Genomic DNA, 114,899 nt, shown 5'->3' with positions numbered 1-114,899 from the left:
GCGGTGAGCAGCGCCACCGCCCCCTCGGTGACCGCCAGGTCGGTGACCGGGCCGTAGGGCAACCGCTCGATCTGACCCTCGCCGAGCGAGTAAGCCCAGGTGCGTGAGGTGAATGGCTGGCCCGTCGCGCTGATCGCGAGAATCCTGCCGTCCGGCGTCCAGCCGCGCGTGCGGGTGCGGGGATCACCCCAGTAGGTCAGCCGCTCGGCGGAACCGGATTCCAAGTCGGCCAGGAACACCTCGGGATCGCCGTCGCGAACGCTTGTCCAGGCGACCTTCGTGGCGTCGGGCGAGAGACGGGGATGGCTCGCGGGTGCCCGGTCCGAGGAGAGGCGCCAGGCTCGACCTCCATCCGCGGGAGCCGCCCAGACGTCGTCGTCGGCGACGAACGTCAACATCTCCCGGGAGACGTGAGGAAATCGCAGGTAAAAACCAGAAACCATTGGTAAAGCATATGTCTGCCATCTGGTTGACCTTGATTATTTTCCCGGTCGATACGCTGAGCCCTATGACGCGAGCTGACAGGGACAAGCCGGTGGTGCTCTCCAAGATCTACACCCGCACCGGCGACGACGGCACGACCGCCCTCGGAGACATGAGTCGCACCCGCAAGACCGATCCCCGCCTGGCCGCCTACGCGGATGTGGAGGAGGCCAACGCGGCGATCGGCGTGGCCTTGGCCATGGGTTCCCTCCCCGAGGACATCACCGCGGTCCTCTCCCGGATCCAGAACGAGCTGTTCGACGTCGGCGCCGACCTGTGCACCCCGGTCGTGGAGAACCCCGAGTTCCCGCCGCTGCGGGTCGAGCCCTCCTACGTCGAGTGGCTGGAGGCGCGGTGCGACGAGTTCAACGAACGGCTTGAGCCCCTGCGCAGTTTCATCCTCCCGGGCGGCACCCCGGTCGTCGCCCAGCTCCACGTGGCCAGGACGGTGACCCGGCGGGCCGAGCGGAGCGTCTGGTCGGCCCTGGAGGCCCATGACGACGTCAACCCGCTGACCGCGAAATACCTCAACCGGCTGAGCGACCTGATGTTCATCCTCTGCCGGATCGCCGCCGGCGGCGACGAGATCCTCTGGAAGCCCGGCGCCACCCGCTAGACACGTGACTTCTTGATCACCTGAGCGAGCATTTCGACTCGGACCCCACGCGCCTCGGCAGCCAGAGGGCGAAGGTCTTTGCCGTCTCCCGTCAGGATCAGCGCCGGCCCCTCCGCTTCGGCGTACGCCACCACCAACGCGTCCACGGCGGAGGGAAGCGCCTTACGCTCGGCGCGCGTCATGGACGCGAGCGCCTTGGTGCGCAGACTCGCCGCACGCCTGGCAAGCTCCTTCGGAAGCTCGGTGCGGGGGCTCCGTGCCGGGGGAAAACGGTTGACGTCGGCGTCTCGTGCGGCGTTTCCCGTCAGGCACTCCACCAACACCACCGAGGGAATGAGGGGCGGCCACGTGTCTTCCCGGTGAAGGCGGCGCATGACGGCGATCGCCTCGGGGGTCCTGGCCGCCAGAAATGTGACAGCCCCCGAATCAAGGATCAAACGCGGCACGTCTAGGAGGCCATCCGTTTGGTTTCCCGAGAGGGGTCGACACGGTTCATGAGCTCGTCCGCGTATCTTTCCGCCGTCGCCCACTCCTCGTCCGTGACACCACGGTCAACCAGCTCGGCTTCGACCTCGGTGATGTAGTCGTCCATCTCGCTGGCGAGAATGGCATCGCGCACCGCCTTCTGGAAGATTTCGGAGGCGTTGAGCTTGCGGTGCCTCTTGAGCTGCGCGTCGAGCTCATCGTCGATGTAGACGTTCCTGCGAGCCATACACACAACTATACACACAGGGCCTCGCCCGCCACCTGCCGAACGATCTGACGCGCGGGGACGTCAGGCCACGTCGAGGTAGGCGCTGGGTGGGGCGGACTCCAGCCAGGCGACGAAACCGGTCAGGGCGCGATAGCCCATGGCGAGCTCGAACGCGCTCTGGCCGTTGCGGCACTCCAGCGCTGTCACGCCCTCGATGAACCCGTAGAACTCACCCGGCCCGATCCTGCGGCGCCCGGAAACCACAAGGCCGCGCCTCACGATCACGTGGCGCGGCCTTGGAAGCAGACCTATGAGCGGAATCCAGTTGAGCTGACCATCGGCGTAGCGGGCTACCCCTACTCGCCAACCTCGCTCCCCCGACATGGGGCGCAGGCAACACAGCACCGAGCCCCGGGATCGGGTCAGGATCAGCACGCGAGAGGCGAGAAGGGCGACAAGCAGCGCCATCACGATGAGCACGTCCAGCACCACCATGTTGCCGCCCCCAAAAAACGTACCGCTCAGAAGCAGAATTTATCCGACTTCTTCGCCGGCCGCGCGCAACCGGGCCTTGGCGCGCTTGGCCTCAAGAGCGGCCTCCGCGTCCTCCACGTTGGCATCCATCGAGGCCTGCGCACGCGCAAGCGCGTCCCTGGCCGCGGCGACGTCCACCTCGGAGCCGAGCTCGGCCATCTCGGCCAGGATCGACACCTCGTTGTCGGCCACCGAGAGGAACCCGCCGTGGACCGCGGCGACGAGGTCGGTCTCCTTACCGCCACGCTTGACCGTCAGCACGCCGCCCTCGACCAGGACGCCGAGCACGGGCGCGGCCTGAGGCAGGATGCCGATCTCGCCGTCGATGGTCTTGGCAATCACCATGTCGGCCTCGCCGGACCAGATCTCACGCTCCGGCGAGACGACGCCTACTCGCAGCTTCGCCACTTTCTCTCAGTTCCTTTCGAACCAGGTGCCGGTACGGCTCGCGCCGTACCGGCACCGAAGGCGACTAGCGGGCGAGTTCCTTGGCCTTGGCGATGGCCTGCTCGATGCCGCCCACCATGAAGAACGCCTGCTCGGGCAGGTGGTCGTACTCGCCGGCGCACAGGCCCTTGAAGGAGGCGATCGTCTCGTCCAGCGGCACGAACTCTCCCGGCTGGCCGGTGAACGCCTCGGCGGCGTACATCGGGTGGGAGAGGAACCGCTCGATCCGGCGCGCCCGCTGGACCGTGACCTTGTCCTCTTCGGAGAGCTCGTCGATACCGAGGATGGCGATGATGTCCTGCAGTTCCTTGTACTTCTGCAGGATTCGCTTGGTCTCCTGGGCGACGGCGTAGTGCTCGTCACCGATGATCAGCGGGTCCAGGATCCGCGACGAGGAGTCGAGCGGGTCCACCGCGGGGTAGATGCCCTTCTCCGAGATCGGCCGCGAGAGAACGGTCTGCGCGTCGAGGTGCGCGAACGCGTTGTGCGGGGCCGGGTCGGTGATGTCGTCGGCGGGGACGTAGATCGCCTGCATCGAGGTGATCGAGTGACCGCGGGTCGAGGTGATGCGCTCCTGGAGAACACCCATCTCGTCGGCCAGGGTCGGCTGGTAACCCACCGCGGACGGCATACGGCCGAGCAGGGTGGACACCTCGGAACCGGCCTGGGTGAACCGGAAGATGTTGTCGATGAACAGAAGCACGTCCTGCTTCTGCACGTCACGGAAGTACTCCGCCATGGTGAGGGCGGAGAGCGCGACGCGCAGACGCGTGCCCGGGGGCTCGTCCATCTGGCCGAAGACGAGCGCGGTGTCCTTGAGAACGCCGGCCTCGTCCATCTCCAGCCAGAGGTCGTTACCCTCACGGGTGCGCTCGCCGACGCCCGCGAACACCGAGGTGCCCGAGAACTTCAGCGCGACTCGGCGGATCATCTCCTGGATCAGAACGGTCTTGCCGACACCGGCGCCACCGAACAGACCGATCTTGCCACCCTTCACGTACGGGGTGAGCAGGTCGATGACCTTGATGCCGGTGGGCAGCATCTCGGTGCGCGACTCAAGGGTGTCGAAGGAGGGCGACGGGCGGTGGATGCCCCAGCGCTCGTTCACCTGGAGGGACGACTTCTCCACGTCCAGCGGCTCGCCGAGGGCGTTCCACACGTGGCCCTTGACGATGTCGCCGACCGGCACCGAGATCGGCGCGCCGGTGTCGGCCACCGCCGCACCACGGACCAGGCCGTCGGTGGGCTGCATGGAGATGGCGCGGACCAGGTTGTCACCCAGGTGCTGGGCGACCTCCAGGGTCAGGGTCTTGGTCTCTCCCGCAAGGAGGACGTCGACGGTCAGCGCGTTGAAGATTTCGGGCATCGCCTCGACGGGGAACTCCACGTCGACGACGGGACCGGTGACCCGCGCGACGCGGCCCACGCCGGTCTCAACAGTCTGTGCAGTCATTTCACTCTTTCCCCGCTGCGGCGTCAGCCAGCGCGTTCGCGCCACCGACGATCTCGCTGATTTCCTGGGTGATCTCGGCCTGACGAGCCTGGTTCATCTGCATGGTGAACACGCGGATGAGCTCGTTGGCGTTGTCGGTCGCCGACTTCATGGCTCGGCGGCGCGAGGCCTCCTCGGCGGCCGCCGAGTGGAGCAGCGCGGTGAAGATGCGCGACTCCACATAACGCGGCAGCAGCGAGTCAAGCACGGCCTCCGCACTCGGCTCGAACTCGAAGTACGGCAGGGGCGTGTCCGGCTTCTCGGTGGTCTCCTCGACCTCCAGCGGCAGGATCCGCTTGACCACGACCTCCTGCGTCAGCATCGAGACGAACTCGGTGGAGACGATGTGGATCTCGTCCACCCCGCTCTCGGCCGAGAAGGACTCGATCAGCGCGTCGGCGATCTCCTTGGCGTTGGCGTAGGTGGGCTTGCGGGAGAACCCCGTCCACTGCCCGCCCATCTGCCGTCCGCGGAAGGAGTGCCAGGCGACGCCCTTGCGCCCCGTCACGAAGGGCAGGGGCTCGATGCCCTTGCTCCGCAGCAGGCCGCCGAGCGCCTCCGCCTCACGCAGGATGTTGGCGTTGAAGCCACCGCAGAAGCCGCTGTCGCTGGTGACGATGAGCACGGCCGCCTTGCTGGGCCGCTCCTTCGCCACGGTCAGCGGGTGGTCGACGCTCGCCGTGTTGCTGACGACGCCCGTGACGGCGCGAGTGATCTCACGCTCGTACGGCACGGCCGCCTGCATCCGCAGCTGCGCCTTCACGATGCGCGACGAAGCGATGAGCTCCTGGGCGCGCGTGATCTTCGCCGTGGACTTGACCGACTTGATCCGCCGCCGCAGCAGTCTTAGCTGGGCACCCATCGGTTACTTCTTCTCAGCCGTGCGGACGTGCTTGGTGATCTTCTCCTGGCCGACCTCGCCGGCCTCGAGCGCGGCGACGGGCTCGTCGCTGATCAGCATCTCGCCCGTGGAGGTCTCGAAGGCCTTCTTGAACTCGGTGATGGCGTCCTTGAGAGCCGTCACCGCGTCGTCGGACAGCTCCTTGGTCTCACGGATGCCGTCGAGGATGCCCTTGTTCTTGCGCTCCAGGTAGTCGAGGAACTCCGCCTCGAAGCGGCGGATGTCCTCGACCGGGACGTCGTCGAGCTCACCGGTGGTGCCCGACCAGACCGACACGACCTGCTTCTCCACCGGGAACGGGGCGTACTGGGGCTGCTTGAGCAGCTCGACCAGACGCTGGCCACGCTCCAGCTGGGCGCGGGAGGCCGCGTCCAGGTCGGAGGCGAAGGAGGCGAAGGCCTCCAGGTCACGGTACTGCGACAGGGACAGACGCAGCGTACCGGCGACCTTACGCATCGCCTTGACCTGCGCCGAGCCGCCGACTCGGGAAACGGAGACACCGACGTTGATGGCCGGACGCACACCCGAGTTGAACAGGTCGGTCTCGAGGAAGCACTGGCCGTCGGTGATGGAGATGACGTTGGTCGGGATGAACGCCGAGACGTCGTTACCCTTGGTCTCGATGATCGGCAGACCGGTCATCGAGCCACCGCCCATCTCGTTGGAGAGCTTCGCGCAGCGCTCCAGCAGGCGGGAGTGTAGGTAGAAGACGTCGCCGGGGAACGCCTCACGGCCCGGCGGACGACGCAGCAGCAGCGAGACGGCGCGGTAGGCGTCGGCCTGCTTGGTCAGGTCGTCGAAGACGATGAGAACGTGCTTGCCCTGGTACATCCAGTGCTGGCCGATGGCCGAGCCGGTGTAGGGGGCGAGGTACTTGTAACCGGCCGGGTCGGACGCCGGGGCGGCGACGATGGTGGTGTACTCCATCGCGCCCGCCTCCTCAAGGCGGCCCTTGACCTGGGCGATCGTGGACCCCTTCTGGCCGACCGCGACGTAGACGCAGCGAACCTGCTTGTTGGGGTCGCCGGAGAGCCAGTTCTCCCGCTGGTTGAGGATGGTGTCCACGGCGATGGCGGTCTTGCCGGTGCCACGGTCACCGATGATCAGCTGGCGCTGGCCGCGGCCGATCGGCGTCATGGCGTCGACCGCCTTGAGGCCGGTCTGCAGCGGCTCCTTCACCGGCTGGCGCTGAACCACGGACGGGGCCTGGAGCTCCAGAGGGCGCAGGCCCTCGGACTCGATCGGGCCCCTGCCGTCCATCGGAACGCCCAGCGGGTCGACCACGCGACCGAGGAAGTTGTCGCCGACCGGCACGGACAGGACCTCGCCCGTCCGGCGGACCGACTGGCCCTCCTCGATCTTGCTGAAGTCACCCAGAATAACGACACCGATCTCCCGGACGTCCAGGTTCAGTGCCAGGCCACGCGTGCCGTCCTCGAACTCGAGCAGCTCGTTCGCCATCGCCGAGGGCAGGCCGGAGACATGGGCGATACCGTCGCCGCAGTCGACGACGGTCCCGATCTCCTCGCGCGCGGCACCTTCCGGCTCGTACGCCTGGACGAAGCGCTCAAGTGCGTCCCGGATCTCGTCCGGCCGGATCGTAAGCTCCGCCATCTCTTTTCAGTCTCCCTATTCGCCTAGCCGGCCAACCGGCGGCGGACTTCTTCGATTCGTCCCGCGACAGTGGTGTCGATGAGGTCGTCCCCGATGTGAACCGAGAACCCTCCGAGCACTCGCGGATCCACCTCGACGTTCAGATGAACGTCGCGGCCGTATGAGGTGCGCAGCCACGTGGCGAGACGTTGCTTCTGCTCCTCGGAGAACTCGACGGCACTGCGCACCACCGCGACAAGGCGCTGCCGCTGGGCGGCGACCAGGTTGCCGAACTCCTCCAGTCCTCTGTCCAGGCTACGTCCTCGTGGATGTACCACAAGCTGCGTAATCAGACGAAGGGTGCTGGGGGCGACCTTGCCGCCGAGCAGGGAGCCGAGCAGCTCCCGCTTGGCCTGCTCGGGAGCGCTCGGGCTGGTCAGCGTCCGGTACAGCTCCAGGTTCGAGGCGACGATGCGCCCGAACCGGAACAGCTCGTCCTCGACGTCGTCGAGCTTGCCCTGCCCCTCGGCCTCGGCCGCGGCCGCGATGACGCCGAGACGCTCAAGGGCGTCGGTCAGGTCACCGGACCGTCCCCACTTCGCGGACACCGCCGCGACGACCGTCTCCAGCGCGGCGTTGCTCACCTTGCCCTCCAGCAGCACCTGGATGGCTTGCGCCTTCTGGGCCGCCGGGCGGGCGGGGTCGGACAGGGAACGGCGGAGCCCGTGCTCACGGTCGAGCAGGTCGGCGACCGCGAAAAGCTCGTCGGCCAGCGAGCCGAGGTCCGCGCTTCCCGCCACGGCGTTGAAGCGCTCTTCGACCTCGGCCAGCGAAGCCCTGCTCAGGCCTCTCATCAGCGAACCGCCGCCCTGCTCGACTCAAGCTCCTCAAGGAACCGGTCGACGGTGCGACGCTGACGCGCCTCGTCCTCGAGGGACTCACCGACGATGCGGCCGGCCAGTTCGACCGACAGGCGGCCGATCTCAGTGCGGAGCTGGGCGAACGCCTGCTGGCGGTCGGCCTCGATCTGGGCGTGGGCGGCCTCGATGAGGCGGCGAGCCTCTGCCTGAGCCTCGTCGCGGAGCTCGGCCTTGATCTGCGCGCCCTGCTCACGAGCCTCTTCACGCAGGCGGGAAGCCTCGTGACGAGCCTCGGCGAGCTGGTCCTTGTACTGCCTGAGAGTCTGCTGTGCTTCTTCCTGCGCGTCCGCGGCCCGCTTCAGGCCACCTTCGATGGCGTCGACACGCTCGGCCAGAACCTTCTGGATACGGGGAACCAGGAGACGACCGACGAAGAACAGGACAACCAGGAACGCGAATCCACCGATGACCATCTCCCCCACGTCTGGGAGGAGTGGGTTCTTCGCTTCCTCTGCCGCTAGCAGAATCATAAGTGCTGCCTTCCGTCAGGGCGGGTCGCGTATCAGCCTTGGAAGGCGAACGCGAGCGCGATACCGATCAGCGCGAGCGCCTCGGCGAAGACGAAGCCCAGGATCATGTTCTGGCGGATCAAACCGTAGGCCTCGGGCTGGCGGGCGATAGCCTGCACACCCTGACCGAAGATGATGCCGATACCAACGCCGGGGCCGATCGCGGCAAGGCCGTAACCGATCGAACCGAGGTCACCGGTCACTTCGGCGAGCAGAGGCAGAGCGCTCATTACTTGGGTTCCTTTTCTATCGACCAGTGGGAGTCCACCGGGGCTTGTGGTGGCGGTGGGGCGAAAGTCTCAGTGCGCGGCGTGCAGCGCGTCGTTGATGAACATCGCGGCCAGCAGTGCGAACACGTAGGCCTGCAGCGCCTGGATGAACAGCTCGAAGGCGGTGAGCAGGATCGTCATGATGACCCCGAGCAGACCGATCGGCGCACCGAGCGGGGTCAGCTGGACGAACAGGAAGTGCCAGCCGACTTCGGAGAACAGCGCGACGATCAGGTGACCGGCCATCATCGTGGCGAACAGTCGCACCGCGTGCGTGATGTGGCGCAGGAAGAAGGTCGAGATGAGCTCGATCGGCGCGACCAGGAAGTAGATCCACGTCGGCAGGCCGGGCGGGAACATCACGTTCTTGAAGAAGCCGACGGGCCCCTGGTGCTTGATTCCCAGGTACATCACCAGCACCCAGATGCCGACCGACAGGACCGCGGGGTAGCCGATCCGCGACATCACGGGGAACTGGATGAAGATGACGGAACCGAACAGGTTCATGATCCACACGAAGAGGAACAAGCTGAACAGCAGCGGCATCCAGCGGTCGCTGTCCTTGCCCAGGTTCGGCCGGGCGATCTGCTCGCGGACGAACTCGTAGGCGAGCTCACCGATGTTCTGGATGTTCTTCGGCACCAGCTTCGGCCTGGAGAACGCGGCATAGGCGAGCGCGATGACCAGCAGCACGGCGGTCAGCGCGAGCAGAGCCGGCTTGTTGAACCAGGCTTGACCTTCGACGAGCGGCGGCCAGTCGAATAGGCCGAGCCCCGGGGCTTCGAACTCCTCGGAGGCGAGAGGCGTCAGCGCGGCGCTCACTCGGCGTTCCCTTCGTCGTGATGGTTGATCAAAAAGTCACCCGGCGGCCACACCTTGGAGGGGACGGCCGGATGGAGACTGCGAAGAGGGCGAGGAAGCCAGGACTCGTTGGCTCCGACAGACGTTCCCCTGCCTTGTTTATCGCGCACGCGACAATAGCAGGCGTGACTGTGACTAGTCATATCGAGCCAGCCTCGAGAGATTTCCCCCCAGGTGCCCGGCGACCGGTCGGTGCCCCGTCTGTCAAGGCGAGTGTAGGGGACGGCTGGAAAAGAGTGCGACGTGTCATCCCTTCTTCTCCTCAAGAAGTCCGGGGACCTTGACGTCGGGGTCGACGTAGAGCATGCGGAGCCGCATGAAGCCACGCGCCTCGCCGATGGTCCAGCAGATCGTGCAGATGATGACGGTCACGCTGAACGCTCTCGGGCTCCACACCGTGGCGTCCTCGAAGTATTTCAGCGTCACAGCCAGCACGAGGATCTTCGCGAAGTAACTGCCCAGCGCCGCGGCCATCATCATCGTGGGCGAGATCCGCGCCGCGTAGGCGACCGCGATCAGGCTGATGGTGAAGAAAGCCCCCACGACGAGAACACCGATACCCGCCCCCAGAGCACCCTTGGTGCCCGCGAGGAACGCGGCGGCGACGACAGCGATCAGACCGACCAGGGCCGTGGGAAGCGCGGCCGCCTTGAGGATTCGGAGATCGTTGTCCTGCATCAGGGCTCCAAGTGCGGTTATCAAGCGAGCGATTGCTAGGGAACAGGTCCCGTTCACGGAAACTTCCTGCTAGTGAAAGCTATCACAAGCTCAGCGAAGCCCGCCTTTACCTGCCGTTTCAAGTAAATGATCATGGTCGCTCAATGGGCACACCCGGCGCCGCCGGCCACCGTACACCTGGATCGCGACTCGCCATTCGGATTCACGACTCCGCCGGCGGCCACGGCGGGCCGCCACCCCCGCGGACCGGCGACGGAACCCCCGCCGGGCAACCGAGCATACGACCTTCCGGACCCCGGCACCCGCAATCAATTTCATCGGTTCATTTAGTTGCCAAAAAGGAACTATTTTCTTTTGATTTCATTTGTGAGCCACGTCACATTGAAATGAACTTCACTCGATTAATTCACGCATGCAATAGTCGAATCGCCTGGGCAAAATGGCAAAAAAGCAAGACAAGAAGGGATTCACCATGCAGAATCACGACCTCGCGCCGGATTTCGCCGCGGACTTCGAGCTCTTCGCCCGTGAGCTGTCCGGCGACGAGATGGAGGCCGGTCGCTCGTTCGGTTCCTCCCTGAGCTCCGCCTTCACGTTCTCCACCGGCACGTGCAGCAGCGCGAGCTCCGTCTCCACCGCCGGCTCGTCCGCCAGCGGCTGAGCTTAAGGACTAGGAAGAGGGGAGGTCCCAGTCCGATGCCGCGCTCCAACGCCGCATCCGGTTTGGCGGATGACGCGCAACTGGCCTGGGATCTCCCAGTCGCCTTCGCCCCACCCGTGGAGATCGTTTCCGGAGACAGTTCCGGCGTACTGCTGTACCGGAAGGACACCGGACGATATTTCCAGCTCGGCCGCAGCTCGCGATTGTTCATCCCGCACCTGCAGGAGGGCGTCACCCCCGAATATCTGGTCCGGAAGGTCTCCGACCTATTCCAGGTCCAGGAGCCCGTCGCGGCCCACACGGTCGCGAGATTTCTTTCGGAGATCCGCGGGATGGGCCTGCTGAACGTCCCGCCCATGGAGAAAGGCCGGCGTGGCAGGGCCTCCCGGGTCTTGGCGGACATACCCATGCGGCGGCTCGTCCTCGTACGTGACACCTCTCCGCCGGCGGCCTCTGGCAGGCCCGCGACGCCCCGGAGCCTGACGCGAATCATCGCGGGGACGTCCGTATTCGTGGTCGCCCTGCTGGCTGCCGGTGTGGCCGCGCTGGCGGCGATCCGGCTGCTCGACGTCAGGGCCCTCGGGAGCACCTCGATCGTGATCCCGCTCGTCCTGCTGCTCCACCTGACACTGCACGAGGCGAGCCACTGGCTGGCCTGCCGGTACTACGGCGTCACGGTTCCCGAGGCCGGGATCGCCTTCTGGTTCGGGATCCTGCCCAGACCCTACGTCGACCGTTCCCACGCCTACCGGCTTGCCCGCCGTACGCCGCTGGTCGTCATCACGACGTCGGGGATCGTCGTCGACGCGCTGAACGCCGGCATAGCCGGAACACTGGCCTTCGCCACAGACGATCCCGCGCTCCGCGCGACCGCCGCGGCGGTCGCGTACACCCTTCTGATGACCCTCGCGAACGACGTCAACCCCTTGCTGCCCAGTGACGGGTTACACGCGATCGAGGCGGCTACCGGCCATCACTCGTTCCGCCGCAGGGCCATCCAGTACCTGCTCACGCTTGCTCTCCGGCTTCCTCCCTCGCATCACCACGAGTTCGCCAGCCGCCGGCTCCGTCTGCTCTATCTCGGCTACGGCGTCCTGGCACTCGCCTATCTGGCCGTCGTGGCCCTGCTCGTCGTTCGTTTCATCGCATCGATCGGGGGATGAGAATGCGAATCCGTCAATCCGCCGCCATCGCGCCCTTCGTTCTCGTGCGCTTCTCCGGATGCGCGGCAACCGGGCCGCACAAGCTCCGGGCAAGCCGGGCGGTGGCCGCGCTCGACGAACTGCGGGAGTGTCGGCTCCGGCTGGAGGAGCTCACGGACCCGCTGACCGACGCGCTGCACGAACTCGTGCCCGCCCTGCCCGCCGGGGAACGCCGTGCCGCGATAAGCCTCCGGCGGGACGTGCACAACGGCCGCATCCCGCGAACCCCCGAGGACATGCGAAACCGGATAGCGACCCGGCTCGCTCCGGACGTGCGGCAGGCGCTGGCACGCTGGCTGGCGTTCCTGGAGCGGTCCGAGGCGGCCATGGCGGCCTACACGGAGATCTTCGAAGCGGAACTCGCCGAGGCCGAGGCCGAGCTGATCGAGCAGGCCGGCACGGACGAGATGATCAAGGCCCTCTCCCTTGTCTCGCCGGAGGTGACGGCCGCCGTCCTGCGGGGAGATCTGGCCCGCGCGGGGACCAAGACGAGGCGGAAACTGTTACGCACGCTCTTCAACTACTTCGTGCGGGCGACGGTCAAGACGAGTCCCCTCGGCTGGTTCAGCCCGGTGGCGGTGTGCTCGATCGGCGGCGAAGACCTCGGAGGCAGCGCCGGGGGAGGTTCCTACCAGACGGTCGCGACCCTGCCCCAGGCCCTCTATCTCCGGCTCCTCCAGCGTTTCTGCGCGCACGAGTCCGCCGGCCGCCACCTGCGGTTCCACCCCGCCCGGCGGCTTGACAGCACCCGCATGCTGCGTGCCGCGTACTCCCACACGCGGACCAACAGCTTCTTCTGGCGCGAGGATTTCCTGACGGACATGACCGTCCATCGCGACCAGGCACGCGCGGTGCCCCACGGCATGTCCGGTGAACACGTGCTCGCCGCGCTTCGCGGGGAGGATCCGGGGGCGTCCTGGTCGCGGGTGGCCCGGCTGACCGACTCGGGACTCCTCCGCCTGGAGGCGGCGTGGGATCAGGGTGAGTACGACGCCCACCACTCGATGCTGACGCTGGCCGAACTGCCCGGCGTGAAAGACGCGATGGGGCCGGAAGTGGCCCACGCGCTGCGCGGCATCCGCAACGACATGCTCGAGCTGTCCGAGGCCGAGCCTCGGCTGCGCGCGGCCCTCGCCTCCCGGATCACGCGTCAGGCCAGAAAACTCGACGAGGCCACGGCGACGGCCACGGCGCCCCGGGTTCCCGATCTGGCCGTGCGGGAGGACGTCGTCAGGAACGACCCGCTCCCCGCACTGCCACGATGGGTCGACGACGCGCTCTCCGGATACGGACGGCGGCTGTCGGCCCATATGAGAGTCCTGCCGCAGTACGCGAGCATGCTCGGGTTCTGGCGGCAACACGTCGCGCCCGTCCATGACTCTCTCCCGCTGCCGGCGTTCCTCGCCCTCTACATGACCACGCCCGGCCCGCATCTGCGGCGCAACATCGACATCCGGCTGTCCGACGGCCCGGTCCTCGACATCGGCCCGGGCCCCTCGACGCTCCGGCCTGCCTTCGCGGTCCTGTTCCAGCTCGCCACCCTGGAGAACCAGGAACGGGTGATCGTCCTGAACCAGCTCATGGACGGTGCCGGAGGCGTGACCGCCCGCTTCCGCAAGCTGCTGGCCTCCCGGCTCCTCGAAGATCCGCTCCAGACGTGGCTCGACCATCTGACGCCGGAGGGCTCGCGGCCCCTGGAACTCACGGTGGCCTCGGACTGGAACCCCGTCCAGGCGCGCTGCGTGGGCCGTGTCCGCGCGCTCGACCTGGGCGGCGGGCTGGTCCCCTCGGGAGAGCCGGTGTCGCTGGACCAGCTGCGGATCCGGCTGGAGGAGCACTCGGGGACATTGGTCGTGGAGGACGAGCAGGGCCCCGTCGTTCCCTTCTACTCCGGGCTCGTTCCCCGCCACATACTGAACGGGCCCGCCAACGTACTGTCCACTATCGCCAGCCCGTGGTACTGCTCGGTTCCCGAGGCGCCGGGAACCGCCTCGCTGTTGCTTCGCCTTGAGCGGCCCACCGGAGTCGTGCACAAACCTCGCGAACGCGCCGGCGCGGTGATCACTCGAAGAGCTCACTGGATGGTGAGCGCGGAGGAACTGCTGGCCGAGGTGAAAGCACCCACCCCTGCCCTGACCTTCGCGGCCTATCGTGACTGGGCTCGGGCCCACGGGCTCGCGGACGAGCTCTTCGTACGCCGGGGAACCACGGAGCCCGACCTGTTCGCCAAGTCCCGCAAGCCGCTCTGGCTGTCCGGCACCGTGCCCATCTCGGTCTCGGGCCTGCTCGACTCGCTCTCCGCAGAGGAGATCCTCATCATGGAGGAAGCCCTCCCCCGGCTCGGGGAGAACTCACCCGTGATCGACGGACACCCGCGCACGACGGAGTACATCGCCCATCTGAGCTGGGACGGGTGCTGACCATGAATTCCTGGCTCTACTGTGCGATATATCCCGGCGCCTTCGATCGGCTGGACAGCGTGATCCAGGAGCTCGTGGCAGGGACACGCGGCCTGATCGAGACCGGACCCGAACGGAACCGCTGGTTCTTCCTTCGGTTCTTCGACGTCGGCGGCCCGCATGTCAGGCTGCGCGTCCAGGGACCGGCCCGGCTTCTGGACGACGTCTACACCGACCTCGTCAACCGCTTTCCCGGCTTCCTGCGCGATGTCCAGGCCGATCCGGGTGCCCCGGTCGTGTCCGTGCCCGGGACACCACTCATGGACTACTGGGAGGCCGTCGACGTCCGGCTCTACGAGCCCGAGCTACGCCGGTACGGAGGCGTCGAAGGAGTCCGGGCGGCCGAAGGCAACTTCACGATCTCCAGTGAGATCGCGTTACGGGCGGTCAGCGCGAACCTCGACTACCTCCAACGCCAAGCCCTCGCGGCGCTGACGATGGAGAGCGCCGTACGGCACTGCCTGCCCGGCGCCGGCGAGCAGTTCTGGGCCAAGTACTTCTGGTACTGGACCGGCAGGGACGAGCCTTTCGCGCCCGAGGCCCGAGCCGCCGCGGCCTCGTCGACCGCCCGGCTCGAACCCGTTCTCGGCGCCGCCCGGAGCACTCTCCCGCCGCATCTCGTGCAGGACGCCGAGGAGTACGGCAGGGCGATCCGGGCGACCGCCTCCGACGCGATCGCCGGCGGGATTCCGCTCACCGCCTGGCAGTGGGTCTTCCACCTACTGCACCTGCACAACAACCGGCTGGGAATCGTGCCGGGTGACGAAGCCGTACTCGCCGCCCTGCTGGGCGGAACACCGAAGGAGGATGCCGATGCGGGTGAGCACCGATCCGGTGGCCGGCCCACCGCCGCCCACCACTGAGGCCGCCGCACTACGGCGGCTGGATCCGCTCATCGACGGCCGCGGCGGCCTGATCAACCTGGTCACGCGGATCCCGGTGCCCACCGGGCGGCAGCGCTTTCCGGTGTGTACCGCGGCCATGGGCAACCCCGGGTCGCTCCTGCCGGGCGTGGCGGATATGCCCAGCCGCATGTCATGGGCCTCTCTGGACGGCGCGGGCAGCGGGTTCGCCGAGGAGACCGCCAAGCTGACCGCCACGGTCGAGGCGATCGAGCGCTATTCCAGCTGTCTGTGGGACCCGGAGCAGTTCCTGTGGGCCAGCGCGCGCTCTCTCGGTGACGAAGCACTGGACCTCGAGCGCATCCCGCGATGTTCCGAGTCCGAACTGGCCGCTCCCGCATGCCCGATCCTGGCTCCCGACCCGGACGCGCCGATTCGCTGGGTACGCGGCGTGGACCTGGCCAGCGGAGAGCCACGATGGCTGCCCGCGGTCATGGTCTACCTCCACATTCCCTTCGTGAGCCGTGGTGAGCGGTTCTGGCTGCCCATCTCCACGGGAACCGCGGCGCACTTCGACTACGACAGAGCCCTGCTCGGCGCCGTGCTCGAATGCGTCGAGCGGGACAGCATCGCGCTCACCTGGCTGCAGCGGCTGGCACTGCCGAAGATCGAGATCGACGTCTCCGATCCGACCCTGGACCGGGCGCTGGAGATCTCCTCCGCGTCCGGCCTCAGGACGCTGTTCTTCGACGCGACGACCGACCTGGGCATCCCGACGGTCTACAGCGTGGACATCGATCCGCAGTCGACGAGGGTGCGCACCTACGTGATGTGCTCCACGGAGCTCGACCCGGGGCGGGCCGTGGCCAAGGTGATGCGGGAATCGTCCTCCGGACGACTGTCCATGCAGTACCAGAAGCCCAACGACAAGCCGCTGGACGACTACATCGAGGTGTTCGACGGCGCGGTCCACATGGCGATGGCGGAACGTGAACACGCGTTCGATTTCCTTCTGAACTCCCCGCACCGGCGCCGACTCTCCGACATGATCCCGGCACTGCCGGACTCCCCCGCCGAGCGCCTGTCGTGGGTGGTGCGGAAGCTTCAGGACGCCGGGTGCACGGTCTACGCCGTGGACATCACCTCCGACGAGGCCAGGTCGACAGGTCTGCGCGTGGTACGGGTCATCGTCCCCGAACTCGTCCCGCTGAGCTTCTCCTACCGGGCCCGTTTCCTGGGCACTCCCCGGCTCTACGCGGCCCCCGAGCGCATGGGCCTGCCGGTGCGCGCGGAATCCGACATCAATCCGTGGCCGCAGCCCTTCGCCTGATCAGTCCGGAGAAAGAAATGAACACGACACATGTCATCGCCATCGGGCCTTTCGCGGCCGACGTGGCCGCGGTGCTCCAGCGGCGGGGGGTGGACGACGAACCGACCCTCTTCGCCCAGGGGCACGGCGTGGTGACCAGTCTCCTGCCCCCGGCGGACGCCTACGTCCTCGTGACCTCGCGGCACGACTCGAAGCTGGTGGTGGAAGTCGGCGACCTGATCGGGAAGTGGGGTGCGTCCTTCGTCCCCGTGGTGCACGAGACACGCCGGCTCAGAGCCGGTCCCCTCTCCCTTCCCGGAGGGACCGGAGCCTGTGTCGAGTGTTTCGAGCGCCGGACCATACAGCATTCGACCATCGGCGGCGCCCTGTCCGACCTGCACGCCTTCTACGCGAGGGACCCTGCGGGCCCCGGCGGCCACCTTCCTTCCCAGGTACTGATGGCCGCCGGGCTGGCGCAGTGGGGGCTGGCCACGCTGCGCGGCGGCTTGGGAGCCCACGGCGCCTATCGGGCCGCGAACATGACGAAATCCCAGTTCACGCAGGGGCGGACGGTGGGGGTGCACGGGTGCCCCCACTGCTATCCCCTCTCGAGGGGGATCTCGCGACGGGATCGCTCGTGGCGCGGACTCACCGACCATCTCGCCGCGGGCGCCGGACCGAAGAAGGACACGTGAACACCGAAAGCACCATGGACTCTCGGCGTATCGCCGCCGCCATCGCCCGCGACCCGCAGCTGTCGCTTCCGGACCACCTCAAGGTCGTGGACGGCCTTGTGATCGCGGAGGTGCGCAAGGGCGAGCTCCTCGTCGAGGGCATCGCCAAACCGCAGCTCTTCACCGGCCGGCACGTCGAGTTCGTACATCGGCTGCTTCCCCTCCTGGACGGGCGGCGGTCCACGGCGGAGATAGCCGGGTTACTCGGCCTCCCCTCAGTGGAGACCGTCACGACGGCGCTCTCGCTGCTCTACTCCTGCGGCATGCTGGAATCGGGCCCGGCTCCCGAGGAGACCCACGCGCTGGAGCACACTCCCGTACCCCCGCACGTGCTGAGCTATCTGAGCAGAAATGTGGACTCCACCCGGAATAACCCCTCCGGCGTGCACGCCGCCCTGAAACTGGCACGGCAGCCGGTCGTGGTGGCCGGCCCTCCCTCCACACTGCGGTCGACACTGGTGCGGTCGCTCGCCGAATGCGGCGTGGCATCGACGCGGGAGGAGGAGGCGCCGCCCGCCCCCATCTCCCTGCCGTCCGCTCCGATCGCCGTCGTGATCGACGACGGCACGCTGGACCTGGAGCAGGTCCCCGCCTTCGATGCCTCGGTGCGGGCGAACGGCGGACGCTGGTTCCTGGTTTCCCTGACCGGACCGGGTGCCGTGATCAGCCCTCTCTTCGAGAACGGCTGGTCCGGCTGCCTGTCGTGCTACCGCGCGCAGCGCCCGCTGGAGCGATCGGAGCAGGCAACGACGCTCCACCCCTGGCAGGAGGACTTTCTGGCAGGCGTGCTGGGTAACGAGGTGTGCCGCCTGGCCACCGGGGTGCAGCCCGTCTACGACGAGTCGGCGATCACCGTCCTCGACTTCGACGCCTGGACGACCGAGATCGAGACGTCCGTCCAGCTCCCGGGCTGCCAGGCCTGCCTGCCCGGCACCGAACCGATCGAGAACGAAAACCTGATCGTGGTCGCCTTCGAGCAGGAGGCCACGCAGCCCCCCCGGCGCTACATCCCGGCCAACGCGCACCAGAACCACTACAGCACCTCGAACGTCGAACTCCAGTTTCTGGACCGGCCGCGTGACTGGCAACCGGTCGACGCCGTCGGCGAGGCCGGCGTGGAGCTGACGACGCTGCTGGAGCACTCCTTCGGCGTCCGTGAGCTCATCCCCGCGACATCGTCGCGGGCGGCCACCCGCCGCCGCTGGGCCCCCACCGGTGGCAACATGGGCTCCCCGACCGCCTATCTGATACCCCCGGCATCCAACCGGGTGGGGCTCGAACCGGTGGCGCACGTATACGACCCGTCGGCCAACCTCCTGCTGCGGAGCCGGACCACCGTGTCCGCCGAACAGCTCGCCGGCATCGTCCCGGGAGCCGGGGCTCAGGCGGACGCCGTCCTGGTCCTGGTCGGTGACTGCTTCAAGCTCATGGAGAAATACCAGGGATTCGGGTACCGGATCATCAACCTGGACGCGGGCGTCGCCACCTGGCATCTGGCGTTCCAGGCCGCCCACCTCGGATGGACGATCACGGCGTTCGCGGAATGGGACGACGGCCGCCTAGTCGACCTCCTCGACCTCGACATCCAGCAAACACCCATCACCGCGGTGCTCGCGCTCCGCCGTACGAGCATGGACCCCGGACGAGAGGACGCCTCCCATGACTAGCCAGGTCTCCGGCTACCGGTCGAAGGAGATCGTGAAGGACCTCATCCGGCGGTCACATCTCGCGGGCGGGACCAGCCGGGCGCCGGAACGGAACCCCCCTGCCGCAGAAGCCTCAGGACACCTCCTACCCCTGGCGAGCACGCCCACGGTCGACCCGATGACCGTCCTGGCTCTGCGCCAGTCCACGCGGTTCTACCGCCCGGACGGCATCGACCAGGCGACGATGGCGGGCGTCCTCCAGGCGCCGTCCTCGGCGCGGGCGGCTCTCGGCACGGCGGCGACCGTTCCGCACGTCCAGATCCTGGCCGCCGCCTACAGGGTGGAGGGACTGCGGCCCGGACTCTACGACGTGGACTCCGCCGGGACGCGGGTCTCCTTCCTCCTCGAGCTTCCCCCCGCCCGCGAGTGGCTGCTGCAGGACGAGTTCGCCGACGCGGCCCTCGTGACCGTGGTCACCTGCGACCTTCCCGCCGTCGCGGCGGCCGGCGCCCATGCCCACAGGCTGGTCATGCACCAGGCCGGAGTGGCCGCGCACAGCATGTGGCTGGCCGCGGGCGGGCGCGGGCTCTCCGGATCCATATTCGGCGGGCTGGTTCCCTGGGGTATGCCGCTGACCGGCTTCCAGCCGGGAGGCACCCGGAGCCCGCTTCTGGCGTTCGCCTGCGGCTTCCCCATGTCCGATCCGGCGATCAGCCCTTGGGGAACAGCGGGCGGGTGGACGGGAGATTCCTAGAACTGTGGACTCCACGGTTGTCACATCACGCGGACGGCCGGGATCGGCCCCGGAGCGGACCCTCGGAGACACCGGCGGAGGTGGCGCGGGCCGGTGGCCGGCTCTCGCCTCCCCGGAAGTCGTTGTCCCGCATCCCCAGGCTTACATCCCGGCCGTCCCCGGGTTCAGTCGGCGCCGACCCGGCCGGCTCCGTCACGGCGCTGCTCCAGGCCGTTCTCACCCCGTGAGGACGGTCCCCGCGAGATCGCCAGCAACGCGGCCGTGTGCCGTTCGAATGCCTCCAGGCCCGGCTCCGTTATGGAAAGCCACGTGCGCGGGCGTCTTCCCACGTATCCCTTCTGGACGTGAATGTATCCGGCGGCCTCCAGCGATGACATGTGCTTCGACAGCACGGCCGCGCTGATGCCGACCGCATTGCAGATCTTCCCGAACTCGAACTGGCTGTTCCTGGACAAGATGGCGATGACCGAGAGCCGAATGGGCGGATGAATCACGCCATCAAGCTCCATTCGAGGATGTACGGCCGAACCATTCATCAGAAAGTCCTACTTTCCCCCGAACTGCGCGGGCAGGTTCTTGAGCGCGATCGCCAGGTCTGATCCCGACTTCGTGAAAACGGACGGGCTCCCCTGACCGGGGAGCCGGCCGGTCATCGCGGGCAGTGGACCTGGTGATAGATCGTGGAACCGTCCGCCCCCTGTGACGCATAAAGGTCGTAGGCGAGCCCGAACGGCGGCTGGACGACACGGACGAAGGTCGCGCCCGCCGGAGCGCGCTCCGGGCAGCGCGGCTTCGAGGGCGGGAACCCAGGCCATTCGACCGACTCGGCGGCCGGCCGGGAGACGCCGACCGACGTAGCCGCGTGGGCGGGACCGGCCACGAGCGTCGATCCGAGGGTGAGCAGAACGATGACGACATGTTTCATTGCGATCCCCATCAGAGCGAGAACAAAGGTGGGCTTCACGGCACCTGACGACCTGCTTCGGCGGCAGGCCTTTCAGCGGCTCACACGCCCCGGTGATCCAGCGAGCCCCGGATATGGGCGGAGGCTCGCCGGAGCTCAGGAACGAAGACGCGGCCCGCGTGTCCGCGGTCGTGCGAAAGCCGCTCCGGCGCACATGATCGTCTCTTCATTCAAGGAATCACGGACTTCACGGTCAAGATTTCCGTTGTCCCGAACGATTCCGAACGCGGTCGTACGGCCGGCACCACGAGATCTCATCCGTCACATCGGCACCATCGGTCCGGACACGGGAACAGCCCTCCGACCGGGCCATGACCCCGTCCGGCCCGTCCGGATCGGGGAACAGCGAGACCGAAATCCGTGCCGAGCGTTCCGCCACCCGCACCTTGAGGGTCGTCAGCGGGGCCGAACGGTGGCGTCTCTTTCCTTGAGGGGTTCATCCGCCGGACTCGTGAGCGACATGTCAGGAAGGACAGAGAAAACAGATGTGTCGTCGGCGGCCGGCCGGGGGGGCCGCGGCTGCGGGGAGAACGGATGCGCCTGCCCCTGGGCGGGTCCTCCGCCGGGCTGCGCGTGAGGCCCCTCGGCGGGCACTCCGCCTCCGCCGTTGCCTCCCCGGCGCGCACGCCAGCGCGGCAGCGCCATCATCGCCAGCACGACGACGGCCAGCAGCACGGTCAGCGGGAACAGGACGAGCGGAACGCCCTCGGCGGACATCGCCACGACCGCGAAGGCGAACAGGAACGTCCACGCGTACATGATCAGGACACTGCGCCGATGCGAGTGGCCGATGTCCAGCAGCCGGTGGTGGAGGTGCCCGCGATCGGGCGCGAACGGCGACAGGCCGTTGGACGTGCGCCGGACCACCGCCATGATCAGGTCGAGCAGCGGCAGCACCAGGATGGCGATCGGCACCAGCAGCGGGATGACCACGGGGAAGCGGTTGATCGTGGTCGAGTCGAGCGGCGTGATGGTGATCATCGTGGACGCGAGGACCAGGCCGATCAGCATCGCGCCGGTGTCACCCATGAAGATCTTCGCCGGGTGGAAGTTGTGCGGCAGGAAACCCAGGCACACGCCGATGAGCACCGAGGCGATCACCGCCGTGACGTTGATGCTGGTCTGCCCGTAGTCCTTGGACAGGACGATGGAGTAGGTCCACGTGGCCATGGCGGCGATGCCGACGATCCCGGCCGCCAGGCCGTCGAGCCCGTCGACGAAGTTCACCGCGTTGATCATGACGACCACGACCATGATCGTGATCAGGGGGCTGAGCATGGAGTCGAGCGTGAGTATCCCGCCGAGAGAGCTGGGCAGCGGAAGCCACGGCAGGCTGACGTCGAAGGCCACCAGGACACCCGCGGCCCCGATCTGCCCGGCGAGCTTGATGAGGGCGTCCATCCCCCACCAGTCGTCGAGGAAGCCGGTCAGCGTGATCAGGCCGCCCGCCGCGATCAGCGCGAGCACCGTCTTGCCCTCCGCCAGCTTGCCTCCGGCGTACGGTAACGCGCTGGCGATCAGCAGGCCGGCCACGAGCCCGCCGTACATGGCCAGACCGCCGAGTCTGGGTGTCGGGGTGGTGTGCACGTCTCGGTCGCGGACCTCCGGCATCGCGCCGATACGGATGGCGAAAACGCGGACCAGCGGAACGAGGAGGTAGGTCACCGCTGCCGCCACCAGCGCCATGAGTAGATATTCGCGCACGGACCTAGTGTCGCCGATACTTCAACCAGCTGTGACCGGAAAACCCCATAGAACAGCTCATAGTTCGCTGGGATATACCTGATGAGTTCGCATGAGGGCCGCCACCCGCTCCTTGACCTCTCCCAGCGAGCCGGTGTCGCGGACGGCCTCCGCCACCATCGAAGCCACCTCCTTCATCTCCTCCACCCCCATGCCCTGCGTCGTGACACAGGGGGTGCCCACCCGGATCCCGGACGTCACCGTGGGCGGCTCGGGGTCGTAGGGGATGGCGTTGCGGTTCAGCGTGATCCCGGCGGCGGCGCAGCGATTCTCCGCCGTCGCACCCGAAATCCCGACGTCACGCAGGTCGACCAGGGCCAGATGGCTGTCCGTGCCTCCGGAGACGGGCCGCATGCCCTCAGCGGCCAGCCCGTCGGCCAGTGCCTGGGCGTTGGTCACCACCTGCCGCGCGTACTGGGCGAACTCCGGCCGGAGCGCCTCACCGAACGCCACCGCCTTGGCCGCCACCGTGTGCATGAGCGGACCGCCCTGGGTGAAGGGGAAGACCGCCCGGTCGATCCTGGCCGCCAGCTCCCGCGTGCACATGATGCCGCCGCCCCTGGGACCGCGCAGCGCCTTGTGCGTGGTGAAGGTGACCACATCGGCGTACGGCACGGCGGACGGCAGGGCTCCGCCTGCCATCAGGCCGATGGTGTGCGCGACGTCGGCGAGCAGCCAGGCGCCCACCTCGTCGGCGATCCCCCGGAAGGCGGTGAAGTCGATCTCGCGTGGATACGCCGTGGCGCCGCAGATGATCATCTTGGGCTGGTGCCGCAGCGCCAACTCCCTGACCTCGTCGTAGTCGATCAGCTCGGTATCCCTGCGCACGCCGTACGCGACCACGTCGAACCATCGGCCGGAGAAGTTGACCTTGGAACCGTGGGTGAGGTGACCACCGTGCGACAGCGCCATGGCCAGGACGGTGTCTCCGGGCTGGAGCAGTGCGGCATAGGCGGCCAGGTTGGCCGAGGTGCCCGAGTGGGGCTGCACGTTGACGTGATCGGCGCCGAACAGCCGCTTGGCCCGGTCGATCGCGAGCCGCTCGGCCCGGTCGACGACCTCGCACCCGGCGTAGTAGCGCCTGCCGGGATATCCCTCGGCGTACTTGTTGGTGAGCGTCGACCCGAGCGCCGCGAGCACGGCGGGCGAGGCGAAGTTCTCACTGGCGATGAGCTGGACGCCGCCACGGAGCCGATCGAGCTCGTCGAGGAGGACGCTCGCGACCTCCGGATCCTGCCTGCGCAGGAGGCCGAAGTCCGGCCCATAGTACGGCTCTGCACCCATGGCTCACATCCCGGGGACGATGGCTCACCTCAGATGACTCACCTCACTGTAAGCCTGGTCGCCCCGCTTCTTTCAAGGCAGGAGCCCGTCAAGGGCGAGTTCGTCACGAGAACGCGTGGGGGGCTCCGGTGTTGACGGGCACCCATCTCGGCGTGTCAGCCGCCTGATCGCTTATAGAGGTGAGAATCGCCTGCCGGTAAAGACCGAGGCGAGTGCGCCACTCGGTCATCTCCTCCACGTAACGCCCCGAAACCGGCGCGTCCCAGACGTCTCTGCTCCTGGCCAGCTGGTAGGCCTTGTCCAGGCTGGCGGTCAGGGTGTCGAGCATGGGCACCACCTGCCGCCACATCGTGACCAGCCGCTGGTAATCGGGATTGAACTCCCATGACGTGGCCGCGTCGAGGGACGGCAGCCCGGAGTTCCGGGAGGCCGGAGGGGTCTCCCCCGGCTGCAACGGCTGCGGTGCGGGCGGATCCACGAACATCACAGGCTCCTCACGCTGACTGCCCGTCCGGCCATCCGCCGGGTGGCGGAACCGGCCACGAGGGGTCTTCCGGTTTCACGTCGCCGCTGTCGTCGGCCAGCTGGACGATCGGCCCTTCCGCGGATCGTGCCGTCGCCCCTTCCGGCACCGTCTCGGCGGAGCGCGCTCCGGCGCCGTCGGAAGCGGTTCCGGGAGGCTGGGTGCCCGCGTTCCCTCCCGTGTCAGGGTTCGCGCCCGCGTCCGGTGGCCGGGTGACCGGGTCGAGAGCGGGCTCGACGGTGTCAAGGACGGGGAAGGCCGGTTCGATCCGCTTCACCGGTTCGTACGGCTCGGCCTGTCCGGGCCCGTCGAACCGTGCACCGACGGCGTCGGCGGTACCGCTCACCGCGGACATGTCCGGCGACGGGGTGTCTCCGGCGTTCTTCAGCAGCTCGCCCACCTCCGCCGCCGTGGGCGAGTTGAGCGGGATCTGCAGCATCTTCACCCCGTCCACCACCACGACCCTCGGTCCGGGATTACCGGTTTGGTCGATGTCGTCGGGGTGGTCCTTCTTCGGGGTGTCCAGGATCTGGTCGCCGGACGACGTGCCGTCGCCTCTGGGTGAGCGTTCGTCACCCTTCGACCCGGTCTCCCCCTTGGGATCGGCATCGTTCGCCGAAACACTCTCCCCCGTGACGACCTCCCGCTTGGCACCGGGCTCACCCCTGCCATCCCCAGAGGTGGAACCCCCCTCACGCGGAGACGTCTCATCACCCTTCGACCCGGTCTCTCCCCTGGGGTCCGGTTTCGGGTCCGGGTGGGGGGTGCCCTTGTGGTCGCCCTTCGGGGCGTTGTCCGCCGGGTGGTCGGTCCGGGGGTTCTCGTCGGTCTTGGGAACGGCGGGTTTCAGATCCTCGGCCTTGGGCGCCGGCCGCTTCGTGTCCGGCGTGGCGTCGGAGCCGTTCTCCGGCTTCGGATCACCGGTTCCCGGTGACTCCGGCCTCGACTCGCCCGCCTTCGGCGGAGCCGGAGCGCCCGTCTCCTGCTTGATCTTCTTCTCCAGCAGGGTCACACGGGCGGAGACGTCCCGGACCATCACGTCGCACGCGTCGGCGATCTGTGCCGGACGATGCGTGGACTGCGAGGACAACCCCGCCCCGCTCATCATCTGGGTGATCCGGCCCTCGGCGGTCCGCATCTGCACGGCCGCCTGCCGCACTTCGGACAGCAGATCACGGACCAGCTCGGGGTCCATTCCGTCGAACTTGCCCATGGACGTCTCCCAGCAGTCCCAGAAGTATCGGCCCACTTCACCGTACCGGGGAGATCGCCTCGCGTCACGATGATAATCAGACGGCATGGATCACGGCATAAGCCGTGGGGCCGCTGGTCAGTCGCCGGAGTCCGGGCCCGCGTCCGTCGCCACGTAGCCGATCACTCCGCGCAGCTTCTCCACCGGGATCGCCCCGCGGCGCAGCAACCGGGGCACCGCCGTGGTCAGGTCGAGGATCGTGGACGGCACGTTGTCGGTGCATGGGCCGCCGTCGAGATAGACCGCGACCGAGTCGCCCAGCTGCTCCTCGGCCTCGGCGGCCGTGGTGGCGGCCGGGGCGCCGGAGCGGTTGGCGCTGGAGACGGCCATCGGACCGGTGTCCTTGAGCAGCTCAAGGGTGACCGCGTGCAGCGGCATCCGGATGGCGACGGTTCCCTTGGTGTCACCCAGGTCCCACGACAGCGACCGGTTGACGCGGCAGATCAGCGTGAGCGGACCGGGCCAGAAGGAGTCGATGAGGTCCTGGCCGTACGGGCCGAGGTTCTCCACGAGGGCGCTGGCCGCGCGCACGGTCCCGACCAGCACGGGCACCGGCATGTCCCGGCCTCGACCCTTGGCTTCCAGCAGCGATGTGACGGCGGCGGGCGTGAAGGCGTCGGCCCCGATGCCGTAGACGGTGTCGGTCGGGATCACCACGAGCTCGCCCCGCCGTACGGCTGACGCCGCGTCGGTCAGGCCCGCGGCTCGCTGCTCGGCGTCCGTGCAGTCATAACGTCGGCTCACTTTGCCTCCTCGGCTGGCGGCCCGCCATTCTATTCCTGGCCAAAACGGGCGGTGACGAAGCGGTCCCTGCGGGTGAGGTCCTGGCGGCTTCGGACGTCGCGCCAGCCGTTGTCCTCGGAGAAGATCAGATAAACCGGAGTGCCCTGCTCGTCGGCGTGCTCCACCGCGACGAACCCGCCGGGGCGCAGCAACCGCCTGGCGGTCCGTTCCACGGCCCTGACCTCGTCGAGGCCGTCACTCCCCGAACCGTACAGCGCCCGATGCGGATCGTAGTCGCGCACCTCGGGGTCGCGGGGGATCGCTCCCGGCGGGATGTAGGGCGGGTTGGAGATGACCAGGTCCACCTGGCCGTTGAGCTCGGACAGGGCGTCGGCCAGGTCCTCCGGGTGCAGGTGAACCCGGCCCTGGCCGTGTTCCAGGATGTTGCGCTTGGCCCAGCGGTAGGCGTCGGGATCGACCTCGACCGCGTGCACCGTGGCCAGCGCGATCTCCTGGGCTATGGACAGTGCGATGGCGCCGGAGCCGGTGCCGAGATCCACGACCACCGGTGAGGCGACGTCCATCTCCCGTAGCCGCTCGATGGCCCATCCGGCCACGATCTCGGTCTCCGGACGCGGCACGAACACCCCGGGCCCGACCTCAAGGGACAGATAGCGGAAATACGCCCGCCCGGTGATGTGCTGGAGCGGTTCGCGCGCCTCCCGCCGGGCGATGCCCTCCCAGAACAGCGCGTCGAAGTCCGCGTCCGTCACGTTGTGCAGCTCGCTGCGCCGTACGCCGTGGACATGCGCGGCGATCTCCTCGGCGTCGGTGCGCGGCGACGGCACACCTGCCTCGGCGAGCCGGGCGGTGGCGAGGGCGATCTCGTCCAGCAGAAAGGTCATGGCGCGTTCTATGCGTGGGCGGCGAGCTTCTCCGCCATCTCGGCGTCGAGCAAGGACTGGATGACGGCCGTGAGATCCCCGTCCAGCACCTGATCGAGGTTGTAGGCCTTGAAGCCGACGCGGTGGTCGGAGATGCGGTTTTCGGGGAAGTTGTAGGTGCGGATGCGCTCGGAGCGGTCAACCGTCCGGATCTGCGACTTGCGCTCGGCCATCGCGGCGGCGTTGGCCTCTTCTTCGGCGATGGCCTGGAGGCGGGCGCGGAGGATCCGCATGGCCGACTCCTTGTTCTGGAGCTGGCTCTTCTCGTTCTGGCAGGAAGCGACCACACCGGTCGGGATGTGCGTGATCCGCACGGCCGAGTCGGTGGTGTTGACGCTCTGGCCTCCGGGGCCGCTGGAGCGGTAGACGTCGATGCGCAGATCGTTCGGATCGATCTGGACGTCGACCTCTTCGGCCTCCGGATAGACCAGCACACCGGCCGCGCTGGTGTGGATGCGGCCCTGCGATTCGGTGACCGGAACCCGCTGGACGCGGTGCACACCGCCCTCGAACTTCAGCTTCGACCAGACGCCTTCGTCACCCCTGGCCTTCAGCGCGACCGTGACGTCCTTGTAGCCGCCGAGGTCGGAGTGGGTCATGTCGATGACCTCGGTCTTCCAGCCGACCCGCTCGGCGTATCTCAGATACATCCGCAGGAGGTCACCGGCGAACAGCGCCGACTCCTCACCGCCTTCGCCCGCCTTGATCTCCATGATGATGTCCTTGTCATCATTGGGATCGCGCGGGATCAGCAGGTGCCTGAGCTTCTCCTCCAGCTCGGGGATCCGGCCTTCGAGCTCTTTGGCCTCCTCGGCGAACGCCTCGTCCTCCGACGCCAGCTCTCTTGCCGTGACCAGGTCGTCCTGGACGCCCTCAAGCTCCCGATAGGTGGTGATGATGGGAGTCAGCTCGGCGTATCGCCTGCCCAGGTTGCGCGCCTGTGTCGGATTGGCGTGCACGGCGGGGTCGGCGAGCTTGAGTTCCAGCTCGGCGTACTCGCTGAGTAGCTCGTCCAGATTCACCGTGCGTCCCTCCTAAAAAGCCCTTTGCAGCCTTCCTAATCACCACGAACGCCGACTCGGGCGCACCCCTCGAAGAACATGGGGGGCGGCTCCGAGCCGGCGTCGAGGCAGGGGCTACTGGCCCGTGGTCTTCTTGCCGAAGCGCTTCTCGAAGCGCGCCACCCGGCCGCCGGTGTCCAGGATCTTCTGCTTGCCCGTGTAGAACGGGTGGCAGGCGGAGCACACGTCGGCGTGGATCACGCCGTTCTTGGCGGTGCTGCGGGTGGTGAAGGTGTTACCGCAGGTGCAGGTCACCTCGGTGACGACATAATCCGGGTGGATGTCGGGCTTCATGGCTTCAGTTCCTCTCCAGAGCGCGGTCGCCGGGTCGCCACTGTCTCTCGCCTTTGGGGCTTGCGCGCGATGTGCACACTGGGTGCGCGCGGGCGGGAACCGGAACCGCTGCGGTTCGGCTACCAGTGTGCCAGATGCTCCAACCATCCCAGGCCACAAGACATTCCCTGGACCGATGACCTGCGTCTGTAGACGAGTCACATACGTACCATTAGGCTCCTGTGCCCAAACCGTAACTTTACCTACTTTTTTACCTCGGTTAGGGGACCAGATGAGGAAGGGAATGCGGTTGCTTCTTGCAACCGCAACGGGGGCTACCATCTTCGCCGGCGGCACGGCCACAGCTTCTGCCGCCCCGCTCAAGGCCGCCGCAGCGGCCTGCTCGCTCAACACGGCCGATGTCACCGACATCAAGTTCGACGACGCCTACATCCCGCTCAAGGACGACGCCACCATCGGCTTCGAGGCCACCATCAAGGATCCGTACAAGCTGATTGACGGAACCGGCGGCGACGCGGGCAAAAAGTTCCTCCAGAAGAACGTGACCAACGTGACGGCCCAGTTCCAGAGGGTCGGCGAGACCATCTGGAACGACGCCGTCATCGAGCAGGTCGCCGCTCCGCCCGCCGGCCCTCAGACCTCGGCCCCGGCCGACGTCAAGATCAAGGGCAGTTTCAAGACCACCAAGGACAACAAGGACGGCAAGTGGCAGGTCCGCCTGCTGGTCACCCGTGACGCCGTCGGCGCCAGGGAAAGCTGCAAGGAAGTCGACGTCACCTCGCAGGTCAAGTTCGTCAGCGCCTCGGTGACGGACCCGGTCGTGATCGTCGCCGGCGAGGACACCCAGGTGATCGTCCGGGCGAACATCATCGGCGCCTCTTCGGTCACCGCTCACCTCTACAGCAACGCCAGCAACGACTCCGTCGACCTGGAGCTGTCGAAGAACGGCACCGCCGACCAGTGGTACAAGGAGACCTGGTTCGACGACGACTTCTCCACCGGCTCCTGGACCCTGGACCTGACCGCCGGGCGGGGCAAGGAGAGCGTCAAGTTCGAGAGGGCTGACACCTTCTACGTCCAGGGCGGCAGCTCCAAGCCCAAGAAGGCCAAGGCGAAGGTCTCCTTCGACGTGAGCGCCAACAAGGTCAAGAAGGGCAAGAAGGTCCGCCTGTACGGCACGGCCTACCGGGGCAGCTCGGCCTACTCCGGCAAGATGATCGAGCTGTACTACAAGAAGAAGGGCTCTTCCGGCTGGAAGTTCTCCTCCTTCGTGAAGGCGAACGGCAGCGGCAAGTTCAGCAAGACCGTCAAGCCCAAGTTCGACGCCTACTGGCGTGCCGTGGCCCCCGGGACGAGCAAGACCTACGCGGCGACGTCCGGCGCCGAGTTCGTCGACGTCCGCTAAGGCGGTCCCCGAAGGGACAGCCCTCTGAAGGGACGCTCTTCCAAGGGACGCCCCGGCACGACGCTGTACGACTCGTGTCCCCAACCCCGGGCACAAGCCGTACAGACGAGACCGCGGGCCGGCAGGAACGCCCGGTGGCACCAGCCACCGGGCGTTTGTCATCTCCGCAGGTAGGCCAGCACGGCCAGGACACGGCGGTGGTCGTCGGGGGCGGCTTCGAGCCTGAGTTTGGTGAAGATGCCGGAGATGTGTTTCTCCACCGCTCCTTCGGTGACGATCATCCGTGCGGCGATCGCCGTGTTGGAGCGCCCCTCGGCCATCAGGGCCAGAACCTGCCGTTCCCGTGTGGTCAGGGACGAAAGCGGATCATCCCCGCGGTGGCGGGTCAGCAACTGCTCGATCACCTCGGGGTCGATGACCGTCCCCCCGGACGCCACCCGGCGCACCGCGTCGAGGAACTCCGACACATCGGCGATCCGCTCCTTGAGCAGGTAGCCGACCGCCGCGGCGCCCCCGCCGATCAACTCGGTGGCGTACTGCTCCTCGACGTACTGCGACAGCACCAGAATGGGCAGCCCTGGGCGCCTCGACCTGGCCTCCAGGGCGGCGCGCAGCCCTTCGTCCGTGTGGGTGGGCGGCATCCGCACGTCCACGATCGCCAGGTCGGGGGCGTGCTCGGCCACCGCGGCCACCAGCCCGGGGCCGTCGTGCGCCACCCCGGCGGTCTCGATCCCGCCATCGGCCAGTAGCCTGGCCAAGCCCTCGCGCAACAGCACCGAGTCTTCGGCGATCACCACCCGCATGGGCTCAAGTGTTCACCATTCGCATGGCAGTTCGGCGCGGATCAGCGTGGGACCTCCGAGCGGGCTGTCCACGGTCAGAATGCCGTCGATGGTCGCGGCCCGGTCCGCCAGGCCCGCGAGGCCGCCTCCGGCATGCGGCACCGCGGCGCCGACGCCGTTGTCGCGCACCTCGACGATCACCCACTGGTCCTCGCGGCTGACCCGGACGGACGCCTCGGTGGCCGAGGAATGCTTGGCCATGTTGGTCAGGGACTCGGCCACGATGAAGTAGGCGATGCTCTCCACCGCGGCGGGAGGGCGGTGGGAGACCTCCACCGACAGGTCCACCCGCACGGGCGCCCGGGCCGCGAGCGAGGACAACGCGGCGTCCAGCCCCCGGTCGGTGAGAAGCGCCGGGTAGATGCCCCGCGCGAGATCGCGCAGCTCGGCGATGGCGGCCTTGGTCCCGGCATGGGCCTGGGCGAGCAGTTCCCTGGCGCCCTGGGGGTCCGCGTCCATCTTGGACTGGGCCCTGCCCAGGTCCATGGCGACGGACAGCAGCCTCTGCTGGGCGCCGTCGTGCAGGTCGCGCTCGATCCTGCGCCGCTCCGCCTCCGCCGCGTCGACCCCCCGGGCGCGGCTGGCCCGCAGGCAGGCCGCGCGGGCGGCCAGCAGGTTCTTCTCCCCCGTGCTCAGCAGCACGGTGCCGAGCAGCGCGTGCAGCCAGGCCATCCCCCTCGTCGCGTAGAGCGCGACGAGGAAGACCCCCAGCCCCCCGAGCACGCACAGCAGCGCCTCCGGCACGGTGTCGACCAGCAGCCCATCGCCGATCGGCACCGGGTCACCACCGAACAGCAGGGACATCGGCACGATGATCAGGCTGAGTGCCAGACCCCACAGGACCACCGAGACGGTGAACTCTCCTATGCCGATCGGCAGCAACAGCAACAGGTAGAACAAGTCCTTCCAGGTCGCCGGGTCGACGAACATGTCCTTCCAGCGCAGGAACAGGTTGCCGCCCGGGGAGGGCCTGTAGGGGTCGCGGATCGTGGCGCCGAAGGCCAGCCGGAGCAGCCGGCGCTCCAGCATCGCCGCACCGCGCCAGCCCAGCATGGTCAGCGCGAACAGCGGCACCCCCACCCACACGACCGCCAGGGCGAGCGAGAGCGGGATCGCGGACGCGAGGAGGGCGAAGCAGGCCAGGCCGTAGAACAGGCTCAGCAGCAGGTACGGCACGGCACGCCAGGTCATCGGGTCGACGAGCACCCCCAGCGGCCCATGAGGTCCCAGCGGCACACGCCGGCATAGCGACATCCGTGCTGCTGGGCCGCCCACTGCCGTCTCGGCCGTCATGTGCCTCCCCTGGCTCCACGCGCTGCGATCGCGGTCGTGCCCGGAAGCTCGTCCCGGGCTCGTTCCCAGGTCGTTCAGGCTGCCGGAGAACCCGGAGCACGCTGAAGCGGAGCGGACGGGCGTCCCCAAGTATGGATATCCCGAAGGGGCCGGTCGCACAAGAGCCCGAGACGGCAAACGCCCCGGCCTTCGGGGCCGGGGCGTGAGCCGTACAGCTGTGCGATCAGTCGCGGTCGGAGCTGACCGTCGTCTTCTGAACCTGGAGGAGGAACTCCGCGTTGGACTTGGTCTCCCTCATCTTCTCCAGGAGAAGCTCCAGAGCCTGCTGCATGTCCAGAGCGTGCAGCACCCGGCGCAGCTTCCAGGTGATCTGCAGCTCCTCCTTCGCCATGAGGATCTCTTCCTTACGGGTGCCGGACGCGTCGACGTCCACCGCGGGGAAGATTCGCTTGTCGGCGAGCTGGCGGTTGAGCTTGAGCTCCAGGTTTCCTGTGCCCTTGAACTCCTCGAAGATGACCTCGTCCATCTTGGAGCCGGTCTCGACCAGCGCCGTGGCGAGGATCGTCAGCGAGCCGCCGTTCTCGATGTTGCGGGCGGCGCCGAAGAAACGCTTCGGCGGGTAGAGCGCGGTGGAGTCGACACCACCGGACAGGATCCGGCCGGAGGCCGGAGCCGCCAGGTTGTAGGCCCGGCCCAGGCGGGTGATCGAGTCGAGCAGCACGACGACGTCGTGGCCCAGCTCCACCAGGCGCTTGGCGCGCTCGATGGCGAGCTCGGCGACCGTGGTGTGGTCCTCGGCGGGACGGTCGAAGGTCGAGTGGATGACCTCGCCCTTCACCGACCGCTGCATGTCGGTGACCTCTTCCGGACGCTCGTCGACCAGGACGACCATCAGGTGGCACTCGGGGTTGTTCCGGGTGATCGCGTTGGCGATCGACTGGAGCACCATGGTCTTGCCCGCCTTGGGCGGGGAGACGATGAGGCCACGCTGGCCCTTGCCGATCGGCGCCACCAGGTCGATGATCCGGGTGGTCAGAACATTCGGCTCGGTCTCCAGGCGCAGCCGCTCCTGCGGGTAGAGCGGGACGAGCTTGTTGAAGTCGGGCCGCTGCCGCGCCTGCTCCGGGTCCATGCCGTTGACCGTGTCAAGGCGGACGAGCGCGTTGAACTTCTCGCGGCGTTCGCCGTCACGGGGCTGGCGGACGGCACCGGTGATGACGTCACCCTTGCGCAGGCCGTTGCGGCGGATCTGCGCCAGCGAGACGTAGACGTCGTTGGCACCCGGCAGGTAGCCGCTGGTCCGGACGAACGCGTAGTTGTCGAGGATGTCCAGGATGCCGGCGATCGGGATCAGGACGTCGTCGTCGGCGACCACGGGCTCGTTGCTGTCGAAGCGGTCACGGCCGCGACGGTTGCGCTCCCGGAACCGGCCGCGACGGCCACGACGGTCATCGTCGTCGCCGACGCCGTGCTGGTCACCGCGGTCCTGCGGGCCGCGGTCCTGCGGGCCACGGTTCTGCGGGCCACGGTCGCCACGGTCGCCACGGTCGCTGCGGTCGCTGCGGTCGCTGCGGTCGCTGCGGTCGCCGACACGCTCGCCGCGGTCGCTGCGGTCACCTGCGCGGTCGCTGCGGTCACCTGCGCGGTCGTTGCGGTTCTGGCCCGCGTCGGCGGCGCGCTGGTCGGTACGGCTGTCGCCGCGCTCGCCGCGCTCGCGACGGTCGTTGACGCGCTCGCCACGGTCGCTGTTGCGGCCGCGGCGGTCACCACGCTCGCGACGGCTTTCACCCCGCTCGGGGCGGCCCTCGGCCTGCCCGGCGTCAGCCTGCTGCTCCACGACGGGAGCGGCCGCGGCCACGGCCACGGGCTCGGGCGCGGCGGGCGCCTGCTCGACCACGGGCTCGGCGGTCGCCGCGGGACGGGAACGCTCCCTGCGGCTACGGGCCGGACGCTCGACGGCCGGCTCGGCCACGGTCACCGGGGCCGCCGCGGCGACCGGGGTCTCCTTGGCGGGAGCTGGGGCGCTCTCAGTTGATACGCCCTGCTTCTCCTGGATGGCCGCGATGAGCTGGCTCTTGCGCATCCGCCCGGTCCCGCTGATGCCAAGACCGGACGCCATGGCCTGCAGCTCGGGCAACACCATGGCGGACAGGCCGGTGCCGGAGCGACGGCGCGGCTTGGCCGCGGCGCGGGTGGGGGTGTCGCCGGCCGCCGACGGTGCGCCGGTGGCGTCGGAGAGGAGTTCGGTGGTGTCGCTCACTAATGGGTCCTTCCCAGGGGTCGGGCGTGGCCATGATCAGCCAATCGTCCCGGTGGTGCGATCGACCCGGTGGGACAGACCGGGTCGGGTTGCACGTCGCGATCCTCGACGGTCCTTGGGGACCGCCGCCACTGTCGGAGAAGGGCACATCCATGCCGTCACCATCGAGATTCGCCGACGGTGGGGCTTGGAGGACACCCCCCGGATTGCTACCGGCAACCAGATGTCGAGGTAGTTCGAACGCGCATGTCTCCTCAAACGCCGCCTCTCGTTGCCCCAACCGAATGTGGCGCATTCGGAGGCGACGGATTCGGGGAGGCCACTGCGGCGCTCATGCCCCACGAAGTGAGACATGGTGCAGCGATGTGTGGCTGACAAGCACGCACCCAACAAGGGGGCACCTGGTGCGGCTACCAGCCTAACATCACCAGCGCACACAGCTATTCCCTGAAGGTCGAAGAGGCATCAGCGCGTCTCAGGCGAGACAACGCAGGCACCACGGGTGTCGACATCCAGTGGCTGGATGTGCCAATCAGTACCCGCTTCTGGTGCGATCAAATCCTGTGTATCCACTGTCGAAAACACAAGAATTGTGGGACCTGCTCCCGAAACGACCGCAGGGAGGCCGATCCCGCGCAGACGTTGTACCAGATCCGCGGTCTGCGGCATCGCAGGCGCGCGGTAATTCTGATGCAACCGATCTTCGGTGGCGGCCATCAGCAGTTCCCGCTCCGGCCTTCCGGTCAGTGCCGCGACGAGCAGGGCGGCCCTTCCCGCGTTCGCCGACGCGTCGGCGTGCGGCACGTTCTCGGGCAGCAGCCCTCGGGCGACCTCTGTGGACAGCCGATGCCTGGGAATGATGACCACGGGCCGAATATCGGCGTGTGGGATCAGTTTCACCATACGCGGAGCGTTCGACTGCTCTGTCCATGCGACGGTCAGCCCGCCCGCGAGACACGGGGCCACGTTGTCGGGGTGCCCCTCGATCTCGTTGGCCAGCGCGAAGACGTCGTCGTCGGTGAACTCCGGCGGCTCCGGGCGGCCGGAGGCGGGCACGTCCGGGCGCGGCCCGGCCGGGTACGGCGTGCCGGCCAGAGCCCGCGCGGCGAGGATGCCCGCGCAGATCGCCGCGGAGGAGGACCCGAGGCCCCGGGCGTGCGGGATGCGGTTGAGGCAGCGCAGCCGGATGCCGCGCGGCTGCGCGACTCCCATCCGGTCGAAGGTCGCGCGCATCGTCTTCACGATGAGATGGCCCTCGCCCAGATCGAGCTCCCCGGCGCCCTCACCCTCGACTTCGACGTCGACGCTCCCTGAGACCGGATCTCCAGAAGGTTCGACCAGGCTGACCTCGACCTCGTCGTAGAGGCCGAGAGCCAGCCCCAGCGTGTCGAACCCGGGGCCGAGGTTCGCCGACGTCGCCGGGACCCTGACGACAACCCTGCTGCTTTCGGTCATCGAGATTCTGGGGCGCAGGCCCCTGGCTCTGCCATAGGGAGGAAGCCCCTCCTCCTATCTGCCTGGTTCGGTACGGTACGCGGTGGTCACGATGACCATGCCGCCACTACATAAGGTCGGCCACGCCCTCGTCACCGGCCTCGTGACGCGTCACCTGGGCCGGTCTCAGCACCGCGAGATCCGCGGGACGCCCCTAGACGAGTTCGAGGGCAGCGGCGGCGGCGTGGGCGTCGATCGGGATCGTCAGCGGGGTGGGTGCCCCGGAGATGGCCCAGTCGGGGTCCTTGAGGCCGTTGCCGGTCACCGTGCAGACGATGCGCTGGCCGGGATCGACGAGGCCCTGCTCGTGGGCCTGGAGCAGCCCGGCCACGCTGGCGGCGGAGGCGAGCTCGACGAACACGCCCTCCTCCTGGGCCAGCAGCTTGTAGGCCGCGGCGATCTGGCGGTCGGTGACGGACTGGATGACGCCGCCCGACTCGTCACGGGCGGCCTCGGCGAGCTTCCAGGAGGCGGGGTTGCCGATGCGGATCGCGGTGGCGATCGTGTGCGGATGGGTCACCGGCGCGCCGTTGACGATCGGCGCGGCGCCGCTGGCCTGGAAGCCGAACATGCGGGGTGTCTTGGCCGCGACACCGTCGGCGGCGTATTCGGTGTAGCCCATCCAGTAGGCCGAGATGTTGCCCGCGTTGCCGACCGGGATGCAGTGGATGTCGGGCGCGTCGCCCAGCACGTCCACGATCTCGAAGGCGGCGGTCTTCTGGCCCTGGAGCCGGAACGGGTTGACCGAGTTGACCAGCGCGATGGGGTAGTTCTCCGACAGCTTCCTGGTCATCTCCAGGCAGTCGTCGAAGGAACCCTCGACCTGAAGCAGCCTGGCTCCGTGGACCAGCGCCTGGGCCAGCTTGCCCATCGCGATCTTGCCCCGGGGCACCAGCACGGCACAGGTCAGGCCCGCACGGACCGCGTAGGCGGCGGCGGAGGCACTGGTGTTGCCGGTGGAGGCGCAGATGACGGCCTTCGCGCCCGCCTCGACGGCCTTGCTGATGGCCATGGTCATGCCACGGTCCTTGAAGCTTCCGGTCGGGTTCGCGCCCTCCACCTTGAGGTAGACGTCGCAGCCGGTCAGCGCCGAGACCCGGTGCGCCGGGATGAGAGGCGTGCCGCCCTCCAGGAGCGTGACGACGGGCGTCGCCGTGGTCACCGGAAGTCGGTCACGGTACTCCTCGATGAGGCCACGCCACGCCCTGGTCATGATTGCTCCTCCCGCGCATGGGTACAACCATGCGCGCCTACCTGCGGTGTTAGGCAACGAGTCTACGGGCAACGGGATTCGCAACGGGATTCGCTGTCCACCAAATGGACAGGCCCGGCGTCCTTTACACAGGAAACCTTAAGCATGTCTGGGTAGGGTTGACAGAACTTGACAAGCGGGAACGCAGACAAGGGGCATCGCATCATGACGGATGGAGCAGTGGCTGACCTGCCCCCGATCCGGCACAACGATTACTCGCCTCTCATCCCGCCCACGCTCGGCGAATGGGATCCGGCGCTCCCGGTCAGCGTGATCATCCCCGCGCACGGTGGCCAGCACCGGCTCGACCTGACTCTCGCCGCCCTGGCCGCGCAGACCTATCCCGATCATCTCATGGAAGTGATCGTGGTCGACGACGGCAGCGAGCCTCCGCTGCGCCTGCCGGAGATCGCCCCGCCGGACACCAGGATCGTGACCGCCGGCCCCGGAGGCTGGGGCATCGCGCACGCGGTCAACACCGGGGCAGCCCTCGCCGAGGGCGAGATCATCCAGCGCCTGGACGCCGACATGGTCGTCTGCCGTGAGCACATCGAGGCGCTGGCCCGCTGGCACCACCTGGCCGATTACCTGGTCTCCATCGGCGCGAAGAAGTTCGTCGAGGAGCCTGACCTCTCCCCCGCCCAGGTGCACGACGGCGTGCGCTCGGGCCCGCTGGACACCCTGTTCGACCTGTCCGCGGCCCTGCCCAGCTCCACCGAGCAGACGATCTCCCTCACCGACGGGCTGCGGACCAGCCGCAATCCCTACCATGTCTGCACGGGGCCGACGGTGTCGATGCGGCGCGCGACCTTCCACGCCGTGGGCGGGATCGATCCTCACGTGCTCAGGGGCGAAGACACCGAGTTCGCCTACCGGCTGGCCACCCACGGTGTGGTCTTCGTCCCCGACATGGCGGCCCAGGCCGTGCATCTGGGGCTTCCCGCGCAACGCCGCGACCACCGGGCGGTCCGCGTGGTCGCCCCCTATCTCGCCCACCGCGTGCCGCTCCGCCGTGACCTGCGCAAGGACCGGGGCCGGAACTGGCTCGTGCCGTACGTGGAGGTCGTGTTCCGTCTCGACGCCGACGTCGAGGAGGAGCAGGTGCGCAAGGCGGTGAACGCGGCCCTCGAAGGGTCGGTGGCCGACGTGCGGATCACCCTGGTCGCCCCCTGGTCACGGCTGTCCTCCGGTCGCCGTCCGGTGCTCGGCGACCCCTTCTTCGAACTGTGGCTGCTGCGCGAGCATTTCGCCCATGACCAGCGCGTACGGCTGGCCGACGAGGTCCCCTTCACCCCCGCGCCGGTCCCGTTCCGCTACACGGGCCCGATCTCGGTGCCGCTGGGGCACGATTCGCTGGAGCGGATGATCTCCGAGATCCAGAACGACCGGTCCGGCATGCTCGTCGTCGACCTCGGCGACGACGGCTCCGCGACGCTGGAGCGGGCGGAGGCGCTGGGCCGGGCGCTCTTGCTGGGCTCGGACGACGTCGCCACCTCGGTCAAGGCCACCCACGGCGTACGGCATGGCACCCGGGCGGAGTTCTGGCCGGCCGAGGCCACTCCTCCGGCGGCGGATCCGTCTTCCGCCGCGGCCCCGGTCCGGCCACGGGCGCAGGCGTCTTCCCCCTCTGCGGCCCCGGCGGTCTCTCCCCGGGTGACGGGCCCGTCCCCGGCCCGAGCCGCCGTTCTCGTCAAAAGGGCCGTGCTCCGGAGGAAGCCGAAGTCCTGGCTCACCAGGCTTCTCTCCGCGGTGATCCACCGGAGCTGAACCAGGTCAGCCGACCGTGACCACGCTCTCGCGCTCCTCCGGCAGGGGCATGACGCGCCGCCGTACCACCAGCCCGAAGGCGACGACGAGCAGGCCGGACACGCCCGACACGACGAACGGCGCGGCGGGCCGCCAGGCGTCGTAGAGGATCCCGCCGAGGGCGGAGACCGTCAGGATGCCGACGGCGCCGCACAGTGTCTGCACGCCGTAGGCGGATCCGCGCACGCCGGCGGGGGCCTGCTGGGCCAGCAGCGGACCGGCGGTGGTGATCGCGGCGATCTCTCCCAGGCCGACGAGCACGGCCACCAGCATCATCCCCGAGCCGAGCGGGTCGCTGATCAGCAACGTGGACAAGTAGGACAGCGCCGCGACGGCCTGGGCGAGGATGACCACGTCCTGGCGTCGCATCCGGTCGCCCAGCCAGCCGAACAGCGGAGCCGCGACCGTGGCCACGGTCTGCGCGATGCCGACCACGGCTCCGGCGCGGGCCAGCGCCTCGGCGGCCGACATGCCACGCTCGCCGGTGGCGTGGTCGACGATCCAAAGGGACATGAAACCGGCGACAACGGCGAGGTCGGCGCGGGCGACGAACGCCGCCGCGTAGGACAGCGCCACGCCGGGGTCACGGGCGAGCACGATGCCCTCCCTGACCAGACGGGTCAGCGGGACGCGCTCGGCGGTCGCGCCGACCCTGGCCGGGGAAAGGGTGAACCACATCAGCGCGGCGACGGCGAGGACGGCCACGGCGATGATCAGGAACGAGACGCGGGCGGCGGCGACCGGGGCCATCCCTCGGTCCTCCAGGATCTTGGGGAGGCGGACGAGCCCGAGGACCGCGACCATCGCGCCAAGGCCGCTGAACAGGCCGACCAGGCCGTAGGACCTGCCCCGGGAGCCGTCGCGGACGTAGTCGACGGCCACCGTGGACAGCATTCCGCTGAGCGCGGCGACGCCGAGGGCGAAGACCACCCGTAGCGCGACGAGCACGGTCGTGTTCCCGGCGAACGGGAACAGCGCGGCGCCCAGCGCGCACAGCGCGAACCCGGCCACCACGATGGGCCGCCGACCGAACCGGTCGGCCAGCGCGCCGTACCAGGCCAGGCTGGCGATCATCGTGATCTCGGCGGCGACGCCCAGCAGCCCGACGACCTTGCCCTGGTCGGCCTTGGCGACACCGAGGACGCTGCCCAGGATGTACGGCTGCGCCGCCGGAAGGAAGGAGATGATCATGGTCGCGGCGAACGCCATGGACATGCAGGCCCACATGTTGCCGCGGCCGATGCCGTCGGCGAGATCGAGCCCCAGGACTCGGCGTGGGGAGGATGCGACCATGCGGCGATCTTGTCAGCTCAGGGGCCGCTTCTCCAGAGCTCTTCTATATATGATCTCGATAATTCCGGAATTATTGCCACCGGGGAGCCGTGAGTGACCGACCAGGTGCCCAAGGGCATTCAGATAAACGTTCCGAACGTCGCCCGCATGTATGACTACTACTTGGGCGGCAAGGACAACTTCCCCGCCGACCGTGAGGCCGCGGAGAGGGCGCTGACCGTCGTCCCCGAGATCCGCCACAGCGCCCGCTCCAACCGCGCGTTCCTCGGCCGTGCCGTCGATTTCATCGCCGCGTCGGGCGTCCGCCAGTTCATCGACATCGGGGCCGGCCTGCCGACCCAGAACAACGTGCACCAGGTCGCCCCGAACGCCCGGGTCGTCTACATCGACAACGACCCGACCGTCCTGGTCCATGGCAGGGCGATCCTGGGCAAGAACGAGAATGTGACCATCGTCGAGGGGGACCTGCGCCGTCCCGGCGAGATCCTGAACAACCCGGACGTCCTCGCGGCGATCGACTTCGACCAGCCGGTGGCGATTCTCCTGCTGTCGATCATGCACTTCATCCCGGACGAGGACGACCCCGAGGGGATCATCGCCACGCTCCGCGACGCCATGGCACCCGGCAGCCATCTGGCCCTGTCCCACGTCGCGATCGACGCCCGGCCCGCGGCGGCCGACGGGGTCACCCAGGCGTACGACCGGGCGTCCGCGCCCTTCGTCGCCCGGACGGGCAAGGAGATCATCCGCATGTTCGACGGCTTCGACGTGGTCGAGCCCGGCATCGTCAACCTTCCCGAGTGGCGCCCGGAACCCGGCACCGTGGTGCCCTACAAGGGCATCGCGTCGTATTTCCTGGGCGGGGTCGGAGTCGTCACCGACGACAGGTGATCCCCATCTGGCGGAAGGGATTCGGCGGAGGGTCAGAGAGCACACCGCGCCGGACGGCCTGCCCCGGGAGAAGCCCCGAGGCCGCCGACGGCGATCGATCGCCCGCCTGACGAAGGACGGGCAGGCCGTTCGGTACGGCCTGCCCGGAAGAAGGCCGGAGGCCTCCGTCAGGCGGGCGATCACCGCTTGGCGGAGATGACCAGGCCATCCGCCACGACCTGCCCTGAAACCGTCAGCGGCGGCGGACGATCGCCCGCCTGACGGAGGCCAACAAGCCGTACTGGACGACCTTCTCCGCGGCGGCCAGGTTCTTCCTGACCGCGCCCAGTTCCTTGCGCAGGCCGCCGACCTCGCGTCGCAACTCGACCGCGCTTCTGCGCCAGCGGCTCGCCTCGTCGCGCCACCTGGTCACCTGCCCGCGGAGGCGTTCGGCCTCCTTCATGAGGCGGGCCACCTCCGCCTCCGCCTCGGCCCTGGCCCGGTACGCGCTGCGGCGACCGTCAAGCGGCCGGGCCTCGGGCAGGAACCCGTAGGTCTCGCCGTCCACCCAGAGCACCCCGAAGGTGTCTTCCACGGCGTCGTCCAGGTCCTCGCCCTCTTCCGCGACGATCGCGGCGCGGGCGAAGGCGGCGGTGCGCTCCAGCCTGGCCGCGACGATCCCCTGGGCCGGGGTCTCAGCCAGCAGCACCGAGATCAGGCCGTATCCCTCGTCCCTGGCCAGGTCGAGCAGGCGCGCGAGCGTGTCCTGCTCCGGCACCCATCCGGCGGGCAGCCTCAGCCGGTACGGCGCGGCCTCCGCCGGTGCCGGGGACGGCGCGGCGTTCTCCGCCTCCGGCCGGCTCTCCTCCCTCGGCGGGTACGGCACGGCCGCCCGCGCCGCATGGGGGGAGCCGAGGGTGAACCGCACCCGGGGCTCGTGGGCGTAGTGGCCGCGGATCAGCACCAGGTCCAGGTCCGGGTTCGTGAGCGGTGCGCGGCCCTCCGTCCTGACCCGGTCCCAGTGGCCGGGAACGGTGACCACCACATCGGGCAGGGTGCCCGCGAGGACGGCGTCCACGGTGGCGCGGACCTCGTCGTATCCGTGGCCGCCCGCGGATTCCCCGTTCTCCCCGCCCGGCCTCGCCGCCGGTTCGACGACCACCTCCAGATAGGGCACCTTCCACTGCCTGGCCGGGTGGGAACGGAGCCACCGGTAGGCCGGGATCCGGTCGGCCACGAACGCGTGGCTGACCCGGTCGATCGGGGCCTTGCCGCGCATCCGCATGGTGGGGCCCAGATGGAACGCGCGGGCCAGCGGCTCGGGCACGAAGACCGCGCCCGCCTGGGCGAGCCGGTAGCCCATCTCGGTGTCCTGGCCGAGGATGAGCTCGGTGTCCATCGGCCCGGCCTGGGCCAGCAGCGCGGCGTTGACCGAGGTGGCTCCGCCCACGTGCAGGCTGAACGCGCGGTGCGGGTTGCCGGTGAGGCCGTCGGTCCGCTCGATCAGGTCCACCAGCCAGGCGTGCGGCTCGGCGGGCTCGAAGAGCTCGGCCAGGTCGCCGGCTGCGGCCACCGCCTCGGGGGTGGGCAGCTCGGCCGGGGTGAAGCGCAGGTAACCGGTCACCACGAGGTACGGCGCCGCGTGGTGCCAGCGCATGTGCGCCTCGACCGACCGGCGGTCCAGGACCACGTCGGAGTCCAGCCAGTGGATCACGTCGCCGGTGGCGGCCCGGAGCCCGGCGTTGCGGGCGTGGGCCCGGCCGGGGGTGGGGCAGACGACCAGCCGGGTGCCCTCCGGGCGGAGCGCGGGCAGGCGCAGCGGCGGCTCGCTGCCGTTGTCCACCACGATGACCTCGGTGAGCCCGGCGGGGTAGGTCTGCCCGGCCAGCCCGGCCAGTGTCAGGTCGAGCTTGTCCTGGCCGCCGTAGGCGGGCACGACCACGCTGACGCGCAGCGACGGTGTCCAGGCGCCGAGTTCCGGCGGAGTGAGGCTCCGGTAGTCGTTGCCGGTGATCCGTGCTGTCATGATTTTTCCAGAATCAGGCTCGGGCGGAAGCCGCGCCACTGGTTCGACGCGACGCGCAGGAAGTGGGCGAGCGGGAGCCTCCAGGTGTGCTCGGCGCCCACCGAACGCCGCAGTACGTAGCCGAGGCCGTGCGTGCGGTAGACACGCGCCCCGGCCGCGTGGGCCGCTTTCAGGAAGGCGGCGTCCACCCCGCGGGGCAGGGCGGGGAATCCTCCGGTCTCCCGGAACCCGGCCCGGTCGACCAGGATCGTTCCTCCGGCCACGTGGTCGGACCAGACCTCGCTGGTGTAGTCGGTGCGGCGGATCGTGACGTTCAGCGGTTCCAGGTAGAAGAACTCGGCCGCGGTGCCCACGATGTCCGCGCCGCTGTAGGACCTCGCGAGGAGGAGGTCGGACAGGTGCTCGGGGCCGTACCAGTCGTCGTCGTCCCACTTGGCGACGTATTCGCCGCTCGCCCTGGCCGCGGCCTGGTTGAGCACCTCTCCGAACGGGGTCGCCATACCGGCCTCGACCACCGTGACCTGCCCGCCGAATTCCGCCAGGGCCCGCCGTACCTCTTCGTGTCCGGCGGGGACGCCGTGCAGGGCCAGCAGGACCTCCACCTCCACCCGTCGCTGCCGGGCGATCTGGGCGAGCGCCGACCCCAGCAGGTGCGGACGCATGCTGGACATCACAACGCTGACCTTGGGCGTGACCGCCGCGGCGCGGCGTGCGAGCCCGTGGCGGCGCAGCCGTACGCTGTGCTCCTCCCGGCGCAGGTCGGCGGTGCAGCGCGAGGTGCCGTGGCGGGTCTGGGCGATCCAGTCTCCGGCGGTGATCAGCCCGGCGAGCGCGGGGTCGGCCCGGACGGCCCACTCCGGGGTCTCCTCCGCGTGGAGCGGCACGCCCGCGGCGGCGAGGTCGGCCAGCGCGGCCAGGTCCACGGGATCTCGGGGCCAGCCGACGCGCAGCCCGCGCAGCGACCGCAGCCCGGTGAGGGACTCGTCCTCGACCATCCAGCGGCCGTGCTCCCACCGAACGTCCGCGACATCCCTGGAAGGGGTTCTCAGGAAACCCGCGGGGTTCAGCCCGGCCCCCTGCGGGTCAAGTTCGGTGACAGCTGCCATGAGGGTGATTCCTCGCCTGATCAGTACGTTTGAGCGATTTTTGCCGGTACAAACGCCTTACCCTAGCCAAGCCTGAACGGTTACCCTCTCCTGACCCGTCGCGGTCAGCGGTCGGCGGGCACCGGCCTGACCTTGCCGCCGATCACCTCACCCAGCGGGCGAACCGTCGTGCCGCGCTTCTCGCGGGCGACGAGCCAGACGAGGAAGTCGTCCAGAACCTTCGGAGGCACCGAGTAGAGGCCGCAGTCGTCGCAGACGCGGTGGATGACGAGGGGGACGAGCCCGCCGCCGCTCTTTTCCGCGTTGAGCACGTACTGCTTGATCTGCTTGAGCGAGGTGTCGTCCCGGACCGAGCCCGGCGTGCGGACCCGGAAGGGGTTCTTCGGGGGAACACCCTCCGCCGACGGGCAGATGGAGGGGCAGTTCCAGTGCTTGAGCCCGCCGACCGTGCGGGCCGCGTTGTAGCCGCACCGCGCGGCCGTGCGCATGGCGTCGGCGTCGACCGCGCCGAACGGGTAGGCGAAGGTCGTGGCCCTGTAGCCCATGCCCAGCAGCGCCCTGCGGTCGTCGCAGATCTGCTCGCGCTGGAGGTCTGAGGTGAGCTCGGTGAGACGGCTGTGGTTCAGCGTGTGGCCGCCGATCTCGTGACCGGCCCTGGCGATGGCCTTCACCTGGTCGCGGGTCAGCTTGCCCTCGTTTCCGAGGGTCGCGCTGTTGATGTAGAAGGTCCCCCGCACGCCCCGCTTCTGGAGCATGCGCGCCGCCGCCACGTGGGTGGCGTCGCCATCGTCGAAACCGATCGCCACCACCGTCTCAGGCGTGCCGCTCCCGGCCTGGGCCACCTGCCCGAAGCAGACCTGAGCCGCCTGCCCGAGACAGAGGAGCACGGCCACGAGGGCGAGCGGACGACCCGGGGGGCGGATGTAAGACACAGAAGCACCATACGCCCCACCGGGACATCTATGAGCTGAAACCTATGAGGCGTCCTCACCTTCGACCCGCATGACGCTCACCACGTCACGGACGATGTCCATCTCGCGCAGACCCTCGATGGTGGCCGACAGCGCGGCGTCACTGGCCCGGTGGGTGACCAGGACGAGCTGGGCGTCCTCGCCGTGGCCCTCCTGGCGGACGGTCTGGATGGACACGTCCTGCTTGGCGAACATGTCGGCGACCCGGGCGAGCACGCCCGGCTTGTCGGCGACGTCCAGGGAGACGTGATAACGCGTGACGGTCTCACCCATCGGGTGCACCACGAGGTCGGCGTAGGTGGACTCCTCGGGACCCCGGGTGCCGGCCAGCAGGTTACGGGCCACGGCCACGATGTCGCCCAGCACCGCGCTCGCCGTCGGGGCACCACCGGCGCCCGCGCCGTAGAACATGAGCTGCCCGGCGGACTGGGCCTCCACGAAGACCGCGTTGTAGGCCTCGCGGACGCCGGCCAGCGGGTGCGTCCTGGGGATCATGGCCGGGTGCACCCGGACGCCGAAGGAACGGCCGTCCTCGGAGCGGGCGCAGATCGCCAGCAGCTTGATGACGTAACCCATCGCCTTGGCGCTGGCCACGTCGGTCGCGGTGATCTCGGTGATGCCCTCACGATGCACGTCGGCGGCCGTCACCCGGCTGTGGAAGGCGATCCCGGCGAGGATCGCGGCCTTTGCGGCGGCGTCGAAGCCCTCCACGTCCGCGGTGGGGTCGGCCTCGGCGTATCCCAGGGCCTGGGCCTCCTCCAGCGCGTCGGAGAACGAGGCGCCGTCCGTGTCCATCTTGTCGAGGATGTAGTTGGTGGTGCCGTTGACGATCCCGAGCACGCGATGCACGTGGTCCCCGGCCAGGGACTCGCGCAGCGGCCGGATCAGCGGGATCGCGCCCGCGACGGCCGCCTCGAAGTACAGGTCCGCGTTGTTGGCCTTGGCCGCGCCGTGGATGGTCGCGCCGTCCTCGGCCAGCAACGCCTTGTTGGCCGTGACGACCGACTTGCCCTTGTTCATCGCGGCCAGGATGAGCGACCTGGCGGGCTCGATGCCCCCGATCACCTCGACGACGATGTCGACGTCGTCGCGGTTGACCAGGGCCTCGGCGTCGGTGGTGAGCAGGGCGGGATCCACGTCGGCGTCCCGCCTGCGACCCAGCCGCCGCACGGCGACGCCGACGAGCTCCAGCGGGGCTCCGACACGCGCGGCGAGGTCGTCGGCCTGCTCGTGCATGAGCCGGATCACCTGGGAACCGACGACACCGCACCCGAGAAGAGCGACTTTCACTGCCATCAGCTCGCACCCCTTTTCTCGTTCACCGGAATCTCACCAGGATGCTTCGGCCTCCCGGCCGGAGGGAAATGGCGTTCAACGGATGTCAAAGCTGCCCTCTCAGGAGGTCGTCCTCGGTCTCCCGGCGGACGATCACACGGGACGCCCCGTCCTTGACCGCGACCACGGCGGGCTTGGGGAGGTAGTTGTAGTTGTTGGCGAGCGAGCGGCAGTAGGCGCCGGTGCCCGCGACGGCGATCAGGTCGCCGGTGGCCAGATCTTGGGGCAGCCACAGGTCACGAACCACCATGTCGCCGCTCTCGCAGTGCTTGCCGACCAGGCGGGAGAGCATCGGCCCCGCGGCGCTCTCGCGGGAGGCGAGGCGCGCGGTGTATTCCGCGCCGTAGAGGGCCGTGCGGATGTTGTCGCTCATGCCGCCGTCGACGCTGACGTAGGTCCGCAGCCCCTCGACGTCCTTGATCGTTCCGACCTCGTAGAGGGTCACGCCCGCGATCCCGGCGATGGACCGGCCCGGCTCGACGGTGAGCCTGGGCACCGGCAGCCCGGCGGACTCGGCCACCTTGGCGACGATCTCCCGAAGGCTGTCGGCGATCTCCTTCACGTCGGGCGCGGTGTCGCCCTCGACGTAGGGGATGCCGTAGCCGCCGCCGAGGTCGAGCTCCGGCAGGACGGCGCCGTGCTCCTCCTTGATCTGCACCAGGAGGGTGGCCAGGCGGCGCGCGGCCACCTCGAACCCGGCGGTGTCGGTGATCTGGGAACCGATGTGGGAGTGCAGGCCGACGAGTTCGAGCTGGGGCAGCGCGAGGATACGGCGAGCCGCTTCGGCGGCGGCGCCGGCGCTCAGCGAGAAGCCGAACTTCTGGTCGTCGTGAGCGGTGGCGATGAACTCGTGGGTGTGCGCCTCCACGCCCACGGTGACCCGGATCATGACCTGGAGACGCCTGCCGTGCTTGTCGGCCAGGAAGCCCAGGCGGGCGATCTCCTCGAAGGAGTCGGCCACGATGCGCCCGACCCCGACCTCGACGGCCTTCTCCAGCTCGGCGAGCGACTTGTTGTTGCCGTGCAGGGTGACCCGCTCGGGCGGGAACCCGACGCTCAGCGCGACGGCGAGCTCACCCGCGCTGCACACGTCGAGGCCGAGCCCCTCCTGCATGATCCAGCGGGCGACCTCACGGCACAGGAACGCCTTGCCGGCGTAGTGGACCTCGCCCCCGGCGAACGCGTCCCTGTAGTCGCGGCACCGGGAACGGAAGTCTTCCTCGTCCACCACGTAGAGCGGGGTGCCGTGTTCTTCGACCAGGTCCCTGACGTCCATGCCGCCGATCGTGATCGAGCCGCCGGTGCGGCTCGACGTTCGTGGCCAGATCGTCGGGTCGAGGACGTTCAGGTCGGCGGGTGCGTGCGGAGGGCGCTCCTCAGGCAGCACTTCGGCGTGCCGGTCACCGGCGGGGTGGGCGAATCGACTCACCCGATCGAGGCTATCGGACCCGGTGATATCTGTGAGACAGGTGCCCACCTAGCGAGACACGATCATACGGAAATACGCGAATTTTTCGTGCGATTAATAACTTAAGCCATATAATTTTACGTTTTGCGATGATCTGACCGCTATCCATCACAGCCGGTCCGGTGCCGCCTCGCCCAGGGCCGCCAGCCCCTCGGCCAGCACCTCCCGTACGGCCCGGGCCAGCCGTACGCGGGCGGTGTGCAGGGCCGACGGCCTCTCGTCCCCCACAGGCAGCGCGGGAGCATGCTCGAACGCGTCGTGGTAGGCCAGGGCGAGCTGCTCGGCGTAGGCCGCCCACCCGGGATCCCGGCTCACCCGCCTGCCGGGCACCTCGGCCAGCGACCTGAGCACCGCCCGGTCCCACCGGCCGTCGAGCAGCTCCGGCCGGAACTCCCCGCCGACGCCCAGGTCAGCCGCCCAGCGCCGCACGGCGACCGCCCGCGCATGCGCGTATCTCACGACGAATCCGGGGTTGCTCCATGTCCGGGGGAAGTCGTCCCAGGGCGAGACCCCCGCACCTCTCGGGAGACCGGCGGTCCTTGGGAGGCCCGCGCCCTCCAGGGGGTTCACTCCCCTCGGAAGCTCCGCCCCCTTCGGCAGGCCGGAGCCCCTCGCGGGGCCCGCGCCCTCCGGGAGATCCGCGCCGATCTCGGTGACCAGCTCCCCCGGCACCTCGACCGCGATCTCCAGAAACCCGTCGGCCCGCACCCGGACGTCCGCGATTCCCGGCAGCGGGCGCAGCCGTGCCGCCAGCTCCCCCGGCGCCTCTCTCCTGCGCAGCGCGGCCGGGGAGACGTAGAGCGCCTCCTCGGCCCACGTTCCCTGCGGGATCGGCGGCAGGCCGAGGAGCTCGGTGAGCTGGCCGGGCGTCACGCCTGGCAGCTTAGACGAGGGCGTGCGGCTCGGCCGGGCCGTACTCGACGAGCTGAGCCGAGCCGAGGAGCCAGCGGTCGCCGTCGCGGCGGCAGACGTAACCGAAACGGTCGGCGGAGAAGACCTTGATCCCGTCCGTACGGCACTGGCGCATCAGCACCTCGTCCCAGCCCTCGGAGACGTCGGCGAAGCCGAGGCCGCGCAGGACGGTACGGCGGGCCAGCAGGGTGGCTCCGGCGATCTCGGGGAGGTAGGAGTACTCGGCGGCGGGCTGGCGCAGCAGCGTGGCGGCGACGTCGCTCAGGTGGGCGTAGAAAGCCGCCTTGCCGACGATGTCGGCGGTGGTGAACAGGAAGGCCCGGGTGAGATCGGCCAGATAGTGCTCGCCGTACACGTCCCGGGCGTCCATGACCGCCACCAGGTCTCCCTGGCACAGGTCGAGGGCCCGGTTCAGCTGGCCGCCGATGGTGAGCCCGGGTCCGGCACGGCGGACCATGACCTCCACCCCTTCGGGCATCGCGGCGCGGGCCCGCTCGGCGGCGTTCTCGGCGTCCGTCAGCAGCACCAGCTGAACGACGCCCTTCTGCGGCGCGACCTGGGCCAGGGTGTGGTCGAGGTCGCCCCGGTCAATCATGATCACCGAGATGTTCAGGGTGGCCCGCGCGCTGGGCAGCCCGACCGCGTCGAGCAGGTCGTCCACCTTCTGGCTCATCGTGCCGGAGGCGTAGGCCTGGCGGAGCGCCAGGTGGGCACGGCGGGCTTCGGCCCCGTCGGCGGCGGTCCCGGCCTCGGCCGCGGCCCCGGCGGCGGGAGGGGTCGCTCCGGGGTCCGGCGCGGCGTCCCCGGGACGCGAGGCCGCGATCGGCGTGCCGCAGGCGGCCAGCTCACCCATCCGCCAGGCCGGCGTGCCCGGCGGGCAGTACACGGCCTTGGGCCAGCGGTAGGAGGTGAGCACGTCCGGATACGACAGGTGCCCGGGAAGCAGCTCGTCCAGGGTGAGCACCCGGTCGAACCGGTCCCCGGCCAGCGGCAGCGGGTTGTGCACGCGCGGCTGGACGGCGAAGGGCAGCAGCCCCAGCGAGGGCGCCCGGCGGCCGGGCGGCGGCTCCTGCGAGGCCAGGGCGGCACCCCACGCTCCCACGGACGCGGGCAGCGCGGAGACGATGTGCTCGAACAGCCTCGCGGCGGCCACGAAACGGTCGGCCTCGCCTCGGGTGTGCCAGAAAACCGTGCGGATGCCCCGCTCCGCGCACCAGGACAGCAGCGCGTGCAGCCCCTCACCCGGCTCTCTCAGCTCCTCGGCCCACGGCCCTTCGGTGACCGACTCGACCAGCAGCAGGTGCGGGATCTCGGCGGCCAGCACCCGGGGGAAGTCGTGAGGCGTGAAGCCGGTGGTCTGCCGCCACTCGTAGCGCAGCAGCGCCTCGGCGTGCGGCTCTGCGACGACGGCCACGGTCAGGTGGGGACGGGTGTTCGGGCCGGTCGGGACGCGGAAGGGCTTGAGCTTGACCGACTTGCCGCCGACGGTCCTGACGGACGTGGTGGCCTGGAAGGACGCGCCCGGGGCCTGCCTGTCGGCGACCTTGTTCGGGACGGGCTGGCGCTTGGGCGCCACTGGACGTTTGACGGGCTTGGCCACTCCGCGCAGGCCACGCGCCAGCCGGACCGGGTTGCTCTTACCCGTCTTGATCGCGTCACCGAGCCGGGACCAGCGGGCCACCTGCACCGACGAGAGCTTCCACTTCGCCACCTCGGCCTGGTAACGCTGCTCGGCCAGATCCCTGCGGAGTTTCTCCTCGGCCGTCTGCACGGCCTCCAGCCGCTCCTCGGTCTGATTCAAACGCTCCTGGACCCCGCGCAGCTCCGCCGTCGCGCGCTCCGCTTCGGCGATTTTGGCCTGCGCCGCATCGAGCAGCCGAGCCAGTTCGGCGGCCCGTTCCGCCTGGGCCACGGCCTCCCGCAACGCCGATCGTGTGCTTTCGAGTTGCTCGCCCGCCACGTCGTCCTCCGATTCCTGAGCCGGGCGAAAGGATACCCTTTGGTCAATCGCGACATAGAGGAGTCAGCACGGTGCAGTGGCCGACGTTCAATGTGAGACCGTACGTCTGCGGCGGCATCGGACACCTCGACGAGGACGTCCTTTCGGCCCTGCAGGACGCCGGGCCCCGGGTGAGGCCCGCGCTGCGGGCGCCCGAGGCGGCCCTGTTCAGCTCCTCGCCGTTGCCGCCCTACCAGCGCGACGACCGGACCTGGGCGTTCGCCTGGGGAGAGCGCAAGCCGGCCAAGGCGTCGACGTGGATCAGCGTGGCGGAGGAGTTCGAGACACCCGGCCTGATCGACGACGGGGACCGGATCGCGCTGCACGCCGGCGGGCTCGGCCTGGTGGACGTCTACTACCTGTTCCGGGACCGGGCGGTCTATTTCTCCTCCCTGCTGGAGCCGCTGCTGGCCATCGCGCGCACGCCGTACGAGATCAACTGGGACGCCTGGGCGTCGATCATCCAGCTGACCTTCCCCCTTCGCGACGACACCCCCTACGTCCAGGTCAGGCGGCTGGCCGGGGCCAGCGCGCTGGTCTTCGACCGGGCGTCGGGGCGGATCACGACGGAGCGGAGACTGCCCAGGTGGCTGCGTGAGGAGCCGTTCGAGGCGGGGCGGACGGCCGGGGAGATCCTGGAGATCCTGCACGAGGTCTACAAGGAGTTCGACGGGCGCCCGCTGCTCGTGCCGGTCAGCGGCGGCTACGACTCGCGTCTGCTGTGCTCGGTCGCGGTGGCCCGGGGCGCCGACGTGGAATCCTGGACGACGAGCCCGGACGACGGCACCGACACCGACATCGCCTTCGCCCGCGCGATAACCCGCGAGCTGGGCGTACGGCACCGCGTGATCGCCCAGGACCCCTCCGCCTACCCTGACGACGCGCTGGCCGTCGCACGCCGGCTGGAATTCCTCACCCCGCACCACGCCTGGTACACCCCGTTCGCCCGCGAGGTCCACAAGGCGGGCCGGACGCTGGTGGACGGGCTGGCCGGGGGACCGCTGCTGAAGAACTTCATGGTCAGCGGGGCAGCTCTGGAGGCGTCCTCGCAGGCCGAGCGGAAGGCGGCGCTGCTCGGCTCCCTGGCACTCGGCACCCCGTCGGTGCCGTTCCTGTCCGAGCAGGCCTCCGCCTGGATCACCGCCTCGGTCGGCGCGTCCTTCACCCAGGCGACCTCGATGCTCAACGGCCACCGGGCCGAGCTGCCGCTGTCGGTCCTGCACACCCGGACCGCCCGGGGCATCGCCCGCTCCCCGGTCAACCTGGTCGGCCCCGAGGTGTCGTTCGTGGCGCCGTTCATGCACCCGGACTTCTTCGACGCCGCGCTCTCCGTGGGCGTGGCCCGCAAGGACAAGGGGCGGTTCTACCGGGAGGTCCTGTACGCGGCCAACGCGCGCGTCGCCGCGCTGCCCTCCACCAACGTGGTCAAGCAGCCGCTCCAGCGGGTCCCGCTGCGCTCGGCCGCGGCGCCCGCGCGGGAGTACGGCCACCGGATGCTGACCCGGGTCGCGGCCACCGTGCCCTCGCTGCTGTCGGAGCAGCTTCACGGCGTGGTCGCCGAGGGCCCGGACGCCCTGGCGCGCTTCAACGGCTGGAACGACCGGTTCTGGGTGCGGAGCCTGGTGCTGTTCGGCGCCTGGCTCGGCGACTACGAGGACCGTCTCCCCGACCTCACCCCACCCTGGGCCTGACCCGTCCCCCTCGGCGACCAGGTTGAGCACCCGCCCGATCTCGCCATGGCGTAAGGCCATGGAGCGGGCGCAGGCCGACCCTGCGGCATACGAGCTTGAACGGCGTCGCGCGGCGAGACTCGCGGCTCATCCGCCTCACAATTCTCAAGGCTTCAGGCGGGTGCCGCCGCCGACGGTCGGCGCGGCTTCCGAGAGGCGCTCGAAACGGTCCGACGGCCGTACGGCCGGGCAGGAATCCGGATCCTTCGAAGGCGTGATCCACGGGTCCGCCGCGCGGGGTGCACCCCGGCGAATCTTCCGGCATAAGCCGAGGTCAGCGCCGTGGCGCGGGGCGCGTTTTGCAAAAAAGAGCGGTACGTGACACGGCGATTACGAGCGGATGGCGCGATGGTTACGGGGATTTCGCGGCGCCGGGGCGAGATGGCCCGTTTGACGGGCTTGGCCACGCTCGTACGGCTGGTAGTGTTCGGCGCAGAAAGCGCCACAACGGATGGCACCGAATCACAAATTCGGTCCGCCGGGGGCATGGAGCTCGTGGGGATGACGGCTCCCGCCAGCGCGGTCACCAAAATCATCAGCCGGGCAAACCGGTGACTTCGTCCTGCCCTTTCTCACTGTGAGCGAGAACACGATGAACGCATCCCCCCACCACGAGTCCGTCCCCGAGGACTTCGTCTCGGCGGACCCCCAGTGGTACAAGCGCGCCGTTTTCTATGAGGTGCTGGTCCGGGGGTTCAAGGACTCCAACGGGGACGGCACCGGAGACCTGCGCGGTCTGATCGAGAAGCTGGACTACCTCGAGTGGCTCGGCGTCGACTGCCTGTGGTTGCTCCCCCTCTACGAGTCGCCGCTGCGCGACGGCGGCTACGACATCGCCGACTACATGAAGATCCTGCCGGACTTCGGTGACCTCGGGGACTTCGTGCAGCTCGTCGAGTCGGCGCACGCGCGTGGCATCCGCATCATCACCGACCTGGTGATGAACCACACCAGCGACAAGCACCCGTGGTTCCAGGCCTCGCGGCACGACCCCGAGGGCCCCTACGGCGACTTCTACGTCTGGGCCGACGAGCCCACCGGATACCCCGACGCGCCGATCATCTTCATCGGCGCCGAGGAGTCCAACTGGACCTACGACCCGGTCCGCAAGCAGTACTACTGGCACCGCTTCTTCCACCACCAGCCGGACCTGAACTACGAGAACCCGGCGGTCCAGGAGGCCATGCTGGAGGTCCTGCGGTTCTGGATGGACCTGGGCATCGACGGCTTCCGCCTGGACGCCGTGCCGTACCTCTTCGAGCGCGAGGGCACGAACTGCTCCGGCCTGCCGGAGACCCACGCGTACCTGAAGAAGGTCCGCGCCGAGGTGGACCGTCTCTACCCGGACCGGGTGCTGCTGGCCGAGGCCAACGGCTGGCCCGAGGACGTGGTGGAGTACTTCGGCGACCCGTCCGTCGGCGGCGACGAGTGCCACATGGCCTTCCACTTCCCGCTCATGCCGCGCATCTTCATGGCCGTGCGGCGGGGCACCCGCGAGCCGATCTCCGAGATCATGTCGCGGACGCCGAAGCTCCCCGAGACCGCCCAGTGGGGCATCTTCCTGCGCAACCACGACGAGCTGACCCTGGAGACGGTCACCGAAGAGGAGCGCGACTACATGCACGCCGAGTATGCCAAGGACCCGCGTATGCGGGCCTACCTGGGCATCCGGCGCCGCCTGGCCCCGCTGCTGGACAACGACCGCGACCAGATCGAGCTGTTCACCGCGCTGCTGCTGTCGCTGCCCGGCTCGCCGGTCATGTACTACGGCGACGAGATCGGCATGGGCGACAACATCTGGCTGGAGGACCGCGACGCGGTCCGTACGCCGATGCAGTGGAGCCCGGACCGCAACGCCGGGTTCTCCCAGGCCGACCCGGGCCGCCTCTACCTCCCGGCCGTCATGGACCCGATCTACGGATTCCAGGCGGTCAACGTGGAGGCCCAGCAGAAGAACCCGGCGTCCCTGCTCCACTTCACCAAGAGGATGCTGGAGATCCGCCGCAACCACCCGGTCTTCGGCACCGGCATCTACAACGAGCTGTGGTCCAGCAACCCCGCCGTGCTGTCCTACGTCCGCGAGGACGGGGACGACGTGATGCTGTGCGTCAACAACCTGTCGAAGTACCCGCAGCCGGTGGAGCTGGACCTGCAGCGCTTCGAGGGCATGACGCCGGTCGAGGCCCGGGGCGGAGTCCCGTTCCCGCAGGTGGGCAGCCTGCCCTACCTGCTGACCCTGCCGGGTCACGGCTTCTATTGGTTCTCCCTCACCAAGCACTGACCCTTTTCGGCGGTCAGGTGGTCCGGGGTCGCTCACGAGTGAGCGGCCCCGCGATTTTTCATGATCTGCTGGGATCGGCGATCTATAGATCATCAATCCCAGCAGATCTAACTATGTCATGACATGTAGTCTTCGCTGTCATGCCTCCCGGTGGCCCGGGGCGCTACCGGGTCCGGGTTCACCCGCTGAGCCCGATCGGCCTCCCGGGAAGACGCCTATCTGGCCGTTACCGGGATCTGGGCGCGGGCCGCCTTGCGGGCGGGGATCAACGCCACCAGCAGGGCCGCGCCGATCGCCGTGAACACGGCGACGGCCAGGGTCAGGAACGAGGGGGTACGGCCGATGCCTGCGCCGACGCCGCTGGTGTGGCCCTGCAGGTCGATCAGGCCGCCGACCAGCGAGGCCCCGGCCGCGGTGCCCGCGACCACGCCCAGCACGACGAGCAGGCCGGTGCCGGTGACCAGTGTCGCGGCCACCTGCCTCGGGGTGAGGCCCATCGCCTTGAGCACCGCCAGATCCAGCGCGTGGTCGCGCAGGCCGAGGGCACTCGCGGTCAGCAGGTTGGCCAGGCCGAGCAGCGAGAGCACGACGACCAGCGCCACGATCACCACACGGATGATCGCGAGCCGTTCCGCCGGGTTGACCACCCGGTGGACCTCCAGCTCCTCATTCGAGGCGGCCAGCAGCCGGGCGCGGACCGCGGCCGGGTCGGCTCCCGGCTTGAGCACCAGGCTGTAGAACTGGGGCGGCACCGCATCCTTGGGGGCCAGGGTGTCCATCCCGAAGGAGAGCACCTCCCCGTCCTGGTCGGGCTCCACCACGCGGCCCACGATGTGCACGATCAGCGGCGTGCCGCCGACCGTCACCCGCACCCGGTCGCCGATCTTCACCCCCAGCAGGTCGAGCAGCCCCTGACCGGCCACGGCCTCGCCCCGGGCGGCGAACAGCCGCCCCTCCACCACCGAGAAGGGGTACGGCTCGGCGGAGGTGCCCAGCGCGCGGGCCAGCACGCTTCTGGTCTGCTCCGGCTCCAGCGCGGAGACCTCACTGCCCGGGTAGATGGCCGCCACCTCCGGGTCGGCCCGGGCGATCCGCGCGGCGTCCTCGGCGGGAAGCTTGTCGGGGTGGACCGTGAGCGCCGCCGCCTGGCCCACCTGTTCGGGGTGGCGCAGGAAGTCGTCCAGGGTCGCCCAGCACCCCAGGCCGATCGTGATCATCATCATCGGTATGGCGAGGCCGAAGATGCTCAGGAACGCGGGGACGCGTCTGGTGAAGGCGTCACGGGTGCCCAGGACGAGGGCGGGCGGCAGCCGTACGAGGAGGGCGAGCCGGGCCATCCGCGACAGACGGCCCCTCGGCGGCGCGGCGGGGACCGCGGGGATCGGCGGCGTCCGGCTCCCGCGCCAGGCGGGCAGGGCCACGGCGACGAGGACCACCACGGCGGTTCCGGCGGTGATCGCGAGCAGCGGGACCGGCGAGAGCGGCAGGATCGGCACGCCGTCCAGCGCGAACGAGGCGGCCACCTGCCCGCAGACCAGCCCGATCACGATGCCGAGCAGACCGAGCGCGCCGTGCTCCAGCACGAGCAGGCCGAAGATCTGGCCGCGGGTGTAGCCGAGCGACTTGAGGGTGGCGAGGTCACGTGTCTGGGCGAGCACGCGGCCGCCCACCGCGTTGGCGATGGCCAGCGCGGCGGCGACCAGACCGGCGATGCCGAACAGCGCGAGCAGCAGGCCGAGCAGCCGGTTGTCCAGCTCCATGGAGGCGCGGACCTCGCGCCAGGTGGACATGCGCTGGAGTTGCTCGTCCAGCAGGGTGACGGCCCCGTGCACGACCGGAAGCGTGTCTTCCCCGTCGGCGAGCCGCAGCCCGGTGACCGATTCGCTGCGGCCGAGCGCGGGCTCGATCCTGTCGAGGATGGAGGTCGTGGTCCAGGCCAGGCCAGGAGTCCACTCGGGATAGAAGCCCTGGTCGGCGGTGTCGGCCAGGCCGACCACGGTCAGCGGGTGCGAGGCGCCGTTGAGCGCGGTGACGGGGAAGGCACCGCCCACCCGCAGGCCGAGCGCCTCGGCGAAAGAGCTCTCGACGACGACACCGTCGGTTTCACCGGAACTCAGCCACCGGCCCTGGCGGACCAGCGGGGTCGCCACCGAGGGGAGCCGATCCAGCATCCCGCGCAGCGCCACGGGTGACTTCTTGCCCTCCAGCGTGAGCATCACGGGCGCCGTCCGGTACGGCCCGGCCACCTCGACCACGCCGTGGAGCCGGGACAGCGCGGCCACGTCCGGGGCGTCCTTGGTGTGGATCCACACGTGTGCGCCCCTGGACTCGGCGAACAGTCCCCGCCACGGGTTGGTCCCGTCTTCGAGGAGCGTCGCCGAGGTGATCAGCGCCGCGACGATCCCCGCCACCGCGAGCACCGTCAGCAGCGCCTGCCCCCGCCGCGCTTTCAGGTCGGCCCGGATCCATCTGGCCGAGGCCTTGGCCGTGCTCACGTCCGGGACCCCGCTCTGCGGCCCGGTCTCGGCTTCGGGCTCGGGTGGGAGGCGGCGCGCACCGGTCACCCCCTCAGCTCGACGACGTCGCCCGCGGAGGTCCTGGGACGGCGGCGGCTCACGCCGATGGCGCCGTCGTCGACGATCTCGCCGTCGAGCAGGGAGATCACGCGGTCGGCCAGGCTCGCCACCCGGGCGTCGTGGGTGACGAGGATGACGGTCTGGCCGTCGCGGTGGACCTCGCCGAGCAGGCGCAGGACGTCGCGGGTGTTGCGGCTGTCGAGGTTGCCGGTGGGCTCGTCGGCGAGCAGCAGGCTCGGCTTGTTGGCCAGGGCCCTGGCCAGCGCGACCCGCTGCTGCTCACCGCCGGCGAGCTGGGCGGGGGCCGCGTCGGCGCGGTCGGTCAGGCCGAGCTCGCCCAGGAGGTATTCCCGGCGTTCGCGAGCCTCCCGTGTGGAGGCTCCCGCCAGCAGCGCGGGCAGTTCGACGTTGTCGGCCACGGTCATGTTGGCGACCAGGTTGAAGAACTGGAAGACGAAACCGATCTTCTGCCTGCGCAGGAGCGCCCAGGCGCTCTCGTTCAGCGTGTCGACCCGCGCGCCGTCCAGCCAGATCTCGCCGCTGGTCCGGGCGTCCAGGCCGCCGAGCATGTGGACCAGCGTCGACTTGCCCGACCCCGACGGCCCCATGATCGCGACGAACTCCCCCGGCTCCACCCGCAGGTCCACCCCTCGAACGGCGGGCACCGGCACCCCGCCGTTCTGGTAGATCTTGACGAGATTGACCGTGTTGACGATGGGGGGTGAACTCACGACAGGTCCTCCTGGCAGCGTTCGAGCCAGTCGAGGTCGGCCTGCAGGTGCAGCATGGCTCCCTCGATCAACAGGAGCGCGACGCGATTGTCCCGATCGGTTCGCTCGGCGAGTTCGTTCAGGTCGCGCATGAGCGCAAGGTAGTGGCGGCGCTGGCGGTTGATCAACGCCATCCGGTCCGCGATGCCGGTCATCGGGGCCAGCACGAGCTTCATGAAGAACTCGTCCCGGACCCGCGGCCCCTCGGTGGGCTCGTCCACCCACACGTCGAGGGCCTCCCGGCCTGCGGCGGTCAGATAGTACACCTTCTTGTTCGGACGGTTGGACTGTTCGACATCCACAGCACGCACCAGCCCGTCTTTTTCCAGCCGGCCGAGCGTGACGTAGATCTGCCCGATGTTCGGCGACGGGTAGGCGCTGCCAAAGATTTGCTCAAGCGCCTGTTTCAGCTCGTATCCGTGGGCAGGTTCTTTCGCGAGGAGCGCCAACAGCGACTGCCTCACGCCCCACCTCCTCGACGTGCTCGTTACCTGAGCGTTACGGGACTATCCGTTGACGTCCACATTAACGCTGTGCATAACATGCATGCATCTACCTAACACGTATGTAACCGCCCTGAAATACGGAGGCAACCGATGCGCCGTCTGCTCCCTGTGGCGCTCGCCGTGCTCGTCACGGCGAGTTGCTCGGGAGCCGTCACGCAGGATGCCGAGCGTTCGAGCGGGACCGGCCCGTTCACCCTCGTGACGGGGCGTGACACGACCGGCTATCTGCAACCGCTGCTCGATCGGTGGAACGAGGCCCACCCGGCCGAGCGCGCCACCCTCCTCGAACTGCCCGAGGCGGCCGACGAGCAGCGCGCGCAGATGGTCGCCAACCTTCAGGCCAAGAGCGATCGCTACGACGTGCTCGGCCTCGACGTGGTCTGGACGGCGGAGTTCGCCGACGCCGGCTGGATCGTGCCGCTCGAACGCGGCATGTTCCCGCTGGACCGGTTCCTGCCACCGGTGGTGGACACCGCCGTCTACCGCGGCAAGCTCTGGGCGGTGCCGTACACCAGCAACGCCGGGCTGCTCTACTACCGCAAGGACCTGCTCGCCAAGCAGGGCTTCAAGCCGCCCAAGACCTGGGCGGAGCTGCGTGAGCAGGCCCGCGCGCTGCACGACAAGTACGGCATCGGTGGCTACGCGGGCCAGTTCCTGGCCTACGAGGGGCTGACCGTCAACTTCACCGAGGCCGTGCAGTCGGCCGGCGGGCAGATCCTCAGCCAGGACGGCACGCAGGTGACCATGGACGCGGCCAAGGCCAAGACCGGCCTCGACTTCCTGGTCGGAGGATTCCGCGAGGGATGGATCCCCCGGGAGTCGCTCTCCTTCAAGGAGGAGGAGTCGCGGCTGGCCTTCCAGGAGGGCCGCCTGGCCTTCGCCCGCAACTGGCCGCACGCGTACGGCCCGGCCACCACCTCGGCGGTCGCCAAGAAGTTCGGGGTGACCCGGCTGCCCGGGCTGAACGGCCCGGGCTCCAGCTCGCTGGGCGGGACCAACCTCGCGCTCAGCGCCTACTCCAAGCGGCAGAAGTCGGCGGCGGAGTTCATCCGCTACTTCACCAGCCTGGAGAACCAGCGACGGGTGCTCGTCGACGGCTCGTTCCCACCCGTGTGGGCCGAGCTGTACGACGACCCCGGCCTGATCAAGCGTTTCCCCTACTTGCCGGTCCTCAAGCAGAGCATCCTCTCCGCTCGGCCCAGACCGGCCAGTGCCAACTACAACCAGGTGAGCCTGGTGATCGCCAGTGCGGTCTCCAACGCTCTCACCCCACCCTTCAAGGAGGCCGGCGACGACATCGTCGCCTCCATGAAGGGGCAGCTCAACGAGATCATCCGGGCTCAGTAACCCGGGGGCGATCCCCCCGGTGAGTCGTCATCCCCGCTCTCGGTCCGAGCTGATCCGTCAACCCCCCTCTATCTGAATCTCGGCGGCCCCGGCCGCGCAGGAGGTCTGTTCAGCATGCGTAAGTCCATCATCACAGCGACGACGGCGGGGCTCGCCCTCGCCCTCGCCGCGTGCAGCGGTCAGGCATCCGACTCCGCCACCCCCAAGGCCGGAGCGGGCGAGAGCGCGCCCCCGGCGGCCAAGACGCTCGAAGGCGTGACCATCGAGGTCGCCGCCAAGTGGACCGGCCCCGAGCAGACCAACTTCCAGGAAGTGCTCAAGGCCTTCGAGGCCAAGACCGGCGCCAAGGTCACCTACGCCTCCACCGGTGAGGACACCGGCGCCTACCTCGGCCCCCGCATCCAGGGCAAGAACCCGCCGGACATCGCGATCCTGCCCCAGCCGGGCCTGGTCAAGCAGTACGCCGACCAGAAGGCGCTCAAGCCGCTCACCCCCGAGGTCCTCAAGCAGATCGACGACAACTACACCCCGTATTGGAAGGAGCTGGGCTCCGCCGACGGCCAGGCCTACGGCGTGCTGGTGAAGGCGGCCCACAAGTCGCTCATCTGGTACCGCGACAAGGCCTTCCAGGACGCCGGGGCGCAGCAGCCGGCCACCTGGGACGACCTCGTCAAGACCGCCCAGACGATCGCCGACTCCGGCACCCCCGCCTTCTCCCTGTGCGGCGCGTCCGGCTGGACCCTGACCGACCTGTTCGAGAACGTCTACCTGTCCAGCGCGGGCCCGGAGAACTACACCAAGCTCTCCAAGCACGAGATCCCGTGGACCGACCCCAGCGTGACCACCGCCCTGGAGAAGATCGCCCAGCTGGTCGGCAAGAAGGAGTTCCTGCTCGGCGGCTCGGCCGGCGCCCTGCAGACCGACTTCCCGACCTGCGTGACCCAGGTCTACGGCCAGGACAAGTCGGCGATGGTCATCGAGGCGGACTTCGTGGGCACCACCGCCGAGGAGTCCGGCGCCAAGCTCGGCGAGGAGGCCAAGTACTTCCCGTTCCCGAAGGCCGGTGGCACCGAGCCGGTCGTGCTGGGCGGCGACATCGCGGTGGCGCTGAAGGACTCCAAGGGCGCGATGGCGCTGCTGGAGTTCCTCGCCTCCAAGGAGGGCGGCGAGGTCTGGGCCAAGCTCCCCGGATACCTCTCCCCCAACCGCAACGTCTCGCCTGACAACTACCCGTCCGAGCTGACCAAGAAGCTCGCCCAGACGATCATCTCCGCCGGTGACGCCGTCCGCTACGACATGTCCGACCTCGCGCCCAGCGCCTTCGGCGGCACCGACGGCAAGGGCGAGTGGAAGCTCCTGCAGGACTTCGTGCGCGACCCGTCCAAGATCAAGGACATCCAGAACAAGCTTGAGGACGAGGCCAAGAAGGCCTGGAAGTAAAGGAGAGAGGCCGTGACCGACAGGTTCGACGGCCCGCAGAGCCCGCGCGGCGGCGGTGACGCCGCCCGCGGGTCCTCCTCCGGACCGGACGACTCCCATGGGGCTTCCACCGACCTGAACGACGAGCCCCCACCCCCACCCCCGGCGTCTACGGACGCCGAGACACCTCCATCCACCCGGCCGGGCGCGAACGCCGAGACGGTCTCATCCTCGCCGGAAAGCGCGACGGCCGCAGCGGTCGCGACGGCCTCTGGCGGGCCCTCCCGGCTGGGACCTCCGCCGCGAATGGCGATCTGGTTCCTGCTGCCGGGAATGGTCCTGCTCGGCTCGATGGTGATCTACCCGATCATCTACTCGATCTTCCGGAGCTTCTACGACAGCACCGGGAACACCTTCGTCGGTGTGGACAACTACGCCGCGATCTTCAGCGACGCCTCCACCCTGACCACGATCAGGAACAACCTGATCTGGGTCGTGGTGGCCCCCGCCCTGGTCACCGTGATGGGTCTGATCTTCGCGGTGCTGACCGAGCGGATCCGCTGGGCGACCGCGTTCAAGCTGATCGTGTTCATGCCGATGGCGGTCTCCCTGATGGCCTCCGGCGTCATCTTCCGCCTGGTGTACGAGCAGGACCCGGACCGGGGCGTGGCCAACGCCGTGATCACCTCGGTCCAGGACCTCTTCGGTACCCACCAGGGCTACCCGGACGCCCGGCCCAGGGACAACGAGAAGGCCCCGGTCGCCGCCCAGCAGGGCGCGGTGGTGACCAAGCAGCCCGCCAAACCCGGGCAGGCCGTACTCATCCCGCTGGTGGGCGTCAAGCCCGAGACCCTCGCGTCGGCCTCCACGGCCAAGGCCGTCCAGCCGGGGCCCGGCGAGCTGGCCGGGACCGTGTGGGTGGACTTCACCCAGGGCGGCGGCGGCGCGCTCAATCAGGTGGACGGCACCGAGAAGGCCCTGGCCGGGGTGACGGTCGAGGCGGTGCAGAACGGCGCCGTCAAGGCCACCGCCACCACCGAGGCCGACGGCACCTTCCGCTTCGCCGGGCTGGCTCCGGGCGACTACGTGGTACGGCTGCCGCAGTCGAACTTCGAGGCGGCCTTCAACGGAATCCCCTGGCTCGGCCCGACACTGATCACCCCGGCGGTCATCGGGGCGTTCATCTGGGTGTGGGCCGGGTTCTCCATGGTGCTGATCGCGGCCGGCCTCGCGGCCATCCCGCGCGACGCGCTGGAGGCGGCCCGCATCGACGGCGCCACCGAATGGCAGGTCTTCCGTAAGATCACCGTCCCGCTGCTCTCCCCCGTGCTGCTCGTCGTGTTCGTCACGATGATCATCAACACGCTGAAGGTCTTCGACCTGGTCTTCGTCATCGCACCGGGGTCGGTGCAGCCACAGGCCAACGTGATCGCGCTGGAGATGTGGCGCGTCGCGTTCGGCAGCAACAACCATGGGCTGGGCAGCGCGCTGGCCATCTTCCTGCTGATCCTCGTCCTGCCGTTCATGATTCTCAACATCCGCCGGTTCAGGAGGGACAACCAGTGACAACCTCCACTATCGGCGCGGGCGCCCCGCCTCGCAACGTTCTCAGCCGGGTCGTGGACCGGATCGGCGGTGGCCTGATCCAGGCACTGATGGTGCTGATCGGCGTTTTCTGGCTGGTCCCCACCCTCGGCCTGTTCGTGGTCTCGATCCGCGACGAGACGGCCAACAACTCCAGCGGCTGGTGGACGGTCTTCACCAAGCCCGCCGAGCTGACCCTCAAGAGCTACGCGGACCTGCTGGCCACCGGGTTCACCTCGTCGTTCTGGAACACCGTCCTCATCACGGTGCCCACGACCGTCCTGGTGATCGGCATCGCGGCCATGGCGGCCTACGCGTTCGCCTGGATGGAGTTCCCCGGCAGGGACGGGCTGTTCCTGGTGGTGGTGGGCCTGCTGGTGGTGCCGATCCAGATCGCGCTGATCCCGATCGCGAAGCTCTACGGCGCCGTCGGGATCTTCGGCTCCATCTCCGGCGTGGTGCTCTTCCACGTCGCCTTCGGGCTCCCCTTCGCCATCTTCCTGCTCCGTAACTTCTTCGCGGGCATCCCCCGCTCGCTGCTCGAAGCGGCCCGGATGGACGGCGCGGGCGAGTGGAAGATCTTCTCGACCGTGGTGTTCCCGCTGGCCAAGCCCGCGGTCGCCTCGCTCGGAATCTTCCAGTTCCTCTGGGTCTGGAACGACCTGCTCGTCGCCCTGGTCTTCGCCAACACCGAGAACCAGCCGATGACCAAGGCCTTGCAGTCTCAGATGCGGCAGTTCGGAACCAACATCGACATCCTGGCGCCGGGCGCCTTCCTGTCCTTGCTCATCCCGCTGGTCCTGTTCTTCGCCTTCCAGCGGTACTTCGTCCAGGGCATGATGGCCGGTTCGGTGAAATAAAGGGGGCAGGTCCGGTACGGCTTGCACGGATTTCTGGTGCCAGCCGTACCGGATCTCAAACCTCGATAGGGTTTCCGTATGTCCGCACGCCCTTTGAACGAAGTCGTGGAAGCCGGGTGGGCCAAGGCCCTGGAGCCCGTGGCCGAAAAGATCACCGAGATGGGTGACTTCCTCCGGAGTGAGGTGGCGGAGGGCCGGCAGTACCTCCCTTCGGGGCCCAACGTGCTCCGCGCCTTCCAGCAGCCCTTTAACGAGGTCAAGGTCCTGATCGTCGGTCAGGATCCCTATCCCACGCCGGGCCACCCGATCGGCCTGAGCTTCTCGGTGGCCGCCGACGTCCGCCCGATCCCGGGCAGCCTGCGCAACATCTACAAGGAGCTCACCGAAGACCTCGGGCTGCCGATGCCGAGCAACGGCGACCTGACCCCGTGGGCCGAGCACGGCGTGCTGCTGCTCAACCGGGTGCTCACCGTCATGCCGGGCAAGCCGGCCTCACACCGGGGCAAGGGCTGGGAAGAGGTCACCGAGCAGGCCATCAAGGCGCTCGCCGAGCGTGACAAGCCGCTGGTGGCGATCCTGTGGGGCCGCGACGCCCGCAACCTGCGCCCGATGCTGGGCAAGTTCCCGGCCATCGAGTCCGCCCACCCGAGCCCCCTGTCGGCTCGCAGCGGCTTTTTCGGCTCCCGGCCGTTCAGCCGGGCCAACGAACTCCTCGAACAGCAGGGCGCGACTCCGGTCGACTGGAAGCTGCCCTAGCCCATCCCACCCCGCCAGGGCACTAGGATTTCCACCATGAGTGATGAATCGGGCACCGAACGCTATCTGCGTCTGACAGTTGAGCTGACCGTGGAGGTGCAGGACATCGGCGCGCTCCAGACCGCCGCACTGAAGGAGATCAACCACCCGGACACCGACCTGGACGACGACGAGCGCCGGGAGCAGGCGGAGATGGTCTCCGCCGACGAGACCGGCGCCACGGCGCTGCAGTGGCTCATCGAGCCGGACCACGTCATCGGCCTGATCGAGCACATCGACGAGGTCGAGCCCCGGGAGGCCGTGCTAGGCGTGGAGCCCACCGACGCCCCCTCCGACGAGGACGACGACGATCACGACCACTCGCACGGCCACGGCCACGGCCACTGAGGTCACTCGCTGACCACGAAGCCATCCCCGAAGGCCCAGAGCTGACCTTCCAGGTCGAAGGCCTGGTAGATCCTGATGCCCTCGGGGGTGGTCTCGATCTCCATCACGATCTCCGCACCCCTGGCGCTGGCCCGCTCGTAGTGGGACTGCAGGTCCTCCACCACGACGAACACCCCCTGGCTGACCGCCGGCAGATCCAGAGCGCTGCGCAGGTACGGCTCGCCGGACCGGACGGAGGCCAGCATGATCACCGCGTCCCCCAGCCTGAGCTGGGCGTGCCCGATGCCGCCTTTGGGGCCGGGCACCGTGAGCGCCGGCTGGAAACCGAAGACCTTGCCCAGCCACTCGATGGCGGCCGGAGCGTCCTGGTAGCGGAGGAACGGAACCACACGGGGCGTCGACATGCTGCCCTCCATCGAGACGGTGGGATGCCTTAGGCAGAGCTTGCCACCGTTGGCCCCTCCCGTCAGCCCGCCGGGCGGATCTTCCCCTCAAACGGTCCCACCCGCCGGACGACCCTTCCCCCAAACGGCCCCGCCCACCGGACGACCCTTCCCCCAAACGATCCCACCCGCCGGACGGCCCTTCCCTCAAGCAGCCCGGCCACTGGACGCCCTCTCCAGCAATCTCGCCCGCCGGACGGCCCTCCCCTCAGACGACCCGGCCCGGCGGGCGGACCTTCCCTCACGCGGCTCCCCCAGGTACCGAGGAAGCCCTCTCCCCCTCAGGCGGTGAGGAGGGCCTCGCGGCGGGCGACGAGGGAGTCACGCTGACGCGCCAGCTCACCGCAGCGCGCGGCCAGGTTGCCGACCGTCGCGTCCGCCCACTGGGCGACCTCGTTGACGGCCTGACCGGTACGGGCGATTCGCTGGTGCTTGATCGCGTCAGTGATGATGTTGTCGAAGAACATGTCGGCGAACCAGCGGGTGTCCACCTTCGGCAGCTGCGGATTGACCTGCATCCCGATGTCGGCGAGCTCTCGGGAGAAGGCGTCCAGAGCCCGCTGGGCGTGCCAGGCGGCCTCGTCCGCGTTGCGCAGATGACCGTGCTCCATCATGTCCGCGATGCCGCCGCCGCCCAGCATGTCCCAGGTGGAGGCGCCGCGGGCATTGCCGAGGCAGCGCAGAACCTGGCCGACCGCTTGGACGGCGGCGACCCCGGCCTGGCGAGCCTCCTCGTGCTCGCGGAGATCGGCGTGGGTGTTGGCGAGCCACTGGCCGATCTCGGTGAGTTCGCGGCCCCGGGGGTCGGCCGACTCCACCAGCAGGCGTTCCTTGCGTTCGAGCAGGGCGGCGAACTCCTCCTGGGCCGAACCGACCTTGGCCAGGCCACGCTCCACGGCCATCTGGTCGGCCTTCAACCATTCGAGCCGGTTCCGCTGGCCGTCCAGGCGCTGCCGCAGGGCCTGCGCCTCCGCGCGTTCCTTGGCGAGCTTCTCCTCCTTGGACCCGGCGAGGCCGGACAGGAACGCCGCGAAGCCACCGTTCTCCAGCCTGGAGACGTCGCGTTCTTCCTTGACAAGCTGGTCCCCGAGGTCACTGATCAGCTGCTCGACCTCGTCGAGCTGCACGGCCACCGCCTGACGCTGCCTGGTCAGTTGTTCCAGCCGTCGCACTCGCTCGCGGGCGGCGCGCAGATCGTCGTCGATGTTGTCGAAGGAAGTCACACCTTTTGCGACGCGTGGCGGGGACAAATCGTTCCGTCCGATATGGCGTCAGCCCATCGAGACCAGCGGTGGGGGATAGTCCCGGATCCCCGTGGGCAGCCGCCACGGTTCGTGGATCAGCCTTCCCGGTACGGTGCCCAGCTCGGGCAGATACCGCCGGATGTATTCGCCGTCCGGGTCGAACCGCCTGGCCTGCCGGACGGGGTTGATGATCCGGTTGGGCCGGGTGTCGTTGCCGGTCCCGGCCACCCACTGCCAGTTGCCGTAGTTGTCGGGCACGTCACCGTCGAGCAGCAGGTCGGAGAAGTGCTCGGCGCCGACGCGCCAGTCCACCCGCAGGCGCCTGACCAGGAACGACGCGGCGACCATGCGGGCCCTGTTGTGCATCCAGCCCTCGGCGAGCAATTGCCGCATGGCCGCGTCCACGATCGGCACCCCGGTCCGGCCCTCCTTCCACGCCCGCGCCGCGTCCTCGTCGTCACGCCATCGCTGCCCGCGTGCCCGGTAGTCGTCCCGATTGATGCGAGGAAAGGCCAGCGTCACCTGGTGGAAGAAGTCGCGCCAGCACAACTGCCTGACGAAGTCGCCGTCGCCGGACAGGGACTCCAGCTCCAGCGGTGACAGGCAGCCGAAGCGCAGGTAGGGGCTGAGCCTGGAGGTGCGGTTCCCGGCGAGGTCGTCGCGGCCGTCGGCGTAGTCGCCGGCGCGGTGCTTCAGCCACCGCTCCATGCGCTCGCGCGCCGCCGTCTCACCGCCCCTGAACAGCCCGTGCGGCTCGTGTCTCGCCGTGAGGAGCGGTCCGGCCGCAAGCCCCATAGGGACGGGCACCGTAAGGGGAGGTTCCAGGATCTCCCGGCGCCCGTGCCCGCTCCAGACCCGCCAGTAGGGCGTGAAGACCCGATAGTGGTCTCCGCCGCCGAAAGGCCTGAGCGCGTCCGGCGGCACGATCGTCACGCCGGGGAAGCGGCGGAACCCCATCCGGTGCCGCTCGCACTCCTCGGCCAGCCGCCGCTCCCGGCTCCGCGCGAGCGCGCTGACGTCCGCGCTGACATAGACGGCCTGAGCCGGCAGCTCACGTCCGAGCCGGATCGTCTCCGCCACCGGATCACCCCATCGGACGACAAGCTCACCGCCCCGCATGCGAAGCGATTCGCGCAGATCGGCGAGGGACTCGATCAGGAAGCCCGCCCGCCGGCCCGAGGGCATGCCGGGGTCGACCACGAACAGGGGAACCACGTGGCGCGCGTTCGCGCACGCGGCGGCCAGCGCCGGGTGATCGTGCACCCGGAGATCACGGTTGAACAGGACAATGACGGTATCCATCGCAGGTCGCCTTCATGACTGGGCCGTTACAAGGTGTTTCGTGACCGCCGCGCCGGTGGTTGCATCCATCGGAGCCGACCGGCCGAAGAAATCGCAGGAGACGAGTCACTCACACTGCCTGGCAAGCTGATAGGACGATCTCAGGGATGGGGCGAGACGAGGATGGACGAGCAGGGCCAGGTGACCACGGAGGAGGAGCCGGGCTACGGGATCGGGGCCGTCGCGCGCAAGCTCGGCGTGCCCGCTCCCACGCTGCGCACCTGGAATCTGCGCTACGGGATTGGGCCGAGCCGCCGCAGCCCAGGCGGCCATCGCCGCTATGACACGGGTGACCTGCGGCGCCTTGAGAAAATGAACCGGCTCATCAGGGCCGGGTTCCCGGCCGCCGACGCGGCGCGGGAGGTGCTGAGGACCGGGGTCGCCCCACCCGCGGACTCGGTCCCGGACAGGCTCTCGCCCGCCGTACCGGAGCCCCGGCCCGAGATCCCGACCTCGGCGATGCTGGCGCGGTCGGCGGTCGCGCTGGACAGCCAGACCGTCTCCGGCTGGATCGACGCGGCGCTGGACAGGCACGGGATCGTGTGGACCTGGGAACGGCTGGTGCTTCCGGTCTTCGAGACGATCTGCAGGCGCCAGGCCGAGACCGGCGCGAGCGTCGAGGTCGAGCACCTGTTCTCCGATCGGGTGCTGGCCGCGCTGGCCCGGCTCGCCGAACCCCCGGTCCTGCCCGTCAACGACCGGCCGGTGCTGCTGGCCTGCGCCGAAGAGGAACAGCACAGCCTGCCGGTCTACGCCCTGGCCGCCGCGCTGACCGTCAACCACCGCGTGGAGACGCGGGTGCTGGGCGCGCGAACCCCCTATCCGGCCCTGGCCGACGCGATGCGCCGCCTCGGCCCGGCGGTGGTCTTCGTCTGGTCCCAGCGGCCCGAGACCGGTGATCCCGCGCCGCTGGCCTCCCTGCCTCTGCTGCGCCCGCCGAGCCGGCTCGTGATCGGCGGGCCGGGCTGGTGGGAGGACCTTCCGCCACGGATCTCGCGCGTGACGTCGTTCCGCGACGCGCTCGCCCGGATCACCGCCGCGCCGCGCTGATCCTTTCCGCCCAGGCTTGCGATCATGAGGTCGAGCACATATGAATAAGTTTTGAATAGGTTTTCGTGGTGAGGGGGCACCATGACAGACACCTTGAACATCCGGCTCGCCGAAGGCGACGACACGGCGCTGGCGGAGTGTTTCCACGCCCACGGCTCGCTCGTCCGCTCCTACCTGCGGCGGTTCGTCCCTTCGCAGGAGGTCGAGGACCTGCAGCAGATCGTGTTCGCGGAAGTGTGGCGGTCGCGGCACCGCTTCGACCCGGCCCGCAGCCTCCCGGCCTGGCTGCTCGGCATCGCGCGCAACCGCGCGGTGGACCACCTGCGGACGCGCGCCCCGCAGACGGTGTCGCTGGACCTGGTGGCCGACCCGGCGGGCACCGACGGCCGGGCCCACGGAGACGGCATGGCGGAGCGCGACCAGGTCATGCGCGCGCTGGCGGAGCTGCCCGCACCGCAGCGCCAGGCCATCGAGCTGGCCTACTACGGCGAGCTGACCCAGCGGGAGATCGCCGAGAGGCTGAGCGTTCCCCTGGGCACCGTCAAGGCCCGTACGGCGCGCGGGCTGCGCCGCCTGTCAAACATCCTCACCCCGCTCGCGGCATGAACAGCCAGGTCAGGCCCAAGGTCGCGGTGTCGAGCTGCCTCATGGGCGAGCCGGTGCGGTTCAACGGGGGCCACAGCCGCGACAGGTTCCTCAGCGGAGAGCTGGACCCCTACGTCGACTGGGTGCGCATCTGCCCGGAGATGGAGATCGGCCTCGGCAGCCCGCGCGAGACCCTCCGCCTCGAACGCTCCTCGCGGGGGCCGCGCCTGGTCACCAGGAAGACCCGGGTGGACCTCACCGGCAGGATCACCTCCCTGGCCGCCGAGCGAGTGCGCGTCCTCGACGTGGACGGCTACGTCTTCAAGTCCAAGAGCCCCAGCTGCGGGGTGCACGGCATCCCGGTCTACGCCGGCGACACGGCCGTGGACCGCAGGGGCAGGGGCGTGTTCGCGGCGCGGATCCTCGACGCCTTCCCGCTGCTGCCGGTGGAGGACGAGGGGCGGCTGAACGACGCGCTGCTCCGCGAGACGTTCGTGGAGCGGATCTTCGCGCACGCCCGGCTGCGCGCGTTTCTGGAGAGCGACTGGCGCGCACGCGACCTGGTCGCCTTCCACTCCCGGCACAAGATGCAGATGCTGGCCCATGACCCCGCCGCCTACCGGGAGGCGGGCCGGGTGGTGGCCCAGGCGGGCGTGCGGTCCCGCGAAGAACTGGCCGCCGACTACGCCCACGCGTTCCGTACGGCCTTCGCCAGAAAGGCCGGCATCGGCCGCCACGTCAACGTGCTCCACCACTGCCTGGGCATGATGAGCGACTCGCTGGACCAGGCCCGGCGGGCCGACCTGGTGGAGGTCATCGCCTCCTACCAGGCCGGCCGGGTGGCGCTCAGCGTTCCGGCGACTCTGCTCCGCCATCACGCCCGGGGCGAGGCCGCCGAATACGTCCGGGACCAGACATACTTCTCGCCCTATCCGGAAGAACTCCGCCTGCGCAACCACGTCCCCGCGTGACACGCGGGGCCATGCGGCGTCTGGCCCAATCCCTGCTGCGGCGTCAGCCGCCCGGCTGGGGACGGCAAGGCGGCTCACTGGCCGAGCCGGACCACCGCCAGGGAGCGGGCGGGCAGGATCAGCCCTTCGCCCAGGTCGTCGGGATCCTTGCCGAAGTGGATGCCGGGGTCGGAGGCCAGCAGGACCTGACCGAGGGCGAGCCGGACCGTGAGCGGAACCGTGCCGAGGTTGGCGGCGACGCGGAGCGCTCCCCGATGGACGACCAGCCAGGATTCACCGTGGTCCACCCGGACCCGGTCCAGCCTCGGGTCGGACAGGTCCGGATGCGCGCGGCGCAGCGCGATCAGGGACCGGTACCAGTCGAGGTGGGCCCGGTGGGCGTCGTGGTCGAGCTCGCTCCAGTCGAGCTTGGAGCGCAGGAACGTCATCTCCTCACCCGGGTCCGGAGCCTTGTCCGCCCAGTCGTCGTAGCCGAAGCCGACGAACTCCTTCCTCCGCCGGTCGGCCTCGCCCTCGCGGAGCTGCGGCTCGACGTGGTCGGTGAAGAACAGGAACGGCGTGCGGGCGCCCCACTCCTCGCCCATGAACAGCATGGGAGTGAACGGCGAGGTCAGCAGGAGCCCGGCGGCCAGCCGCAACGCCTCCGGCGCGACCCGGTCCCCCTCGGCGCGGTTGCCGATCTGGTCGTGGTTCTGCGCGGAGCAGACGAAGCGGTAGGCGGGCACGTGGCCCGCCGGACGGCCGTGCGAGCGCCCCCTGAAGGTCGAGTAGGTCCCGTCGTGGAAGTAGGCCGAGGTGAGCACCTTGGGCAGGGCCCCGGCGAAGTCGTCGTAGTAGCCGTGCCGTTCCCCGGTCACCGCCACGTGCAGGGCATGGTGGACGTCGTCGTTCCAGGCGGCGGCCAGGCCGTACCCGCCGGCCTCGCGCGGGGTCATCAGCCGGGGATCGTTGAGGTCGGACTCGGCGATGAGCGTCAGCGGCCTGCCCACGGACGCCGACAGCGCGTCCACCTCGGTGGCCAGCTCCTCCAGCAGGTGCACGGCCCGCTTGTCGTGCAGGGCGTGCACGGCGTCGAGCCGCAGGCCGTCGATGTGGTAGTCACGCAGCCACTGCAGCGCGTTGCCGATGAAGTAGCGGCGCACCTCGTCGGAGCCGGGGCCGTCCAGGTTGACCGCCTGGCCCCAGAAGGACGAGGCGCTGGAGTGGAAGTAGGGGCCGAAGGGGGCCAGGAAGTTGCCGGACGGGCCGAGGTGGTTGTAGACGACGTCGAGGATCACACCGAGGCCCCGCCGGTGGCAGGCGTCGACGAAGCGCTTGAGCCCGTCGGGACCGCCGTAGTTGCCGGTGACGGCCCACAGGTCCACCCCGTCGTAGCCCCAGTTGCGCTTGCCCGGCACCGGCGGCACCGGCATGACCTCGACGAAGTCGACGCCCAGCGCGACGAGATGGTCGAGCTTCTCGATCGCCGCGTCGAAGGTCCCGGTGGGGGTGAAGGTGCCGACGTGCAGCTCGTAGATCACCGAGCCGGGCAGGTCACGCCCCCGCCACAGGTCGTCCGCCCACTCGAACCGGTCGTGCTCGTAGACCCGGCTCGGCCCGAAGATCCCCTCGGGCTGCCAGCGGGTGCGGGGGTCCGGCAGCGCCTCGCCGCCGTCCAGCCGGAACCGGTAGTCGGTCCCGTGTCCGGCCCCCGGCACCTCCGCCGACCACCAGCCGCCCGCCCCCGCCACCATCAGGTGCCGGGTTCCCTCGACCTCCACCTCGACCGTTGACGCCTGCGGCGCCCATACCTCGAACATGGACTATCGCCTTTCCAGCAGCGCGACGGGGTACGCGGACAGCAGGTGGGCCAGCGGGATCCGGCCGGTGTGCTCGACGCCGGACAGCAGGTCCTGCCACCTGCCGTGCGGCAGTGTGAACGTCCTGCTCCCCCAGCCGCGCCGGGCCAGCCCGACCGGCAGCCGGGTGGCCACCGCCACGGCGCCGTCCCCGCGCGCGAAGGCGATCGCGTGCTCGTCGGCCTCCAGCGGGACGTACGGCGACGCCGGATCCAGCCTCTGGCGCAGGTTCAGCGCCTGGGTGGTGACCAGCAGCTTGGCCCTGTCCCAGGGGGAGCCGCCCTCCCCGGCGAGCATCCGGCGGCGTAGCGCGAAGTCGACCGGACGGCGGTTGTCCGGGTCCACCAGGGAGAAGTCGGTGATCTCGTTGCCCCAGTAGAGGTCGGGCACGCCCGGCAGCATGAGCTGGACGAGTTTCTGGCCCAGGGAGTTGGACTGGGCGTACGGCTCGATCCTGGCGGTGAACTCCGCAACCGAGGCGCCGCACTCCTCGATGGCCCGGGCGGCGAAGCCGCGGATGCCCTCCTCGTAGGCGGGGTCCGGAGTGGCCCAGGAGATCGAGGTCTTGGCCTCGCGGGCCGCCTTGAACAGATACTCGAAGAACCTGTCCCGGCTGATCGGCCAGGCCGCCATCAGGTTCTGCCAGGCCAGATAGTCCAGCACCGGGTCGAAGGAGACCTTCGAGGACCACTCCCCCACCGCCGCGGCCCACTCTTCGGGCAGCTCCGACAGCACGGCCAGCCGGGCCCGCACGTCCTCCGAGCGCTTGGTGTCGTGTGTGGACAGGGTCGTCATGGTGCCCGGCGACATCTCCTCGCAGAACGCGTGGAAGTCGCTCACCGGCTCGCCGAACCGGTCCGGCTCCCCGCCCACCTCGTTCAGGCAGGCCAGTGGATACCACCGGTAGAGGGCGGTGTCCTCCACCCCCTTGGCCATCACCGGCCCGCAGGTCTGCTGGAACCGGACGACCGCCTCGGCCGGGCCGTGCAGCACCCTGTCGACGGCCTCGGCGACCGGGGCGCCCTCGGGCAGCCGGGACGCCGCGACCCGCCCGGCCGTCTCCACGATCGCGGCCGACTCCTCCGGCACCGGCTCCCCGGGCACCACGTAGGCCCGGTAGACCGGCATCGCGGCGAGCAGCTCGACCAGCGTCTCCCGGTCGGAGCCGACGACGGCGTGCAACCGGTCGATCTCGGCGCCGAAGAACAGGTCGAGGACCTCCCGCTTGGACTGCCGGACCACGGTGGCGTAGTCGTGCGGCACACCGGTGTGCGCGGTGAACAGCTCCGTCAGCGGCGCGCCCCCGGCCGGGTCGACGAACAGCCCGGTGATCCGGTTGAGCACCTCGTAGCCGGTGGTGCCGTCGCAGTCCCAGTCCGCGGGCAACCGTTCGGAGCCGATCAGGATCTTCTCCGCCACGGTCCACACGCCCGAGGCCTCGCGCAGCCGGGCCAGGTAGCCGCGCGGATCGGCCAGCCCGTCGGGGTGGTCCACCCGGAGCCCGTGGACGATCCCCTCCTCGATCAGCCTCAGCGTCACCTCGTGGGTGGCGGCGAAGACCTCCGGGTCCTCCACCCGCAGGCCGATCAACGAGGACACGTCGAAGAAGCGCCGATAGCCGGGCCCGCGTCGCCAGTCGACCAGCCGATAGTGCGTGCCGGGGAAGGGGAACTCGTGGTCGTGGTAGCGCAACACGTCGCCGTCCACCACCGGCTCGACGGAGTCGCCGATCACCGGCATGTTCACCTTGCCGTCGCTCCAGTCGATGTCGAACCACGACGCGTACGGCGACGCCGGCCCGTCCTTGAGCACCGACCACAGGGCCTTGTTGCCCGACTCCGGCACCGGGACCGTCATGTGGTTGGGCACGATGTCCGCGACGGTCCGCAGCCCGTGTCCGGCCAGCGTCGCCGACAGCGCCCGCAGGCCCTCGATCCCGCCGAACTCCTCCCGGACGCGGGAGTGGTCGGTCACGTCGTAACCGTGCCGCGACTGCGGAACGGCCTGCAGGATCGGCGACAGGTAGACGTGGCTGACCCCCAGCTCTTTCAGGTAGCCGGCCAGCTCGGCCACCTCGGCGAACCCGAAGTCGGGGGTCAGCTGGACCCGGTAGGTCGCCACCGGCAGTGTGAAGGCCTCAGACACGGCGCAGCACCCTCACCGATCGGCCGACCACGGGAACGTTCTCGGAGGCCCGGCAGATCCGGGTGTCCATCGTGATCGGCATCGCCGTGTCGATCTCCGTCAGCCACATCTCGCCGTAGTCCCTGGGGATCGTGAAGTTGATGACGTCGTGGTGGGCGTTGAACATCAGCAGGAACGAGTCGTCGGTGATCCGCCGCCCCCGGCGGTCCGGCTCGGTGATGGCGTCGCCGTTGAGGAAGACCGCCAGCGACTTGGCGTAGCCCACGTTCCAGTCTCCGTCGGTCATCTTCTCCCCTTTAGGGGTGAACCAGGCGATGTCACTGAGGCTGTCTTCGGAGCCTCGCACCGGCCGGCCGTAGAAGAACCGGCGCCGCCGGAAAACCGGATGGTCGGCACGGAGCTTGGCCAGCCGCCGGGTGAACTCCAGCAGCAGCCAGTTCTCCCGGATGTCGGACCAGTCCACCCAGCTCAGCTTGTTGTCCTGGCAGTAGACGTTGTTGTTGCCCTGTTGCGTGCGGCCCAGCTCGTCGCCGTGAGAGATCATCGGCACGCCCTGGGACAGGAACAGCGTGGTCAGGAAGTTGCGTTTCTGCTGCTCGCGGAGCGACTCGATGGCCAGCGAGGCGGGGCCTTCCTCGCCGCAGTTCCAGGAGCGGTTGTCGTCGGTGCCGTCCCGGTTGTGCTCGCCGTTGGCCTCGTTGTGCTTGCCGTTGTAGGAGACCAGGTCCTGGAGGGTGAACCCGTCGTGGCAGGTGACGAAGTTGATCGAGGCGGCCGGGCGGCGGCTGTCGTCCTGGTACAGGTCGCTGGAGCCGGTCAGCCTGGAGGCGAACTCCGGCAGGGAGGCGGGCTCTCCCCGCCACAGGTCGCGGATCGTGTCGCGGTACATGCCGTTCCACTCGGTCCACCGGGCGGGGAAGTTGCCGACCTGGTAACCGCCGGGGCCGACGTCCCACGGCTCGGCGATGAGCTTGACCTGCGACAACACCGGGTCCTGCTGGACCAGGTCGAAGAAGGCGCTCAGCCGGTCCACCTCATGCAGCTCGCGCGCCAGCGTCGCGGCGAGGTCGAACCGGAACCCGTCCACGTGCATCTCGATGACCCAGTAGCGGAGCGAGTCCATGATCATCTGAAGCACGTGAGGGGAGCGCATGAACAGGCTGTTGCCGGTCCCCGTGGTGTCCATGTAGTAGCGCTTGTCGTCGTCGACCAGCCGGTAGTAGCTGCCGTTGTCGATGCCCCGCATGCTCAGCGTCGGGCCGAGATGGCTGCCCTCGGCGGTGTGGTTGTAGACCACGTCGAGGATGACCTCGATGTTCGCCTCGTGCAGCGCCTTGACCATGGCCTTGAACTCCAGCACCTGCCCGCCGCGCTGGCCGGTGCTCGAATAGGCGTTGTGCGGGGCGAAGAACCCGATGCTGTTGTAGCCCCAATAGTTCGTCAGCCCCCGCTCGATGAGGACGTGGTCGGTGACGAACTGGTGCACCGGCATGAGCTCGATCGCCGTCACCCCGAGGCCGGTCAGGTGGTCGACGATCTCCGGGTGGCCGATGGCCGCGTAGGTGCCGCGGATCCGCTCGGGGATCTTCGGGTGGTTGACGGTCAGGCCCTTGACGTGCGCCTCGTAGATCACCGTGTCGTGGTAGGGCGTGCTGGGAGGGCGGTCGTGCCCCCACCCGAAGAACGGATTGATCACGATGGAGCGAGGGACGAACGGGGCCGAGTCGGTGTCGTTACGGCTGTCCGGCTGCCCGAAGTGATAGCCGTACGCCGCCTCGTCCCAGGTCACGTCCCCTTCCACGGCCTTGGCGTAGGGGTCGAGCAGGAGCTTGGCGGGGTTGCACCGCAGCCCCCGCGCCGGGTCGTAGGGGCCGTGCACGCGGTAGCCGTACCGCTGCCCGGGGCCCACGCCCGGCAGGTAGCCGTGCCAGACGTATCCCTCGCACTCGGTGAAGGTGACCCTGCTCTCCTGGTTGTCCTCGTCGAACAGGCACAGCTCGACGCGTTCCGCGACCTCGGTGAAAAGCGCGAAGTTGGTTCCCGCGCCGTCGTAGGTGGCTCCCAGCGGGTAGGGGTCGCCCGGCCAGATCTCGATCATTGCACCGCCCTTCAGCGGTGGGGACATATGCCCCATGTTCTCCCTGTGATGCACACATTCCCCTCCTTCTCACAGTGAACTGCGTCCCATGCATGACATTCGCCTTTTTGGGGCCTGAGTTCCAGCACAACACGGGTGTGAACGATGTTCCGCGACTACGGATGACCGGAAGGCGGGTTAAAGGTGTTGCCGTAGTGCGCGCAGGACGGGTTGGTACAGGTGCAGCCCGGCATCGGCGACGAACGACTCGGCCGCCCGCAGATGCGATCCCGCCCGTTCGGAGTCGCCCTCCAGCAGGGCGAGCCGCCCCAGGCACAGGTCGGTCACCGACCAGCCGAACAGCCGTCCGGCGTTCGGGGCGAGCCGGCCGTACAGAACCCGTCCGGCGGTCACGTCGCCGAGCGACGCGCAGATCTCGCTGACGGCGTCGGGCACGAACCGATAGCTCAGGTCCGGGCCGATCGGAGCCAAGTCATCACGGGACAGCTCGGCGAAGACCTCACGGGCCTCACCGGTCCGGTCCAGGTCGATCAGGGCCAGGCAGCGCAGGATCTGCCAGGGCCGCTGGCCGGGACGGTGACCCAGCATCTCGTCGGCCACCGCGAGCGCCTCACCCGGCCTGCCCTCCGCCCGGAGTGCCAGGAAGCGGAACACGCCGTGCCGCAGATGGGCGTCGTCCCGGCCCAGAGCCCCCTCCGGGTGGGCCGTGCCCGACTCCTCGGCCGCGGCGAGGGCCTCGGCGAAGCGCCCGGCCAGGTAGGCCTGGATCGCGCGCTGCCAGGCGACCAGGCTGACCATCGAGGGAAGCCGCAGCCGGTCGGCGGTCTCCCCGAGCCAGGCCAGCAGCTCGGCGGCCTGGCCGGTACGGCCCCGGGCCACCAGCTCGACGTAGTGGGACTCCCTGCCGACCCACTCGACGGCCAGATCACCGGTGCGGCGGCCGATCTCCACGATCTCGTCGACGATCGCCTGCCTGTGGTCATGGTCGTGATCGTGCCTGAGCACGATCGCCTGAACGATCAGCGCGTGGGACAGGGCCCGGTCGTCGCCGGTACGGCGGGCCAGCCGTACCGCCTCCCCCGCGATCGCCACACTCCGCTCGACGGGCCGGACGATGGAACCGGTCATCGCGGCGGCGGCGAGCAGCCGGGCCCGCCACGGCGAGTCCTCTGCCAGGCCAGAGACGAGGACCCGGTCGATGCGCTCGGCGAGGCGGGCGATCCCGGTCACCTCCTCGTACATGGCCAGGTTGATCGGATCGGAGAAGCCCAGCACCGCCCTGGCCAGCCGATTGTCGTCGCCGAGCCCCTCCGCGATCTCCGCGGCGGCCTCCAGCGAGGCGTGGGCCGCGATGCTCAGCCCCGCCGCCGCCTGCGCCTCGGCCAGGTCGAGCAGGAGGTCGCAACGGAGCGCGTCATCGGACCTGGGGAGCCGGTCGATCATCGCGATCGCCTGCTTCAGGTTCTCCACCGCGTCCTCATGGGCGAACTGGCCCATCGCCTGGGCCGCCGCGCGCCGGGTGTAGCCGATGGCCTTGCCCGTCATCCGGGCGGTCAGCAGGCTCTCCCGGTAGTGGTGGGCGATCTCGGTGAGGCGGGTCCCGCTCCGCTCCTCCAGCACCTCGGCGATCCGCGCGTGCAGCCGCCGTCGGCGCAGCGGCGGCAGCGCCCCGCGCAGCACGTCACGGACGATGTCGTGAACGAACCGGCAGGTCAGCCCGTCGCCTTCGACCAGCAGCCGGGCCCGGACCGCGGCGTCCAGGATGTCGAGCACCCGGTCCTCGGGCAGCTCCACCACCCGGATCAGGATGTCCGTCGCCGCGTCCCGGCCGAGCAGGGCCGCGACGGTCAGCACCTCCTCGGTGTCCGGCGGCAGGCCGGCCATCCGGCCGCGCACGACGTCGGACAGCGCCTGCGGGGTCTCGCCCAGTTGCAGGACCTCGCCCAGGAAGAACGGGTTGCCCGCGGTCAGCCTGCCCATTTCGGCGGCTCGGCCGGGATCGGCACCGGCCCTGCCGAGATATTCGCGGATCTCCTCCTCGCCGAAACCCCCGAGGATGAGCCGCCGCACGTGCGGCAGCCGTACCAGCGTGCCGAGGGCCTGCTCCAGCGCGCCGCCCGGCCGTACGTCGGTGTCTCGGTAGGTCGCCACCACGGTCAGCTCCGGGCAGAGGTGGGTGGAGGCGAGGAACGAGAGCAGCCGCAGCGACGACGCGTCCGCCCACTGGAGGTCGTCGAGGACGATCAGGACCCGGCCGTGCTCGTTCAGCAGCCGGGCGAACGCCTCGTAGAGCTGGAACTGCCCGGCGCCGGCGAGCTGAGCCAGCTCACCGTCCTTGCCGACCAGCTCCTGTACGGCCTGCGTCCACGGCCAGAAGGGGGGCGCGCCGACGCCGTCCCAGCAACGGCCCCACACCACCCGGTGCCCCGACGCCCGCGCGGTCTCGGCCGCCTGCTCCGCCAGGCTGGTCTTGCCGATTCCCGGCTCCCCGGCCAGCAGCACCACCCGATGCCCGTCGCCCGCGACCGCCTTCTCCAGCGTCGCGGCCTCGTCGTCCCGGCCGACCAGCCGGGCGGTCCGCCGCAACGCCGTCCGGACCCGGGGGGTGAGCGCGGGGTCCTGGGCGAGAATGCGCCGCTCCATCTCCCTCGACCGGGGATCGGGGTCCAGCCCCAGATCCTCCACCAGCAGCCTGCGTCCCTCGGCGAGCACGGCCAGCGCGTCGGCCTGCCGCCCGGCCTGATAAAGCGCGTGGGCGCCGAGCACACGAAGTCGTTCCCTGAACGGATGGGCGGCGACCGACCTGGCCAGCTCGCCGACCAGCCGGGCCCCCTGACCGAGCGCGAGATCGGCCTCGGCCACGTCCTCCTCCAGCGTCAGCCGGAACTCGGCCAGCCGGGCGATCTCCTCCACGGCCCAGGGAGCGCCTTCGAAGTCGGCCAGCGGTTCGCCCCGCCATTCCCCCAGCGCCGACCGCAGCCGCCCGCCCGCGGCCTCGTAGTCCCCGGCGGCGATCATCCGCCTGCCCGCGGCCGCGTGCTCCCGGGCCCTGAGCAGGTCGAGCGCCCGCTCGGAGATGTCGAGGGCGTAGCCCCCGGGCCTGCTGACCAGGATCGTGGGAGCCACGCTCCGCCGCCTGCCGGGCTCGAAGACGCGGCGGAGCTTGGAGATGTAGGCCTGAACGGTGTTGACCGCCCCGGGCGGCGCCCCGTCCTCCCAGAGCACGTCGATCATCCGCCTCAGCCCGACCGGACGGGGTGCGGCGAGCATGCACATGGCCAGCACCGTCCGCTGCTGGTAAGGCCCGATGTCCAGCGGTGTCCCGTCGTCGGTGATCACGCCGACCGGCCCTAGCACACGAAAGTCCATCAGGCCACCTCGCTCGCAAATGGGCAGATACTACCTTTCATGCCTGTCGTGCCCGCGCGACGACCGGCGCCGTTTCCCGGCAGGAGCGGTCCGCGCCTGTCGAGTCGGCGTACGAGACCGCGAGAGCGGTGAAACGGACCCGTCCTGTTCTTCACTCGCGAGAAGTGGAGCGGCTTCGTCAAGGCCGTCAAACACGGGAATTTCGACGTTTGACCCCGGCCAGGAGGGTAGTCCGAGCGTTCTTGCGAATGGAGGACTCGCGGGATGGGCGGATTCAAGAAGTTCTTGATGAGAGGCAACCTCGTCGAGCTCGCCGTGGCGGTGGTGATCGGAGCGACCTTCAGCGGCCTGGTGCAGGCACTGGTCAAGGACCTGATCACCCCCTTGATCGCGGCGATCACCGGCGGCGGGGGGCCTGACTTCTCACGGTACGTGTTCAAGGTCAACGGCGCCGAGTTCATGTACGGCGACTTCATCAACCACCTGCTGAGCTTCCTGATCATCGCCTCGGTGGTCTACTGGCTGATCGTGATGCCGATGACCCGGCTCATGGCCTTCTTCGACAGGGACAAGAAGGCCACCGAGAAGCAGTGCCCGGAGTGCCTCAGCGACATCCCCGTCGACGCCAGTCGCTGCGCGTTCTGCACCGTGGAGCTGTCGGCGGTCCGTGCCGCGGACAAGCCGTCGGCCTGACCTCCGACGCCGGGGCCCGGTGACGCTCAGGGGCGGTGCCTCCGGCGCCGGGGCCCGTCTACGGTCGGGCCAGGGCGGGGTTGCCCCTGACAGACCTGGCACGGCGTCCCTCCTCCGCCTCGACCACTTGGAGTAGTCAACGAAACACGGTTCGTGAATACTGAAACCATGCGTCTGGCCGAGGGCGGCGATGTTGGGAAAGCATCAGGTTAGCCCGGAAAATCACTTGTAGGACGATGAGAGCGTGAGTTTCGAACTGGCCGTCTGGCACGAGCCCAAACCGATCACCAAAGAACGCGCGGAGAGCGTCTTCCAGGCACTCCGCCGGGGAGAGCCCGGAGCCGCCGAGCCACACCCCGGCGTCGCGGCGTTCGCCGGGCGACTGCCCGAGGCCGAGCAGATCTCCCCTGCTCACGCCGTGGTCACCGTGGAGTTGGAGCGGGCCGACGAGGTGTCGGGCAAGGTCTTCGCCCTGGCCCGCGAATGCGAGCTGGTCTGCTACGACCCCCAGCGCAAGCTCGTGCACAACCTGACCCCGCTGGGCGTCTATCCGGGCATGCAGATGCACACGGGCGACGGGATGATCGTCGTCGACCCCGACCTGCGGCTCGTCGGCGACGCGCTGGCCACCATGTCGCCGGAGAACCCGTTCACCGCCCTGGTCGTCTTCGGCGAGCACTTCATCCAGACATCCCCCGAGATCACGGGATACGAGCTGGAGTACAAGGACAGCGTCCAGAACCTGCTGTTCCGCACCCACGTCTCCGACCTGGAACCGGTCCAGCGCGCCTTCTCCGAATACGCCACCGGCAAGCGCACCTTCCTCGACCGCCACGACTGGCACCGGGTCTGAGCCCGGCTCAGCGGGCGCGGGTCACTGCGGCCCCTTGATCGGGCCTCGCACCCGTCGCGCTACGCGCGTATCACGCTCAGGCTGTGTCTCTTTGGGGCTTCGCCCCAACCCCAGGTGAGGGGCCTCCGGCCCCTCACACTCCCCGGCCGCTGCCCGGTTCCCGAACACCGCAGCCGTCCTATGAGCAGCTTGACCCTCAAGCTCTCCGAATCGCTCGTGATCGGGCTCCGCAAGACCTTGCCCGATAGCCGTTGGACGTCGGCGCCTCGCACCCGAACCGGCGTTTGGCTACCTGGCCCGGGACGACGATGATCGTCAGTTTTTACGTCTTCAAAGGCAGCCCGCTTCGCGGCCCGCCGCGTCGGGCGGTCGCTGGCCATGCTGCGGCTCTCCGGCCAGCCGCGGCGTTCTCGTCAGCCTTCCCAAGCCGCCTCCCCGCCGCCGCTGAGCGAAACGACTCACGCCTGGTCGAGCGTGAGCCGTACGACGGAACGCTGTGGAACTACTCCTCGGTCGGGGCCAGGCCTGTCTGGCAGGCTCCCCATCCGGGTGGGTCACCTAGCTTGACGTTGGCGCAACCAATGCTGCAGTAACCCGCGAAGTGCCAGCAGCGTGACGACCGGCTTCTGGTCGGCGTTGAGGGCTCAACTCAAGCAGCAGGAGCCCGTGGCGTCAGGCGGACCTCGACATCCGCGTCCAGGGCACGCGCCAGCCGCTCCAGAACCGGCAACGTGGGAATGGTCCCGCCTGCCTCGAACCGCGCCACTGCCGACTGTGTCATGCCGGCCGCGCGAGCCAGGTCGTTCTGGCTCCAGCCACGCCCCTCACGCATCGCCCGGACCGTCTTGCCCAGTTCGTAGGCGAGACGTGTGGCTTCATAGGCCTCAGCCACGCCCGGCTCGGCCATCCGGCGATCTCTGAGCTCTTGCCAGCTTCCCTGCTCGCTCATGCTGTTTCTTCTTCCCCGTCGGCGGTGTGCGCCAGTTCGACACAGCGACGCATGGCTCGCCGAGCTCGCTCAACCTCACGGTCGTCACGCGTCCGCGTCTTGTGAAACACGGTCAAGAGCACGATCCGGCGATGAGGTGCGATCTAGTAAGTGATGCGTACGGCGAACTCGTCAAGGCGAAATCGGAGCTCGCGCAGTTTGCCGTCAAGTTGCTTCGTGCAGGGCTCCCCCAGCAGGGGTCCCTCCGCCGCAAGCAGATCGACATAGAAAGCCACTTTGCGAAGGATGCCGCAGGCAGATTTTCAAGCACTTCTGAACTTCCGGTTCCAGCTTTACGGTACCCCAGCTCATAGCGTTGATGCTATGGGCTAGAGAATCGTCACACTCCGCTTTCAGTCAAACACGATGATCCATCATCGCGTTACCGCCGGCGAAAAGTCGACGAAGCCACACGATCAGTAAATACGGCTCATTCCCACGAAGTGAGCGGGAGCCGTACAAGCAGACCCTGAAGGCTACCCCTCGGTCGGGAGCAGGCCTGACCTTGGTATCTCAAAGATGCCGTTCAGAAACTTGATCATTCCTTTCGTTCCGGTGATGGATTTCCCGGTTCTTGCGGACCCGGCCAGGGAGGGCCAGGTGGGCATCAGCCGCCTTACCGAAGCACCCGCTCCACGGGTGGGCCGGAAATGGCCCGCCCGGCGCAGCTCAACCCTCAGCGGTGCCGCACTGCGAAACCATTCATCTCAGCGAGCCCGCCAAGGCTGGAAGGCCTCATCGGTCACTCGCCGGGGAAGCGGACTCCGATCTGCCCGCGGACCTCGTCCATGAGGGTCATCACCTCAAGGGTGGCCTGCCAGGGCACGAGGGGGCTTTCCAGCAGGCCCTCGCGCAGGCAGCGCATCGCCTCGACGGCCTCGTGGGTCAGGCCGACCCCCTCGAAGGGGACGTGGAAGGTCTCCGGCTCGGCGTCCACGCGGTGCAGGGTGAAGGTGTCGGGCCGGAAGAAGCTGCGCGGCAGCTCGATCCGGCCGAGCGGGCCGGAGATCGACGCCGTGATCGGGCTGTGGGTGGTGATGCCGCAGGAGAGCAGCGCGACCGCCCCGTTGTCGTAGCCGAACAGCATGCCGGTGTTCTCGTCCACGCCCTCGGGGGTCAGCCGTGCCCATGACTGCACCTTCGCGGGGTTGCCGAGCACGAGGTGGGCGAAGGAGATCGGGTAGACGCCCAGGTCGAGCAGGGCGCCGCCACCCTGCGCGGGGTCGCGGAGCCGGTGGCTCGGCCCGATGGAGAAGGAGATCGCGAAGTCGGCGTGGAGGGTGTTGACCGGGCCGAGCACGCCCTCGCCGATCAGCTCCACGACCTTGCGGATGGCGGGGTTGCACCGCATCCACATGGCCTCCATGAGGAACAGGCCGCGCTTTCGCGCGAGGTCCACCAGTTCGGCGGCCTCGGCGGCGTTCAGCGTGAACGCCTTCTCGCACAGTACGGCCTTGCCCGCGTTGAGACAGGTGAGCACGGCGTCACGGTGGGCGTTCTGGGTGTTGGCGACGTAGACGATGTCCACGTCCTCGTCGGCGGCCAGTTCGGCCCAGGTCCCGTAGGCCCGGGGGATGTCGTGCCGGTCTGCGAACGCCTTGGCGGTCTCCAGCGTTCTGGACCCGACCGCGATCACCTCGGCGTCCGGCAGGAGCTTCAGGTCTTCGGTGAACGTGGCGGCGATCCCACCGGTCGCGAGAATTCCCCATTTGATCGTGCTCATGAGGACATATCTCATCATGTACGGCCCGCCTCCGGCTCGCCCGGCGACGGCCGTACATGACGGCCAGCCGGCCGTACATGACGGCCAGCCGGCCGTACCTGACGGTCAGCGGGCCGTACCTGACGGTCAGCGGGCTTACCGGGTGATCAGCGGGCCGTACCGGGCGATCAGCCGCGGGTGTCGGCGAGCAGCGCCTTGAGCACCAGGTCGGGGTGGTCGCGCAGCACCCCGCGCATCCGCCACTCGTCGGAGAACAACGCCAGCAGCTCTCCGTCGAGCGACCGGGTGAAGACCTCCACGCCCCGCTGGCGGGCCAGGATCGGCGCGGACGCGGCGTCGGTGATCCTGGCGAGGCTGAAGTCGAGCCGGTCCATCAGGATCTCGGTGTTGAACTCTCCGGCCAGCCGGTGCTTGACCACGTCGAACTGCATGGGGCCGACCGCCGCGAGCACCGGCGACTGGTCGCCCCGGATGTCGGAGCGCAGGACCTGGACGACGCCCTCGGCCTCCATCTGGTCGATGCCCTTGCGGAACTGCTTGGCCCGGCTGGAGTCGCGGCAGCGGGCGGTCCAGAAGTGCTCGGGCGCGAAGCTCGGGATCTTCGGGAACTCGACCGCCGAGCCGTCGTAAAGGGTGTCACCGGGGCGCAGGGCGGTGGCGTTCACCAGACCGACCACGTCGCCGGGGAAGGCCTCGTCGATCGTCGCGCGCTCCTGGCCGAAGACCGACTGGGCGTATTTGGTGGCGAAGGGACGCCCGGTGGCCGCGTGGGTCAGCACCATGCCACGCTCGAACCGGCCCGAGCAGACCCGGACGAACGCGATCCGGTCGCGGTGCGAGGGGTCCATGTTGGCCTGCACCTTGAAGACCAGACCGGAGAACGGCTTGTCCAGCGGGCGCGGGTCGTCCTTGACGTCGGGGCGGGGCGCGGGAGCCGGGGCGATGTCGACCATGGCGTCGAGCAGGCGGCCGACGCCGAAGTTGTTCAGGGCCGCGCCGAACAGCACCGGAGTGGACTCGTGCGCCTCGAACGCCTTCTGGTCGTGGTCGGAGCCGATCGCCGAGAGCAGGTCCACCTCGTCCTTGGCCCGCTTCCAGTCTTCTCCCAGCTCGGCGGTGGCCTGCTCAGGGGTGAGCTCGGTCTCGATGGCCTTGGTGGCGCCGCCGGGGGTGCGGGTGTAACGGACCGCCTGGTCGGTGATGCGGTCCACCACGCCGTGGAAGAAGCCGCCGGTGCCGATCGGCCAGGTGATCGGGGTGGGGAGCAGGTTGGTCTTCTCCTGGATCTCGTCCAGCAGCTCCAGCGCCTCCCGGCCGGGCCGGTCCCACTTGTTGACGAACGTGATGACCGGGATCCGCCGGTGCCGGCAGACCTCGAACAGCTTCAGGGTCTGCGGCTCCATGCCCTTGGCCGCGTCGAGCAGCATGACCGCGCAGTCGACTGCCGCCAGCACCCGGTAGGTGTCCTCGGAGAAGTCGGCGTGGCCGGGGGTGTCGACCAGGTTGAACATGTGGCCGCGGTATTCGAAGCGGAGCGCGGCGGAGGTGATGGAGATGCCTCGCGCCTTCTCCATATCCATCCAGTCGGAGGTCACGCCGCGCCGGCCGGCCTTGCCGTGCACCGCACCCGCCTCGCTGATCGCGGAGGCGTGCAGCGCCAGCGCCTCGGTCATGGTCGACTTACCAGCGTCGGGGTGGCTGATCACCGCGAACGTGCGGCGCCGCGCCGCCTCCTGAGTGATCGCGGTCATGTCCTGGTCTCCTAGCGGTGCGTGGGTAGAGTGGAGCTCCCGACACTGTGCGGGTCGCCGAAACAGCTTACGCGCCACCGCACACGTCAACAGATGTGGCAACACTTCCTCAGGCCGCTTGCGTCACCGTGGTGTTCGGTGGATCGTGGAACACCATGGTTCGCCCCATGCCCGTCCCGACTGCCCGAAAGCGACCCGCTCGTGCAACTCGACGCTCCAGTGATGTGCAGATGATCACCCTCCGCTACGCGGCAGGCTCCGACGTCGGCCGGGTCCGCCAGGGCAATGAGGACGCGGCCTACGCCGGGCCCTGGCTCCTCGCCGTCGCCGACGGGATGGGGGGCCATGTGGGTGGAGAGGTCGCCAGCTCGGCGGCGATCGCCACGGTCGCGTCCCTCGACCAGGAAACCCCGGGCGATCTGGTCGCCGCCGCCGAGGCCGGAGTCCGCAAGGCCAACCAGCGTCTGCGCGAGCTGGTCGAGCAGGACCCGAGCCTCGCCGGCATGGGCACCACCCTGACCCTGATGCTCTGGGACGGACTGCGGGTCGCCCTCGCCCACATCGGTGACTCCCGCGCCTACCTGCTCCGCAACGGCGATCTCTACCAGATCACCTACGATCACACCCTGGTCCAGACGCTGATGGACGAGGGCCGGATCACCGCCGAGGAGGCCGCCCGGCACCCGCACAGGTCGATCCTGCTGCAGGTCCTCGACGGCGGCGACACCATCGACCCCGATCTCTCCCTTCGGGACGCCGAGGTCGGCGACCGCTACCTGCTGTGCTCCGACGGCCTGTCCGGGGTGGTCGAGGCCGACCAGCTCCGCCAGGTGCTCGCCGACGTCGACGACCTCGACGCGGTGATCCGGCAGCTCATCGGGCTCGCCCTCGACGGCGGCGGTCCCGACAACATCACCTGTGTGGTCGCGGACGTGGTCGAGGGGCCCGGCTCGGAGACCCCCCTGGTGGTCGGCTCGGCCAGCCCCTTGTAGACGGGTCCACCCGCCCTTCCGGGAAACGCCTCCGGAAACGCCTCCGGGGGCGGTGGCGGGTGAATCCTGGTCGCGACGGAAGGCAAACGCTATCGTCGGTTCTGCGTGCTCCTCGTCGATCATCGCCCCGGAGGGATGTCCGTCATGTACAAGGAATTCGCCATCGAAGCGATCGTGTGGCTCATCCCCGTCGTGATCCTCGTCGGCCTCGCCTTCATGATCACCCGCCCGGCCTGATTCCCTCCGTACGGCGGATCGCCGTCTCCCTTCCCGGCCCGTCGACCGGGTGTCCCGCTGCGCGAGCGTCCTGTTTCGAGAATCGCAAGGCCGCCGACTAGGCTGTTCCCGCCGGATGTACTCAACAACGGCGAGTACGTTTCGATCAGCGGTCGACGGTCCTCCTGCGGCTGAGAGATCGCACCAGCACAAGGAACCCAGTGAAGCTTCTGCACTCCGGGAAGGTCCGCGACGTATACGAGGACCGGGGGGACATCATCCTCGTGGCCTCCGACCGGGTGTCGGTGTACGACGTGATCCTGCCCACGCCCATCCCCGACAAGGGGAAGATCCTCACGCAGCTTTCGCTGTGGTGGTTCGAGCAGCTCGCGGACATCGTTCCCAACCACGTCATCTCCGCCACCGACGTGCCGTCCGAGTTCGAGGGCCGTGCCGTACGGTGCCGCCGGTTGAACATGGTGCAGGTCGAGTGCATCGCCCGTGGCTATCTCGCCGGTCTCGGCCTGAAGGAGTACCAGGCCGGCGGTTCGGTCTCCGGGGTGCCGTTGCCTCCCGGTCTCGTGGAGGGCTCCAGGCTTCCCCAGCCGATCTTCACGCCGACGACCAAGGCCCCGCTCGGGCAGCACGACGAGTTCATCACCTACGACGACGTGGTCTCCCAGGAGGGGGCGGAGGTCGCCGCGGAGCTCCGCCGGATCACGCTCGCGGTCTACGAGCGCGGCGCCGAGCTGGCCCGCGAGCGCGGCGTCATCATCGCCGACACCAAGCTGGAGCTCGGCTGGGCGTCCGACGGCACGCTCACGCTCGGTGACGAGGTGCTCACCTCCGACTCCTCGCGGTTCTGGCCGGCCGACCAGTGGGAGCCCGGCCGCCCGCAGTTCGCCTTCGACAAGCAGTTCGTCCGCGACTGGGCCGCGGGCACCGGATGGGACAAGAAGGAGCCCGCGCCGGAGGTGCCCGCCGAGGTCGTGGAGGTCACCCGGGCACGCTACATCGAGGCGTACGAGCGCATCACGGGCAAGACCTGGTGAACCGCGGCGCGCGAGCGCACCGCCGGTGAGATCTCACCGAAACGAACGCACCGCCTGAGGCACCATCGAAAGGGGCCGGTGTTCACGTATCCGTGAACACCGGCCCTCCTCACGACATGAGCGTCAGCGCGCCAGCCTCCTGTCGGCCACGGCGCCCACGATGAAGCGCTCGGTGGAGGCGGGGTGGGCCCCGAAGTCGGCCACGATGCAGGTGATGTTGTCAGGGCCGCCGCCCCGGTTGGCCAGATCGATGAGCCACCTGACGGCCTCATCCGGGTCGGCGATGGCGGTCAGCGTGTTGAACAGGGTCTCCGGGCCGACCACGCCGGTCAGGCCGTCGGAGCACAGCAGGTAGCGGTCACCCGGCTGGGCCTCCCGCAGGGAGAGGTCCAGCTCGCCGTCACCCGTGCCCTCCAGGACCCGCAGCACCATGGACCGGCGCGGGTGCTCGGCGGCCTGCTCCGGGGTGATGCGCCCCTCGTCCACCAGCGACTGGACCAGGGTGTGGTCGTGGGTGATCTGGTAGAGGGCACCATCGCGCAACATGTAGGCGCGGGAGTCACCGACGTGGGCCAGAGCGAAGGTGGCGCCGTCCCAGAGCATGGCGGTCAGGGTGGTGCCCATCCCGCGGAGCGTGGGGTCGTGCTCGCTCATGTCGTGCAGGGTGTGGTTGACTTCGGTGGCCGTGCTCTTGAGGGTGGCCACCAGGTCGACACCGCTCTCTGAAAGCCTCTCGTCCAGCGCCGCCAGGGCTGTGACGGCGAGCGAGCTGGCGATCTCTCCACCCGCGTGACCGCCCATGCCGTCGGCTATGGCGAGCAGGCGTGCACTCGCGTAGCCCGAATCCTCGTTCGCCTCGCGGCGGACGCCGACATCGGACCGGGCGGCGTAGCGCAGCGCCAATGCTTCGTTGAGTGCCATGAAGGCAGTAAAGCATTGGTTGAAGCACTTCACAAGCAAAGATGTTGTAGACCGTTTCGGCACAGTCAACTACTGTGGCCCAGTATGGAGGAGAGCCAGGGCATCACGGTGAACGCGGGTGACATCGCCCGGCTCGCCTCCGTCGGCCGCGCCGCGGTGAGCAACTGGCGCCGCCGCCATGACGACTTTCCCCGCCCGGTGGGCGGCACCACCTCCAGCCCGCTGTTCTCCCTGTCCGAGGTCACCACGTGGCTGCGCAGCAACGGCAAGTCGTTCGAGGTGTCGCTCGGCGACCTGGTCTGGCAGCGGCTGCGGACCTCGGTCGATGACCTGCACCTGGGCGACCTGGTGGGCAGGGTCGGCGCGTTCCTGCTGTTCCTGCACCGCGAGCCCGGAGCCCGGCGCGACCACGACGCCCGGTCCCTCGCCGATCTGGCCGCCACGACAAGCGGCCTTCCCGGCTCCCCCGATCTGCGGCTGGGCGACCTCACGCTCGTCGATCTCGTCATCGAGCTGGCCTCCGAGCGCGGGCCCCTCCCGGCCTTCGAGTTCCTCTGCGAGCGCTACGCCGAGGCCCATTCCCGGCAGCTCTCGGTCACCCGGGACGACGTGGCCGCGCTCATGTCCCGGCTGGCCGGGCAGGGCAGCGTCCTCGACCCGGCCTGCGGCATCGGGACCCTTCTCCTGCACGCCCGGGCTCCGCGCGGCCAGGAGATCAGCGGGACGAACGCGCGGCTCGCCGCGGTCCGGATGCTGTTACGCGGGGCCGACACGCGGATCGTCGCGGGCGACTCGCTCCGCGAGAACGGCCTGGCCGGCGAGCTCGCCGACGCCGTGGTCTGCGACCCGCCGTTCAACGAGCGCGCGTGGGGCTACGAGGAGCTGACCGGCGACCCCCGCTGGGAGTACGGCCTGCCGCCCCGCGGGGAGTCCGAGCTCGCCTGGGTGCAGCACTGCCTGACCCACGTGAAGCCCGGCGGCCTGGTGGCGATCCTGATGCCCGCGGCGGCGGCCAGCCGTCGCCCTGGCAAGCGGATCCGGGGCAACCTCCTGCGCGCCGGAGCGCTGCGGGCCGTGGTGACCCTCGGGCCCGGCGCCCCCGACCTGTGGATGCTGCGCCGCCCCGACGGCGAGCGGCCCCCCTCCCGCCTCCTGATGGTGGACGCCGGCGAGGATCTGTCCGTCGTGGAGCCCGCCTGGCGCGCCTACATGGAAGACCCGGAGGCCGAGCTGCCCGGCGGCAGCCGTACCGTGCGGATCATCGACCTGCTCGACGACGAGGTGGACCTCAGCCCCGCCCGGCACCGTCCCCCGCAGGGCGGCCCGGACTTCCTGCGTGACTTCACCGACGCGCTGGACAGGTTCCGGGACACCTCGGCCGCGCTGTCGGACGCGCCTCCGGCCCTTGAGCTGCTCACCGAACGGCAGGACCTGCCGACCACCACCATCGGCGAGCTGGTCAAGGCGGGCCTGATCACCATCCTCCAGGCCCCGCCCAGGATGACCGCCGACCACGGTCCCCTGCCGGTCCTGACCGCCGACGACACCGCCATGGGCACGCCCCCTTCCGGTGGTACCACCCTTGACCCGGCACTGGTCATGATCAGACCCGGTGACGTCGTGACCACCGCCCTGGGCGCGGTCCGGGTGATCACTCGGAGCGGCGCGGCGCTCGGCCCGCAGCTCACGCTCTACCGCGTGGATCCCCAGCGGCTCGACCCCGACTTCCTGGCCGGGTTCCTCCGCTCCGCCGACGCGGCCCGGATCCATCCCAGTTCCAGCCGTCTCGACGTGCGCCGGGCACGGGTGCCGATGCTTCCCCTCGCCGACCAGCGGCGATACGGTACGGCCTTCCGCGAGTTGTTCGTGTTGGAAGACAGGGTGCGCGAAACGAGAGCACTGGGGGAAACGTTGATCCGGCTAGGCTTTGACGGACTGGTCGACGGCCATCTCCGGCCGTGCGACCAAGGGGTGTGATTCCCGCAAACCCAGGGAGGGTCGGATGGTCATCGGTGACCGATACGTACTCGATGACCTCCCTCTCGGCCAAGGCGGCATGGGCGCCGTCTACGGCGGCCACGACAAACATCTCGACCGCAGGGTGGCCGTCAAGTTCCTGCGCGTTCTCACCGGCCCGGATGAGGAGCTGAAACGGCGTTTCCTGCGGGAGGCCCGCATCCTGGCGAAGCTGGAGCACCCCGGAGCGCCTGTCCTCTACGACTTCGGCACCTTCGACCAGCGGCTGTTCCAGGTGATGCAGTTCATCGAGGGGGTCACCGTGGCCGACCTGGTCAGCGAGCACGGCCCGCTCCCGGTCCCCTGGGCCGCCGCGATCGCCGCCCAGGCCTGTGCCGTCCTGTCGGCGGCCCACATGCTGTCCATCTGCCACCGCGACCTCAAACCGACCAACCTGATGCTCTGCCCCGACGGCAGCGTCAAGGTGCTGGACTTCGGCCTCGCCATGTTCCGCGAGGCCGACTCCACCGAGTTCACCCGGGCCGGCCAGACCCTCGGCACCCCCGCCTACATGGCTCCCGAGCAGATCCAGCGCGGCGTCGCCGGTCCCCGCAGCGATCTCTACGCCCTGGGTTGCGTGATCCACGAGATGCTGACCGGCCGGCAGCTCTTCACCGGTCCCACCGAGTACGCCGTGTTCGAGCGTCAGGTCAAAGAGCTTCCTCCGGAGGTCCCCAGGGCCCCCGCCGAGCTGAACCGCCTGCTCAAAGATCTCCTGGAGAAGGATCCCGACCTGCGTCCCGCCGACGCCGACGTCCTTTACGAGCGGCTGCAGCCCTTCGCCGTCGACCTTCCCGTGCTCCCTGGCTTCCTCAACGCCGCGTCGGTTCCCAGCCCCGTCCGGATGTACGCCCGCGTGGTCGGCCGCGTCCTCGCCTGACCGCCGCCGCCTGACCGTCCTCGCCTGACCGCCGCCGTCTGGACCGTCGCCGCCTGGACCGCGTTTCCAGTCATCTCCAGTCACCTGCAAGGTTTCCAGCCGCCCACAAGAAAACCCCAAGTCGCATCGGACACACTGTGCGCGCTCGTAACAGGTGCAAAAGGAGTGTGACGTACATATGTTGCCGGGGTCGTGGTGGCGCGCCGCTTTGACAGCGGTGGCCGCCTTCTCATTGTCGGCGGGCTTTCTCGTCACGCCCGCGCAAGCGGCGTCAGCCCCATCGGTGAAGGTCGCGAGCGTCCGGGCGTCCCCGGCCAGATATGCCGGGGCGTGCCCGGTGCCGGTGGTGTTCTCGGCCACGATCGCCGTCAAGGGCACGTCCCGGGTGAAATACCGGTGGGTGCGCAGCGACGGCTCCAAGGGGGCTGTCAGGACGGTGAAGGCGGGCCCGAAGGTCGTTCTCCGCGACAGCCGGACCTTCACCCGGAGCACGCGTGGCTGGCAGGCCATACAGGTGCTCGGTCCCGGGAGGCCGGTGTCCAAGCGGGTCTCTTTCTCCGTCACCTGCGAGGAATCCGGCGGCGGCGTCAACGACCCCAGGCCGCCGTCGGGCGGGGACACACCCGCGCCGAAGGCCTCGGCCCACGTGACCGCCGACAGCTACTCGGGGCCTTGCGCGGCCCCCGGGAAGGCTCTGAACTTCACCGGGACGATCCAGGTCTCGCGTGTCCCCGCGGCCGTCTCCTACCGGTGGGTGGACAGTGACGGGGGGCCGCTCGGCAGGGAGGACCTCTGGTTCTCGGCCAAGGACTCCCCCCGGCGCGTGGTGAACGCGAGCCGTACCTTCCTGGCGAGCCACTCGGGAACACGGTGGATCGAGATCCTGGGTCCGGGCGGCAAGGTGCTGAGCACCTCCAACAGGGCTCCGTACTCGGTGACCTGCACGCCCGCGCCCACCCGCCCGACCGCGTCGGTGACGAACCTCAAGGTGGATCCGGCCGCCTTCCAGGGGACGTGCACGGCACCGGCCGCTTTCACCTTCACCGCGGACATCGCCGTCTCCAAGCCGGCCACCGTCACCTACGAGTGGCTGCGCAGCGACGGCACGAAGGTCCCCGGCAGGTGGGAGTTCACGGATCCCGGGAGGTTGACCAGGATGGTCAGCCACACCTGGCAGGTGCCCGACCCGTCCAAGGTGGCCGGAGGGTCGGCGTCGATCCGGATCACCTCACCCGGCCGGTCGAAGGCGGGTCCCGCGAAGTTCACGATCACGTGCCTGAGCCTGGCCGTCTCCGAGGAGAAGGTGGCCTCCCCCACGCCCCAGCCGTACACCGGCCCCTGCCCGGTGACCGTGAAGACCTCTGCGAAGGTCACGGTGAGCGGTGGCGGGCCCGCCCCGGTGGAGTACTACTGGAGGTACCCCGGAACCGGCATCCAGCGGACGGACATCTCCGGGTCGGCGACCCTGACCAGAGACTGGTACGAGGGCTCGGACACCACCGCGACGACCAACCTGTTCGTACGGCTCCGCAACGGCCCCTGGATCGAGTCCCGGCAGATCGGCTGGTCGGTCACGTGCAAGGCCTCGGAGCCCGAGACCCTCACCGTCTCCAAGCCCGCCGTCAGCACGTGGAGTCAGGGCGGGGGCGAGTGCACGGCGAAGAACCCGTACCAGCTGACCGCCGCGTCACTGATCACCGCGCCGAAGGGGATGAGCTTCCCGTTCGACGCCACCTACCGGTGGCGGTGGGCGGACGGCGGCTACTGGCACGAGGAGACCGTGAAGATCACCAAGCCCGGGGAGCAGCGGGTGGCCCACCAGTGGTCCGTCTCCCGCAGCCAGGCCGGAAAGATCTTCGTGGACGTCCTCACCCCCTCGCGGGTGAAGTCAGAGCCCGCCGAGTACTCGGTGACGTGCGACGGCAAGCCTCCCGTCCCGGGCACCGGGGGCACCGTGGTGTCGGTGACGGACGCGAAGATCACGCCGTCCTCCCACCGGGGCGCCTGCCCGGTCGACCTGAAGGCCACCGCGACGATCACGGTGTCGGCCCCGACCTCCGAGCCCGTCGAGTACGCCTGGGTGTTCGACAACGGCACCTCCAGCCCCACCTTCGAGGTCGGCTTCCCGGCCGGTGGTCCCCTCACCCGGACGGTGGTGTGGGACCAGTGGAGGGCGGTCAAGAGCAGCGGGCTCGTGACCGGCTACCTGCGGATCCGCACGCCCAACACGGCCGTGTCGGACCCCGTCGCATACACCGTCACCTGCGTCTGAGATGAGGCGGGCGGCACCTCCTCCCAGGTGCCGCCCGCCTTCGAACCGCGGCGCCGGGCCGTACGGGCTCCGCCGTTCCCGTCCGCTCGTCACCCCGGGGCGGATTGTGAGAAAGAATGCGTGCATGGAAGATCGATGGATCGAAGTGGCCGATCGGGTGCTGGTCAGGCGATACGCCGAGCTGGACCTGTCGGTGGGGCTGGTCATGGGTGACGGCGGCTGCCTGGTGATCGACACCCGGGGGGACGAACGGCAGGGCGCCGAGCTCGCCGCGGAGGTGCGGCGGATCACCAGGGATCCATGGACCGTAGTGATCACCCACTCCCACTTCGACCACAGTTTCGGCACGCGGCCGTTCCTGGAGTGCCCCGTCTGGGCGCAGGAGGGCTGCCGGGCCGACCTGGTGGAAGACGGGGCCAGGACGAAGGAGGCCTGGGCGCGGCGATACCGCGAGCAGGGTCAGCCCGGCATCGCCGACGACATCGAGAAGACGGAGATCGTGCTGCCGGACCATCTCGTGGCCGACCGGGCGGAGCTGACCGTCGGCGGGCGAGGTGTCGTCATGACGTATTTCGGCCGCGGTCACTCCAGCAACGACCTCGTGGTCCACGTGCCGGACGCCGGGGTGGTGTTCGCCGGTGACCTGGTGGAGAACGGCGCGCCACCGGCGTACGGCGACGCCTATCCGCTCGAATGGCCGGCCGCCGTCGACGGGCTGCTCGGGCTCGCCGGCGACGGCGCCGTGACCGTGGTGCCCGGCCACGGCGATCCGGTGGATCGGGAGTTCGTCGTCGCCCAGCGCGCCGAGATCGCCTCGGTCGCCGAGCTCTGCCGAGAGGTGGCCGCGGGCCGGATGAGCGTCCAGGACGCCGTACGGCTGTCGCCCTATCCCGAGGACACCACCAGGACCGCCCTCCGGCGCGCGGCGGGCTAGCCGTTCGCTCACAGCGCCGCGAAGCTGGGCATGTCCGGGGAGAACTCCGTGTGGATCCGGTGGGGGGGCACCCCCATGCCCCGCAGACGGCCGGAGGTCACGCGCACCATCTCCGGCGACCCGCACACGAAGACGTCCCCGTCGGGGACGATCCGGTGATAGTCCAGGGCGTCCACGGCGTTCTGCCTGCGCCACTGCTCCGGATCGTCGGAGAGCACGTTGACGATCCGCAGGCGTCTGTGCTCTCCCCGCAGGCGCTGCAGGTCCTTCAGGTCGTAGGCGTCGACACTGCGCCGGACGCCGTAGAAGAGGTCGATGGAGGGGCGGTCGGGCATCCACACCGATTCCTCGATGAGCGCCTTGAGCGGGGCCAGGCCCGTGCCTCCCGCGATGAAGACCAGGTGGGAGGTGGTCGCCCGGTCGAGCACGAGGGATCCTCGCGGCGGCCCCAGCAGGACGCTGTCTCCCGGGCGCGTGTGGTGCATCAGCGCCGTGCTGACCCAACCGCCGGGCACCATCCGCACGTGGAAGGAGAGCCGGTTGTCCTGGCGTGGCGCGTTCGCGATCGAGTACGGGCGCCACACCCGGGGCCAGTGGGTGGTCTGCAGGGTGGTGTACTGGCCTGCCCGGTACGGGTACGGCTGGTCGGGTTCGACGGTGATCACGGCGATCTCGGGGGTGCGCACCTCGTGGGACACCACGGTGCCGATCCAGACCGGGGGCGTGTGGGCGGCGTCCTCCTCGGCCGCCTTGATCATCACCTCGGCGATGAAGTTGTAGGCGGTCATCCACGCCTCGTCGTAGCCGGGCAGCCAGGGGCCGCCCACCGCGTTGGCCCGCATCGCGGCGACCAGGCAGCTTCCGACCGCCGGGTAGTGTTCGGGCCGGACACCGTACTTGCGGTGGTCCCGCGCGAGCTGGCCGAGGTAGTCGCCCAGGCCCTCGCCGTCCTCCAGGTTGAGCACCACCTGGGTGAGCGCCTTGAGCAGGCGATCGCGCTGGATGTCCATCGCGGGGGGAAACATCTCGCGGATGTGGGGATGGTTGGCGAAGAGCCTGCCGTAGAAGTGCATGGCGACCTTCTCGGCCACCGGCTCGACAAGCGACCAGCTGTAGCGGATCAGCTCGATGTCGATTGTCATATCGTCACCAGGTCGGCTTCCCTGCTTCTTCTCTCTCGTGCTCTCTCTCGTGTCCGGTGGCTCTCATCTGCGGGACCCCGAAGTACTCCTCCCCCGCGGGCCTGCGCCCCTCCGCGAGACGTTCCCTGCGGTCCTTCCTGACCAGCAGCGGGATGTTCTTGGAGCAGTGGATGTAGGCCTCCTCGACCTCCACCATGACCCAGCGCTCGGCCCGGCGGCCCGGGGCCGTCTGGTCCTCGTCGGCCAGCCCGTAGCGACGGGCCGCGTCGTAGGCGGTCGTGATGGTCGCCGTGCCGTTCACGTGCAGCCCGACCAGGTCTTCGAAGAAGTCGACGAACAGCATGCTGAGGTGCGGGTTCTCCATGATGTTTCCCAGGCTCGCGAGCACGCCGTTGCCCCGGAACTCCGGATAGATCAGCCTCGTCTCGTCCAGCACCCGGACGAAGCCGGGCTGGCCCGCCCGGAAGGAGGTGTCGCAGTTGCCCCGGGCGTCCGAGGTCCCCACGAAGACCATTTCCTGCCGGGCGACGAACTCCCGCATCTGGGGTGTCAGGTGGTCGACGACCTGCCGCTCGTAGAACCGGGTCGCCCGGTCCCGGGTGGCGAACAGGCGCTGGAGGATGTGCTCCCCCCTGGACCCGGGCAGGCTCTCGCCATCGTCCAGACCGTCGTGCGGCGTGTGCTGACCTATCACATCGCTCCCAATCGTCCGGGCTGTAGGGCCTGTGACCTGGACGGAGTCCGGGCTCTCACCCGGAGGCTCCGTGCGGAGACCGCGGCCGGGCCTTTCCACCCACATAAGCGATGGAGCCTAAACCATGTTTGCTCTTGTCCGAAACGGTTTGAAAACTTTTCTTCGCCAGGTATTCATCGAACAGATTCGCACATTTGAGCAGCCTGAAACCCCCTCGCGGCCCGTGCTGCCGAGCCGTCGCCCGGTCGCTCAGGCCGACACGGCACAGCCGCCCGGACGCACGGACGACCGTACGGCGCGGCAACGGCGCGGCACGACGGACCGGCTCCGAACGGCGCCATGTCATCCCAGGTCAGAACCTCCGTCAATCTTGATTGACAACGCGGATGACACGAGCGCGAACGTGAGGGCAAGGGGCAATTTATCATGATCAAGACGAAGTACACCGATAAATCGGATAAATACCTAGATTCAGGCAATCGATGTCTGACACGCCTCGACTCGAAGCGAAGGCGAGGCTCGTGGTAGTACTTGGTACTGTCCGCGGGCCGAGGAGAACAGGAGAGGCGTGGACCTGACAGTCCTCCCCGAAGTCGACCCACACGATCGCCCAGGCAGGGCCGTACGGCGACGCCCCGCGGAGACCGTCGACAGCGCGTTCTCAGAGGTGCCGGTTTGAAAGTCACAGGGCAGGTGCTCATCTTCGACGCCGACGACACACTCTGGGAGAACAACATTCTCTTCGAGCGGGTCATCGACGACTTCCTGCACTGGCTGGAGCATCCGACGCTCGACAAGACGGAGATCCGCGCCATCCTCAACGACATCGAGGCGGCGAACGCGGTCGTCCACGGATACGGCAGCAAGATCTTCCTGCGCAGTCTTGGCGAGTGCCTCCAACGGCTGCGTGAGCGGCCCGCGACCCCGGAGGAGCTCCGCCACATCGACGAACTCGCGATCGCCCTGATCGAGAGCCGCGTGGAGCTGGTCCCCGGCGTCGCCGAGACGCTCGCCAGTCTGGGCGACCGGCACCACCTGCTCCTGCTCACCAAGGGCGATCTGGAAGAGCAGCGGCGCAAGCTCGACGCCTCGGGGCTCGCGCACCACTTCCGCGACATCCACATCGTCCGGGAGAAGGACGCGGATGTTTACCGGTGGCTCACCGCGGAGCACGAGCTGACGCCCGCGACGACCTGGATGATCGGCAACTCTCCGAAGTCCGACATCCTCCCCGCCCGGCAGGCGGGCATGAACGCCGTCTTCATCCCGAACGACCACACCTGGGTGCTTGAGCAGAGCGAGCTCGACCCCCACGACGAGCGGGTGCTGCGGCTACGGGAGTTCCCCGAACTGCTGAACCACTTCTGAGGGTAAGGAAGTCCTCCGGCATGAGCGCCACCCGGTCTCCGCACGACCCTGACCGTTCACCCGAGGCGGCGCCCGCCGTCAAACCGGCGCGGAAGACTCCCGCCGTCTCGTGCGTGTTCATCTGCCATGACGGCCACGGCCGGGTGCTGCTGGCCCGGCGCGGCGCCGGAGCACGAGACGAGCCCGGAACCTGGGACTGCGGCGCCGGAGCGCTCGAATACGGCGAATCGTTCGAGACGGCCGTCACACGCGAGGTCCGCGAGGAATACTCGGCCGCCGCTCTGGAGATCGAGACGATCGGCGTCCGCAACGTCCTGCGAGAGGAGCCGGTCTCACACTGGGTCGCGGTGCTCTTCGCGGTCAGGGTGGATCCCGCCGCGGTCGCGATCGGGGAACCTCACAAGTTCGACGAACTGGGCTGGTTCGCGCCGGACGCGTTGCCGTACCCGCTGCACTCGCAGCTCACCGAGAGCCTCACTCTCTTCCGCACCTGGCAGGCGACGCGGGGATAGCGGGACTCACAGGTCGGCTCGGTCGATCTCCGGGATCCAGCCGGGAAGCTGGCCGGTCCACTGCCTGTCGAGGAGCTCCAGGAGCCGGTCGAGCAGCGGGTGACGGTCGTCCGTGCGCCATATCAGCCACCACGGGTAGTGCGGGATCGGCCACACGGGGACCAGCTTGATCCCGCTCTCGGGCGGGATCGGCCAGTCCGCCCCGAGCAGGGCGATGCGCGTACGGTGGCCGCGCAGCGCGCTCAGGGAGTGGTCGAGCCCGAGGTTGGGCCCTTCCACGTCGAGCGGGATGGCGTGCTCGTCGGCGTAGCGCCGGATCCAGCCGAGCAGCTCGGGCGGGCTGCCGTCCAACGGCCACCACAGGCCCGTGGCGCGCAGGTCATCGGGGGTGAGCGAGGACCTGTCGGCGTATGGATGTGCGGCGGTCATCGCGGCGGCCGCCGCCTCCAGATAGAAGGGCCGCCGTGACAGCCCTTCGGGCCAGTCGCGGTCCAGGTCGTACGGCCTGCCGAACGCCGCGTCGATATCACCCTGGACCAGGGCGTCGAGCGCGGCGGGCAGGCTGCGCCGCATGCTCACCTCGAACCTCACCGCCGCCGGGCCGCTGGGCGACGCGACCAACGTCTCGCGCAGGATCCGCAGCGGTGACTGCGCCTGCCCCCACACGTCCACGCGCAGCGGCCTGACCCGCAGCCCGGCGACGGCCTGCTCGGTCTCCCTTGCCACATCGAGCAGCCGGCGCGCGTGAGGCAGGAAACCCCGCCCCGCGACGGTCAGCTCCACCGCGGTGTTGCGGCGGACGAACAGCGGCTCCCCCACCGTCTGCTCCAGCCGGGCGATCCGCTTGGACAGCGCCTGCTGGGTGAGGAACAGCCCGGTGGCCGCCCGCCCGAAATGCAGCTGGTCGGCCGCCGCGACGAACGCCTCGACCTGGGCCAAGTCAAGATTCACGAGCTCACCTTGGCCGACAACCACCGGTTGTCCAAATCGGACAGATCTCTGTTGGACCGTGCGGGCTCGGCTGCGCTGACATTGCGATGCAACAACCCTTTGAGAAGAACTTAAGAAGAAAGAGCCCTCAATGGTCCGCAACCTACTCGGATTCCTCCCCTGGATCGTTTACGCGATCATCGCGACCAGCGACAACTGGCGTTATGGAGCGATCACGGGGTTCGTGATCGCCATCGGTGTGCTCGTGGTCGACCGCAGGGCCGGAAAAGGGTGGGACGAGATGGTGATCGCCTCCAGCGCCGCCGTGTTCTTCACCGTGATCACGTTGATCTCGTTCGCGCTGCCCGGCACGCCCTTGATGCGGTACGGCCCCGCCCTGGTCAACGCCTGGCTCGCACTCACCGCGGGAGGGTCGCTGCTGATCGGGCGCCCGTTCACGCTCGGCATCGCCCGCACGATGGCCCCCAGGGAGGTGTGGGACAGCCCGGTGTTCCACCGGATCAACGTCATCATCACCTCGGTGTGGGCCGTCAGCTTCACCGTTGCCGCCGTCGCGCTGTCGTTCCTGCTCTACGGGTTCCCGCACGCCACGCTCGCCGTCATCGCCATCAAGATCGCCGGTGTCGCGGTGCCCGCCGCCTTCACCGCCCGCTACCCCCAGACCGTCGCCGCCCGCTACGCCACCGCGGCCTGAAGGAGACCGGCATGCCCACTTACCTCGAAGGTCACCTGGCCCCCGTGCCCGACGAGATCGACGCGATCGATCTGGAAGTCACCGGCACCCTGCCGGCCGAGCTGACCGGACGTTACTTCCGTAACGGGCCCAACCCGCTGCCCGGCCAGGACCCGGGCCACTGGTTCACCGGCAACGGGATGATCCACGGCATCAGGCTGCGCGATGGCCGCGCCGAGTGGTACCGCAACCGGTGGGTGCGCACCCGCAAGCTCGTCGAGGGCGCCCCCTACGTCGGCGACGGGGGCGTCGACCTGACCGCCGTGCCCGCCAACACCCACATCGTCCGCCATGCCGACCGGATCCTCGCGCTCGTCGAGAACGGCCTGCCGTACGAGATGACCCCCCAGCTCGACACGATCGGGCCGTGCGACTTCGGCGGGCGGCTGACCACCGCCATGACCGCCCATCCCAAGGAGGACCCGGTCACCGGGGAGCTGCACCTGTTCGGGTACGGCTTCGCCCCGCCGTACCTGACCTATCACCGGCTCGCGGCGGACGGCGAACTGGTGAGCAGTCTCGTCGTGGACGTCCCGGGGCCGACCATGATCCATGACTTCGCGATCACCCGGAACCACGTCGTGTGGCTGGACCTGCCCGTCGTCTTCGACCTGGACCTGGTCGGGCGCGGCATGCCGTACCGATGGGACGACTCCTACGGCGCCCGGCTCGGCGTGATGCCGCGCGACTCCGCGCAGGTGACCTGGTTCGACATCGACCCCTGCTACGTCTTCCACGTCGGCAATGCCCACGAGGACGCCTCCGGCAGGGTGGTGCTCGACGCGGTCCGCTACGCGCCCGGCGTCTTCGCCTCCCTGTGGAATCACATCGGCGGCACCGCCGCCCCGGGGGCTCACGCCGCGGGTGGGACCCTGCACCGCTGGGTGCTCGACCCGGTCACCGGTGTGGCCAAGGAGGAGCCGCTCGACGACCGCGCCGTGGAGTTCCCGACGATCAACGACCGGCACACCGGCCTGGCCGGTGACTACCTTTACGCGGTGACCGACGACGCGGTCGTGAAATACGACGCCCGCACCGGCGCGAGCCGCACCCGGCCCACGGGCGGCAGGACGGGAGAGGCCGTCTTCGTCCCCGGTGACTCGGCCACCGAAGACGGCGGATGGCTGATGTCCATCGTCAGCTCCGGCTCCGGCTCGCGCCTGCTCGTGCTGGACGCCACCGATCTGGCCGAGGTCGCCTCCGTACGGCTGCCGCGCCGCGTTCCCGCCGGTTTCCACGGCTCCTGGATCGAGGACAACTGATGCGCGTCGCTTCCACTCACGACGGCAGGGCGGTCGGCGAGGTCCTCGCCCTGGCCTTCGCCCATGACCCGGTGATCCGCTGGATGCTCCCGGAAGGGCGGGGCGCGGCGAAGATGTTCGCCACGCTCGCGCGCCACATCCACCCGGTGAGCGAGGCCGCCGTCGACGACACCGGCGTGATCGGCGCGGCCGTCTGGGACCCGCCCGGGCACACACCGACCCCTTGGCAGCAGCTCCGCTCCCTGCCCAGTCTGATCTTCGCCATGGGCCAGCGCGTCTCGTACGGCCAGGCGCTTGACGAGGCGTTCAAGAAGGCCCGTCCCAGCCGGCCTCATTGGTACCTGGCCCACATCGGCACCGACCCGGCCGTCCGGGGGCGCGGTGCCGGTGGTGCCCTGCTGAAATCCCGCCTGGCCCACTGCGACGAACACGGCCTGCCCGCCTATCTGGAGAGCAGCAACGAGACGAACGTCCCGTTCTACGAGAAGTTCGGCTTCGCGGTCACCCAGGAGATCGTCCTGCCGTACCAGGGCCCCACCTGCTGGGCCATGTGGCGCCCCCCGGCCTGAACCTGGCTTTCCCTGCCGGGTCCCTGCCAGGCCGTGCGAGGCCGCCGCACGCCGCTCCCGACAAGAGGTGGCGTCGAGTCCCCGGAAGAGATAGTCTGTGCGCAGATAATCTTCGCGCAGTTTAAATGACGAAGGGGAACCACACCATGTGGAAGTACGAGCACACCGTTGAGACCTCCGCCGCTCCCGAGCGGATCTGGGCGCTGTACGCCGATGTGAACGGCTGGGACGCCTGGGACACCAGCATCGAGAAGATCGAGCTTCACGGCCCGTTCGAGGTCGGCACCGAGATCTCCATGACCCCCACGGGGCAGGACGGCGTGCGGTTCACCATCATCGAGCTCAAGGAGAACGAGCTGTTCGCCGACGAGACCGACCTCGGCGACGTGAAGCTCCACTTCATCCACACCCTCCTCCGGATCGACGGCGGCACCAGGGTGACCCACCGCGTCGAGATCACCGGCCCGGCCGCCGAGCAGGTCGGCCCGCACCTCGGCCCCGCGATCACCTCCGACCTGCCCGACGCCATGGAAGCCCTGGTGAAGCTGGCGGAGAGCTGATGTCGCTCGAACCCGACGACAGCCCCGGGTTCCTGCTGTGGCGTGCCACGCTGCGCTGGCAGCGTGGCATCGCCGCGGTCCTGGCTCCGCTGGACCTGACCCACGTGCAGTTCGTCCTGCTCGCCAGCACGTGGTGGCTCAACAGCCAGGGCAAGCTGCCCAATCAGCTCAGCGTGGCCACACACGCCGACGTCGACGTGAAGATGGCCTCCCAGGTGCTGCGCAAGCTTCAGGAGAAAGGTCTCATCGAGCGCGAGGTCGACCCCGCCGACACCAGGGCCAAACGGCTGCGCCTCACCGAACGCGGCCTCGAACTCGTCCGGATCGCGGTTCCCGAGGTCGAGCGGGCGGACGCCGAGTTCTTCCGGGCCGTCCCCGACCACGCCGCCCTCATCAGCACACTCCGATCACTCGCTCTCTGAGAGGCGGACAATGATCACTGGGCTCGACCTGCCCGCGAAGACACCGTTCGACTTCACCGCCTCCCTGCGCTTCCTGCGCCGCTTCCCCGCCACCGCGGGCGAGCAGGAGGCTACGGATCACGTTCTCACCAAAGCACTGCGAGCCGGCGGGCATACCGTGGTGGCCCGGCTCAGCGCGCTGGACGAGACGCCGGGGCTCCGATGCGAGCTGCACTCGGCCTCTCCTCTGCCCGAGGAGGCGGTCGCCGCGGCGGCCGACCGGCTCCGCTTCTACCTGAGCCTCGATGACGACCTCACCGACTTCTACGCCATCGGCCGCGACGACCCCGAGTTCTCCCTGGTCATCGACCGGCTGTACGGCTATCACCAGGTCAAGTTCCCATCCCCGCTGGAGAACCTGGTCTGGGCGATCCTCTGCCAGCGCGTCCCCATGCCGGTCGCGGCGAAGGCCAAGGAGTCGCTCGCCGAGGTCTTCGGCAACCGGCTCGACGTCGACGGGGTCCAGCACACCGCCTTCCCCGACCTCGATCAGCTCCTCGGGCTGTCGGCCGACCGCCTGGGCGAGCTCGTGGGCAACACGCTCAAGGCTCAGCGCCTGCACGCCGCCCTGCGGATCTGGGCCGAGGTCGATGAGGGATTCCTCCGGGCCGGGCCGCGGGAACAGGTCGAGGAGTTCCTCCTGCGCCTGCCCGGCATCGGACCGTGGTCGGCCTCCTTCATCCTCATCCGCGGCCTCGGCAGGGTCGAGGAGGCATCGATCGACAAGCCGCTGCTGGCCTCGGCGGGACGCGTCTACCGGCGAGCGCTGTCCGAGCCCCAGGTGCGCTCGCTCGCCGGCCGCTACGGCAGGTGGCAGGGCTACTGGGCGCACTACCTCCGCACGGCTTAGTCCCATGCCAATGGACTAAGCCGTGCGGAGGGATTCGGCAGACCTGCCGATATGACTTATCGAAGAGTGACGCGGTCGCCCTTCGGCGCGTGGACCGGCGAGTGGTTGGCGATGTATGACGCCAGCGCTCCCGTGTCGTCCGGCCCGCCGTGGTAGACGCTGGTGCTTCCCTCCCACCTTGGGAAGCCCTGCCAGCCGCCCATCAGTATGTAGTTGGCCGCGATCTTGATCACCTGGGTGTCGGTCACCGGAGCGCCGTTCAGCGTGAGCTCGGTGACCACTCCACCCTTCAACGTGTAGCGAAGCGAGGCCGAGGGGGTCAGCACCCAGCCCGAGGGGTTCGGGTACGCCAGCAGCTTCTTGAGCTGTGCGCCGGTCATCGCGTTCACATCGACGGCGAGCCCGTCGGGCTGGGTGCCCCACAGTTTCTCGTAGGTGACCGGACCCGCGTCCAGGTCGGTGCGGAACCCGTACCTGCTGACGAGGGCGACCTGTGCGCCGGAGACGGCCTGGACCGCCTCCAGGTAGGCATCGGCGACCAGTTCGACGAGCGGACCGCCGCTGGCGGTCAGCGTGATCTTCTCGGCGATGGCGCCGTACGCCTCCTTCCTCTCCTCGTCGCTCGGCGGACCGCACTTGAAGTAGTAGAGGGTGTTGGACATGAGGCCGTCCGGCTGCCTGATCTCGATCCGCACCGAGGTCTTGTCCGTCTCCCAGTCCCAGTTGAGCGTCTCCAGCACGGCGGTGAAGACGGCGCCGTGGTCGGCCGGCACGCTGACGGTCTTCCACTCCTGGGTGCCGACGAGGCGATACTGAATGGTCTGCGCGCCGGCGGGAAGCCCCTCGAAGTAGCCGTGGATCTTGAAGGTCACCGGGCATTTCACCGCGGTGGTCCGTTCGAAGGCGAGGGTGGCCTTCCGCACCAGGTTCTGAGCCGGTTTGTCATCGTTCTGCCCGGTAGGAGGCGGTGTGGCCGAGCCTTCCGGCTTGTCGGCCCCCTCGGCGGAGGTGGCCACGCTGTTCCACACGTCACCCCCGCTCTCCCCGCCACCGGTGCAGGTGACGGCGAACGAGGCCTTCCCGGAGGTCTTCCTCACCGGGCTGACCAGGCGAACCGCGCCCCAGCCACGAGCATCGCCGGCGACCTTGATCGACGTGGACAGCCGGACGGTCTTGAGGCCCTTGCCACCGACCTTGTAGGTCCTGGTGCTGCTCTTGTCTCCGTCACTGAAGACCCACGCGTACTTCAGCGCCACCGGCGCCTTGACCTTCACCGTGGTGGACAACGTCACGGCCGCCGGACAGGCACCGGTATGAGCCTTTGGCGAAGCAGAAACCGTACCAAAAACAGCCGGATTCGGGGTGGCCTGTGCTCCCGGGGCAAAGGCACCTAACGCCAGGGCGGCAACGGCCACCAGCCCCCCGATTCGGGGCCCGACCCTAGTCAACAACCTCACAGGATTCCTCTCTTGCGATCTTCGATCATGGAACCTGGCAGATCTCGGCAACCGAGAACTAACGGCTCGGTTCGATCTGCCGAAGGCGCAAGGTAACGGAGCCGACCGACATTTATGCCGAAGCCACAGGGTGGAAGTGATACCGAAATCGAAATACGGAAATCACATCATTTAGAGGACGAAACCGGGCTGCGTAACGAAGTCGCCCAGCAGGGCGGGGCGGCGACACATCCGTTCGCGCTTCGCCTTGACCATCACGGCCAATTGGCCGATACCACGGAGCGTGAGTTAAGGACATCTCTGGAAATGCAAAAAGGGTCTACCAGAACTGGTCTTGCCTGTCCTGGTACACGTTCTCCGCCGACGGCACCGTCAGCTCCCGCAACCGGGTCTGGGAACAGACGTACCGTGGGGAGATCCCGCGCACGAAGACCGGGGCGACGGCGAGCGGCGCCAACTGTTCGGAGAAGAAGATCCCTTCCGCCAAGGTACTGCCGTGCCGAGTGGAGACCACCCACGCCTACACCCACCTGCCCACCGAGGAGCGGGCCGGCACCTTCAGCGTTTCGGGCAACGTGCTGAACATCTCATGGAACCTCTCCTCGGGCTCACGGTCGGAGGAGTGGTATGTGAGCGTCGCGCCCTCAGGCAAGCCGGCCAAGCTCGCATTCAAGTCAGCCCTTGCCGGCTTACTTGGCCCGCCCTCGTTCTGGCCGTGGATCCGTCGACGGCCGCGAGTCCGGAGCATCAAGCCGAATCGACCAGGGAGCAGTTCGACCAGGGAGCGGCGACCTCCTTGCTCAGAGAGGCTCACCGCTTCCCAGCCGTTCAGATCAGCGTTGTGAGCCGATGTCAGATCCGGGTCGTGGTCGATGCGCATCCGCCCTCGCCGGGGTAGACCCACTCGCCGGTGATCGTGGTGTCGTCGGCGCTGAACCTGCCCTCGTAGTACGCCGGGCTGCCCTCGTAGTACCCCGTACGCCGGGCTGCCCTTCGCGCCGCCCCAGATGGTCGGCTTGTCGCCGGTCAGCTCGTAGACGTAGTCGAAGGTGTTACCGGCCGGGTCGTAGAACCGCGATACCGCGTCCGCGCCGACCGGCTCTCCGAACAGGTGCAGGTTTCCGATCGCTTCCAGGCCCGTGACCGGCTGGCCGAACTGGGTGACTTCGCCGCGCCGGTGCGGCTGAGCCGGGTGGTCGCGGTGGCCCAAGCGTACGGGCCGGCCCGAGGGCTGGCGCTGCTCGACTCTATGGCGACAGAAACTCATCTCCGCGCCTTACATTTCGGGTCACACCATTAATCTCTTGCAGTTTGAAGAGCATCGAGGACAGCGAAATTCCGGCACGCCTGTTAGTGCCGATATGGACCAGGAGTTCTTCCGAAATGGCGGATCGAGTGAAATTCCGGACGGCGTCGCGATCCATGACCGACCCTCGGCGATCTATTGTTGATCGCTCTTACGCATGCCAATCTCTGGAGGGGAAACGTGCCCCCGGAACGTCGAAACGAAAAGGACCTCAATGACCGGCTCTCAAATGGTCGACCAAAACAAGAGATCAGCCCCCAGATCTCGGCGGCGCAAAAAACGGCTGGGCATCGCGCTCGCGAGCGTCCTCGGCGCCCTCGTGCTCGCCCTGACCATGTCGAATCCCGCCCAAGCCGACGTCATTCAGAAAATGCCGCAGAACGCCGACGGCCTGGAGCAGTCGTTCTCCCCGGCGTACGACTACGACCGGGACGGCTGCTACGCCACGGCGGCCATCACCTCAGGGGGTTACGTCAACCCTGGGCTGCACCTGGGCGGTGCCGTGAACGGCCATTGTCGCGACCTCGCGCAGTTACAGGAGTCCAACACCTATGCGCGCGCGAAGTGCAACAACGGCTGGTGCGCGATCATGTACGCCAGCTACTTCGAAAAGGACCAGACGGCGGACGGCTGCGGCATCGAGCCGGGCTGCGGCCACCGTCATGACTTCGAGCACGTCATCGTGTGGGTGCAGAACAACCAGGTCCAGTACGTCTCACACTCGCGACACAACTGGTGGGAAACCTACAACCGTTCGAGCGTACGCTTCGATCCGAGCGGCACCCACCCGAAAATCGTCTACCACAAAGACGGCGCTTCGACACACTGCTTCCGCCTCGCCAACAGTAATGACGAGGCGGTGGAGAATCACACCGGTGGCTGGTTCTACCCGCGTCTGGTCGGCTGGAACGGCTACCCCAGCACCGATTTCCGAAACCAATTCATTTATCACACCAATTTCGGCCACGCCTCGATCAAGCTCGGAACCGAGACCATGAAGGGCCAGCTCGCGGCCGCCAAGCCTGCGGGAATTCCCTTCGACCCCTACGCCTGACGACCCCTCAAGGCCTGATCAGGGGGTTACCCGCCTCTCCCCTCCGCTCAGCTCGACTCCGCTCAGCTCGACTCCGCTCAGCTCGACCTCCCGAAGCGGAGGTCCATGCCTTCGTGAGGCCACCGGCAGCATCCGGCGACCAGGAGCCGGGAAACGCGGTGCAGCAGCCCGAAAGCACGCCTGGCGCGGTGCGAGCCCGATTGCCTCGGGCCGATCAAGGGCCGAGGCAATCGGAGCCAGGACGTCATCAGGCTCGACACCACGCATATGCACGAGTTGAGGAATGAGCCCGTGGCGAAGCCGGTCCTGGCCCCACCCAAGCTCATGGCACTGCCGCACCGGCGTATCGAAAGGTCCTGAGGCACACCGGCGAAGAGCCGGACTCCTCCGTCAGGGGGTGTGCCTTCCAGGAGGCGGGCGACCGCCAGCATCAAGAGCACGGCAGTTCCGTGACTGCCCGCACCGACGAGCACGGTGTTGAACACACCCGGCAATTCGAGCAAACAACACGCCGGCGGGTCACGGCCCCGGCCTTCGCGCCGGGGGATGATCGGTAACAGGTAAGCCACATATGGATATACCGGTCTTTGTGGACGGCACGCTGGGAGGCGTGCCGACTCCCCCTGATCCGCAGCCGCTCCCGGTCGATTCCTCGTCAGGCTCCTTGCGTGCGCGTCGCGCCGTGGGTGTCACCACCGCGGTCGTCTCGTTCCTGCTGATCGGTGCGGGGTTGGGCGGGTTCATCGCTGATCTGTCCGCAGTCACGCCCGAGGCACTGGATGTACGGAGCAAGAGCGCCAGCCTGGCCGGTTTGGTGATCGGTCTGACCGGTCTGGCGATCAGTGCCGCCACTCTGCGGCCGACGCGCAAGCGGGTCCTGGGCCCCGAGCACCCGGACACACTGATCGCCCGAGCCGAGCTCGCCGCTCAGAGGGGAACGGCCGGGGACCCGGCCGCCGCCCGCGACGAGTTCGCAGCCCTGCTGCCGGTACTCGAGCGAGTCCTGGGCACCGAGCACCCGGACACACTGACCACCTGGAACAACCTCGCCTACTGGATGGTAGAGGCCGGAGACCTGGTCGCCGCCCGCGACCAGTACGCGGCCCTGGTGGCGGTACTCGAGCGGGTTCTGGGCACCGAACATCCCGACACACTGACCGCCCAGCACAACCTCGCCTGCTGCACGGGACAGACCGGGGACGCGGCCGTCGCCCGCGACCAGCTGGCCGCCCTGCTTCCGGTGGTCGAGCGGGTCCTGGGCCCTGAACACCCGCACACGCTGATCTTTCGAGCCGAGCTCGCCTACCTGACGGCGGATGCCGGGGACGCGGCCGTCGCCCGCGACCAGCTGGCCGCCCTGCTTCCGATACACAAGCGGGCGCTGGGCGCGGAGCACCCCGACACGCTAGCCCTGCGCGAGAGCCTCGCCCGCATGACGGGGAAGGCGGGAGACGCGGCCGGGGCGCGTGACCGGCTGGCCGCCCTGCTGCCGATGTTCGAGCGGATGCCAGGCGCCGAGCACCCCGACACGCTGGACACTCGGCACTACCTCGCCCACTGGACAGGGGAGGCCGGGGACCCGACCGGCGCCCGCGACCAACTGGCCGCCCTGTTGCCAGTACGTGAGCGGGTCCTTGGCCCCGAGCACCCGCACACGCTGAAGACCCGAGCCGAGCTCGTCCGATGGACGGGGGTGGCCGGGCAAGGCGCGGAAGACGGCGGATGACGCACTGGGGTGCTGAGACGCCCGCTTATTGCCACTCAGCAGTCGGGTAGCGGGACCGTTTTCGAGCTCATCGTTGAATGAGCACTCTGCTGCCCCAAACGGTACCCGGATCTTCGCCCGCGATCTTGAATACGGTGCGGCTAACGCTCTTACCGCATGCTTTACCTGCCGGTCCGAGGCCTCGTGTCATGATCGCTGCCCGCAGAGCCCGTCGCCAGGCATCGGACGGCGGTGTAAGACGGCAGAACCGCTCAGCTGCCGGAGAAGAAAAAGACCAGCTCACACGATGTGTGAGCTGGTCTCGTTGTGTGCCCCCTGCAAGATTCGAACTTGCGCTCCCGGCTCCGGAGGCCGGTGCTCTATCCCCTGAGCTAAGGGGGCCAACGCGTGATTAGATTACCAGCATCTTGAGGGAAACCGGCACTCGGAGCGCGAAGTCAGGTGATCTCAGGGGTCGGCCTCATCTGACGGGCGCCAAGGAACCCACCCGGCAGGTGTCCCATGCAGGTGTCCGAAGAAAGGGAACTCCCCCCAGACGTCTAGGGAAGCGGGCGGACGGCGCCCCGGTAGCGGGCGCGGTAGTAGGCGGAGTGGGCGAAGTTCGTCGTCTTGACGACGTCTCCGGTCTTGGGGGCATGCACCATGACACCGTCTTTCACGTAGATGCCGACATGGGCTGGGTCTGCGGTGCCGCCTCCAAAGAAGACCAGGTCCCCGGGGCGGAGCTGGGAGAGCGGCACCCGGCGGCCCTGCCTGAACTGGCTGCCGGTGTAGTGGGAGAGTTTGGCTCCCGCCTTGGCCCAGGCGTGCAGGGTGAGCCCCGAGCAGTCGAAACCGCCGCCGGTCGGGCCCGTGCTCGAACCGCCACCCCAGACGTACGGCCTGCCGATCTGGCGAAGCGCCGCCGCCACCGCCGTCTGCCCGGGTGACAGTCGGCGCGGCTGCCGGGAGAGCACAGACGAGGAGCGGGGAGCCTCCGGTTTGGCGGGGGGAGCCTCCGGCTTGGCGGATGGAATGACGGCGGGCTGATGAACCCGAAATGGGGAGCTGGAGGAAGAGGGGAGGCCGGAGGAATCGGCGGCGCCTGCCGTTCGGAGGTCACCGGCACCTGGGAAACGGCCGTCATCGGCACCGGGCACCTCGGTGGCACTCACGGCCCACAGATCACCGGCGTCAGGGAAAGGGCCGTCATCGGCACCGTGGAAGGCGGTGTCACCTGTCGCCCGGGTGCCCTCGGCGCCGGAAGGGGCAGTCTTGATGCCGATCGGGGTGGTCTTGATGTCGGTCATGGCAACCCACGACCCGGCTTCGCCTGCGTCGGAAAACCCGCGCTCGGCGCCGATACGGGCGGTCCACGGGTTGGCGTCTCCGTTGCCGGAGGGGCTGGTTTCGGCGTCGGCATGGGCCCCGGGCTCGGGATGACGCACCGGCTCGGCCGCGCAAACGACGGCGAGCGCGGCGCGGATCTCGCCTTCGAGGCGTCTGCGGATGTGTCTCGGCATCTCGACCTCGGAGAGCGATCTCATCCAGTCATCTATGGCCGACAGACAGGAGCGGGACGGAGATGCCTGAGAGAGCCCCGCGAATGTCGTCGCGAGGATGGTGGCGGTGATGAGTGTCGTGATCACGCATGCCCTCCCTGGGCTCGACGAACGATCGAGGCCTCAGGATGGGCGGGGCGAGGTGATCCCCACGGAGCCGAACCGGATTCTGGGGAAAACCTGCCCCCTGTGGATAGCTGTGCGTCACATCCATCGAAAAACCGCGCGTGACCCGCCTGAAGGAGTTAGCCTCACGGCCGTGGGCGAGGTTCTGGGCAGAGTGTTGGTGGTGGATGACGACGAGGTCATCCGGCAACTCATCGCGGTCAATTTGACCTTGGAGGGATTCCAGGTCGAGACCGCCTTCGACGGGCAAGACTGCCTGGACCGGGTGTTGGACGTGATGCCCGACGTGATCACGCTGGACGTCATGATGCCCAGGCTGGACGGCTGGATGACCGCCACCAGGCTGCGAGGCGACGAGGAGACCAGCCACATCAAGGTGGTCCTGATCACCGCGCGGGCTCAGGAGGACGACAAGCGGCGGGGCCTCGGCATCGGAGTCGACGCCTACCTCACCAAGCCGTTCGACCCCGCCGAGCTCATCCAGGTCGTCCGCGACCTGGCCCTCGCCACTCGCAGCGGCTAGGTGTGCATCTGCCGGAGCCTGGTTACGCCTGGATCTGGGTCTTCTACTTGAGGCGTTCGTAGGGAGTTTGGCCGCCGAGGGCTCCGTGGGGGCGATGGTGGTTGCAGCAATCCTCCCATTCGCGGAGTTTATCGACGTCGCCTCGATTCGGATCTGGCTCCGCGACCCGGCGAAATGGCAACCCGCCTTATCGCAGCTGAGGGCGTCGCGATGTCCTCATGTCACGGCCAGGTGGCTGCGGTGGTGCCGCGGGGTCTCGGCCTCATCGAGCAGGACGAGGGCGAAGTCCGCATAGGAGATGCGGGCCGCGGCGTCACCGTGTTCGCGGATCTCGTAATGGCCGGTGCGCTCCCCCTCGTGGTCGAAGTCGCCGACTGGGCTGACATACACCCAGTCCAGCGTGCCGCCTTCGACACGAAATGCTTCAAGGCCGGCGGCGTGGGCCAGGCAGAAGGGCCGGAACTCGGCGGGGAAATCGGGCATGTCCAGCAGGCGGGTCCCATCGGGGCCGGACAGTAGCGATGCGAGCCCAACCGTGACAAGCCTGTCCACCCCGGCCTGCCGCAGGCCCTTGATGAGGGCATGCGCGGCGCTGCTGAAGAAGGTCTCCGGGCCGAGTGCCGCCGCCGCATTGATCGCGGCGTCGTGCCCAGCCGCGAGGGCGGCGACGTCCGCCACATCGGTGACGTCCCCGGCGGTGATCCGTACGCCGTCGTCCGCCAAGCCGCCGTAGCGGGACGGGTCGCGGACCACCGCGGTGACCTGATGTCCGCGCCGACGCGCTTCAGCGACAGCCCGCCGGCCAGCCCGGCCACCGGCCCCGAAAATCACGAATCTGCCCATCGTTGGAATACCTCCCATTGACTCGGTGCTCCCGAAAGGTATCCGCAAGGGCGGTTACCTCCCGGATACCGAGACCAGCTACCGGCCCAGCCGACCGGCAGGAGAGATCATGACGCACCGGCAGCCGCTGCCTTCTGACATGTTCGACGAACTGTGTCCGTCCTCGCTGTTGCCATTCCGCTTCGGTGACAAGTGGGCGGCTTTGATCATTCGCTGCCTGGAAGGCGGTCCGCGCCGATTCTCCGAGCTCCGCGTGCCACTGCACCGCGTCACCCCGAAAGTGCTCACACAGTCGCTACGCAAGCTGGAGCGAGACGGGCTCGTCTCACGCACGGTGCACGCTGACCCGAAACCGGGAGTGGAGTACGCGCTGACGCCGCTAGGTCGCAGCATGCTGGAGCCGCTGGATGCCGCATGCGCGTGGGCGGCGGAGCACTGGGACGAGCTACTCGATGCACGAGAGCAGTACACAGCCCCATAACCAGCCGACTCACCGCGCGCAGCCATCACCGATCAGAGTCGACAACACGCCAGAGCCGTCGGCCGATACTTGCCAGACTGGTCCCAAAGCCCGCCGCCGAGGTAAGGAGCACGTTGCAGGACCTCGGTCGCGATCCACGGGGCAGGTCCTAGCCGTTCCCGACGGGTTGGTGTGACGCGGGTGGCCGTTGAGCGCGCCGTGTCCGCAATGGGGGTTGTACAGGTGCCCAGAGGTCGAACGCGGCGCGGCGTTCGGCTTCTGAGATGCGCGAACGGGAGTAGGCCGATTCATCGGTCAGGGCGCGGCGGAAGCGTTCGGCCTTGCCGCTGGTCCCGGAGCCGGTACGTCCGAATGCGTTCATGCGTGAGCCCGGTTGTGCGCAGGTCTCGGCCCGCAGGCGGGAGCGGTAGTGGCTGCCGTTGCCGGTCAGGACACGGCTGATGACATCGTCCTGGTCAGGCGTATGGTTCGAGGTTCTCGCAGCCGCCACTGACGATCAAGATTGGTTTTCGAGCGGTCGAATCACCCGGCTTCCCCCCCAGAGCCACACTTGCGGGTGGCCCTGCCGCCCCCACCTCGCCCCTCGGCCCCGCCGCCCCGTCCTCGCGCTCATCTACGAGCCTCGCGGTCGTCTACGGGAAAGACAATCATCGGCCGCCCGGCCCAAGACCGTCGCCGCGAAATGCCCAGGGACTCGGTGCCGTGCTCGATGTATTCTGCTGGCGCACACGAAATCGCAGTCCCGGTTGGTAGCCCGGGCACCCACAGGCCCGTCAGCGGGTCAGTGGTCTCGTATCCGCCCTCTCCAGGGATGTCCGGTGTGCCGGAAAGCGGCTTCGCCAAGCCGCCGGTCGGCATACCCCTGGGAGGGCGTTGTGGTTTCTCTGTCCGTGTATTTCGAGGACCCTTTCTGGGTCGGCGTCCTGGAGATCGTCGAAGACGGCGAGCTTCGCGCGACACGGTTCGTCCTCGGGGCGGAACCGACCAACCCGGAGCTGTACGAGTTCCTGATGCGGCACGGTGTCGCCCTGCTGGAGCGCGCCGACGCCGCCCCGCCCCTGCCCGTGGAGACCCGTGTGGAGCGGAAGGTCAGCCCCAAGCGGGCGGCCAAGCTCGCCGCCCGCGCGGCGGCCCGGGTGCCCAGGCGGAGTACGGCCTCCCAAGAGGCTCTGCGGATGGAGTTGGAGAACCACAAGAAGGAGGCGGTGAGCGACCGGGGGAAGCGCAAGCAGGCTCTGTCCGAGCACAAGCGTGAGGTCGCCCGCAGAAAGCGCATCGAACGCCGCCGCGACAGGTGACCTCCATGCCACCCGGCCAGGCCTTCCCCCTTAGTGCCCGTGTACAAACTGATCGTCAGGGCGACTTGGGAGAGGCGGATCGCGTGAGCCGTCGTCCCATGAGGATGATCATCGCCCCCAGGGCCAT

General features: G+C 68.9%; 103 protein-coding genes, 1 tRNA gene and 1 pseudogene (1 of these 105 running past the window's edge). 44 read left to right on the top strand and 61 right to left on the bottom strand.

Annotated features, from left to right (window positions below):
• Positions 1-443 carry the start of a S41 family peptidase gene (locus ACFY2X_RS35560; RefSeq protein WP_389947311.1) on the bottom strand. Its footprint begins 2,707 nt before the window's first position, so the window shows 443 of its 3,150 coding nt (coding positions 1-443); its start codon is at positions 441-443; the stop codon falls past the left edge of the window.
• Between the two features lie 65 nt (positions 444-508).
• On the opposite strand from ACFY2X_RS35560, the gene ACFY2X_RS35555 reads away from it, so the two are divergent.
• A complete protein-coding gene (locus ACFY2X_RS35555; protein ID WP_389947309.1) occupies positions 509-1,099 on the top strand; it encodes a cob(I)yrinic acid a,c-diamide adenosyltransferase in 591 nt (196 codons plus the stop codon).
• On the opposite strand, the gene ACFY2X_RS35550 is transcribed toward ACFY2X_RS35555, so the two are convergent.
• The 12 genes from ACFY2X_RS35550 to ACFY2X_RS35495 form a co-directional block, all read right to left on the bottom strand.
• Entirely contained in the window at positions 1,096-1,545 is a 450-nt protein-coding gene (locus tag ACFY2X_RS35550; protein ID WP_389947307.1) for a hypothetical protein, read from the bottom strand. The genes ACFY2X_RS35555 and ACFY2X_RS35550 overlap by 4 nt on opposite strands.
• A 2-nt stretch (positions 1,546-1,547) precedes the next feature.
• Positions 1,548-1,811 carry a hypothetical protein gene (locus ACFY2X_RS35545; RefSeq protein ID WP_389947305.1) on the bottom strand — a complete coding sequence of 88 codons (264 nt, stop codon included), beginning with the start codon at positions 1,809-1,811 and terminating at the stop codon, positions 1,548-1,550.
• 63 nt (positions 1,812-1,874) lie between these two features.
• Complete coding sequence (locus ACFY2X_RS35540; RefSeq protein ID WP_389947303.1) at positions 1,875-2,288, bottom strand: DUF2550 domain-containing protein; 414 nt, start codon at positions 2,286-2,288, stop codon at positions 1,875-1,877.
• A gap of 39 nt (positions 2,289-2,327) precedes the next feature.
• Positions 2,328-2,735 (bottom strand): F0F1 ATP synthase subunit epsilon, encoded by a 408-nt coding sequence (locus ACFY2X_RS35535; protein ID WP_389947302.1) that lies wholly within the window; start codon positions 2,733-2,735, stop codon positions 2,328-2,330.
• Positions 2,736-2,799: 64 nt separating this feature from the next.
• The gene (gene atpD / locus ACFY2X_RS35530; protein WP_389947300.1) at positions 2,800-4,227 is read right to left on the bottom strand and encodes a F0F1 ATP synthase subunit beta; all 1,428 of its coding nucleotides are present in this window, start codon (positions 4,225-4,227) and stop codon (positions 2,800-2,802) included.
• Position 4,228: 1 nt separating this feature from the next.
• Positions 4,229-5,128, bottom strand: coding sequence for a F0F1 ATP synthase subunit gamma (locus ACFY2X_RS35525; RefSeq protein WP_389947298.1), 900 nt, complete (start codon positions 5,126-5,128; stop codon positions 4,229-4,231).
• A gap of 3 nt (positions 5,129-5,131) precedes the next feature.
• Positions 5,132-6,781, bottom strand: coding sequence for a F0F1 ATP synthase subunit alpha (gene atpA, locus ACFY2X_RS35520; RefSeq protein ID WP_389947296.1), 1,650 nt, complete (start codon positions 6,779-6,781; stop codon positions 5,132-5,134).
• A gap of 23 nt (positions 6,782-6,804) precedes the next feature.
• Positions 6,805-7,614 (bottom strand): F0F1 ATP synthase subunit delta, encoded by an 810-nt coding sequence (locus ACFY2X_RS35515; protein WP_389947294.1) that lies wholly within the window; start codon positions 7,612-7,614, stop codon positions 6,805-6,807.
• Positions 7,614-8,150: a F0F1 ATP synthase subunit B gene (locus tag ACFY2X_RS35510; protein ID WP_389947292.1), complete on the bottom strand. Its 537-nt coding sequence runs from the start codon at positions 8,148-8,150 to the stop codon at positions 7,614-7,616. The genes ACFY2X_RS35515 and ACFY2X_RS35510 overlap by 1 nt, the downstream gene beginning before the upstream one ends.
• Before the next feature lie 32 nt (positions 8,151-8,182).
• Entirely contained in the window at positions 8,183-8,419 is a 237-nt protein-coding gene (atpE, locus tag ACFY2X_RS35505) for an ATP synthase F0 subunit C (RefSeq protein WP_389947290.1), read from the bottom strand.
• A gap of 69 nt (positions 8,420-8,488) precedes the next feature.
• Complete coding sequence (atpB, locus tag ACFY2X_RS35500) at positions 8,489-9,280, bottom strand: F0F1 ATP synthase subunit A (RefSeq protein ID WP_389947288.1); 792 nt, start codon at positions 9,278-9,280, stop codon at positions 8,489-8,491.
• A gap of 285 nt (positions 9,281-9,565) precedes the next feature.
• Positions 9,566-9,997, bottom strand: coding sequence for a hypothetical protein (locus ACFY2X_RS35495; protein ID WP_389947286.1), 432 nt, complete (start codon positions 9,995-9,997; stop codon positions 9,566-9,568).
• A gap of 472 nt (positions 9,998-10,469) precedes the next feature.
• Between ACFY2X_RS35495 and ACFY2X_RS35490 the strand changes: the two genes are divergently transcribed.
• From ACFY2X_RS35490 to ACFY2X_RS35455, 8 genes are read left to right on the top strand one after another with little or no spacing between them, the layout of a single operon-like run.
• Positions 10,470-10,658 (top strand): hypothetical protein, encoded by a 189-nt coding sequence (locus ACFY2X_RS35490; protein WP_389947284.1) that lies wholly within the window; start codon positions 10,470-10,472, stop codon positions 10,656-10,658.
• 35 nt (positions 10,659-10,693) lie between these two features.
• Positions 10,694-11,821, top strand: a complete 1,128-nt coding sequence (locus ACFY2X_RS35485) for a hypothetical protein (RefSeq protein WP_389947282.1) — start codon at positions 10,694-10,696, stop codon at positions 11,819-11,821.
• Entirely contained in the window at positions 11,818-14,280 is a 2,463-nt protein-coding gene (locus ACFY2X_RS35480) for a hypothetical protein (protein ID WP_389947280.1), read from the top strand. Before ACFY2X_RS35485 ends, ACFY2X_RS35480 begins: the two co-directional genes overlap by 4 nt.
• Before the next feature lie 2 nt (positions 14,281-14,282).
• Entirely contained in the window at positions 14,283-15,182 is a 900-nt protein-coding gene (locus tag ACFY2X_RS35475) for a thiopeptide-type bacteriocin biosynthesis protein (RefSeq protein WP_389947278.1), read from the top strand.
• Entirely contained in the window at positions 15,133-16,491 is a 1,359-nt protein-coding gene (locus ACFY2X_RS35470) for a YcaO-like family protein (RefSeq protein ID WP_389947276.1), read from the top strand. Before ACFY2X_RS35475 ends, ACFY2X_RS35470 begins: the two co-directional genes overlap by 50 nt.
• Before the next feature lie 17 nt (positions 16,492-16,508).
• Positions 16,509-17,165, top strand: coding sequence for a hypothetical protein (locus ACFY2X_RS35465; RefSeq protein WP_389947274.1), 657 nt, complete (start codon positions 16,509-16,511; stop codon positions 17,163-17,165).
• A complete protein-coding gene (locus ACFY2X_RS35460; RefSeq protein ID WP_389947272.1) occupies positions 17,162-18,871 on the top strand; it encodes a hypothetical protein in 1,710 nt (569 codons plus the stop codon). Before ACFY2X_RS35465 ends, ACFY2X_RS35460 begins: the two co-directional genes overlap by 4 nt.
• A complete protein-coding gene (locus tag ACFY2X_RS35455) occupies positions 18,864-19,604 on the top strand; it encodes a hypothetical protein (RefSeq protein WP_389947270.1) in 741 nt (246 codons plus the stop codon). The genes ACFY2X_RS35460 and ACFY2X_RS35455 overlap by 8 nt, the downstream gene beginning before the upstream one ends.
• Before the next feature lie 164 nt (positions 19,605-19,768).
• On the opposite strand, the gene ACFY2X_RS35450 is transcribed toward ACFY2X_RS35455, so the two are convergent.
• The 10 genes from ACFY2X_RS35450 to rpmE form a co-directional block, all read right to left on the bottom strand.
• Positions 19,769-20,098 (bottom strand): winged helix-turn-helix domain-containing protein, encoded by a 330-nt coding sequence (locus ACFY2X_RS35450; protein ID WP_389947268.1) that lies wholly within the window; start codon positions 20,096-20,098, stop codon positions 19,769-19,771.
• 155 nt (positions 20,099-20,253) lie between these two features.
• Positions 20,254-20,529, bottom strand: coding sequence for a hypothetical protein (locus tag ACFY2X_RS35445; RefSeq protein WP_389947266.1), 276 nt, complete (start codon positions 20,527-20,529; stop codon positions 20,254-20,256).
• A gap of 435 nt (positions 20,530-20,964) precedes the next feature.
• Complete coding sequence (locus tag ACFY2X_RS35440; protein WP_389947264.1) at positions 20,965-22,272, bottom strand: glycosyltransferase family 4 protein; 1,308 nt, start codon at positions 22,270-22,272, stop codon at positions 20,965-20,967.
• Positions 22,273-22,329: 57 nt separating this feature from the next.
• Entirely contained in the window at positions 22,330-23,595 is a 1,266-nt protein-coding gene (glyA, locus tag ACFY2X_RS35435) for a serine hydroxymethyltransferase (protein ID WP_389947262.1), read from the bottom strand.
• Between the two features lie 103 nt (positions 23,596-23,698).
• The gene (locus ACFY2X_RS35430; RefSeq protein ID WP_389947260.1) at positions 23,699-24,079 is read right to left on the bottom strand and encodes a hypothetical protein; all 381 of its coding nucleotides are present in this window, start codon (positions 24,077-24,079) and stop codon (positions 23,699-23,701) included.
• 10 nt (positions 24,080-24,089) lie between these two features.
• The gene (locus tag ACFY2X_RS35425; protein WP_389947258.1) at positions 24,090-25,331 is read right to left on the bottom strand and encodes a hypothetical protein; all 1,242 of its coding nucleotides are present in this window, start codon (positions 25,329-25,331) and stop codon (positions 24,090-24,092) included.
• A gap of 117 nt (positions 25,332-25,448) precedes the next feature.
• Positions 25,449-26,114 carry an L-threonylcarbamoyladenylate synthase gene (locus ACFY2X_RS35420; protein ID WP_389947256.1) on the bottom strand — a complete coding sequence of 222 codons (666 nt, stop codon included), beginning with the start codon at positions 26,112-26,114 and terminating at the stop codon, positions 25,449-25,451.
• Positions 26,115-26,143: 29 nt separating this feature from the next.
• Positions 26,144-26,998 (bottom strand): peptide chain release factor N(5)-glutamine methyltransferase, encoded by an 855-nt coding sequence (gene prmC, locus ACFY2X_RS35415; RefSeq protein ID WP_389947254.1) that lies wholly within the window; start codon positions 26,996-26,998, stop codon positions 26,144-26,146.
• 8 nt (positions 26,999-27,006) lie between these two features.
• Positions 27,007-28,059: a peptide chain release factor 1 gene (gene prfA / locus ACFY2X_RS35410; RefSeq protein WP_389947252.1), complete on the bottom strand. Its 1,053-nt coding sequence runs from the start codon at positions 28,057-28,059 to the stop codon at positions 27,007-27,009.
• Positions 28,060-28,173: 114 nt separating this feature from the next.
• Positions 28,174-28,392 (bottom strand): 50S ribosomal protein L31, encoded by a 219-nt coding sequence (gene rpmE / locus ACFY2X_RS35405; RefSeq protein ID WP_389947250.1) that lies wholly within the window; start codon positions 28,390-28,392, stop codon positions 28,174-28,176.
• A 289-nt stretch (positions 28,393-28,681) separates the two neighbouring features.
• On the opposite strand from rpmE, the gene ACFY2X_RS35400 reads away from it, so the two are divergent.
• Positions 28,682-29,797 (top strand): hypothetical protein, encoded by a 1,116-nt coding sequence (locus ACFY2X_RS35400; protein WP_389947248.1) that lies wholly within the window; start codon positions 28,682-28,684, stop codon positions 29,795-29,797.
• A gap of 158 nt (positions 29,798-29,955) precedes the next feature.
• On the opposite strand, the gene ACFY2X_RS35395 is transcribed toward ACFY2X_RS35400, so the two are convergent.
• The 5 genes from ACFY2X_RS35395 to thrC form a co-directional block, all read right to left on the bottom strand.
• Positions 29,956-30,600 carry a response regulator gene (locus ACFY2X_RS35395; RefSeq protein WP_389947246.1) on the bottom strand — a complete coding sequence of 215 codons (645 nt, stop codon included), beginning with the start codon at positions 30,598-30,600 and terminating at the stop codon, positions 29,956-29,958.
• A gap of 12 nt (positions 30,601-30,612) precedes the next feature.
• On the bottom strand, positions 30,613-31,875 hold the full coding sequence (locus tag ACFY2X_RS35390; RefSeq protein ID WP_389947244.1) for a sensor histidine kinase: 1,263 nt from the start codon (positions 31,873-31,875) through the stop codon (positions 30,613-30,615).
• Between the two features lie 280 nt (positions 31,876-32,155).
• A complete protein-coding gene (gene rho, locus ACFY2X_RS35385) occupies positions 32,156-34,192 on the bottom strand; it encodes a transcription termination factor Rho (protein WP_389947243.1) in 2,037 nt (678 codons plus the stop codon).
• A 465-nt stretch (positions 34,193-34,657) separates the two neighbouring features.
• On the bottom strand, positions 34,658-35,647 hold the full coding sequence (locus tag ACFY2X_RS35380) for a homoserine kinase (protein WP_389947241.1): 990 nt from the start codon (positions 35,645-35,647) through the stop codon (positions 34,658-34,660).
• 193 nt (positions 35,648-35,840) lie between these two features.
• The gene (thrC, locus tag ACFY2X_RS35375; RefSeq protein ID WP_389947239.1) at positions 35,841-36,899 is read right to left on the bottom strand and encodes a threonine synthase; all 1,059 of its coding nucleotides are present in this window, start codon (positions 36,897-36,899) and stop codon (positions 35,841-35,843) included.
• 204 nt (positions 36,900-37,103) lie between these two features.
• On the opposite strand from thrC, the gene ACFY2X_RS35370 reads away from it, so the two are divergent.
• The gene (locus ACFY2X_RS35370; RefSeq protein WP_389947238.1) at positions 37,104-38,705 is read left to right on the top strand and encodes a glycosyltransferase; all 1,602 of its coding nucleotides are present in this window, start codon (positions 37,104-37,106) and stop codon (positions 38,703-38,705) included.
• A gap of 6 nt (positions 38,706-38,711) precedes the next feature.
• Here ACFY2X_RS35370 and ACFY2X_RS35365 read toward each other — a convergent pair whose 3' ends face one another.
• Entirely contained in the window at positions 38,712-40,037 is a 1,326-nt protein-coding gene (locus ACFY2X_RS35365) for an MFS transporter (RefSeq protein ID WP_389947236.1), read from the bottom strand.
• A 93-nt stretch (positions 40,038-40,130) separates the two neighbouring features.
• Here ACFY2X_RS35365 and ACFY2X_RS35360 point away from each other — a divergent pair, with 93 nt between their 5' ends.
• Positions 40,131-40,928 carry an SAM-dependent methyltransferase gene (locus ACFY2X_RS35360; RefSeq protein WP_389947234.1) on the top strand — a complete coding sequence of 266 codons (798 nt, stop codon included), beginning with the start codon at positions 40,131-40,133 and terminating at the stop codon, positions 40,926-40,928.
• Between the two features lie 232 nt (positions 40,929-41,160).
• On the opposite strand, the gene ACFY2X_RS35355 is transcribed toward ACFY2X_RS35360, so the two are convergent.
• The 7 genes from ACFY2X_RS35355 to ACFY2X_RS35325 all read right to left on the bottom strand — a co-directional run bounded on the left by ACFY2X_RS35355 (position 41,161) and on the right by ACFY2X_RS35325 (position 50,685).
• Complete coding sequence (locus ACFY2X_RS35355) at positions 41,161-42,933, bottom strand: glycosyltransferase family 2 protein (RefSeq protein WP_389947232.1); 1,773 nt, start codon at positions 42,931-42,933, stop codon at positions 41,161-41,163.
• On the bottom strand, positions 42,930-44,039 hold the full coding sequence (locus ACFY2X_RS35350) for a glycosyltransferase family 2 protein (protein WP_389947230.1): 1,110 nt from the start codon (positions 44,037-44,039) through the stop codon (positions 42,930-42,932). The genes ACFY2X_RS35355 and ACFY2X_RS35350 overlap by 4 nt, the downstream gene beginning before the upstream one ends.
• Before the next feature lie 104 nt (positions 44,040-44,143).
• The gene (locus tag ACFY2X_RS35345; protein ID WP_389947228.1) at positions 44,144-44,971 is read right to left on the bottom strand and encodes a polysaccharide deacetylase family protein; all 828 of its coding nucleotides are present in this window, start codon (positions 44,969-44,971) and stop codon (positions 44,144-44,146) included.
• 42 nt (positions 44,972-45,013) lie between these two features.
• Positions 45,014-46,306, bottom strand: coding sequence for a homoserine dehydrogenase (locus ACFY2X_RS35340; RefSeq protein ID WP_389947226.1), 1,293 nt, complete (start codon positions 46,304-46,306; stop codon positions 45,014-45,016).
• An 85-nt stretch (positions 46,307-46,391) separates the two neighbouring features.
• Positions 46,392-47,774, bottom strand: a complete 1,383-nt coding sequence (gene lysA, locus ACFY2X_RS35335) for a diaminopimelate decarboxylase (RefSeq protein ID WP_389947225.1) — start codon at positions 47,772-47,774, stop codon at positions 46,392-46,394.
• Between the two features lie 147 nt (positions 47,775-47,921).
• A complete protein-coding gene (locus ACFY2X_RS35330) occupies positions 47,922-48,686 on the bottom strand; it encodes a DALR anticodon-binding domain-containing protein (RefSeq protein ID WP_389947223.1) in 765 nt (254 codons plus the stop codon).
• 10 nt (positions 48,687-48,696) lie between these two features.
• On the bottom strand, positions 48,697-50,685 hold the full coding sequence (locus ACFY2X_RS35325) for a hypothetical protein (protein WP_389947221.1): 1,989 nt from the start codon (positions 50,683-50,685) through the stop codon (positions 48,697-48,699).
• A 71-nt stretch (positions 50,686-50,756) separates the two neighbouring features.
• On the opposite strand from ACFY2X_RS35325, the gene ACFY2X_RS35320 reads away from it, so the two are divergent.
• Together ACFY2X_RS35320 and treS are read left to right on the top strand one after the other, a co-directional pair.
• Positions 50,757-52,415 carry an asparagine synthetase B family protein gene (locus ACFY2X_RS35320; protein ID WP_389947219.1) on the top strand — a complete coding sequence of 553 codons (1,659 nt, stop codon included), beginning with the start codon at positions 50,757-50,759 and terminating at the stop codon, positions 52,413-52,415.
• A gap of 631 nt (positions 52,416-53,046) precedes the next feature.
• Positions 53,047-54,735 (top strand): maltose alpha-D-glucosyltransferase, encoded by a 1,689-nt coding sequence (gene treS, locus ACFY2X_RS35315; RefSeq protein WP_389947217.1) that lies wholly within the window; start codon positions 53,047-53,049, stop codon positions 54,733-54,735.
• Positions 54,736-54,950: 215 nt separating this feature from the next.
• On the opposite strand, the gene ACFY2X_RS35310 is transcribed toward treS, so the two are convergent.
• The 3 genes from ACFY2X_RS35310 to ACFY2X_RS35300 are packed head-to-tail and all read right to left on the bottom strand — an operon-like array spanning position 54,951 to position 58,545.
• Complete coding sequence (locus ACFY2X_RS35310; protein ID WP_389947215.1) at positions 54,951-57,299, bottom strand: ABC transporter permease; 2,349 nt, start codon at positions 57,297-57,299, stop codon at positions 54,951-54,953.
• Positions 57,296-58,042: an ABC transporter ATP-binding protein gene (locus ACFY2X_RS35305; RefSeq protein ID WP_389947214.1), complete on the bottom strand. Its 747-nt coding sequence runs from the start codon at positions 58,040-58,042 to the stop codon at positions 57,296-57,298. The genes ACFY2X_RS35310 and ACFY2X_RS35305 overlap by 4 nt, the downstream gene beginning before the upstream one ends.
• A complete protein-coding gene (locus ACFY2X_RS35300; protein WP_389947213.1) occupies positions 58,039-58,545 on the bottom strand; it encodes a PadR family transcriptional regulator in 507 nt (168 codons plus the stop codon). The genes ACFY2X_RS35305 and ACFY2X_RS35300 overlap by 4 nt, the downstream gene beginning before the upstream one ends.
• A gap of 132 nt (positions 58,546-58,677) precedes the next feature.
• Between ACFY2X_RS35300 and ACFY2X_RS35295 the strand changes: the two genes are divergently transcribed.
• The 6 genes from ACFY2X_RS35295 (at position 58,678) to ACFY2X_RS35270 (ending at position 64,940) form a co-directional block, all read left to right on the top strand.
• Positions 58,678-59,934 carry an ABC transporter substrate-binding protein gene (locus ACFY2X_RS35295; RefSeq protein WP_389947211.1) on the top strand — a complete coding sequence of 419 codons (1,257 nt, stop codon included), beginning with the start codon at positions 58,678-58,680 and terminating at the stop codon, positions 59,932-59,934.
• Positions 59,935-60,048: 114 nt separating this feature from the next.
• On the top strand, positions 60,049-61,374 hold the full coding sequence (locus tag ACFY2X_RS35290) for an ABC transporter substrate-binding protein (RefSeq protein ID WP_389947209.1): 1,326 nt from the start codon (positions 60,049-60,051) through the stop codon (positions 61,372-61,374).
• Between the two features lie 12 nt (positions 61,375-61,386).
• Positions 61,387-62,919 carry an ABC transporter permease subunit gene (locus ACFY2X_RS35285; protein WP_389947207.1) on the top strand — a complete coding sequence of 511 codons (1,533 nt, stop codon included), beginning with the start codon at positions 61,387-61,389 and terminating at the stop codon, positions 62,917-62,919.
• Positions 62,916-63,797 (top strand): carbohydrate ABC transporter permease, encoded by an 882-nt coding sequence (locus ACFY2X_RS35280; RefSeq protein ID WP_389947205.1) that lies wholly within the window; start codon positions 62,916-62,918, stop codon positions 63,795-63,797. Before ACFY2X_RS35285 ends, ACFY2X_RS35280 begins: the two co-directional genes overlap by 4 nt.
• Before the next feature lie 78 nt (positions 63,798-63,875).
• Positions 63,876-64,553: a uracil-DNA glycosylase gene (locus ACFY2X_RS35275; protein ID WP_389947203.1), complete on the top strand. Its 678-nt coding sequence runs from the start codon at positions 63,876-63,878 to the stop codon at positions 64,551-64,553.
• 36 nt (positions 64,554-64,589) lie between these two features.
• Positions 64,590-64,940: a hypothetical protein gene (locus ACFY2X_RS35270; protein WP_389947201.1), complete on the top strand. Its 351-nt coding sequence runs from the start codon at positions 64,590-64,592 to the stop codon at positions 64,938-64,940.
• A gap of 2 nt (positions 64,941-64,942) precedes the next feature.
• Here ACFY2X_RS35270 and ACFY2X_RS35265 read toward each other — a convergent pair whose 3' ends face one another.
• The 3 genes from ACFY2X_RS35265 to ACFY2X_RS35255 form a co-directional block, all read right to left on the bottom strand.
• Complete coding sequence (locus tag ACFY2X_RS35265; RefSeq protein ID WP_389947199.1) at positions 64,943-65,344, bottom strand: VOC family protein; 402 nt, start codon at positions 65,342-65,344, stop codon at positions 64,943-64,945.
• 320 nt (positions 65,345-65,664) lie between these two features.
• On the bottom strand, positions 65,665-66,606 hold the full coding sequence (locus ACFY2X_RS35260) for a hypothetical protein (RefSeq protein WP_389947197.1): 942 nt from the start codon (positions 66,604-66,606) through the stop codon (positions 65,665-65,667).
• Positions 66,607-66,654: 48 nt separating this feature from the next.
• Positions 66,655-67,929: a cryptochrome/photolyase family protein gene (locus ACFY2X_RS35255; protein ID WP_389947195.1), complete on the bottom strand. Its 1,275-nt coding sequence runs from the start codon at positions 67,927-67,929 to the stop codon at positions 66,655-66,657.
• Between the two features lie 162 nt (positions 67,930-68,091).
• On the opposite strand from ACFY2X_RS35255, the gene ACFY2X_RS35250 reads away from it, so the two are divergent.
• The 3 genes from ACFY2X_RS35250 to ACFY2X_RS35240 all read left to right on the top strand — a co-directional run bounded on the left by ACFY2X_RS35250 (position 68,092) and on the right by ACFY2X_RS35240 (position 70,574).
• Positions 68,092-69,018, top strand: coding sequence for a MerR family transcriptional regulator (locus ACFY2X_RS35250; RefSeq protein WP_389947193.1), 927 nt, complete (start codon positions 68,092-68,094; stop codon positions 69,016-69,018).
• Positions 69,019-69,099: 81 nt separating this feature from the next.
• Entirely contained in the window at positions 69,100-69,624 is a 525-nt protein-coding gene (locus tag ACFY2X_RS35245; RefSeq protein WP_389947191.1) for an RNA polymerase sigma factor, read from the top strand.
• On the top strand, positions 69,621-70,574 hold the full coding sequence (locus tag ACFY2X_RS35240) for a YbgA family protein (protein ID WP_389947189.1): 954 nt from the start codon (positions 69,621-69,623) through the stop codon (positions 70,572-70,574). The genes ACFY2X_RS35245 and ACFY2X_RS35240 overlap by 4 nt, the downstream gene beginning before the upstream one ends.
• A 74-nt stretch (positions 70,575-70,648) precedes the next feature.
• On the opposite strand, the gene treZ is transcribed toward ACFY2X_RS35240, so the two are convergent.
• The 4 genes from treZ to ACFY2X_RS35220 form a co-directional block, all read right to left on the bottom strand.
• Positions 70,649-72,373 carry a malto-oligosyltrehalose trehalohydrolase gene (gene treZ / locus ACFY2X_RS35235; protein ID WP_389947187.1) on the bottom strand — a complete coding sequence of 575 codons (1,725 nt, stop codon included), beginning with the start codon at positions 72,371-72,373 and terminating at the stop codon, positions 70,649-70,651.
• 3 nt (positions 72,374-72,376) lie between these two features.
• On the bottom strand, positions 72,377-74,557 hold the full coding sequence (gene treY / locus ACFY2X_RS35230) for a malto-oligosyltrehalose synthase (RefSeq protein ID WP_389947185.1): 2,181 nt from the start codon (positions 74,555-74,557) through the stop codon (positions 72,377-72,379).
• Positions 74,550-76,655, bottom strand: coding sequence for a glycogen debranching protein GlgX (glgX, locus tag ACFY2X_RS35225; RefSeq protein ID WP_389947326.1), 2,106 nt, complete (start codon positions 76,653-76,655; stop codon positions 74,550-74,552). The genes treY and glgX overlap by 8 nt, the downstream gene beginning before the upstream one ends.
• A 177-nt stretch (positions 76,656-76,832) precedes the next feature.
• Positions 76,833-80,024 carry a BTAD domain-containing putative transcriptional regulator gene (locus tag ACFY2X_RS35220; protein WP_389947183.1) on the bottom strand — a complete coding sequence of 1,064 codons (3,192 nt, stop codon included), beginning with the start codon at positions 80,022-80,024 and terminating at the stop codon, positions 76,833-76,835.
• 264 nt (positions 80,025-80,288) lie between these two features.
• On the opposite strand from ACFY2X_RS35220, the gene mscL reads away from it, so the two are divergent.
• Positions 80,289-80,717 carry a large conductance mechanosensitive channel protein MscL gene (mscL, locus tag ACFY2X_RS35215; protein WP_389947181.1) on the top strand — a complete coding sequence of 143 codons (429 nt, stop codon included), beginning with the start codon at positions 80,289-80,291 and terminating at the stop codon, positions 80,715-80,717.
• 244 nt (positions 80,718-80,961) lie between these two features.
• Positions 80,962-81,570, top strand: a complete 609-nt coding sequence (locus ACFY2X_RS35210) for a hypothetical protein (protein ID WP_389947179.1) — start codon at positions 80,962-80,964, stop codon at positions 81,568-81,570.
• A 649-nt stretch (positions 81,571-82,219) separates the two neighbouring features.
• Here the strand turns inward: ACFY2X_RS35210 and ACFY2X_RS35205 are convergent.
• The 4 genes from ACFY2X_RS35205 to ACFY2X_RS35190 form a co-directional block, all read right to left on the bottom strand.
• A complete protein-coding gene (locus tag ACFY2X_RS35205) occupies positions 82,220-82,519 on the bottom strand; it encodes a helix-turn-helix domain-containing protein (RefSeq protein WP_389947177.1) in 300 nt (99 codons plus the stop codon).
• 143 nt (positions 82,520-82,662) lie between these two features.
• On the bottom strand, positions 82,663-82,794 hold the full coding sequence (locus ACFY2X_RS35200) for a type II toxin-antitoxin system RelE/ParE family toxin (protein WP_389947175.1): 132 nt from the start codon (positions 82,792-82,794) through the stop codon (positions 82,663-82,665).
• Positions 82,795-83,300: 506 nt separating this feature from the next.
• Entirely contained in the window at positions 83,301-84,281 is a 981-nt protein-coding gene (locus ACFY2X_RS35195; RefSeq protein WP_389947173.1) for a Gfo/Idh/MocA family protein, read from the bottom strand.
• 167 nt (positions 84,282-84,448) lie between these two features.
• The gene (locus ACFY2X_RS35190; RefSeq protein ID WP_389947171.1) at positions 84,449-86,032 is read right to left on the bottom strand and encodes a peptide chain release factor 3; all 1,584 of its coding nucleotides are present in this window, start codon (positions 86,030-86,032) and stop codon (positions 84,449-84,451) included.
• A gap of 230 nt (positions 86,033-86,262) precedes the next feature.
• Between ACFY2X_RS35190 and ACFY2X_RS35185 the strand changes: the two genes are divergently transcribed.
• Complete coding sequence (locus ACFY2X_RS35185) at positions 86,263-87,024, top strand: PP2C family protein-serine/threonine phosphatase (protein WP_389947169.1); 762 nt, start codon at positions 86,263-86,265, stop codon at positions 87,022-87,024.
• A 437-nt stretch (positions 87,025-87,461) separates the two neighbouring features.
• Positions 87,462-88,292, top strand: coding sequence for a phosphoribosylaminoimidazolesuccinocarboxamide synthase (locus ACFY2X_RS35180; RefSeq protein ID WP_389947167.1), 831 nt, complete (start codon positions 87,462-87,464; stop codon positions 88,290-88,292).
• 123 nt (positions 88,293-88,415) lie between these two features.
• Here the strand turns inward: ACFY2X_RS35180 and ACFY2X_RS35175 are convergent, their stop codons facing one another.
• Positions 88,416-89,213 (bottom strand): PP2C family protein-serine/threonine phosphatase, encoded by a 798-nt coding sequence (locus ACFY2X_RS35175; RefSeq protein WP_389947165.1) that lies wholly within the window; start codon positions 89,211-89,213, stop codon positions 88,416-88,418.
• Between the two features lie 84 nt (positions 89,214-89,297).
• Between ACFY2X_RS35175 and ACFY2X_RS35170 the strand changes: the two genes are divergently transcribed.
• The 4 genes from ACFY2X_RS35170 (at position 89,298) to ACFY2X_RS35155 (ending at position 95,315) form a co-directional block, all read left to right on the top strand.
• Entirely contained in the window at positions 89,298-91,190 is a 1,893-nt protein-coding gene (locus tag ACFY2X_RS35170) for an N-6 DNA methylase (RefSeq protein WP_389947163.1), read from the top strand.
• Positions 91,191-91,215: 25 nt separating this feature from the next.
• Complete coding sequence (locus ACFY2X_RS35165; protein WP_389947161.1) at positions 91,216-92,109, top strand: serine/threonine-protein kinase; 894 nt, start codon at positions 91,216-91,218, stop codon at positions 92,107-92,109.
• A 283-nt stretch (positions 92,110-92,392) separates the two neighbouring features.
• A complete protein-coding gene (locus ACFY2X_RS35160) occupies positions 92,393-94,381 on the top strand; it encodes a hypothetical protein (protein WP_389947160.1) in 1,989 nt (662 codons plus the stop codon).
• 124 nt (positions 94,382-94,505) lie between these two features.
• Positions 94,506-95,315, top strand: coding sequence for an MBL fold metallo-hydrolase (locus ACFY2X_RS35155; protein WP_389947158.1), 810 nt, complete (start codon positions 94,506-94,508; stop codon positions 95,313-95,315).
• Positions 95,316-95,323: 8 nt separating this feature from the next.
• On the opposite strand, the gene ACFY2X_RS35150 is transcribed toward ACFY2X_RS35155, so the two are convergent.
• The gene (locus ACFY2X_RS35150) at positions 95,324-96,457 is read right to left on the bottom strand and encodes a globin domain-containing protein (protein ID WP_389947157.1); all 1,134 of its coding nucleotides are present in this window, start codon (positions 96,455-96,457) and stop codon (positions 95,324-95,326) included.
• A 4-nt stretch (positions 96,458-96,461) separates the two neighbouring features.
• The gene (locus ACFY2X_RS35145) at positions 96,462-97,151 is read right to left on the bottom strand and encodes a pyridoxamine 5'-phosphate oxidase family protein (RefSeq protein WP_389947155.1); all 690 of its coding nucleotides are present in this window, start codon (positions 97,149-97,151) and stop codon (positions 96,462-96,464) included.
• 675 nt (positions 97,152-97,826) lie between these two features.
• Here ACFY2X_RS35145 and ACFY2X_RS35140 point away from each other — a divergent pair.
• On the top strand, positions 97,827-98,519 hold the full coding sequence (locus tag ACFY2X_RS35140) for an HAD family hydrolase (RefSeq protein ID WP_389947153.1): 693 nt from the start codon (positions 97,827-97,829) through the stop codon (positions 98,517-98,519).
• A 20-nt stretch (positions 98,520-98,539) separates the two neighbouring features.
• Positions 98,540-99,031 carry an NUDIX domain-containing protein gene (locus ACFY2X_RS35135; protein WP_389947152.1) on the top strand — a complete coding sequence of 164 codons (492 nt, stop codon included), beginning with the start codon at positions 98,540-98,542 and terminating at the stop codon, positions 99,029-99,031.
• Between the two features lie 6 nt (positions 99,032-99,037).
• Here ACFY2X_RS35135 and ACFY2X_RS35130 read toward each other — a convergent pair whose 3' ends face one another.
• Positions 99,038-99,982, bottom strand: a complete 945-nt coding sequence (locus ACFY2X_RS35130; protein WP_389947151.1) for a LysR family transcriptional regulator — start codon at positions 99,980-99,982, stop codon at positions 99,038-99,040.
• Between the two features lie 130 nt (positions 99,983-100,112).
• Between ACFY2X_RS35130 and ACFY2X_RS35125 the strand changes: the two genes are divergently transcribed.
• The 6 genes from ACFY2X_RS35125 (at position 100,113) to ACFY2X_RS35100 (ending at position 104,417) form a co-directional block, all read left to right on the top strand.
• Positions 100,113-100,676, top strand: a complete 564-nt coding sequence (locus tag ACFY2X_RS35125; protein WP_389947149.1) for a hypothetical protein — start codon at positions 100,113-100,115, stop codon at positions 100,674-100,676.
• 11 nt (positions 100,677-100,687) lie between these two features.
• Positions 100,688-101,977 carry a carotenoid oxygenase family protein gene (locus tag ACFY2X_RS35120; protein WP_389947147.1) on the top strand — a complete coding sequence of 430 codons (1,290 nt, stop codon included), beginning with the start codon at positions 100,688-100,690 and terminating at the stop codon, positions 101,975-101,977.
• A complete protein-coding gene (locus ACFY2X_RS35115; protein ID WP_389947145.1) occupies positions 101,977-102,546 on the top strand; it encodes a GNAT family N-acetyltransferase in 570 nt (189 codons plus the stop codon). The genes ACFY2X_RS35120 and ACFY2X_RS35115 overlap by 1 nt, the downstream gene beginning before the upstream one ends.
• 125 nt (positions 102,547-102,671) lie before the next feature.
• Positions 102,672-103,106 (top strand): SRPBCC family protein, encoded by a 435-nt coding sequence (locus tag ACFY2X_RS35110; protein ID WP_389947143.1) that lies wholly within the window; start codon positions 102,672-102,674, stop codon positions 103,104-103,106.
• A complete protein-coding gene (locus tag ACFY2X_RS35105) occupies positions 103,106-103,528 on the top strand; it encodes a MarR family winged helix-turn-helix transcriptional regulator (RefSeq protein WP_389947142.1) in 423 nt (140 codons plus the stop codon). Before ACFY2X_RS35110 ends, ACFY2X_RS35105 begins: the two co-directional genes overlap by 1 nt.
• Positions 103,529-103,538: 10 nt before the next feature.
• A complete protein-coding gene (locus tag ACFY2X_RS35100) occupies positions 103,539-104,417 on the top strand; it encodes a DNA-3-methyladenine glycosylase family protein (protein ID WP_389947140.1) in 879 nt (292 codons plus the stop codon).
• Positions 104,418-104,473: 56 nt separating this feature from the next.
• Here ACFY2X_RS35100 and ACFY2X_RS35095 read toward each other — a convergent pair whose 3' ends face one another.
• From ACFY2X_RS35095 to ACFY2X_RS35085, 3 genes are all read right to left on the bottom strand, one after another.
• Positions 104,474-105,709, bottom strand: coding sequence for a 5'-nucleotidase C-terminal domain-containing protein (locus ACFY2X_RS35095; RefSeq protein WP_389947138.1), 1,236 nt, complete (start codon positions 105,707-105,709; stop codon positions 104,474-104,476).
• 484 nt (positions 105,710-106,193) lie between these two features.
• A complete protein-coding gene (locus tag ACFY2X_RS35090; protein ID WP_389947136.1) occupies positions 106,194-106,361 on the bottom strand; it encodes a hypothetical protein in 168 nt (55 codons plus the stop codon).
• Positions 106,362-106,394: 33 nt separating this feature from the next.
• Positions 106,395-107,084 (bottom strand): hypothetical protein, encoded by a 690-nt coding sequence (locus ACFY2X_RS35085; RefSeq protein ID WP_389947134.1) that lies wholly within the window; start codon positions 107,082-107,084, stop codon positions 106,395-106,397.
• A gap of 310 nt (positions 107,085-107,394) precedes the next feature.
• On the opposite strand from ACFY2X_RS35085, the gene ACFY2X_RS35080 reads away from it, so the two are divergent.
• Both ACFY2X_RS35080 and ACFY2X_RS35075 read left to right on the top strand, forming a co-directional pair.
• Positions 107,395-108,234: an NPP1 family protein gene (locus ACFY2X_RS35080; RefSeq protein ID WP_389947132.1), complete on the top strand. Its 840-nt coding sequence runs from the start codon at positions 107,395-107,397 to the stop codon at positions 108,232-108,234.
• A 682-nt stretch (positions 108,235-108,916) separates the two neighbouring features.
• Positions 108,917-109,960 carry a tetratricopeptide repeat protein gene (locus ACFY2X_RS35075; RefSeq protein ID WP_389947130.1) on the top strand — a complete coding sequence of 348 codons (1,044 nt, stop codon included), beginning with the start codon at positions 108,917-108,919 and terminating at the stop codon, positions 109,958-109,960.
• Positions 109,961-110,269: 309 nt separating this feature from the next.
• Here the strand turns inward: ACFY2X_RS35075 and ACFY2X_RS35070 are convergent.
• Positions 110,270-110,341: transfer RNA gene (locus tag ACFY2X_RS35070), tRNA-Arg, on the bottom strand.
• Positions 110,342-110,499: 158 nt separating this feature from the next.
• On the bottom strand, positions 110,500-111,588 hold the full coding sequence (locus ACFY2X_RS35065) for a C40 family peptidase (protein ID WP_389947128.1): 1,089 nt from the start codon (positions 111,586-111,588) through the stop codon (positions 110,500-110,502).
• A 172-nt stretch (positions 111,589-111,760) separates the two neighbouring features.
• Here ACFY2X_RS35065 and ACFY2X_RS35060 point away from each other — a divergent pair, with 172 nt between their 5' ends.
• Positions 111,761-112,150 carry a response regulator transcription factor gene (locus ACFY2X_RS35060; RefSeq protein ID WP_389947126.1) on the top strand — a complete coding sequence of 130 codons (390 nt, stop codon included), beginning with the start codon at positions 111,761-111,763 and terminating at the stop codon, positions 112,148-112,150.
• 43 nt (positions 112,151-112,193) lie between these two features.
• Here the strand turns inward: ACFY2X_RS35060 and ACFY2X_RS35055 are convergent.
• Positions 112,194-112,295, bottom strand: a pseudogene (locus tag ACFY2X_RS35055) (IS481 family transposase); the annotation flags it as partial.
• Positions 112,296-112,366: 71 nt separating this feature from the next.
• Positions 112,367-112,993, bottom strand: a complete 627-nt coding sequence (locus ACFY2X_RS35050) for an NAD(P)-dependent oxidoreductase (RefSeq protein WP_389947124.1) — start codon at positions 112,991-112,993, stop codon at positions 112,367-112,369.
• Positions 112,994-113,102: 109 nt separating this feature from the next.
• On the opposite strand from ACFY2X_RS35050, the gene ACFY2X_RS35045 reads away from it, so the two are divergent.
• Both ACFY2X_RS35045 and ACFY2X_RS35040 read left to right on the top strand, forming a co-directional pair.
• Positions 113,103-113,474, top strand: a complete 372-nt coding sequence (locus ACFY2X_RS35045) for a winged helix-turn-helix transcriptional regulator (RefSeq protein ID WP_389947123.1) — start codon at positions 113,103-113,105, stop codon at positions 113,472-113,474.
• An 875-nt stretch (positions 113,475-114,349) separates the two neighbouring features.
• Positions 114,350-114,772 carry a YjdF family protein gene (locus tag ACFY2X_RS35040; protein ID WP_389947121.1) on the top strand — a complete coding sequence of 141 codons (423 nt, stop codon included), beginning with the start codon at positions 114,350-114,352 and terminating at the stop codon, positions 114,770-114,772.
• Positions 114,773-114,899: the final 127 nt, after the last annotated feature.

The sequence above is a fragment of the Streptosporangium sp. NPDC000396 genome (assembly GCF_042898655.1).
GTDB lineage: Bacteria > Actinomycetota > Actinomycetes > Streptosporangiales > Streptosporangiaceae > Streptosporangium.
This window is presented reverse-complemented; position numbering and strand designations above follow the sequence as displayed.

Excerpts from the sequence above, each read along its gene's own strand:
- ACFY2X_RS35555 (WP_389947309.1), top strand. The coding sequence starts at position 509 with ATGACGCGAGCTGACAGGGACAAGCCGGTGGTGCTCTCCAAGATCTAC.
- ACFY2X_RS35545 (WP_389947305.1), bottom strand. The coding sequence starts at position 1,811 with ATGGCTCGCAGGAACGTCTACATCGACGATGAGCTCGACGCGCAGCTC.
- ACFY2X_RS35540 (WP_389947303.1), bottom strand. The coding sequence starts at position 2,288 with ATGGTGGTGCTGGACGTGCTCATCGTGATGGCGCTGCTTGTCGCCCTT.
- atpD (WP_389947300.1), bottom strand. The coding sequence starts at position 4,227 with ATGACTGCACAGACTGTTGAGACCGGCGTGGGCCGCGTCGCGCGGGTC.
- ACFY2X_RS35525 (WP_389947298.1), bottom strand. The coding sequence starts at position 5,128 with ATGGGTGCCCAGCTAAGACTGCTGCGGCGGCGGATCAAGTCGGTCAAG.
- atpA (WP_389947296.1), bottom strand. The coding sequence starts at position 6,781 with ATGGCGGAGCTTACGATCCGGCCGGACGAGATCCGGGACGCACTTGAG.
- ACFY2X_RS35515 (WP_389947294.1), bottom strand. The coding sequence starts at position 7,614 with ATGAGAGGCCTGAGCAGGGCTTCGCTGGCCGAGGTCGAAGAGCGCTTC.
- ACFY2X_RS35510 (WP_389947292.1), bottom strand. The coding sequence starts at position 8,150 with ATGATTCTGCTAGCGGCAGAGGAAGCGAAGAACCCACTCCTCCCAGAC.
- atpE (WP_389947290.1), bottom strand. The coding sequence starts at position 8,419 with ATGAGCGCTCTGCCTCTGCTCGCCGAAGTGACCGGTGACCTCGGTTCG.
- ACFY2X_RS35495 (WP_389947286.1), bottom strand. The coding sequence starts at position 9,997 with ATGCAGGACAACGATCTCCGAATCCTCAAGGCGGCCGCGCTTCCCACG.
- ACFY2X_RS35490 (WP_389947284.1), top strand. The coding sequence starts at position 10,470 with ATGCAGAATCACGACCTCGCGCCGGATTTCGCCGCGGACTTCGAGCTC.
- ACFY2X_RS35485 (WP_389947282.1), top strand. The coding sequence starts at position 10,694 with ATGCCGCGCTCCAACGCCGCATCCGGTTTGGCGGATGACGCGCAACTG.
- ACFY2X_RS35480 (WP_389947280.1), top strand. The coding sequence starts at position 11,818 with ATGAGAATGCGAATCCGTCAATCCGCCGCCATCGCGCCCTTCGTTCTC.
- ACFY2X_RS35475 (WP_389947278.1), top strand. The coding sequence starts at position 14,283 with ATGAATTCCTGGCTCTACTGTGCGATATATCCCGGCGCCTTCGATCGG.
- ACFY2X_RS35470 (WP_389947276.1), top strand. The coding sequence starts at position 15,133 with ATGCGGGTGAGCACCGATCCGGTGGCCGGCCCACCGCCGCCCACCACT.
- ACFY2X_RS35465 (WP_389947274.1), top strand. The coding sequence starts at position 16,509 with ATGAACACGACACATGTCATCGCCATCGGGCCTTTCGCGGCCGACGTG.
- ACFY2X_RS35455 (WP_389947270.1), top strand. The coding sequence starts at position 18,864 with ATGACTAGCCAGGTCTCCGGCTACCGGTCGAAGGAGATCGTGAAGGAC.
- ACFY2X_RS35445 (WP_389947266.1), bottom strand. The coding sequence starts at position 20,529 with ATGAAACATGTCGTCATCGTTCTGCTCACCCTCGGATCGACGCTCGTG.
- glyA (WP_389947262.1), bottom strand. The coding sequence starts at position 23,595 with ATGGGTGCAGAGCCGTACTATGGGCCGGACTTCGGCCTCCTGCGCAGG.
- ACFY2X_RS35430 (WP_389947260.1), bottom strand. The coding sequence starts at position 24,079 with ATGTTCGTGGATCCGCCCGCACCGCAGCCGTTGCAGCCGGGGGAGACC.
- ACFY2X_RS35425 (WP_389947258.1), bottom strand. The coding sequence starts at position 25,331 with ATGGGCAAGTTCGACGGAATGGACCCCGAGCTGGTCCGTGATCTGCTG.
- prmC (WP_389947254.1), bottom strand. The coding sequence starts at position 26,998 with ATGACCTTTCTGCTGGACGAGATCGCCCTCGCCACCGCCCGGCTCGCC.
- rpmE (WP_389947250.1), bottom strand. The coding sequence starts at position 28,392 with ATGAAGCCCGACATCCACCCGGATTATGTCGTCACCGAGGTGACCTGC.
- ACFY2X_RS35395 (WP_389947246.1), bottom strand. The coding sequence starts at position 30,600 with ATGCGGGTGGTGATCGCCGAAGACTCGGTGCTGTTGCGCGAGGGCTTG.
- ACFY2X_RS35380 (WP_389947241.1), bottom strand. The coding sequence starts at position 35,647 with ATGACCGAAAGCAGCAGGGTTGTCGTCAGGGTCCCGGCGACGTCGGCG.
- thrC (WP_389947239.1), bottom strand. The coding sequence starts at position 36,899 with ATGACCAGGGCGTGGCGTGGCCTCATCGAGGAGTACCGTGACCGACTT.
- ACFY2X_RS35370 (WP_389947238.1), top strand. The coding sequence starts at position 37,104 with ATGACGGATGGAGCAGTGGCTGACCTGCCCCCGATCCGGCACAACGAT.
- ACFY2X_RS35365 (WP_389947236.1), bottom strand. The coding sequence starts at position 40,037 with ATGGTCGCATCCTCCCCACGCCGAGTCCTGGGGCTCGATCTCGCCGAC.
- ACFY2X_RS35355 (WP_389947232.1), bottom strand. The coding sequence starts at position 42,933 with ATGACAGCACGGATCACCGGCAACGACTACCGGAGCCTCACTCCGCCG.
- ACFY2X_RS35350 (WP_389947230.1), bottom strand. The coding sequence starts at position 44,039 with ATGGCAGCTGTCACCGAACTTGACCCGCAGGGGGCCGGGCTGAACCCC.
- ACFY2X_RS35340 (WP_389947226.1), bottom strand. The coding sequence starts at position 46,306 with ATGGCAGTGAAAGTCGCTCTTCTCGGGTGCGGTGTCGTCGGTTCCCAG.
- treS (WP_389947217.1), top strand. The coding sequence starts at position 53,047 with ATGAACGCATCCCCCCACCACGAGTCCGTCCCCGAGGACTTCGTCTCG.
- ACFY2X_RS35295 (WP_389947211.1), top strand. The coding sequence starts at position 58,678 with ATGCGCCGTCTGCTCCCTGTGGCGCTCGCCGTGCTCGTCACGGCGAGT.
- ACFY2X_RS35290 (WP_389947209.1), top strand. The coding sequence starts at position 60,049 with ATGCGTAAGTCCATCATCACAGCGACGACGGCGGGGCTCGCCCTCGCC.
- ACFY2X_RS35275 (WP_389947203.1), top strand. The coding sequence starts at position 63,876 with ATGTCCGCACGCCCTTTGAACGAAGTCGTGGAAGCCGGGTGGGCCAAG.
- ACFY2X_RS35270 (WP_389947201.1), top strand. The coding sequence starts at position 64,590 with ATGAGTGATGAATCGGGCACCGAACGCTATCTGCGTCTGACAGTTGAG.
- ACFY2X_RS35265 (WP_389947199.1), bottom strand. The coding sequence starts at position 65,344 with ATGTCGACGCCCCGTGTGGTTCCGTTCCTCCGCTACCAGGACGCTCCG.
- ACFY2X_RS35255 (WP_389947195.1), bottom strand. The coding sequence starts at position 67,929 with ATGGATACCGTCATTGTCCTGTTCAACCGTGATCTCCGGGTGCACGAT.
- ACFY2X_RS35250 (WP_389947193.1), top strand. The coding sequence starts at position 68,092 with ATGGACGAGCAGGGCCAGGTGACCACGGAGGAGGAGCCGGGCTACGGG.
- ACFY2X_RS35245 (WP_389947191.1), top strand. The coding sequence starts at position 69,100 with ATGACAGACACCTTGAACATCCGGCTCGCCGAAGGCGACGACACGGCG.
- ACFY2X_RS35240 (WP_389947189.1), top strand. The coding sequence starts at position 69,621 with ATGAACAGCCAGGTCAGGCCCAAGGTCGCGGTGTCGAGCTGCCTCATG.
- treZ (WP_389947187.1), bottom strand. The coding sequence starts at position 72,373 with ATGTTCGAGGTATGGGCGCCGCAGGCGTCAACGGTCGAGGTGGAGGTC.
- glgX (WP_389947326.1), bottom strand. The coding sequence starts at position 76,655 with ATGATCGAGATCTGGCCGGGCGACCCCTACCCGCTGGGAGCCACCTAC.
- ACFY2X_RS35220 (WP_389947183.1), bottom strand. The coding sequence starts at position 80,024 with ATGGACTTTCGTGTGCTAGGGCCGGTCGGCGTGATCACCGACGACGGG.
- mscL (WP_389947181.1), top strand. The coding sequence starts at position 80,289 with ATGGGCGGATTCAAGAAGTTCTTGATGAGAGGCAACCTCGTCGAGCTC.
- ACFY2X_RS35205 (WP_389947177.1), bottom strand. The coding sequence starts at position 82,519 with ATGAGCGAGCAGGGAAGCTGGCAAGAGCTCAGAGATCGCCGGATGGCC.
- ACFY2X_RS35195 (WP_389947173.1), bottom strand. The coding sequence starts at position 84,281 with ATGAGCACGATCAAATGGGGAATTCTCGCGACCGGTGGGATCGCCGCC.
- ACFY2X_RS35190 (WP_389947171.1), bottom strand. The coding sequence starts at position 86,032 with ATGACCGCGATCACTCAGGAGGCGGCGCGGCGCCGCACGTTCGCGGTG.
- ACFY2X_RS35185 (WP_389947169.1), top strand. The coding sequence starts at position 86,263 with ATGATCACCCTCCGCTACGCGGCAGGCTCCGACGTCGGCCGGGTCCGC.
- ACFY2X_RS35175 (WP_389947165.1), bottom strand. The coding sequence starts at position 89,213 with ATGGCACTCAACGAAGCATTGGCGCTGCGCTACGCCGCCCGGTCCGAT.
- ACFY2X_RS35170 (WP_389947163.1), top strand. The coding sequence starts at position 89,298 with ATGGAGGAGAGCCAGGGCATCACGGTGAACGCGGGTGACATCGCCCGG.
- ACFY2X_RS35165 (WP_389947161.1), top strand. The coding sequence starts at position 91,216 with ATGGTCATCGGTGACCGATACGTACTCGATGACCTCCCTCTCGGCCAA.
- ACFY2X_RS35155 (WP_389947158.1), top strand. The coding sequence starts at position 94,506 with ATGGAAGATCGATGGATCGAAGTGGCCGATCGGGTGCTGGTCAGGCGA.
- ACFY2X_RS35150 (WP_389947157.1), bottom strand. The coding sequence starts at position 96,457 with ATGACAATCGACATCGAGCTGATCCGCTACAGCTGGTCGCTTGTCGAG.
- ACFY2X_RS35135 (WP_389947152.1), top strand. The coding sequence starts at position 98,540 with ATGAGCGCCACCCGGTCTCCGCACGACCCTGACCGTTCACCCGAGGCG.
- ACFY2X_RS35125 (WP_389947149.1), top strand. The coding sequence starts at position 100,113 with ATGGTCCGCAACCTACTCGGATTCCTCCCCTGGATCGTTTACGCGATC.
- ACFY2X_RS35120 (WP_389947147.1), top strand. The coding sequence starts at position 100,688 with ATGCCCACTTACCTCGAAGGTCACCTGGCCCCCGTGCCCGACGAGATC.
- ACFY2X_RS35115 (WP_389947145.1), top strand. The coding sequence starts at position 101,977 with ATGCGCGTCGCTTCCACTCACGACGGCAGGGCGGTCGGCGAGGTCCTC.
- ACFY2X_RS35110 (WP_389947143.1), top strand. The coding sequence starts at position 102,672 with ATGACGAAGGGGAACCACACCATGTGGAAGTACGAGCACACCGTTGAG.
- ACFY2X_RS35105 (WP_389947142.1), top strand. The coding sequence starts at position 103,106 with ATGTCGCTCGAACCCGACGACAGCCCCGGGTTCCTGCTGTGGCGTGCC.
- ACFY2X_RS35100 (WP_389947140.1), top strand. The coding sequence starts at position 103,539 with ATGATCACTGGGCTCGACCTGCCCGCGAAGACACCGTTCGACTTCACC.
- ACFY2X_RS35080 (WP_389947132.1), top strand. The coding sequence starts at position 107,395 with ATGACCGGCTCTCAAATGGTCGACCAAAACAAGAGATCAGCCCCCAGA.
- ACFY2X_RS35050 (WP_389947124.1), bottom strand. The coding sequence starts at position 112,993 with ATGGGCAGATTCGTGATTTTCGGGGCCGGTGGCCGGGCTGGCCGGCGG.
- ACFY2X_RS35045 (WP_389947123.1), top strand. The coding sequence starts at position 113,103 with ATGACGCACCGGCAGCCGCTGCCTTCTGACATGTTCGACGAACTGTGT.